We start from the raw sequence: 99,306 nt of genomic DNA, 5'->3' as shown, positions 1-99,306 counted from the left end.
CCCGGCCGGAGCTCCCCACCGAGTCCCAGGAGCCACCGGAGGAGGAAGCTCCGAGCGAGGAGACCTGGCCGAACCTCCAGGTCGCGGAGCCGTCGCCGGAGCCCGCGGCCGATCCGGGACCAGCCGAGAAGATCGGCTTGGCCGAGCTGCTCACCGAGGCGCTGCTGGCCTACGAGACCGGTCGCCGCGGTCAGGAGGAGGCCGAGACGGCCCGCACCGGGCGGCACAGCGAAGCACGTGTGGCCGGTATCACCGAGCGTTCCCAGCTTTCCCGCACCGCCCTGGCGTCCACATCGGACGATCGCGGAACCGGTGCGGCGGCCAGGCACCGGAGGCCTGGAATCGACGCTGCGGCGGTAGATCCGCTGCTCTGAAACGTCCAGGTCATCGATCATTGTGCGGCTTTTCACGCGCAAGACCTCGGCGCCGCCCTCCGGCCGTCGCCGGAACTGGCAGTCTTATGGTGGAACCTGTGGGCACAAAGAGGTGCCGTCAAGCGTGGAGCTGCCTGAAGATGACCTCGAATCCCGGACAGTTGAAGACCGGACGACCGCAGACCGATGGGGAAGACTCGGCTGGGGATCGAACCGAGAACCCCGAAATCGTCAAGAGCCGCCTGCTCGACCGAGCAGCGGAGAGCGCGCCGGAGCTGGCTGAGCTGCTGCGCGCCTACTACCGGCACGTCCCGGCGGAGGAGCTCGTCGACGACGAGCCCACCGACCTGATCGGGGCGCTCCGGTCGCACCACAGGCTGGCCGCCTCGCGAGTCGCCGGCCGCCCGCTGGTGCAGATCTTCAACCCGGACCGGGCCGCCGACGGCTGGCAGAGCCAGGCCACCGTGGTGCAGATCGTCACCGACGACTCCCCGTACCTCGTCGACTCGGTGATCGCCGAACTCGGCCGCGACGGCGCCGAGGTGCAGCGCATCATCCACCCGATCCTCGCGGTCCGCCGCGACGTCGCCGGTGAGCTGCAGGACGTGCTGCCCGGGGCCGACCCGGCCGCGCCGCCCGCGGACGCGATGTCCGAGAGCTGGATGTTCGTCGAGGTCGGTCGGATCACCGACGAGGAACGCCTGGAAGCCATCAAGCAGGACCTGACCGACGTGCTCAACGACGTGCGCGAGGTCGTCGAGGACACCGAGCGGATGCACGCGGCGGCCCGCGCGCTGGCCGACGAGCTGGAGCAGAACCCGCCGCCGCTGTCCGACGCCGACGTCCACGACGGTGCCGGTCTGCTGCGCTGGCTGGCCGACGGCCACTTCACCTTCCTCGGCTACCGGCACTACGAGCTGGTCGACGACAACGGCTCCGACCCAGCGCTGCAGGCCGTGCTGGCCTCCGGCCTCGGCGTGCTGCGCGGCGACAGCGTCGCGGCCCGCAGCCTCGCCACCTGGCCGGACGGCCGCGCCAGCGCGCTGTCGACGGAGCTGCTGGTGCTGACCCAGGCCAGCGAACCGTCCACTGTGCACCGTCCGGTGCACCCGTTCTACGTCGGTGTCAAGACGTTCGACGAGTCGGGCAAGGTCACCGGCGAGCACCGCTTCCTCGGCCTGTTCACCACCACGGCGCTGCACGAGAACGTGCTGGACATCCCGTTCATCGAGCGCCGGGTGCACGACGTCATCCACCGCGCCGGGTTCCCGCTGGAGTCCTACTCCGGTCAGCGGATGCTGGAGGAGATCCAGAACTACCCGCGCGCCGAGCTGTTCTCCACGGACCCGGACACGCTGCAGGACACCATCACCGGTGTGCTGGCGCTGGCCGAGCGCCGCAAGCTCAAGCCGTTCCTGCGCCGCGACCCCTACGGCCGCTTCTTCTCGGTGCTGGTCTACCTGCCGCGCGACCGCTACACGACGAGCTCGCGGCTGGCCATGCAGGAGGTCCTGCTGGCCGAGCTGGGCGGCACCAGCCTGGAGTACAGCACCCGGGTCGGCGAGTCCGCCCTGGCGCGGGTCGCCTTCGTGGTGCACACCGACCCGGAGAACCAGGTCGAGCCGGACCTGGCGCGCATCCAGCGGCGCCTGGACGAGGCCATCCACACCTGGGACGACCGGATGGTGGAGGAGGTCGACGCCGAGCAGTCCGGCGGCCGCGGCGACGGGCACGTGGCGCGCAGCCTCTCCGAGGCCATGAGCCAGCTCGGGCAGCGCTACGCGGCGAGCTTCCCGGAGGCCTACAAGGAGGACTTCACCGCCGCCGAGGGCCTTGCTGACCTGCGGCGACTGGAGTCCCTGTCCGGCCCGAACGACCTGAAGATGTCGTTCTACGCGCCGCGCGACTCCAGCGGCGGGCAGCGCCGGTTCAAGATCTACGTCGGCGGCCGGGTCACCCTGTCCCGCGTGCTGCCGGTGCTGCAGAGCATGGGCGTCGAGGTCGTCGACGAGCGTCCGTACGAGATCTCGATCGACGGCGCCGACCAGCAGTACTGGATCTACGACTTCGGTCTGCGGCTCGACGCCGAGCTGCTGAGCGCGGTGGACGCGCGGACGCTGGACACGCTCCGCGAGCGGTTCGAGGACGCGTTCCGCGCGTCCTGGCTCGGTGCTGCCGAGGTCGACCGGTTCAACGCGCTGGTGCTGCAGGCCGGGCTGACCTGGCGGCAGGCGTCGGTTCTGCGGGCCTACGCGAAGTACCTGCGGCAGGTCGGCATCGCCTACAGCCAGGACTACATCGAGGACGCGATCCTGGCGCACCGCACCACCACGACCACGCTGGTCCGGCTGTTCGAGGCCCGCTTCGACCCGGCGCTGGACGGCGAGGACCGCGAGTCCCGCGAAGCGGACCTGGTGGAAGAGGTCACCAAGCTGATCGACGAGGTCACCAGCCTCGACGCGGACAAGATCCTGCGCAACTACCTCAGCCTGATCCGGGCGACCCTGCGCACCAACTACTTCTCGGCCGACCCGGACCGGGAGCGCCCGTACCTGGCGTTCAAGCTGGAGCCCAAGGAGATCCCGGGCCTGCCCGAGCCGCGGCCGCAGTTCGAGATCTTCGTGTACTCGCCGTGGGTGGAGGGCGTGCACCTGCGCTACGGCTCGGTCGCCCGCGGTGGTCTGCGCTGGTCGGACCGCCGGGAGGACTTCCGCACCGAGATCCTGGGCCTGGTCAAGGCGCAGGCGGTGAAGAACGCGGTGATCGTGCCGGTCGGCGCGAAGGGCGGGTTCGTGGTCAAGCGGCCGCCGGTGGCCACCGGTGACCCGGCCGCGGACCGCAAGGCGACCCTGGACGAGGGCATCGCCTGCTACCGGATGTTCATCTCCGGCCTGCTGGACCTGACCGACAACCTGGTCGGTGGCGAGGTCGCCCCGCCGCGCGACGTGGTCCGCCACGACGGCGACGACAGCTACCTGGTGGTGGCCGCGGACAAGGGCACCGCGACCTTCTCCGACATCGCCAACGACGTGGCCAAGTCCTACGGCTTCTGGCTGGGCGACGCGTTCGCCTCGGGCGGTTCGGTCGGCTACGACCACAAGGCGATGGGCATCACCGCCAAGGGTGCGTGGGAGAGCGTCAAGCGCCACTTCCGCGAGCTGGACGTGGACACCCAGACCCAGGACTTCACCGTGGTCGGCATCGGCGACATGGCCGGTGACGTGTTCGGCAACGGCATGCTGCTCTCCGAGCACATCCGGCTGGTCGCCGCGTTCAACCACATGCACGTGTTCATCGACCCGGAGCCGAACGCCGAGGTCTCCTTCGCGGAGCGCCGCCGCCTGTTCGAGCTGCCGCGGTCGACCTGGGACGACTACGACCGCAGCAAGATCAGCGCCGGTGGTGGCGTGTGGTCGCGCTCGCTGAAGTCGATCCCGCTGAACCCGCAGATCCGGCAGGCGCTGGGCATCGACGAGTCGGTGCGTCAGCTGGCCCCGGCCGAGCTGATCAAGAAGATCCTGCAGGCCCCGGCCGACCTGCTGTGGAACGGCGGCATCGGCACCTACGTCAAGGCGGCGAGCGAGACGCACGCCGAGGTCGGCGACAAGGCCAACGACGCGGTCCGCGTCAACGGCGCGGACCTGCGGGTCCAGGTCGTCGGCGAGGGCGGCAACCTGGGTCTGACCCAGCTGGGCCGCATCGAGTTCGCCCGCGCGGGCGGCAAGGTCAACACCGACGCGCTGGACAACTCGGCCGGGGTGGACTGCTCCGACCACGAGGTCAACATCAAGATCCTGCTGGACCACCTGGTGGCCGACGGGAAGCTGACCGGTGAGCAGCGCAACGAGCTGCTGGCCGACATGACCGACGAGGTCGGCGAGCTGGTGCTGGCCGACAACCACCGGCAGAACGCGGTGCTGGGCATTTCCCGCTCGCACGCCGGTCCGATGGTGTCGGTGCACGCCCGCCAGGTCACGGCGCTGGAGAAGAACACCGGCCTGGACCGCAAGCTGGAGGCGCTGCCCACGGTCAAGGAGTTCCGGGAGCGGGAGAAGAACGGCGAAGGCCTCAGCTCGCCCGAGCTCGCGACGCTGATGGCGCACGTGAAGCTGTCGCTGAAGCGGGACGTGCTGGCCAGCGGCCTGCCGGACACCGAGGCGTTCAGCAGCCGGCTGCCGGAGTACTTCCCGAAGCCGCTGCAGGAGCGCTACGGCGACGCGATCGCCTCGCACCCGCTGCGCCGCGAGATCATCACGACCTTGCTGGTCAACGAGATGGTCGACGGTGGCGGGGTGTCCTTCGCCTACCGCTTGGCCGAGGAGCTCAGCGCCTCCACCACCGACGCGGTGCGTGCCTTCGCGGTGGTCACCAGCGTCTACGACCTGCACTCGCTGTGGGAGCAGATCGACCGGATGGGCCGTTCGGTGCCGAGTTCGGTGGCCGACGAGCTGGTGCTGGAGAGCCGTCGCCTGCTGGACCGGGCGGCGCGCTGGATGCTGAACAACCGGCCGCAGCCGCTGGCCATCGGCGCCGAGATCGCCCGCTTCAAGCCGGTGGTCGCGGAGCTGTCCGGCGCGGTCCGCGGGCTGCTGCGCGGTCGTGCGGCCGAGGGCGCCAACGAGCAGATCGAGCGCTGGACGGCGGCCGGGGTTCCGGAGGAGCTGGCCGAGCGGGTCGGCACGCTGCTGGATTCCTTCGCGCTGCTGGACATCCGCGAGGTCGCCGAGCTGGCCGAGCGCGATGCCGGGGTGAGCGCCGAGCGCAGTCCGCGGGAGAGCGCGGACCTGTACTACGAGCTCGCCGAGCACCTCGACGTCGAGCGGATGCTGCTGGCCGTCAACGAGTTGGAGCGCGGGAACCGGTGGCACTCGCTGGCCCGGTTGGCGTTGCGGGATGATCTCTACGCAACGCTGCGCGCGATCACCATCGACGTCCTGCGGACCAGCGACCCGGGCGACGACGCGGAGCAGAAGATCGCTCACTGGGAGTCGGCCAACGAGTCGCGACTGGCTCGGGCCAACTCCTCGCTCGAGCAGATCGTGAGCTCCGGTCGGCTCGACCTGGCCACGCTGTCGGTGGCCGCGCGTCAGCTGCGCAGCATGGTCCGGTGAGTGCCGGGTGGCTCGCGGGCGACCGCGAGCCACCCGAACGGCAGGAAGGGAGCTCCCCAGTGGGCGCGTTCGTAGCAGAGGTTGCCCTGCGCTGGTCCGACATGGACGCGTTCGGGCATGTCAACCACGCCCGGACGATCACGCTGCTGGAGGAGGCGCGCGCCGATCTGCTGTTCACCGAGGCCGAGCGGCAGGGGCTGCTCGGCATGGCGGAGGGCATGGTGGTCGCGCGGGTCGTGATCGACTACCACAGCCCGCTGGTCTACGCGTCGAAGTCGCTGCAGGTCCAGATGTCGGTGCGCGACCTGAAGGCGGCGTCGTTCATAGTGGACTACACGGCTTACGCGCAGGAAGCGGTGGCGACCGCGGAAACCCTGATGGTGCCCTACGACCTGCAGGCCGGGCGTCCGCGGCGGCTGACCGCGGAGGAACGCGATTTCCTCGCGGAGTGGCAGCTCGAGCCGGCGAAGTCGGAGTCCCACCGTGCCTGAACTGCGAATGCCCGATGCGGTCGAGCGCGAGGACCTGGGCGCGTTCGTGGCCCGAGCGGTCCGCCTGGACGGCCAGGCCCTGGTGCGCCTGCGCAACCGCGCGGACACCGGCCGGGTGGACGTCTGGGCGGCAACACCGTTCGACGCCCTGTGCACGAGATCCGTTGCGGCGGAAGTGGATCCGGCGGACCTGACGGTCTCCGGCAACGAACTGCTGGCGACCCTGACGGTCGCGGGCGGCCCGGTGATGGACCCGGGCCCGCCCCGCGACCTGCTGTGGCGCTCGGAGCTGCCCCCGTCCACGGGCTGGCAGCGGGTGGACGACCTCCCGGCCAAGCTCGTCGGCGAGGTCGCCGAGCGGGGCATCGACGTGGCCAAGGACAACGTCGGTCCGAAGGGGACACCACCGGCATCGCTGCTGGACCAGGAGGTCTTCACGGTCTCCGGCTCGGGCTTCGAGGTGAAGGTCCCCCTCCGCTGCCTGTTCGTCCTCTCCGGCATGGGCTTCCTTGTCGCCAAACCCCCGGAATCCGAAATCGTCCGGGTCAGCGCCACGGACGCCTGGCTACGCCTCGACTCCCGCTACGGCGCGGTAGTCCGCCGCCGCCACGCGTTGCTCCCCCTCCTGATCTGACGCGCGACCGCTCGAAGGTCGTGCATGCAGGATCGGGTTGGTGCGCGGGGAGAAGGCGCACCAACCCGACCTGGACAGCTCGGTGGCGGCCGGGGGAGCAGCACCGAGCTGCGCTTACCGGGGTGGCCGGGCGCGAGGGAGGGGACACGCCCGACCACCGGGGGGACCGGTGCGGGGTCGGGGAATCACCGCACCGGTCCGGCTTCAGGGGCTAGGTCGGTTCGCGCAGGCGATGTCGACCTCTGCCGGAATCTTCTTGCCCTGCTTGCTTTTCTGCTTCTACCTGCGAGATCAGTTGCCAGACGGTGTAGTCGCCTTCGCCACCTCCGCTGTGACGTGCTCGCGGTAACCGGAAGAAGACCGCCGCGTAGATGAACACGTTGATCAGCGCGAGCGTGGAGAACTGGAGCCAGAACATGGTGAACCCCTTCACTGCTGGTGCGGATCTGCCGTCACTGCTGGCGGAATTTGAGGATTTCCCAGCACTCCATGCACGTCTTCTCGCGTATCCAGTCGACTTCCGGGGCGATCTGCTGCAGCTCGTCGCTGCTGACCTCGACCCCGCACAGGGCGTTGACGATCAGCCCCGACTCGGCTCGTCGCGCAGCCATGTCGAAGGCGTGCCGTCCGCCGGAAACCGGCTGCCACTGGAAGCCTCTATTTGGAGGAATCGCAGGAAATCGAGCGGTATACGCTGAACTTCGACCACCTCAGAGCAACCGCGCTGGATCCGCGTGACTCCGCGAAGCTGCTGACTGAGGTGGTGCGGGAGACGTAGCCGTATCCAGGGAGTTCACCGGTGTTACCCACGCAGGCCCGATGGCGCAAGAGCAGCTACAGCAACGGCGGCGGCAACTGCGTCGAGGTGGCTGTGGGGGTTGGTCGGACCGGAGTGCGGGACACCAAGGATCGGGCCGGTGGTGTTCTGGTCGTGACGGAGGCGCGGTGGCGGGACTTCCTCGCCGCGGCCAAGTCCGGTTCCTACGACCGGTGACTGACGCTTCTGGTTCGCTTGCTCGCAGGTGGTTTCAGCGGTTCTCGCGGAGCTGGGCTCAGTTCTGGGTGAGGCGCAGGGAGACGTAGTGGTTGATCCCGCTCCAGCGGGTGTGGTGGACCTTCCGGCGCTTGTACTCGCGGAAGCCGAGCTTCGCGTACAGCCGCAGGGCGGGCTCGTTGATGTCGGAGACCTCCTCCAGCAGGTACTCGCGGTACTGCGGTAGGGCGAGGATGTGCTCCAGCAGGGCTTTCGCGATCCCTCGGCCGCGGAATTCCGAAGCAGCCGCGACGAACTCGATCGAAGCGACTCCGTTCCGCGGCTCGGGGAAGGCCTCCCGGAACATGCGCTGGAAGGTGATGGTCGCGAAGGTTCCCTTGAACAGCCCCAGATGTTCACGCAGTTCCGCCGGGTTGCACCGGACCGACCGCTGCCGTCCGTTGGTGCAGGCGGCGATCGCCGCAGGCTCACCGTCGACCAGGGCGACGTGGAAGACGTCGAGCACCAACGTGTGCGCGAAGGCGTCGGCGAGCGTGCGCGGATCCTTTGAGAAGTAGGCGAAATCGGGGCCGAAGCCGTCGACGAAGACCTCGGCGATGCGCCGCCGGTAGCTCTCACCCAGTTCAGCGGCCGGTTTGACGTCGATCGTCATCATCTTCCCCGCTCGCGTCGGGTGATGAGCGCCTGGATGCCGTCCAGCAGGAGGTCCAGCCCGAAGGTGAAGTCGGCGTCGTCGACCCACTGCTCCGCCTGGCCGAAAGCGCCCGCGTGGACGGCCGCGAACAGCGCTGGATGCCCTCGGTCATCGAGGACTTCGGCGAGGGTTTCCGCGTAGCCGGCGGGCCCGGGCGATGCTGCTTCGTCGACCGGGCCGTGCAGGCCGAGGGCGAGAGCGGCGCTGCTCCGGGCGTAGCCGGACAAGGTGGTGGCGATGTTGATGCCCTCGCCGGCGTCCAGTCCGGTGCCGTCCAGCGCGGTGAGCACCCGGTCCAGCCAACGCAGCGCACGCGGCCCGGTCGGCGGGATGGTCGGTGAGCTGCTGAGCAGCCAGGAGTGGTTGGTGAGGACGTCGCGGTTGGCGCGGGTCCAGGTGGTGAGGTACTCGCGCCACGGCACGCCGCCGGGTTCGGGAGGTTCCGGCGTGGCCGCGTCGGCCATCGCGGTCAGCAGGTCGTCCTTGCCGCCGACGTAGCCGTACAAGGCCATCGTCGACACGTCGAGCCGCGCGGCAACGCTGCTCATCCGCACCCCGGCCAGCCCCTCGGCGTCCGCGATCTCGATGGCGGCGGCGGTGATCTGGTCGAGGCTCAAGCCACGCCGAGGCCCCCGCCGAGAGGTGGGTTCCCGTCCCCACATCCGCGCGATGACCGCAGGCAGTTCCCGATCGCTTCCGATGGTGCACCTCCGCTGCTCCCGAATCCCAGATTCACCGTACCACGTACAGTGTATTAAGTACGGAGTTTTGCAGGGCGGCGGAATCAGTCCAGGAACGTGGTGGTTTCGGCGAGGGATGCGCGGGTGGTGCGGACGGGCTCGGTCGTCGTGTCCTCGTAGCCGATCGACACCCCGCAGAACAGCACGAGGTCGTCGGGCGGGGACACGACCTCTGCGACGGTTCTCCGGTACACCGACCACGCCATCTGCGGGCAGCTGTGCAGGCCCTCGGCGCGGAGCAGCAGCATGAGCGTTTGCAGGTAGAGACCGATGTCGACCCATTGGGCCGAGCCGAAATCCCTTGGGACGTAGCAGAACAGGGCGGCCGGTGCGCCGAAGCAGTCCCAGTTGGCGGCGACGGCTTCCCGGCGTCCCCGCTCGTCCTCGCGTGCGACCCCGAGTGCGGCGTAACGACGTTCGGCGGCCGCCGCTCGGCGCTCGTGGTACGGAGATCCCAGTGCTGGCGGGTACATCTCGAACTCGCGCGGGTCGCCGGGGTCGCCGGCAGCCAAGCGCTCAGCGGTGCGTTTCTTCAGCTCCGCCAGCGATGACCCCGTCAGCACGTAGCAGTGCCACGGCTGGAGGTTCCCACCTGAGGGGGCCCGCTGAGCTGCGGTGAGCACGCGTTCGAGCGCTTCCGCGGGCACTGGCTCGTCGCTGAACCGGCGCACCGCGCGGCGGCTCGCTACTGCTTCGTAGACGTTCATCGGTTTCCTTTCGCGTCAGCCGTGTTGCGGTCTCATCGGTGTTGACCGCTGGCGACGGGAAAAGGTGACCAGCACGTTCAGCGGTGGTGCACGGATTCCACTGCGTGCAGGTGTGGTTCGTAGTGGTCCGCCAGTTCGGCGGCCTGCTGCATGTGGGTCCGGGCGGTCGGGTTGCCGAGCATGGCGTGGAAGTCCTCGGCCGACCTCCACTGGGCGTAGTTGACGACCTTGGTCCCGTCCGTGCTGGCGTGGATGTTGGCGGAGATGAAGCCGGGCAGGTGCTGCATGACTTCCTCGGTGGCGTGCGCCAGCAGGTCCACCAGGGCTCGCTGGCGGTCCGGCTGGACGGTGAACACGTTGATCAAGGTGGCGATCGGGGCGTCGGTCGAGATGGTGGTCATGGTGGACTCCACATTGTCAGGTTCCTTACATCGCGAATTATGTGTAAGGTTCCTGACATGAGTCAAGAGGACGTGCGCGAGCGGGTCGGCTACCTGATCAAGCAGGCGCAGCAGTCGTTCCACCGCTCGTGCGAGGAACGCCTCCGCCCGCTTGGCCTGTCGATGTCCCAGTACGCGGTGCTGCGCGCACTGGCCGACGCGCCGGGGGCGCCCGCCGCTGAGCTCGCCCGCCGCACCTTCGTCACGCGCCAGTCCCTGCGCGACGTGCTGAACGGACTCCGAGCGGCCGGTTTGGCCAGCGTCTCGGATCAGCCCACGTCCGGCCGGGCTCGACCGGTGAGCCTCACCGACCGGGGACGCGCGTTGCTCGGCGAGGCTCACAGCATCGTGCTCGCCGTCGAGGACCGCATGACCGCAGATCTCGCGCCCGATGACGTGCGCCGGCTGGCCGCGCTGCTGTCCACCTGCGTCGCGAGCCTGGGCTGAGCGGTCAGCCCAGGTCGGCGAGTTTGCGTTCCAGGACCGTTCGTTCGCGGTCGTTGGCGCACAGCTGGATGGCTCGTCGCAGTTCGGTGCGGGCTTGATCGGTGTCGCCGAGGCGGATGAGCAGTTCGGCCCGGACGCCGGGGAGCTGGTGGTTCGGCAGGGCTTTGCCGGCGGCCAGCTCGTCCACGATCGGCAGTGCTGCTGCCGGGCCGCGGGCCATGCAGACCGCGACCGCCCGGTTGAGGTCGACCACGGGTGACGGGGCGAGTCGGCCGAGCGCTTCGTAGAGGAGCACGATCCGCTCCCAGTCCGTCTCGTCGACCGACGCCGCCACGGCGTGGCATTCGGCGATGGCGGCCTGCAAGCCGTAGGCGCCCAGACCTCGGCCGACTGCGGTGGCTCGGGCCAGGGCGGCTCGTCCCCGGCGGATCGCGGCGTGGTCCCAGCGGCGCCGGTCCTGGTGCTCCAGCAGCACCGGTTCGCCGTCGGGGCCGGTGCGGGCGGGGAAGCGCGCCGCCGTCAGCTCCAGCAGCGCCAGCAAGCCGTGGACCTCGGGTTCTTCCGGCACCAGACGGCTCAGCACCCTCGCGAGGCGCTGGGCTTCGGCGGCGAGGTCGATCCGGATCAGGTCCGCGCCGGAGCTGGCCGAGGACCCTTCGGTGAAGATCACGTAGATCGCGCTGAGCACCGAGCCGAGCCGCTCGGGCCGCTCGGCCGCCGAGGGCACGGCGAACGGCACCTGGGCTGCCGCGAGGGCCTTCTTCGCCCGGGTGATCCGGGCTTGCGCGGTGGCGGTCGGGACCAGGAACGCCTTGGCGATCTGGTCGCTGGTCAGGCCGCCGACCACCCGCAGCGTCAGCGCGATCCTCGCCTCCGGCGACAGCACCGGGTGGCAGGCGGTGTACATCAGCGCCAGCACGTCGTCGTCGATCCGGTCCGGATCCCACAGCTCGTCGCCGGCGCCGTCCTCGCCCACGTCGCGGGCGAGGACGGCGTAGCGCTCGTCGAGGGCGGACCGGCGGCGGAACACGTCGATCGCGCGGCGCCGGCCGACGGTGAGCAACCACCCCGCGGGGTTCGTCGGGGCGCCGTCGCGCGGCCAGGTCACGAGCGCTTCCGCGAACGCCTCCTGGGCGAGGTCCTCGGCGAGGGCGAAGTCGCCGGTGTAGCGGGCGAGGGCGCCGACGATCCGGGCCGACTCGATCCGCCACACCGCCGCGACCGCGTCACGACCGGTGCCGGTCAGAGCTGACCCGTCGCCTCGCGCCAAGCCCGCTCCTTCTTGATCCACTCGTTGTCCTGCGGGAACTCGTCGATGCCGGGCACCCGGCGGATCTCGCACTTGGTGCCGGGTCCGGCCAGCGGCGCTCGCTTCGCCCACGCCACGGCCTCCTCCTTGGAGGCGACGTCGAGGATCCAGAAGCCGCCGAACAGCTCCTTGGTCTCCCCGTAGGGACCGTCGGTGACCACCGGCGGCTGCGACGAGTAGTCGACGACCACGCCGTCCGCGGCGTCGTCCAGGCCTTCGGCGGCGACGAGGACTCCCGCCTGGATCATCTCGTCGTTGAACCGGCCCATCGACTCCAAGATCTCCTCGAAGTCGACGTTCTGGAACGCCTCGTACGACTCGTCGGTGGCCCGCATGATCAGCATGTACTTCACGGCTCTGCCTCCTGGGCTGTCCGGGTCCCGTTCGGACCCCTTCACCCCTGGGTCGAACGGCATCACCGCGGATCGACGCACCCGCGGAAAAAAGTTCCTGGCAGCCTACGACGTCCGGTCCACCCACCGGAACACTTCCGCGATGCGGTACCAAGGTTCCGATTTCTGCAAATTCAATGGAAATCGGACATCGAAATTCCATTGAATTTGCGGACCACGAGGCACCGGGCCACGCGGTGCCGGACTACGAGGTGCCGGTTTGCGGTGGGTTCGTCGTGGTGGGTTCCGTTGGTTGTGTTCCGGTGGTCGGAGGCGTTTCGGTCGGGACGGTTTCGGTCGGCGTGGTCTCCGTCGGTTGGCCGGTCGTCCTGGTGGGCGTCGACGTCGTCGTGGGTGGCTGCGTCGTCGTGGTCGGGGCCGTCGTTGTCGTCGGCGCCGTCGTCGTGGTCGGGTCGGTGGTCGGTGGTGTCGTGGCACTCGTCGGCGGAACCGTGTTGGTCGTCGTCGGGTCGTGCGTCGGCGGTGCCGACGACTGGGCCGGCGGTGAGGACTGGGCCGGTGGTGGAGACCCCTGCGCCGGCGGTCGCGGCGAGATGCCTCCGGTGGTGTCGGGGCTCTGCGGCTCCGAGCGCGTTTGCGCGTCGGGAGAACCGGACGTCCCCGCGGGTGTGCCCGGCTCTGGTGCGGGCGGAGCTGGGAGCCGTGCGACCACCGGGGAGCCCGGCGCCGTCGCGAGCTCCGGTGTGGTGCCTCCGGAGCCGTCGTCGATCGGGACCTTGGAGTGCGGTGGCAGCCGGTTGAAGATGTCCGGCGGGATCAACCCGAAGAACGGGTCCGCCAGCGGCGCCGTCAGCGCGTAGCAGCCCGCCGCCACCGACGCGCCGAGGAACGCCGTGGCCAGCGCGACGCGGAACTGCTTGCGCAGCGGCAGCCGCTGGTCCGACGGCGGGACCGGCGAGCCCAGCGGCTCATCGGTCAGCCAACGCCGCACCGCCGGGCCGCCGCGCGCGTGGGACGACCACACCCGGCCCAGCCACGTCGTGGCGTTGTGCAGGCGGTTGCGCAGCGTTGCGATGGGCAGCGGGTGCATCGACAGCGGCGCGCGCACCCATCCGGACTCGGCGCCTTCGGTGTCGCGGATGACGCTGCTGAGGCGCTCCTGCAGGAGCACCGGATCGCTCGGGGCGGACATCGCCTCACCCCTCGGCGTCGCTGAAGCGGAGGCTGGACAGCGCCACGCCGTCGTAGCGCCACCACCGCTCGGTCGACAGGTCCAGGATCCAGGCGTCCCGCTCGCGCAGGACCAAACCCACGCGCAGTGCCCGGTGCCGGAACGTCGATTCGTCGATGGTGCCGCGCTCCAGCTCGTCGAGCAGAGCCCGGTAGTCCGCCATCGCCTTGCCCAGCGCCGGCGGTATGTCGACCGCCCCAGCTCCACCGGTCCGCTGCCGGATGTTCATCGAGCCACCCCCCAGAGGCACATGGAATCCATCCGTCCACGCGACCCCAGGATGGCCCGGTTCTGGCAGGGGCGAAAGTCCTCGGAGCGGTAAAGAGCCTGATCAGGAGCGTCGGGCGAAGCGGTCGGAGAGCCAGCGGACCGACTCGCTGACCGCGCCCTCCAGCGGGCCGCGGCGGAAGAAGCGCTTCCAGACCAGCGGGAACGCGATGGCGAAGATCAGGAACACCTCGGGCATGAAGGTGCAGATGAACGCCACCACGCCGTCGGGCATGTGGCCGTCGCGCGGGAACGCGGGCATGCCCGGCGTGTCCGGCAGGTCCGGGCCCATCGTCGACAGCTGAGCCAGCGGCTCCGGCACCCCGCTGAGCGAGTAGCCGCCGACGACGATCAGCCAGGCCATCGTCGCCGCGTGGAGCGCGTACAGGGTCAGCGCCATCGACCCGGCGGCGGCCAGCGGCTTGAACAGCTTGCCCACCCGGTCGGTCAGCATCAGGCAGACCGCCAGGATCACCAGCGCGATACCGCCGGAATCGAGCAGCTCGAAGGTGGTGCCGCTGTGCGCGGTGGTGGCCAGCAGCCAGTGCGGGTGCTCGATCGGCACGGTGCCCTCGGTCGGCCCCGGCGGCTCGCCGTCGAACGTCTGCAGCAGCCACTCCGACACCCGCCAGCCGGCGATCGACACGGCCAGCCCGGCCACCGCCAGCCAGCAGCGGACCTTCGTCGAGCGCAGGTCCAGGCGTCCGACGGCCATGCCGAGCAGCACCAGCGGCAGGTAGGAGAAGGTCGGGTAGAAACCGAGCAGCAGCAGGTCGAAGACCCCGGCCTTGGCGATCAGGTGCCCCGGGTCGACGGTGTTGACCGCGGTGACCAGCCACGCCATCGGGGTGTCCCCGGCGATCCAGGTGCGCAGCACGAACGACACCTGCGGACCCACCAGGGCGGTGACCGCCGCGGCGATCAGCAGACCTCGGGCGCGCAGCCGGATGAACGGCACCGCGAGCAGGAAGTACAGCCCGTAGAACGGGATGATCACGGTGAGCAGGAAGCCGGTCGCCTCGGTGGCCTTGGCCAGCAGGATGCCCAGCACCAGCAGCAGCACCGCGCGCAACGTGATCCGCAGGCGCGCTTGGCGCAGCGCATCGCCGGTCGGGGGAGTGGTGCGCCCGGACAGCAGCGCCAGCGACACCCCGGCCAGCAGCGTGAACAGCGCCGTGGACCGGCCGCTGGAGAACTGCGCGACCCACACCTCGGCGTCACCGGTCAGGAACGGCACCCCGAAGTGGATGCAGAACATGCCCAACACGGCCAAGAACCGTGCGACGTCTACCCCGACCAGTCGGCCTGTGCGTGGTTGCGGCCGAGCAGTGCTCGTCTCGGGCGCAGTAGCCGCAATAGCAGTCATGGCATCCAGCAGGGTCTCGGGATCTCTTCCAACAACGTTACCGACGGTGGAACGAGCCCTTGCACGGCCCGTGACGCCGGAGAGTGCAGGCTCACACGAGCCAGGCGGCGGTGCCGGGCGGCAGCTCGTCGCCTTCCACCGGGCGGGAGGACAGCAGCACCTCGCCGGGCGGCAGCGGCACCGGGGCCGCCGAGGTGTTCAACGCGCAGATCAGGTCGCTGCCGACCCGGCGGAAGGCGAAGCAGTCCTCCGGCGCGCCGAACCACTCGACCTCGTCACCGGTGAACGCCGGGTGGCTGATCCGGGTTTCCAGCGCGTGCCGGTACAGCGACAGGGTGGACTGCTCGTCCTCCAGCTGCGCTTCGACGGTGAACGCCGCCCAGTCCGCCGGGATCGACGACCAGTCGCCGCTCGCCTCGGAGAACCCGAACGGCGGCTTCTCGCCCTCCCACGGCATCGGGATCCGCTCGGTGCCCGGCAGGCCCAGCTCCTCGCCGTGCCGCAGGCACACCGCACCGGGCAGCGCCAGCTGCACCAGGGCCATCGAGCGCACCGGGGTCAGCGCGGCCGCATCCCGGCTGCGCTGGGTGTCGCGGCTGGCCATCGCCCACGCGGTGCGCCGCCCGGGCGTTGCCAGCGCGCCGGTGATGACCTTGCGCAGCGGCTCGGCGGCGAACCCGGCGATCGCCAGGTCGAGGTTGAACGACAGGTGCCAGCTGCCGGCCCCGATCACCACCCGGTCCGGGTACTCGGCCAGCACCGATTCGACCGCGCCGGTCGGGTCCTCGCGGGGCGCCAGGTGGAACCCGTCCACGCCGTTCGCCAGCCAGGGCTCGAGCACCGCCGCGGGGTCGTCGCGCGCCGGATCCACGTCGAGCGCGAGCATCACCCGCATCCCGGAGCCGCGCGCTTCGGCGAGCAGCGCGGCGAAGTCCTGGGCCGACGGGTCCAGCCCGGCGGCACCGGCCAGCACGACCGCGTCCACGCCGAGCAGCTCCAAGTAGCCGAGCCGACCGCGCAGCCCTTCGAAGTCGCCGACACCGTCACCGTCGGCATCGGCGAACGTGCCGACGTCGACCTGGTAGCACACCGCGTCCCACCACCACGGCCGTTCGCCGCGGTCCGACCTCGCACCCGCCGCCCGCATCACCGGATCCTTCTCTCGGAGCTGTTCACCGACCTGCCGGTCCTGTCAGAACCACGAGTTGACCATGCTCTCGGCGGCCATCTCCATGTACTGCCAGAGCTGTTCGCGGTGCTGCGGCGCGAGCTTCGCCTCGTCCACCGCGATCCGCATGCAGCGCAGCCACGCGTCCCGCTCGGTCGGGCCGATCTTGAACGGGGCGTGCCGCATCCGCAACCGCGGGTGTCCGCGCCGGTCGGAGTAGGTGTGCGGGCCGCCCCAGTACTGGATGAGGAACAACCGGAGCCGCTCCTCGGCCGGACCCAGGTCCTCCTCGGGGTAGAGCGGGCGCAGCAGCTCGTCCTTGGCCACCTCCTCGTAGAACTTCGCCACGATTCGGTGGAAGGTCGCTTCGCCGCCGACCTGCTCGTAAAAGCTCTCCACGGAAGTCACGGGCCCCATCCTCTCAAGTGCGGTCCGCCGAACTCCTCCCGCGTAGCGGTGCAGGCGGAACGGACGCGCCCGCCTGCACCGCGCAGAGCACCGGCCGTCACAGCTCCACTGGGCTCGACGGCGGAATCGGCCGGCCGTAGGGGTACGGCGGTTCGATGTCCTTCTCGTCGTAGGCGCGCTTGATGTCCGCGCGCAGCCTGCGCTGCACCGACCACTGGCGGCCGGGGCGGACCTTGACGGTCAGCCGCAGCGTGACGGTGTCGGGAGTGATCTTGTCAACGCCCAGCATCTCCGGCTTGTCCAGGACGTCCTTGGACAGCGGCTCGCGCGAGGTGGCGTCGGTGGCCACCTCGGTGGCGACCGAGATGGCCTTCTCCACGTCACTGCCGTGCGAGATCGGGAAGTCCACCACCGCGTAGGCGAAGCCCTGGCTGGAGTTGCCGACCCGCAGGATCTCGCCGTTGCGGACGTACCAGACGGTTCCGTTGATGTCGCGCAGCGTGGTCACGCGCAGGCCGACGGCCTCCACGGTGCCGCTGGCCTCACCGAGGTCGACCACGTCACCGACCCCGTACTGGTCCTCGACCAGCATGAACATGCCGGACAGGAAGTCCCGCACCAGGTTCTGGGCGCCGAAGGCGACCGCGACACCGAGCACACCGGCCGAGGCCAGCACCGGCGCCACCTGGATGTCCAGCTCCTGCAGCACGTAGATCGCGGCCAAGCCGAAGATCACCAGCGAGGCGATCGACTTGAGCACCGAGCCGATCGTGCGGGCGCGCTGCAGCCTCCGCTCCGAGAGCAGCTCGGCGGTCAGCGCGTCGGTTCGGCGTTCCCGCAGCGGGTTCAGCAGCTTCGGGGGCTTGCCGTTGCCCTGGGTCAGCTTGGTGATCGTGCGGTGCACCAGCCAGCGCAGGATGAACGCGATGATCAGGATCATCGCGATGTGCAGTGGTTTGGCGATGATCAGGTCGGAGTACGAGGCCAGCCATTCGTTGCCGGTCCAGCCGTAGATCGTGTTGCACCAGCCCGGCTCGCTGACGCACTCCGGTTGGGTCAAAAGCGGCAGTTCCATGGGTCGGGGGTTCTCCATGCTGTCGTTCAGATGCCCGCGACGAAGGTGATCGCACCGTCGCGTGAGGACGCGCCGGACCAACCTCGAGCTTCGTGCGCGCCCCGCCGCGCACGAGACTCGACCAGCCGTGGCACCCGGACCGAGTTCGGGGCTCAGTCCAAGGGCAGCCCGGTGGCCTCCGCGAGGAAGGCGAGCTGGTCGGCAGCGAGCCCCACAGTACGTGAAACCGAGCGCGCAGCATGGCCCACCTCGGTCTCGCGGCGCAGCAGAATCGGACGTTTCGCCGGGTCAGACGCTGTGGCGTGCTGCAATGCCGCGCACATCTTGCGAGCGTGATTCGGGTCAACCCGGGTGTCGGACTCGAAGACGGTGAACAGGACCGACGGGAAATCGGTCTGCTCGACCACGTTGTGGTACGGCGAGTAGGACAGCAGCCAACCCAGCTCCTCCGGGTCGTCGGCGGTGCCGTACTCGTCGTTCCAGGTGCGGCCCAGCAGGAACTGCTCGTAGCGCACCATGTCCAGCAGCGGCGCCGAGCACACCACGGCCCGGTAGAGGTCCGGGCGCTGGGTGAGCGCCGCGCCGACCAGCAGACCGCCGTTGGAGCCGCCGGAGATCGCGAGCTGGTCCGAAGTCGTCCAGCCCTGGTCGATCAGGTGCTGCGCGGCGGCGTGGAAGTCGTCGAAGGTGTGCTGCTTCTGCTCGCGCATGCCGGCTTCGTGCCACTGCTCGCCCTCTTCGCCACCGCCGCGCAGCGACGGCAGCGCCCACACGCCACCGGCGGCCACCCAGGCCAGCGCGGACGGCGTGTACCCGGGCTCGCGGGACAGCGAGAACCCGCCGTAACCGGTCATGAACACCGGTCGCGGGCGGTCCGGCTCGGCCGCCGGGCTGAGCAGGAACATCCGCACCGGGGTGCCGTCCAGCGACCGGTAGGTGACCTGCTGGGTGTGCACCTCGGGCAGCTCGACGGCGCCCGGCGCGCGCTGCTCCAGCGCGACCTGGCCGGTGCTGTGCGCGTAGGCGTGCACGCACGGTGGGGTGGCGAAGTCGGTCCAGCCGATCCACAGCTTGTCGCGGTCGTGGTCGGTGTCCTCGTCGACCGCGGTCAGCGCGGTGACCTGACCGGTGCCGGGCAGCGGCACCTCGCCGGTCCGGCGCCCGGTGGCCGGGTCGTGCAGCGTCACCTCCGACACCGCGTGCCGGGTGCGGAGCACGACCAGCTGCGGGTCGCCGTCACCGGTGTCGAACCAGCGCACCGCCTCCAGCACCGAGTCGGGCTGCTCGCCGATCAGCTCGGTCCAGTGCTCCGGTTCCGGCTGCTGGGGATCCGCCACGCACAGCCGCCAGCGCGGCGCGTCCAGCGTCGTCATCACGTACAGCCGGCCGTCGCGCTCCACCCAGGCGCCGACCCGGTAGCCGTCGGTGGTGTCCACGACCTGCCGCAGCGCGGGCACCTCGCCGCCCGCGGTCAGGTCGGCGATCCACACCGAGTCCCGCCGGGCGGTGCCGGGGCTGCCCTCGATCACCAGCCAGCGGCCGTCCCGGGACACCCGGGTGCCGTAGTAGAAGGTGGGGTCCTGGCCCTCGCCGTGCACCAGCACGTCGTCCTGGTCCGGGTCGGTGCCCACGCGGTGCCGCCACACCCGCCGGTGGAACTGCTCCTCGCCCTCGGGCACCAGCTCCGGGGCGAGCCGCCGGACGTAGAAGTACTCCTCGCCGCCGGGCAGCCAGGAGATCGTCGAGTAGCGGCAGCGGTCGATCGGTCCCTCGACCAGCTCACCGGTGGCCACGTCCAGCACGTGCAGCAGCGACTCCTCGTCACCGCCGACCGAGATCTGGTACGCCAGCCGGTCGCCCTCCAGGCTCGGCGACCAGCTGTCCAGCGTGGTCAGCCCGGACGGGTCCAGCGCGGAAACGTCCAGCAGCACCCGCTCGCTGCCGTCGCGGTCGCGCACGTAGAGGACCGGGAACTCCTGGTCGGGCTCGCGGCGGGTGAAGAACGCCCGCCCGGCGCGCCACGCGGGTGCCGACACCGAACCCGACGCCAGCAGCGAGCGCATCCGCTCGGCGACCGCTTCCCGTCCCGGGAGCGCGTCCAGCCAGGTGCGGGCGAGCTGGTCCTGCGTCGCCGACCACGCCTCGGTGCGCGGATCGGCCGGGTCCTCCAGCCACCGGTAGGGATCGGCCACCTGGTGGCCGTGCAGGTCTTCGACGATGTCGTCGCGGTCGGCGGCGGGGTAGCGCAGCTGGGCTTGAGCGTCGGTCACGTCCGCGACGATACGTGGCGGACGGGTGCCGGAGTTGATCACGACATGCCGGTTTCACCGGAAACGAGCAGCGGCAACGGCGAGCATCGTTGCCGGACAGGGCCTTGATCCAGAATGATTGGAGGTGGTTGCACCGCCGCACCGGCGCGGCGTGGCGAATCACACGTGCGTTCGGACGGGGTTCTGTGCTGAACTTTGCCCGACACCGGTGGAGGTGGTCGCGTGCCCGACCGACAACCGACCCGACAACCGGCGCTGAAGGCCACGAGCCTCGCGTCGCGGGCCCCGCTGTGCCCGCCGAACCGCGGCTCCACGCCGCAGGCGGACCGGCCACCCGGTCATGCGCCGTCCTGGCGCAAGCGGCGGGTCCTGCTGCTCAACACCACGTTCGAACCGCTGACAGCGCTCCCGCTGCGTCGCGCGATCGTGCTGCTCGTCTGCGGCAAGGCCGAAGTGGTGCACGGCGACTCGGCCGGCATGGTGCTGCACTCGGCAACCGCCGCCGTCGAAGTCCCGTCCGTGATCCGGTTGAGCAACTTCGTGCGGGTCCCGTACCGCGGCCGGGTCCCGCTGACCCGAACAGCGTTGATGCTGCGGGACAACTACCGGTGCGTGTACTGCGGATCTCGCGCCGAAACCATAGATCACGTCGTGCCGCGCAGCCGAGGCGGCCCCCACACGTGGGAGAACTGCGTCGCCTGCTGCACCAAGTGCAACCACCGGAAGGCGGACAAGACGCTGAGCGAGTTGGGCTGGCGGCTGCCGGTGGCGCCGTGCGCGCCGCGGGGCCGGCACTGGCGGCTGCTCGCGGGCCTGTCCGAGACGGACCCCCTCTGGTTGCCGTACCTGGGGGAATCGGCGGCCTGATGCCGACGTCGGCGGCCGGGTCGTGACGCGGTCCGAACTGCGCCACGCCCGGTCAGCTGATCCGAACACCGCGCTGCCCGCTGATCCGCACACCCCGGCTGATCCGGACACCGCTGGAGATCCGAACCCCGCCCCGGCCGCTGATGCGCACGCCCTGCTGGCCGCTGATCCGGACGCCGCTCCGGCCGCTGATGCGAACCCCGTGCTGTCCGCTGATCCGGACACCCCGTTCATTGCTGATGCGCACGCCGTGTCGGCCGCTGATCCGCACACCTTCGCGGCCGCTGATGCGGACACCGTGCTCCCCGCTGATGCGAACTCCGCGCTGGCAGCTGATCCGCACGCCCTGTTCGCCGCTGATGCGAACGCCGTCCCGTCCGCTGATGCGGACGCCGCTCCGGCCGCTGATCCGGACGCCTTGCTGGCCGCTGATGCGGACTCCGCGGGTCTGGCCGCTGATGCGGACGCCGTGTTCGCGGCGTGGTTGACGAACGCTCGGAAGAGTGACGATGCTGCTCTGAGTGGCGGTTTCGAAGATCGACATTGTGTGCCTCCCGCATTCAAATCATGTTTTGAGCGCATGTGATCAAATATGCAAGACCCATACAGGTGAAAAACTAGGTTCAGAGATCGTCAGGAACAAGCCGCCAAGTCGCCGCGCATTGCAACCGTCTGGTGCGACTCCATTCGGTGGCAGGCGTTGGGCCGAACGAGTTACGAGATGTGATCTGCATCACGGATGATGCGTAACCGAACGTAGTTTTTCGGGTCGGCGGTCGGCCTCGACCAGCGGAAACCCGAACCGGGGACGTGCGGAACCCCGGCGTCGCGGCGGCGGGCCCGCGGGAATGCGGGCGGGCGCGGCGGTGATCTTCCACGCCGATCATGCACCGTTCGAGGTCGTAGCGCATGAAGTGGTGGTCATCGGCTACCGTACTGGCGTGACTGTCGTGGAGACTGTGCTCGCTCTGGCGGTGATCCCAGCGGCCATCTACGGCCTGATCGTGCTCATCGCGATGTGGCCGAAGCTCACCCGCCCGCGTTATCGCGCGGGCCAGAAGTGGGACTTCGCTCCGGTGCTGTGGGTGGCCAACCCGGCGGGTGTGAACAACGCCGTTCCGGTGACGGACGTGGAATCCGGGGTCGCGCCGGAAGGCGAGCGGCCCAGCACTGCTCGGGGAGGTGCACGTGGCAACTGGTGAGATCGCGGGGCAGACCGCGGACACGCGGGAGCTCGGCGAAGGCGAGGCGCTGATGGCCACCGGTCGGCTGTCCATCGCTCGCCGCGTGGAGCCCGAGCGCCCGGCGCTGCCGTTCAGCCCGAACCAGCTCTCGCGGCTCGACGAGGCGCTGACCCTGTCCAGCCGCAGCACCGGCCTGGAGTTCGGGATCTACCTCGGCGACCTCGGCGAGGACACCCGCAAGCAGGCCGAGGAGCTGCACGCCAACCTCGGTTCGAGCGCGTCCGAGGGCGTGCTGATCGCCGTTTCGCCGGGGCAGAAGAAGTTCGAGATCGTCACCGGCGAAGAGGCGTACCGGCGGATCCCGGACCGCAGCTGCCAGCTGGCCGCGATGAGCATGGTGGCCTCCTTCAAGGAGGGCGAGCTGATCGACGGGCTGATCAGCGCGCTCCGCATGCTCTCGGACGCCGCGGGCAACTCCTACCAGGAGTCCCGAGCGCACCACTGACCTGTCCGCAGCTCTGCGGCCAACGGCCCGTTCGCCCCGGAAGACGAGGTGAACGGGCCGTTCGCTGCTGGTGGGCGTTCAGAGCAGGCCGAAGCTCTGGAAGTTCTGGAACATCTCGTAGGTCGACGAGGTGGTGCCGACCGCTCCGGAGCGGCGGGCTTGTTCGCCGTACTGCTGCTGGAGCTGCTGGCTGCTGAACACGATCACCGGGGTGTCCACGCCGAGGTCGCGGAGTTCCCGCAGCAGGGCGAGCCCGGCGTCGGGGCGCCACCTGCCGTTCTCCTTGCGCCCCATGTCCTCCACGATCAGCCGGTAGGGGCGCTGGGAGAGCTCGGCGAGCGCCGCGTCGGTGGTCGTCACCATCGTGACCCGCACCCCGTTGTCGCGGAGCTGCTCGGCCAGGATCGCGTGCGCCTGCGGTTTCTCGGCGACCCACAGCACGGCGAACGGTTCCGGGCCCACCGGTTCGTTGACCGGCGGCATCTCGACGTGGCTCTCGCCGTGGCCGTCGCCGTTGCCGGCGGGTTCGCCGTTGGTGGGCAGGTCGTCGTGCCCGGTGACGGGGAGGTCCAGCCCGTCGGGCAGCGCGGGGATCGGCGTGGGTGGCTTCGCTGGTTCCTGGGTGATCAGGCCGCGCTCGCGTTCGGCCAGCTCCCGGCTGAGGATGCTGAGCTGCCGCTGCAGGTCCTGGATCATCTCGTTCTGCTGGTCGTTGACCTGGTGCATGGTGAGCTTCTGGCCGCCGATCTCGAACTCCAGCTCGCGCTTCTCGGCGGTGCGCAGCACGCGCCCGATGGCGCGCCGGAACACGATGATCGCCGCCAGGGCCATCAGCGGCCACATCAGATCGGCGACCGCAGAGATCAGCTCGGGCATCGCCGTTCCCACCCCTCACACCGCGAATCACCGGCACCTGACTCAGTGCACCTGGTTGATTACGATGCGTGTTCGGGCTGGGACTTGCAATGAACCCTCGCCCGGCCGGGTGGTCGTCGCCGCAAATTCAATGGAAATCGCACGTCCGATTTCCATTGAATTTGCGGCGAGAACGACCGAAGGGCACCTCCGGAGGTTGCCGGAGGTGCCCTTCGCGGATCACCGGGTCAGGAGCGGTCGAACTCCCGGGCCGCCAGCGCCCGGACGATGCCCGCGCGGCCTTCCGAGACCAGGCGGCGCAGTGCCGGGGCGTGCTCCTCGGCCAGCCAGGCGTCCGCCTCCGCGACGGTTCCCTCCGTCACCGCCCACGACGGGAACAGCCCGATCACCGTCGGCTGCGCGCGCTCGCTGGAGCGGCGCTGCCAGACCTCGTCGATCTGCTCGAAGTAGCGCTGCGCGTAGGGCGCCAGCAGCTCCCGCTGGGACGGGTGCTGGAAGCCCGCGATGATCGCATCGCTGACCGCGTTCGGCAGCTGGTCGTCGTGGACCGCGCGCTGCCACGCCTTCTCCTTGGACTCCGCCGTCGGGATCAGCGCCCGGGCCCGCTCCGCGCGGCGCCGACCGGTGGCGGTCTGGTCCTTCTCCAGCTCAGCGTCGATCTCCGCCTCGCCGGCCGCGCCGTGCGCGACCAGCGCCTGCAGCAGCGCCCAGCGCAGGTCGGTGTCGACGGTCAGACCGGCCAGCGGCGCCGACCCGTCCAGCCAGCCGCGCAGCTCGGCGACCTGCTCCTCGGACAGCACCGAACCGGCCAGCGAGTTGACGAACGCCAGCTGGTGGTCCGAACCGGGCTCGGCGGCGCGGGCCAGCTCGAACAGCCGCGAGCTGAACCGGCGCCAGCCCTCCTCCTGCCACGACGGGTCCACATAGGACGCCAACGCGGTCTGGGTCTGCAGCAGAACCCGCTGCACCACGCCGATCTGGCTCTCCGCGCCGATGCCGCCCGCCGCGGAGGCGCCGAGCACCAGGGTCACGAAGTCGCGGGCCTTCAGCTCGGCCTCGCGGGTCATCTCCCACGCGGTCGACCAGCACAGCGCGCGCGGCAGCGACTCGTCGATGTCGCCGATCCGGTCGATCAGCGAGGCCAGCGACTCGGGGTCGAAGCGCAGCGAGCAGTAGGTGAGGTCGTCGTCGTTGACCAGCACCAGCTTGCCGCGGTGCACGCCGACCAGGTCCGGCACCTCGGTGACCTCACCGGTCACGTCGAGCTCGACGCGGTGCTTGCGCACCAGCTTGCCGCCCTCGTCGTCGTAGATGCCGATGGCCAGCCGGTGCGTGCGCAGCTCCCCGGCGCCGGGCCGGGCGCCGCTCTGCACCACCGAGAACGAGGTGAACCGGCCCTCGTCGTCGGTGCTGAACCGCGGCCGCAGCATGTTCAGACCGGTCGTCTCCAGCCACTGCGCGCTCCACCAGGACAGGTCGCGGCCGGAAGCCTCCTCCAACGCCTTCAGCAGGTCGTCGAGGGTCGCGTTGCCCCAGGCGTGCCGGTCGAAGTAGACCCGCAGCCCGGCCAGGAAGTTCTCCAGCCCGACGTAGGCGACCAGCTGCTTGAGCACCGAGGCGCCCTTGGCGTAGGTGATGCCGTCGAAGTTGACCTCCACGGCCTGCAGGTCCGGGATGTCGGCGGCCACCGGGTGGGTGGAGGGCAGCTGGTCCTGCCGGTACGCCCAGGACTTCTCGACGCTGGCGAACGTGGTCCACGCGCTGTCGTACTCGGTGGCGCCGACCTGCGCGAGCACGCTGGCCCACGTCGCGAACGACTCGTTGAGCCACAGGTCGTTCCACCAGCGCATGGTCACCAGGTCGCCGAACCACATGTGCGCCATCTCGTGCAGCACCGTCTCGCAGCGCCGCTCGTAGAGGTAGCCGGTGACCTTCGACCGGAAGACGTAGTCCTCCAGGAACGTCACGCAGCCGGCGTTCTCCATCGCGCCCGCGTTGAACTCCGGCACGAAGCACTGGTCGTACTTGCCGAACGGGTACGCGACCCCGAAGGCCTTGTGGTAGAAGCCGAAACCCTGCTTGGTCTCGGTGAACAGCCGCTCCGCGTCGAGGTGCTCGGCCAGCGAGGCGCGGCAGTAGATGCCCAGCGGGATCTCGGCCTGGCCGTCCTCGCCCGGGAAGACGTCGCGCCACTCGGCGTAGGGGCCGGCCACCAGCGCGACCAGGTAGGTCGACATCTTCTCGGTGGTGGCGAAGGTGTGCCGCTTGACGCCGTCGGCCGCCTCGCCGACCTCGGCGGTGGCGTTGGAGATGACCTTCCAGGACTCCGGGGCGTCCACCGTGATCTGGTAGGTGGCCTTCAGGTCCGGCTGGTCGAAGCAGGTGAACATCCGCTTGGCGTCGGCGGTTTCGAACTGGCTGTAGAGGTAGACGCCGCCGTCGACCGGGTCGATGAAGCGGTGCAGGCCCTCTCCGGTGTTGGTGTAGGCGCAGTCGGCGCGCACCACGAGCTCGTTGTCGGCGGCCAGGTTCGGCAGCCGGATGCCGGTGGACTCGTCGTAGTCGGAGACGTCGAGCTCGACGCCGTTGAGCACGGCGCTGCGCACCCGGTCGGCGACCAGGTCGATCCAGCTGTCGACCCCCGCCTGCGCGCTGCGGAACCGCACCGTTGTGGTGGACCCGAACGTCTCCACGTCCGGCCCACCCGCGCCCGCGGACAGGTCCAGTTCGATGTCGTATGACTGGACCTCCAGCAACGCCGCGCGCTGCTCGGCCTGTTCGCGGGTGAGGTTCGGCGGGGCCACGGATCACCTCTTGCTCGTCGGGACTGGGTTGATCCAGGTTCGCCGGGCGACGACCTGGCGCAGGAAATCAAATCACGTCCGCACGCGGGCGCGCGCCCTGGTGGGTGCCGCGCGGGCGCTCGGCGTGTCGGGAAGATAATCGCCCTCACCGGGGTTCATACCCAAGCCGGGGCGCGTCCGAACGTGCCCTCGAACGAACCACCCGATATGGAGGCAGGATGTCTTCCGCTGCTCGTCCCCGCGTCGACTTCTACTTCGACCCCGCGTGCCCGTTCGCCTGGGTTTCCTCGCGCTGGATCCTGGAGGTCGAGAAGGTCCGCGACATCGACCTGCACTTCCGGGTGATGAGCCTGTCCGTGCTCAACGAGGGCCGCGACCTGCCCGAGGAGTACCGGGAACTCCTGGACAAGGCGTGGGGCCCGGTGCGGGTCGCGATCGCCGCCGCCAAGCACCACGGCGACGAGGTGCTCTCGCCGCTCTACACGGCGATGGGCACCCGGCTGCACGACCGCGGCGAGACGGACTTCCCGCAGGTCATCCGCGACTCGCTGGCCGAGGTGGGACTGCCAGCATCGCTGGCGGAGGCGGCGACCAGCACCGAGTACGACGAGGAGCTGAAGGCCAGCCACCACGCGGGCATGGACCCGGTCGGCGACGAGGTCGGCACCCCGACCATCCACGTCGACGGGGTGGCCTTCTTCGGTCCGGTGATCACCCGCATTCCGCGAGGTGAGGACGCCGCGAAGCTGTTCGACGGCGCGGTGGCGATGGCCAGCTTCCCGTACTTCTTCGAGCTGAAGCGCACCCGCACCGAATCGCCCCGGTTCGACTGATCCGGGGGCCGGAAATCGGCCGATCGGGTTTTTCCCGGTCTTGCCAGAACTTCCGGTTCCGGCTGGTTCGATTCACCGGTGCGGGACTCCCCGCGACGTGACAGGCTCGGTGCGACGTCTGCTGTGTCGGATCAGGGGAGGGTTCATGGCTGCGCCGAACACCGGCCACGTCATCGGCGGTGCGCGCGTCGAGGGCGGCGGGGAGCGCATCGAGGTGCGCAACCCGGCCACCGAGGAAGTGATCGGTTCGGTGCCTGCGGGCACGCCGTCCGATGTGGACGACGCGGTCGCGGCCGCGCGAGCGGCCTTCGACGGCTGGGCGGACACCCCGCTGCGGGATCGGATCGCCGTGGTGCGGCGGATCTCCGAGGGGATCGCGCAGCGCCGCGACGAGATCGCCGCGACCGTGACCGCCGAGATGGGCTCGCCGATCACGTTCGCCACCAAGGTGCACGCGAGCGTGCCGGTGGCGACCTCGGCCGGGATCGCCGACGTCCTGGAGGGCGGTTTCGCCTGGACCGACGAGGTCGGCAACTCGCTGATCGTGCGGGAACCGATTGGTGTGGTCGCCGCGATCACGCCGTGGAACTACCCGCTGCACCAGATCGTCGCCAAGGTCGTCCCGGCGTTGGCGACGGGCTGCACCGTGGTGCTCAAGCCGAGCGAGATCGCCCCGCTGACCGCGGCGATCTTCGCCGAGATCGTGGTCGCGTCCGGCGCCCCGGACGGCGTGTTCAACCTCGTCCACGGCACCGGCCCGGTGGTCGGGGAGGCGCTGGCCGCGCACCCGGACGTGGACATGGTGTCGTTCACCGGCTCGACCCGCGCCGGGCGGCGGGTGTCGGAGGTGGCCGCGGCGACGATCAAGCGGGTCGCGCTGGAGCTGGGCGGCAAGTCGGCGAGCGTGGTGCTCGAGGACGCGGACCTGACCAAGGCGGTCAAGCTCAGCGTCGCGGGCTGCTTCCCGAACGGCGGCCAGAGCTGCAACGCGCTCAGCCGGCTGCTGGTGCCGGAGTCGCGCCTGGACGAAGCGGTGGAGCTCGCGGTCGCGGCAGCGGCCAAGTACACCGTCGGCGACCCGACCTCCGAGGAGACGCGGGTCGGGCCGATGGTCTCGGAAGCGCAGCGCGACCGGGTGGTCGGCTACATCCGCAAGGGCGTCGAGGAAGGTGCGACGCTCGCCGCCGGTGGTCCGGACCGGCCGGAGGGCGTGGAGAAGGGCTACTACGTGCGGCCGACGGTGTTCACCGGGGTGACGCCGGAGATGACGATCGCGCAGGAGGAGATCTTCGGCCCGGTGCTGTCGATCCTGCCGTACCGCGACGAGGACGAGGCGGTGCGCATCGCCAACGCCACCGACTACGGCCTGGCGGGCGCGGTGTTCGGCTCGGAGGACCGCGCGCTGGCGGTGGCCAAGCGCCTCCGCACCGGCCAGGTCGACGTCAACGGCGGCCGCTTCAACCCGAACGCCCCGTTCGGCGGCTACAAGCAGTCCGGCAACGGCCGCGAGTTCGGCCGCCACGGTCTCGAGGAGTTCCTCGAGACCAAGTCGATCCAGCGCTGAGCGGTCGTGAGTGCGAAAGTCGGTCGGAGCCGGTTTTCGCCCTCACGACTACGATCGACGACGTGATCCGCGACCTGCACGAGTGGCCGAAGACGGAGGCCGAAGCCGTCGCGATCCAGGAGCGGCTCCGCCCGCTGGTCCGCGTCGAAGACCCGCCGCAGGTCCGCACGGCAGCGGGCCTGGACGTGGCGTACCGCGACGAGGACGAGATCGTCGCAGCGGTCACCGTCCTGGACGTGACAACTCTGTCTGTTGTGGACAGTGCAGTTGTGCGGGGGAAGGCGGAGTTCCCTTACGTCCCAGGCTTGTTCGCCTTCCGCGAGGCACCATCGCTGTTGGCCGCGTTGGCGGAGCTGTCGGTGCGACCGGACGTCCTGGTCTGCGACGGCCAAGGTCTGGCCCACCCGCGCCGCTTCGGCCTGGCCTGCCACCTGGGAGTCCTGACCGACCTCCCCGCGATCGGAGTGGGCAAGACGGCCATGGGCCGCTACGAACCACCAGCCGAGCAACGGGGCTCCTGGTCACCCCTCCACCAGGACGACGAAGTCGTCGGCAGAGCCCTCCGCACCCAACCCGGGGTGAAACCGGTCTTCGTCTCGGTGGGCCACCGCTACACCCTCGACGCGGCCTGCGACCTGACCCTCCGCTTGGCACCGAAGTACCGCCTCCCGGAATCCACCCGGACCGCGGACCACCTGGGCCGAATGCAGCCCTGATCCGAGTCCTGCGTTCACGTTCCGCACCTACCGGCCGCACATTGCACTTGTGCGCAGAAAGCTCACCTCGGGAGTCGATGAGCGGACCGCGTCAGCGGGTCCCGGTGCTGGACGTCGCGGTCCGGATCGGCCCATGTCGGGAGTGCACCATCGCGGGGCCGATCACCCCGCGTCTTCCCACGTCACGTTGCCCGCTGCGTCGAAGCCGCGACGACGGAGGATGCGACCACCGTCGCTGAACTCGATTTCGCGCACCACATGCCCGTCCGGATCCCAAGTGCGGTGCACTCCGACCGGCACGCCCTGCCGGAACATGCCCTCGGCACGTCGGCTGCCGTCGTTGTACCACTCCCGGTCCGGGCCGTCCTGAAGGCCGTTCACGTAGCTCGTCGACGAGACCAGTGTTCCGTCCGGCAACTCGTCCACGGCCTCGCCGGTGAACCGCTGTCCCTCGTAGAACACCGGGCCGTAAGGCTCGCCTTCGAGATCGTCCTCGTTCGCGCGGATCACTTTGTCCCCTCTGCCTTCCCGCTCTGTTGCGCCGCCTCTCTTTCGGCACGTTTGGCCTCTTGTTCGGCGAACTTCGAATTGTAGTCAGCGTTGGTTACGGCGGTATGCCGGCGATTGGGGTTCTCCACGTCCGGATCCAGGTTGTTCTTGTCGGTGTGGACGCCGGCGGTGAACCCGCCGGGGCCCATTTGTGCACCGTGCGACAAATCAGCCGCGTCTCGCACGTTCTCGGGCAGCGAGTCCGGCCCGCTGACGATGCGCGCGCAGTTGGCGCAGCACGGTGCGACGTCTTGCGGATCCGGCTTGAACGTGAAGCGCGCGTCGACGGTCATGTCGTTGACCACGCTCTGGAGCTCGTCCGGCTTGATCCGGATGATCTCGACCTCGCGTCCGTTGCGGGTGACGGTCTCGATCTTGTCGGCATCTACCCCGGTTTCGCGCGCCTGCGCGGCAGCGAGCTCTTCGCGTTGCTTGAGGATGCCGTCCAGCGCCTTGACCTCACCATGCCGATGTGGCAAGTCGCGATGTGGGAAGTCGCCGGGCTCGATCTCGTGGAGGGGGCGGCCGGGGTTCTCGGCCATGTTGGAGATGTGCTCGCTCAGCGCGGGGTGCAGCAGGTCGTCCTGGGTGAGCTCGAACCTGCGGCCCTGAGGGTCCAGTCCGGTCGCCGGGCTGCCGTCCGCGGTCGTGGTGCTGGTCGGCACAGTGTTGCCCTGCGCGCCGTTGACGCCTTCGAAGACCAGACCGGTTCGCCGGTCGATCACGACGGCGTTGACCGCGCCGCCTTTGCCGCCGAGTGACTTGAAGCTGTGCGGTGCGCGGTTGTCGCCGACTTCCGCGAACGGGGCCTTCTTCGGATTCTTGACCTTTCGGTTCTCCTCGATGGCCTCCTGCATGCTCCGCTGCCGGTCTTCGATGGCTTGGCGGGTGTACTCGTGGACCGGCTTGTCGTCGATCGTTTCGATCAGCCCGTCGTCACCTCGGGTCACTCGACTTTCGTCGATGTCTTCCAACTGGAGACCGTGCTGCGGATCCTTCGGGATGTACGGCTCGTCATACGGATTCTCGGCCCCGGCTGTTTCCCGCTCGCTGACGTCCCAGCCGGTGGGCTTGTCCCCCCGGGACTCGGCGTCGTCGGGGTGTTGGCCTGGGTCTTCTCCGTTTCGGGCGGGGTGGAAGCCGTCGTTGCTGGCTGGGGTGGAGGTTCCGTCGGGGTGGTGGGTGTCCCAGCCTCCGTTCGGGGGCCAGCCCGGGCGGCCGTCGGGGCCCATGTCGGAGGAGAAGACCCGGCCGTTGCCGTCGGTCCAGGCCAGGCCTCGGGGCGCCGTTACCGGGACGCCGAGTTCTCGGGAGAGGTCTCGGGCCAGGCCGCTGGTTCCCGCGTCGCAGGAGAGGAGGCGGATCGGCTTGCCGTCCCAGTTCGGGTCGCGGCGGAGCATGTCCGCGAACTCCTGCGGGCTGAACGTGCGATCGCCGATGCGGACTCGGCCGTCGGGCAGGGCGTGCGCGTCGACCGTGTGGTGGACGCCGTCGTCGGGCACGCGCTGCGCGAGGTCGCGCATGTTCGGGTTGGTGTGGAACGACGAGCCGCCCGGGGTGGTGTCGCGGTGGGATTCGGCTTCGTCGATCTGCTGCTGGCGTTCCGGCGTGCCCGGCTCGGCGTCGCCGTCGCGGTGCTGATCTGCGTCCGGGTGCTTGTCCGGAGCGTCCGGGCGGTGTTCGGGGCTGTCCGCGCCGTCCTTCGGGTGCGTTGCTTCCGGGCCGTCCGGGTGGGGGCGCTTCGGGTCGTGAGTGCCGCTTGGGGCGTCCGGGCGCGTGCCCGTTGGGCGGGTGTTCTGCGGGTCAGGCGTGCGTTGGTTGCCCGACGACTGGTCCGGTCGGGTTGAGCCGTCCGGTTTCGGAGTCGTTCCGTCCGGACGTGGCGTGGCCGAGTCGGGACGGGGCCCGTCGGGTCGGGGTGCATTGGCGTCCGGTCGCGATCCGTCCGGGCGGGGCGCAGCCGAGTCCGGGCGCGTGCTGTCCGGACGTGTTGGGTCCGGTCGAGTGCTGGGACCGTCCGGGCGCGTTGTGCCGTCGGGCCTCGACGTTCCGTCTGGCCGGGATCCGGGGCCGTCGCGGTGCGGCGTTCCGTCCGGGCGCGATGGAGCCTCGGGGCGTGCCGGGCCGCCGTCAGGACGAGGAGTGGCTCCGTCGGGTCGGGACGGGCCATCGGGACGCGGGGCCGTTCCGTTCGGGCGCGGCGGACCGTCTGGGCGCGGCGATGCGTCATCGGGACGCGGTGCCGCTCCGTCCGGGCGTGGTGCTGCTCCGTCCGGGCGCTGGCCAGCCGGGCCTGGGCGCTGGCCGTCCGGGGCGGGGCGTGGTTGTCCGCCGTCCGGGCGGGCGCCTGGTCCGTTCGGGTTGTGCGCCGGGCCTGCGTCCGGGGTGCGCTGGGGTGGGACTCCTCGGCCTCCGGGGCCCGTGGGCGCGTCGTGCGGACGTGTTGGGGCGTTCTGCGGGGCCGCTCCGCCGCGGGGTGCTGCGGTGGTCGGACGCTCTGGGGTGCGGGAACCGTCGGGGCCGGTGGGGCGCCCGCCGTCCGGGCGGGACGGGCCGTTCGGGCCACCGGGGCGGGAGGTCGGGCGGCCGGAGTCCGGTCGGGCTCCGGTGTCACCGCCGGCCGGGCGTCCTGTCGCGGCCGCTGCGCCGGGCGTGCCGGCGGTGCCGGTCCAGCCGCCTCCTGAGCCGGGGCGGTTGCTTCCGCCGCCCGGTGCGCCACCGGCTGCGCCGCCAGCCATGCCGCCACCGCCCATGGCGCCGCCCATGGCTCCGCCGCCGCTGCTGGCGGAGCTGGACTGGTCGCCGCGCGGCGCGCCGCCGGCCGCTGGCATCGGTCCGGCCATGGTGGGCGCACCGCTCGCCGGAGCATCCACATTGGACGAAGTGGTGCTGGCCGGAGTGCTCGGGGAACGTTCGGCATCCGGGTGCGAACCGGTTCCTCCGCCGCCTCCCTGCGGGATGCCGCCGCCAGCACCGCCGCCACCGCCGCCTGCGCCGCCACCGCCGTGCGGGATGCCGCCGCCACTCTGCGGGGCGCCGCCTCCGGTTCCACCGCCGCCGTGCGGGATGCCGCCGGTTCCACCGCCGCCGCCCTGCGGGGTTCCGCCGTCCGCGCCGCCGTGCGTGGATCCGCCGGCTGGCGTGGCTGAACCTCCGCTGTTGGGCGAGGAGTCGCCCGCTCCGCTGTGGGGGGTTCCGCCGCTCGAGTGGCTGCTGCTCGGGGTGTCGCCGCTGGACGTGTGGCTCACGCCGCCGGCGTCCGGGGACTGGCTGCGGGGCGTTGCGCTACCGTCGCCGGATCCGTGGGAGGTGCTGCCGGAGTCCACATGGGACTGTCCGGAACCTCCTGGTGTGCTGTGGGAATCCGGCGTCGTGTCCGGTCGGGACGAAGAGCCGCCGTGCGAGGAGCTGGAATCGCCTCCGCCGCCCGGGGATCCGTCGCCGTGCGAACCGGAACCACCGGATGACGTGACGGTCGGGCCGCCGTCGGAGCCTGAACCACCGGGGCCGCCGTCGCCGGACACAGCGCTGGAGCGACCGGTCGGGCCGCCGTCCGAGCCGGTGCCGCCCTCGCTGGAATGCGTGCCGGACGTGCTCGTGCTGTTGGGGCCACCGTCGCCGCCGGAACCACCGCTGCCCTCGCCGGAGCTGGTGCCGCCGCCGGACCCGGAGCCACCTTCGCCGCCGCCCGAGCCAGAGCCGCCGCCTTCGCCGCCACCGGACCCGGAGCCACCACCGTCTCCGCCGCCGGAGCCGGACCCGCCGCCTTCGCCGCCGCCGTTTCCGCCGGACCCGCCGCCGCTGGTGTCGGGGACGTCGACGTCGCCGCCCCGGCCGAGGGCTTCGCCGCCCGCGCCCATCCCGGCACCGGTCACGCCGCCGGACAGCGCGCCCTTGCCGACGTCGCCCCAGTCGATCTTGCCCTCGGTGATCAGCTGCTCCGCTGCGCTGCCGACCGCGCCTTCGGCAGCGCCGAGGGCGCCTTCCTTCAGCGCCGTCTTGCCGAGCGCCTTCGCGGCGCTCTCCGCCGCTTCGCCGGCGGCGTCGCCCGCCGCGTCGCCCGCTGCGCGGCCCGCGGTGGTGGCCGCGTTGCCCGCTGCGTCGCCGACGGCGTCGCCTGCCTGCTTGCCGATCGCCTTGCCCGCGCCTTCGAACACGCCGCCAACGGCGCCGCCGATGGCACCGGAGATCGCCGCGTCCTTGAACTTGCCGCCGTCGAAGCCGTCGCGCTCGCCGGAGGCGATCTGCACGCCCTGCACCGCGAACTCGATCGCGACCGAGGTGGCGATCTCGATGGCGACGTTCTTCAGGATGCTCATGACGAGCTGCTTGAAGATCTGCATCACCACGGTGCGGGTGACCGCTTGCGCGGCGGCGACACCGGCGGTCGAGGCGCCGAAGGTGACCGGGGCGGCCGCGATCATCGCCGCGATCTGGATGGCCAGCGCGATCAGCGAGGCGATGATGGTCAGCTTGGTGTGCTCGACGTCCAGGGCCGCGTCGTCGCAGGCCTTGGCGAGCTTCTCGCAGGCTTCCTTCAGCTTCGGCAGCGCCGCTTCGCCGCCGTCGCCGATGTCCTTCCACAGCTTGGCGAACGCGTCGGAGGTCTGCCCCTCCATCGCACCTTTGGCCTGCTCAGCACCGCGATTGGCGGCCGTGTTGACGCCTTCGATGCCGTCCGCGGCGGCGCGCCAGGCGTCGGCCATGCGGCGCATCGCGTCCTCGTCGCCCTCCGGCCAGGACTCGCCGACCACGATCGGCAGCAGCCACTTGACCTCGTCGGGCATTTCGATGCTCACGAAACATCCACTCCCTACGAGGGCATGTTGGAGCCGGACTTGCCGATGTCCGCGGCCGAACCGGCATCGCTGGACTCGGTGTCGTCGGCGGTGGCTTTGAGGTTGTCGTCGATGTCGCCGAGGGCTTTGACAACCTTCTTCAGGCTGTCGAAGACGCTGTCGCGGCCCTTGGTGTAGTCCCCGGCGAACTTCTGCCCGGCTTCGTCGTTGCCCCAGCACTCGCCTTCGCCGTCGAGCGCGGACTTGAGGGTGTTGACCACCTGCTCGAGGTCCTTGCCGGTGTCGCCGATCTTCTTGCCGCCCGAGCGGATCTCCTCGGGCTCCATCCGCATCTGGTCGCTCATCGGCGGCCCCCTCGCCGGTTGTTCTCCCACTCCCAGTCGTCGTCCCACTCGTCATCGGGCGCGGTGCGCACCTGCGGCGGCGGCGCGCTGTTGCTCGCCGGGGCGGCGGAGTCCTCGGCGCGCCGCTGCTGGCGTTCGACGTCGGGGTTGGGCGGTTCGACGAGCGGTCCCTGGCGCAGCAGACCCGCCAGGGACGGGACGCCGGGGACTTCCGGAACGTCCGAAACGTCGGCCAGCGGCGCGAACTCGGACTGCAGCTGCCGCTGGGCGGTGCCCGCGGCCTCCCGGATCACGCTGGTGATGCTGCGGGCGAGCTTCTCGGGGGTGGTGCGTTCGAACGCCTTCGGGGACAGGGCCAGTTCCTGCACGGTTCCGGTCGCGTCCACCCGGACGGTGACCATGCCGTCGTCGGAGGCGACTTCGAAGGTCTGCTGCGCGGCGGCGGACTGCTTCTCCTGGATCTCGGCGGTGCGGCGCCGGAGATCGGAGAGCATGTTGTCGATCTGGTCCCGAAGCGCGGCGTTGCGCGCGGCGAGGTCCTGGCGACCCGCGTCGAAGTCGTCCCGTCCGGACATGTTCGATCTCCACCTGTCCTTCGCCCGTCGAAACCTCGCGAACCGGGGGAGCGGTTCGCTGGCGCGTTTAGAAGAGAATGACGTTCGCGTTATCGGATCGGTGCCCCGGGATCCCGAATTGACGCCGAATGGCCCAGTGGAAAGTCCGATTGGTCCAGCGGTTTCGGTGCGTCTGCGCGCTCTGCCTGGTTCTCAGGTGGACTAGGCGAGTTGAGACCGTGATTCACGCAACGTTCGCCTTGTGGGCGGATTGTCGGGTTTCAGGCCCGTCTCAGCGCAGTGCGGGTGGTGTCGGCGGGGTAGGGCGAGCGGTGGAGCGCTTGCTCTTCGGTGAGCTCGCCGGTCCGGTGCTCGCGGCAGAGCTCGGCGATGGCGGCGAGTTCGGCGCGCTGGGTGCGGACGAAGTCCGGGCCGACGGGATCGCCGTGACCGGGCACGACGGTGGCGGGGGAGAGCGCCAGGATTCCGTCCGCTGCGGCGGGCCAGCGCTCCGGGTGGGCATCGCCGAAGTCCGGCGGAGCGCCCTGCTCGACGAGGTCCCCGGCGAACACGACGCCGGCGTCGGGAACCGCGATGACCAGGTCGTGATCGGTGTGCCCGGGGCCGAGGTGGCGCAGTTGCGCGGTTCGGCCGCCCAGGTCCAGGTCGGCGCGCTCGGACACCAGGTGGTCCGGCTGGGTCGGGGTCGATTCGGCGAGCGCATCGGCGATGTCGTCGGAGCCTTCGCCGCGGTAGTGCGCGACCCACTCGGCGCGCTGCTGGTCGGCGGTCGCGGCGAGAAATCTGGGGCAGCGCTCGTGCGCCCACACCGGCGCGGGCAGGAACGCGCTGGTCCCGAAGCAGTGGTCGAAGTGGGCGTGCGTGATCGCGACCTGCCACGGCAGCGCGGTGATCTCGCGGACCGCGGCGGCCAGCTCGGACCCCTGCACGTGGTCGCCGCGGGTGTCGATGACCAGGGCGCACTCAGCCCCGACCACCAGACCGATGGACAGGTCGAGCTCGGCGTAGCGCCGCACGAACACGCCCTGGCCGACTTCTCGCCAGCTCACGCCGCCTCCAGGAAACCGTCGCGCAACACCGGCGCGGTCCGGCTGGCGTTGACCTCCGCAGCGAGATCCACGTCGTGCGCGAACCCCATCTCCGCGAGCTCCAGACCGGAGTCGCAACCCGCGAGCAGCCCACCGATGTCGTCCCGCACGGCCTGGAAAGCGGCAGCCGCGAGCTCGGCCTCAGGGGAGCGGCGGCCGGGCAGCGCAGAGATGATCGCGCCCGCACCGAGCAGATCCTCGATCGCCGGCCGGAGTTCGCCGTCCCGGCGCTCGCCTCCGGCGACCACGCCGATCGGTCCGCCAACACGCGCCGCCGCAGCGGCCACCGCGTCCGCATTGCGAAGGCAACCTGCGAAAACGGTCGCGCCCGTCGCGGAAGCCTCGGCGCACAGCGTCGCACCGTTCGGCGACGGCAACCCCAGCCGGACGGCGGTGATGCTGCGCAGCGACGACGGGCTCAAGGACCAGCGATCGAGACTGCGCGGCCCGGCCAGCACCGCTCCGCCGGGGACCTGTACGTCGTGCGAGCGCAGGGGCAGCACCCGAGCCCCACGACTGGTGGCGATGTCCACGGCGCTGGAGAACGAGAGCACGTCGACGACCACCAGAACAGGGAACTCCGACATCGCCCGCAAGCCAGTCAAACCCCAGTCCACGTGCACATCGACGCAGGTCATGCCCGAGAGGCTATCCAGGCACGCAACCGGAGCCCCACCCAACCGCACCTCAGGGGACCGTGACGCAAATCAGCCACAAGAAACCCCCAAAACGCAAGATCACCCCCCAAACGCAACCACCACTGTGATTCGCGGAGAGGCGGATCTGTCAGACTGCCGACGTGCGCGTCTACATCGGCTCCGACCACGCCGGATACGAACTCAAGAACCACCTCGTCAAGTGGCTGGCCGACAAGGGTCACGAAGTGACCGACATCGGCCCCGCGGAATACGACGCCCTGGACGACTACCCGCCGTTCTGCGTCGAGACCGCCCGCCGCGTCGTCGCCGACGAGGGCAGCCTCGGGCTGGTCCTCGGCGGTTCGGGCAACGGCGAGCAGATCGCCGCGAACAAGGTCCCCGGCGCCCGCGCCGCGCTGGCCTGGAGCGTCGAGACTGCCAAGCTCGCCCGTCAGCACAACAACGCGCTGCTGGCCGGCGTCGGTGCGCGGATGCACACCGTCGAGGAGGCCGAGCAGATCGTCGAGGCGTTCCTGACCACGGAGTTCGAGGGCGGCCGCCACCAGCGGCGCATCGACCTGCTCTCCGACTACGAGAAGACCGGCCAGCCCCCGGCTCTGCCCGGCAACTGACCGATGGCACCAGCACGCCGCGCAGTGCTGACACCCCTGGTGGCGGTGACAGCGACGGTGGTCGGCGTGCTGGTGCTCTTCTTCGGGCAGCAAGCGCTCTCGCCCAAGCTCGTGGCGGCGCTCTGCCCCGCGCCGGACTGCGTGCTCGGCGTCGGCCTGTGGCTGACCGCCGGAGCAGTCCTCGCGCCGCTCGTCTCCCTGGTCGCCGGATTCGCGTTCCCGCGCCGCGACCGACCGATCCTCCGAGGCCTGCACATCGCCCTGTGGTGCGTGGGCGCCTACCTCGTCGAGTCCCTCGCGCTGTGGCTCATCGTCTGAGAAGCCTGCTCGCGCGGCGGAACCTCGGACGACGCAGGTCCGCTTTCGGCACATCGAGGTAGAGATCGGAGGCAGGTTCTGGGAACCGGTCTCGTGCGGGGAGCGGAACCAGGACCGACGACATGCTCCGAGGACGTTCGAATGCCCGAAGGCCACACGCTGCACCGGCTCGCCGGAGTGCACGACGAGCTGTTCGCAGGCACGGAGGTTCAGGTGGCCAGTCCGCAGGGACGCTTCGCCACGAGCGCTTCGCTGCTCGACGGCACCGTGCTGGAGCGCGCTGAGGCGCACGGCAAGCACCTGTTCCACCACTACGGCCCCGACCGGATCGTGCACGTGCACCTCGGGCTGTACGGGACGTTCAGCGAGTCCGAGCTGCCGGTGACCGAACCGCGCGGCCAGGTGCGGATGCGCATCGTCGGCAAGACGCACTGGACGGACCTGCGCGGCCCGACCGCCTGCGAGCTGCTCACCGGTGATGAGGTCGAGGCGGTGCGAGCCCGGCTCGGCCCGGATCCGCTGCGCTCGGACGCCGACCCGGAGCGCGCGTGGTCGAAGATCTCCCGGTCCCGCACGAGCATCGCGGCGCTGCTGCTGGACCAGAAGGTGCTGGCCGGGGTCGGCAACGTCTACCGGGCCGAAGTGCTGTTCCGGCACGGCATCCAGCCCTACACGCCGGGCCGCGCGCTCGCCCGCGAGCAGTGGGACCTGATCTGGGCGGACCTGGTCGAGCTGATGGCCGACGGGGTCCGGGTGGGGCGCATCGACACCGTGCGACCCGAGCACATGCCCGAGGTCACCGGCCGGGCTCCGCGCCAGGACCGCCACGGCGGTGAGGTCTACGTCTACCGTCGAGCGGCGATGCCCTGCCTGCTCTGCGGCACGCCCATCGCCATGGCGGACCTCTCCGGCCGCAAGCTCTACTGGTGCCCCACCTGCCAACCCGAGTAACCCGACACACCAGCGCGTGTCGGACCCCGACACACCAACACCTGTGGACAGGTCCGGGGTCCTGTGGAGAACTCCCGCAATTTCAATGGAAATCGGACCTCCGATTTCCATTGAAATTGCGTCGGAACCCCCTCGGCCCCGGAACACCGGCTGGTCGGGGCAGGTGGGGTCGGTCCGTGCTCCTCGGCGTGTCGGGTGCAGTTTCAATTGAAACTGTGATCACTCGTGCCTGGGATCTGCAGTTTCAATTGAAACTGTGGTCGGGCTGAACCGGATCGGGTGTACCGGTGGTGGGTCAGAAGTCGAAGTCGCCGAAGTCTCCGAAGCCTCCGAAGTCGCCTCCGGGGTCGCCGCCGAAGTCGGCTCCGGGGTCTGCTCCGGGGTCGCCGAAGTCGCCGGCTGCGTCGCCCGGGTTGTCGGCGGCCATGCCGTCCTGGAAGCCGTCCGCGTAGGCCGCTTCGGCCGGGACTCCGGACATCCCGCTGAGCAGGGCGCTCATCAGGACGAACGAGCCCACGCCCCAGGCGCCCGCGACCAGCGCGGGCTTCCACCACGGCTCGCTGTACCAGCCCTGCGGCACCGGGCGGCCTGCGACGGTTCCGCCGGGGTAGTAGTGGGGCGTCTGCTCGCTCGGGTCCGGCGAGGCCATTTGCTGGCGGCCTTCGACCTCGACCTCGCGGCGTTCGGTGACCTTGCCCGCGCCGCTCTGACCGGCCAGGTCGGGCAGCTCGGGACCCGGGTCCATGTCCATGGCGATCCGCGCTGCACGCACGTAGTAGAGCCCTTCGAGGGCGGACTCGGTGGTCAGCCGGGCCTGCTGTTCAGTGGTGGCCTGCTCCAGCTGCGAGACCGCGGCGGCGTGCCGCTCGGCGGCGTCGGCCAGCGCCTGCTTGGCGGCTTCGGTGGTGCCGATCAGGTTCAGCACCTGGCCGCCCAGCCGTTCCACCCAGCGACGTGCTTCGGCCTTGGCGTCCGCCAGCTGCTTCTGCTGGTGTTCCACGGCTTTCTTGCGCGACCACCAGACGGCGGCGCCGATCGCCACGAGCGCGATCACGATGATCAAGACGGCGGTGGACACCCAAGACCTCCCGAAGCGGACGAATCCGTCCTCATCGACAGTACCTGGATATCGCACGAACGGGTGGTCAGAAGCCTTCCTGGCAGTGCGGTGCGAAGTCGGTCGCGAACGCCCGCGAGGCGGCGAGCAGCGCCCCCGGCTCGCGCTCGACGACCCGCCCGGTGCGCGCCAGCGCGGCCAGCGTGGTGCCGCCCAGGTAGGCGGCAGCCAGGGCTGCGACGTCCAGCGAGATCTCCCCGGCGTTCTCGGTGCGGGTGGCGGTGGCGGATCCCGCGCCGTCGGCGCGCAGCCGCCAGCGGCCCTCGTTCCACGGGCAGAAGCGGTCGGTGACGTCGAAGACCACGTCGACCGGGGCGGCGTAGCGGCGGGCCATCAGCGCGCGATCCAGGTCGACCAGCCGCACCCACAACCCGTCGAGCACTTCGCGGTCGACGGCGCGCGGGTTGACCAGCATGCCCAGTACCGGCTCGTCGATCGCGGCCTTGCGCCAGACCACCTCGGCGACCAGGTCGATGTCCAGCAGGTACCGCCACAGCGCGGCGTAGGCCTGCGGCGTCGCGGCCACGAGTTCGGCCACGTGCAGTTGGTAGGCGGGCCCGCGGCTCGTCCACTCCCGCTTGGGCCGGTAGATCGCGTATCCGTCGGGGTGCACCGCGAACCGGGGAGCGCTGACGTCGCCGCGCGCATTGGGGCTGTCGAGGACGCGGGCTTCCCAGGAGCCGTCGCTCCGGGACAGCCAACCGGGGTTGGCCGCCGCGACGGCCGGGTAGAGGGAGCGTGCGAACTCCAGCGCCTGCTCCCGGCCGACTTCGCGGACCCTCCGGCCGTCGACCTCCACAGTGGACAGGAAAGCGGCGCCGCGCGGAACTGCCAGGTGGCTCTCGAAACTGGCCAGCCCGTACCCGAAACGGCCGTAGATGCCGGCTTCCGACGCGTACAGCGCCGCGACCGGCATGCCGTCGTCGTGCAGCGCGCCGAGCTGTTCGCGCATCAGGGAGGTCAGCACGCCGCGTCGCCGATGTCCGGGCTTGACGCCCACCGCCGTGATCGCCGCGAGCGGGCACTGCGCCGGTCCTGGCACGGTGATCTCCTGCTCGAGCCGTCCGGCCGCGCCGATCATCTCGTCGCCGTCGAAGACGCCGTGCGCGAATTCCGCGCGGAACACGTCCTCGTACGCCTCGCTCGAGGCTGCCAGCGAATCGTCGAGGAACGCCGCGGAGAACACGCCGAAGAAGTCGTCGTACTCGTCTGCCCGGAGACCGCGCGCGCTCAGCTCACCCATGTGGCCTTGATACCGAGCGAGCCACCCCGGCGCGACCCAATTCCCCCGCACGGCCGCAGCCGGGCAGTCCCCGCCGACGCGCGTCGGCGGGGACCGGGGATCAGGCGCCCAGCGGGACTTCGGTGACCTTCTCCCACTCGGGGCTCGAGTGGTCGCGGTCGAGCTTGACCAGCGTCAGCGACGGGATCTTCGCCGTGGTCGGCTCCACCACGGTGCCGCTGAGCGTGGCCACGGCGAAGATCGCCGGGCCGTCGGTGGTGGAGTGGGCGAGGCTGACGTGCTTGTCGACGTCCTCGGGTTCCGGCGGCACCGCCGATTCGCCGAGCACGTCGGCCAGCGCTTCGCGCACCGCGTTGCGCAGCTCGATGACCGTCGACTGCGGTTCGGCCGGCAGCGACAGCGATTCGGGCTGCACCACGGCGTGGTGGAAGGCCAGGGTGAGCGGCAGCACCGCCTCGAGCCGCTTGCGGGTGGCCGCGACCAGCGGTTCGATCCGCGTCTCGTCGATCTCGTCGGTGAACCCGATCTCCTGGATCAGGATGTGCATCCACTCCAGCGGGACCAGGTCGAAGCCCGGCAGGTCGCGCAGCGCGTACTGGTAGTCGTTCACCAGCTTGCGCAGCCCGGGTTGGTCTGCCAGCGGCAGCAGCCAGGCGTAGCCGGTGCGCCCGGCGCGCCAGCCCGGACGCCAGCGGTCGTGGTTGCGGACCTGGTCGACGTGCGGCATATCGGTCACCCCTCACATCCTGCCCGGAGCTTTCCGGCAGCGGGGCGCTCTTGACCTATCTCACGGTCTCGGCCGCTTCGCGGTCGCCTGTTCGGGGCGGTTCGCTGGGGCGGTCGAGGCTGGCCGCGGCATCGGCGTCGCGCACCCGCAGAGCCAGCAGGATACCCAGCACGGCGAAGACCGCGGAGACCAGGAACGCCCCGTGGTAGGCACCCAGCTCGACCTCGGCGAACGAGGTGGTCTGGTCCATCGTGGACCGGCCGTGCTCGGTGAGCACCACCAGCACGGTGGCGACGATGGCGGTGCCGAGGGCGGTGGCGACCTGCCGGCTGACGTTGAACAGCGAGCTCGCTTGCCCCATGGCCGGCCCGGAGATGCTCGCGAAGGTCGCCGTCTGCACCGGGGTCATCAGCAGCCCCATCGCCACGCCCTGCACCGCGAGCAGCCCGACGAGGAAGCCCAGCGGGGTGGTCAGCCCCTGCAGCTGCAGCCCGGCGCAGATCGCCAGCTGGACCGCGTACCCGGCCAGGATCAGCCGCTTCGGTCCGATCCGGCCGTAGACCCGGCTGACGACCTGGGTGGTCAGCAGCATGGCCACGGCCTGCGGCATGAGCACCAGCCCGGCGTACATCGGCGACACGCCGCGCAGGTTCTGCAGGTACAGCGGCAGCAGGAAGAGGATGCCGAACATCGACCCGGTCTGGCAGAGCAGCAGCAGGTTGCCGGTGCCGAACATCCGGTCGGTCAGCAGCCGCAGGTCGAGCATCGGTTCGCGAACGGTCAGCTCCCGCCAGATCAACCCGGCGATGAGCAACCCCGAGATCAGCAGGCTCGCCCAGACCGGGACGGCACCCCAACCGAGCTGGGCCCCTTGTTCGAGCCCGTACAGCAGCGTCGCCAACCCGACGCCGGCGAGCAGGAAGCCGGGGAAGTCGAACCGCCCGGGATCGCGGCGCTCCTCCTCCCGCAGGTAGAGCACGGTGAACAGCAGTGCGAGCGCCCCGACGGGCACGTTGATGAAGAACACCCACCGCCAGCTGGCGTACTCGACGAGCACACCCCCGAGAACCGGCCCGAGCATCGGAGCAACGGTGATCGGAATCGACAGCACGGCCCCGGCCTTCGCCCGCTCGTTGGCGGGGAAAGCCCGGAACAGCATGGCCTGCCCGACGGGCACCAACATCCCGCCACCAACGCCCTGCAGCACCCGAGCAGCGATGAGCATCCACAACTCACCGGACACCCCGCACAACACGGAGGCGAAGGTGAAGATGATCACGGCAGCCTGAAACGTCCGCTTGCTCCCGAACCGATCGGCGATCCAACCGGAAGAAGGGATGAACACGGCCAAACTGATCATGTACCCGGTAAGCACCCACTGGAGCGCAGCCGGATCCACCTGGAACTCCCGCCCCAACGTGGCGAGCGCCACGTTCAAGATCGTGACGTCCAGGATCTGCATGATCAAAGCCAGCACGAAGGTGATCCCAACGAGCCACTTGTACTCAAGCCGCCGCACAAAACCCCCAAGCAGAAGAGATCAAAAACCAAAGCCCCAACAGCACCCCGAACCCCACCAGCTTGACCCAACCCCCCGACACTCCCCAAAACATTTTCAACCCAAACCAACCCCCAAAGATCAAAAACTCACCCCGGAGCCCGAACCCAACGACAACCGAGGGCAAAGCTCGAGACCAAGGCCGACGACGAGCAGCCGAACGACGAGGAGGCCAACGACAACGGAGACGGGTCAAAAAGTGGTGACCCACGGCGCGCTGGTGAAAACCCAGGTCGGGAACGCTCCGAATCGCAAGGAGCAAACAAAAAAGAAACCCCCGCACCGTGGGGGTGTGGGGGGCTCGGCCCCCCACAGCAATGGCGAAGAGCAAAGGCCGATACATCGGCACACTGCACCCAAGCTCGGAGCGGGCGACGGGAATCGAACCCGCGTAGCCAGTTTGGAAGACTGGGGCTCTACCATTGAGCTACGCCCGCGTGCTGGTTTCGCTTGTTCCTCCGGGCGGTTCCCGGTGGCTTCGGCGACCTTGCGTGCCACAGCTTAGCGGGTCGCGATAGGCTCTTCGCAACGCACCCGGGGTTCTCGGGTGCGTCGCACGTCGGACGGGGTGTGGCGCAGTTTGGTAGCGCACTCGCTTTGGGTGCGAGGGGTCGTGGGTTCAAATCCCGCCACCCCGACGTCGCGGCCGGTCGCTCGCTTCTCGCGGGCGGCCGGTTTTTTGCTTTTCGGGCGGGTTTTGCCGGTGATCTGGGTCGCAGTCGTGAGTGACGCTTGGTAACGGCCGGGCGAGGGGCGCCGATTTCCCGGTCATGCGCGAGGGGATTCCGGGGTTGCGCGTGCACTTGCCCGCGGTGGTGGTGTGCGTGGTGCTGGGTGCCGCGTTGGCGCTGCTGGTCGTGGTGTCGTTCGTCGTTCCGGGTCCGCAGGGCGTGGCTGAGCTGACGCCTGCGGACGGGATCGTCACGGCTGTCACGCCCACCGAGTTGAGCGCCGCGGTCGGTTCGATGTTCAGCGGTCGGTGATGTCGACCGCGGTGGTCGAGGTGGGGCGGACCGCCGTTTTGCCGCAGCTGTTGGGGCGGGGCGGGTCGAGTTCGCGGGTGTGCACGGTCACCTGCCAGCGGCGGCCGTCCTGGTGGGCCACTTCGACCTGGTCGGCGGTGCTGCCGGTGATGCGCAGCGCGTCGGTGAGGTGTTCGCCGAGGTGTTCGCGGACGGCGAGTTCGGCGGTTTGTCCGGCGCGGTCCCAGGTCGATCGGCCGCGGCAGTGCTCGAGGGCGACTTTCCCGGAGGCGGCCGCGGACAGGACTGCTTCGACGGCGTGGGCGGTGAGCCGTCCGTAGGTGTATCCGCTGGGCAGCAGCACTGCGGCGGGGGCGAAGCGGTGTCCGCCGGTGTGCGAGGTTTCCCAGATCGCGTTCTCGTGGCGTCCGGCCAGGTCGGTGATCAGCTCGCGGCCGAGGAGCGCGCAGCACCGGTCGCGGCGGCCGTTGGTGCAGATCAGGAGCAGGGGGTCGGCGGCCGGTCGTCCCCAGTCGTCGTGGTGTCCGGCGGCGATGCGCTCGAAGTCGAGGTCGAGCAGTTCGGCCGGGTCGTCGGTGGTGTGCTCGCGCAGCCAGCCGGTGCCGGGTTCGGTGTTGGCGAGCAGGACGTGCCGGGTGGCGTCGCCGGGGGTGTCCGCGTGGCGTCCGGGGCGGCGGATCAGCTGAACCCGCACGCCGTGCTCGCCCGCTTTCGCCTCCAGCGCCCGGCCGAGGTCCGGGTCCAGGTGGCTCTGCACCAGCGCGTTGTGCCCCCACGGCCCGCGCTGCTCCAGGCACAGCCAGCCGCGCGCGACCGCGGCGGTCCCGGTCAGCGGTTCGGCGAGACCGGTGGACAGCGCCGCGCAGGTGGCGTGATCGGCGGTGGTGTGCTGCACGATTCCACTCAAGCACGGATGGCGGCTCGGCGTTAGGTGAGGCTGCCCAACTTCGCTTCTCGCAACCCCGGCCCGTGGCTCCGGGCGGGAAGCAATAGACTCGGAGGTCAGCCCGGCATTGGACGTGGTGTTGCACCGCGCCCGCTGGTAGCGCCGGGAATCAAAGCACGTTCGCACTAGGAGACCACGTGAAGAGCACCGTCGAGCACCTGAGCCCGACGCGCGTCCGGATCAACGTCGAGGTGCCGTTCGACGAGCTCAAGCCGGACTTCGATCGCGCGTACAAGGCACTTTCCCAGCAGGTTCGCATCCCCGGCTTCCGCCCGGGCAAGGTTCCGGCGCGGGTGCTGGAGAGCCGCATCGGCCGCGCCCCCGTGCTCGACGAGGTCGTCAACGAGGCGGTTCCGGCCAAGTACCTGGAAGCGGTCAACAGCAGCGAGGTGCGCACCCTCGGTCGCCCGGACATCGAGGTGACCAAGATCGAGGACGGCGCCGAGATCGCGTTCACCGCTGAGGTCGACGTCCGCCCCGAGATCACCGTGCCCGCCTTCGGCGAGCTCGCGGTGAGCGTGGACGACGTCGAGGTCACCGAGGACGAGGTGACCGAGCAGCTGGACTCGCTGCGCGCTCGCTTCGGCACCCTCGCCGGCGTCGACCGGGCCGCGCAGGAGGGCGACTTCGTCAGCATCGACCTGTCGGCCACCGTCGACGGCGAGGACGTCGAGGACGCCAAGACCAGCGGTCTGTCCTACGAGATCGGCTCCGGTCAGCTGATCGAGGGCATCGACGACGCGCTGGTCGGCGCGAGCGAGGGCGACACCAAGACCTTCACCACCAACCTGGTCGCCGGCGAGTTCGCCGGCAAGGACGCCGAGGTGACGGTCAAGCTGAACTCCGTCAAGGAGCGCCAGCTGCCCGAGGCCGACGACGAGTTCGCCCAGATGGCCAGCGAGTTCGACACCGCTGAGGAGCTCATCGCCGACCTGCGCGAGCGCATGGGCAAGGTCAAGAAGATGCAGCAGGGCATGCAGGCCCGGGACAAGGTCCTGGACGCGCTGCTGGAGACCGTCGAGGTGCCGCTGCCGGAGAAGGTCGTCGAGTCCGAGGTCGAGGCGCGCCAGCACGACGCGGTGCACCCGTTCGACCACGACGAGAAGCGCCTCGAGGAGTGGCTCGAGCAGCAGGGCAAGACCCGCGAGCAGTTCGACGCGGAGACCCGCGAGGAAGCCGAGAAGGCGGTCCGGACCCAGCTGATCCTGGACACCATCGCCGACGAAGAGGGCGTCTCGGTCTCCGACGAGGAGCTGACCCAGCGGATCATCTACCAGGCGCAGCGCTACGGCGTGAGCCCGGACCAGTTCGTCCAGCAGGCCCAGCAGTCGGGTCAGCTCGGCGCGCTGTTCGCCGACGTGCGGCGCAGCAAGGCGCTGTTCTCGGTGGTGCGCCAGGCCAAGGTCACCGACTCCGAGGGCAACGAGCTGGACATGGACGAGCTGTTCGGTCCGCAGCAGGACGAGGAGAGCGCCGAGGCCGAGAAGGCGGAGTGACCCGTCTCTCGCTCGACAACTCGATAAACATGCTCTAAGCGAACGTGGGCGGTACTGGGAAGCTGGTGCCGCCCACTTTCGTTAGGGTCGGTTGTAGCGGATCACCCGAGAGGGAAGCAGGGCCGTCGAAGTCGCCCGCCGACCAGCTCGGTCCACTGTGGAAGCGGACCGGAAGCGGCGCGAGTGACCGGAGTGGCCCACGAGTAAGAGCCCAATGTGGGAGAAGGCAGGGGAGACGTGACGCAGCACCTGACTCCGGCGTCCGACGCGCAGGCGCCGTCCATGCGGACGGGTACCAACGGACTCTCGCTCAACGACTCGGTTTACGAGCGGCTGCTGCGGGAGCGCATCATCGTCCTCGGCTCCCAGGTCGAGGACTCGATCTCGAACCAGATCTGCTCGCAGCTGCTGCTGCTGGCGGCCGAGGACCCGGATCGCGACATCTCGCTGTACATCAACTCGCCGGGCGGTTCGGTGACGGCGGGCATGGCGATCTACGACACCATGCAGCTGATCAAGCCGGACGTGGCGACCGTGGCGATGGGCATGGCGGCCTCGATGGGGCAGTTCCTGCTGTCCGCGGGCGCCAAGGGCAAGCGGTTCGCGCTGCCGCACGCGCGGATCATGATGCACCAGCCGTCGGCCGGTCTCGGCGGTACGGCTTCGGACATCGAGATCCAGGCCAAGATGTTCTCCAGGCACAAGAAGGAGATGGCCGAGCTGATCGCGGACCAGACCGGTCAGACCGTGGAGCGGATCACCCAGGACTCCGACCGCGACCGGTGGTTCACCGCGGAGGAGGCCCGCGAGTACGGGTTCGTGGACCACGTGGCGAGTGCCGCGAACCTGCCGCGCAGCTGACCATCCCGCCCGGACCTAGCAACTGAGGAGTCACCCGCCGTGAACCCTTACCAGTCCCTGCAGTCCCGGTACGTGCTGCCCTCGTTCGTCGAGCGCACCGCGTACGGGGTCAAGGAGTCGAACCCGTACAACAAGCTGTTCGAGGAGCGCATCGTGTTCCTCGGCGTCCAGGTCGACGACGCCTCCGCCAACGACGTGATGGCGCAGCTGCTCTTCCTGGAGTCGGACGACCCGGACCGCGAGATCCAGATGTACATCAACTCTCCGGGCGGCTCGTTCACCGCGATGATGGCCATCTACGACACCATCCAGTACGTACGTCCCGACGTGCGCACGATCTGCCTCGGGCAGGCGGCGTCGGCGGCGGCGGTGCTGCTGGCGGCGGGCACCAAGGGCAAGCGCCAGGCGCTGCCGAACTCGCGGGTGCTGATCCACCAGCCGTCCGTGGAGGGCATCTACGGCCAGGTCTCGGACCTCGAGATCCAGGCCGCCGAGGTCCAGCGCATGCGCGACCTGATGGAGTCGACGCTGGCCAAGCACACCAGCCGCTCGCAGGAGCAGGTCCGCCAGGACGTCGACCGCGACAAGATCCTGACCGCGGAGCAGTCCGTGGAGTACGGGATCATCGACGAGGTCGTCCCGTACCGCAAGCTCTCGGAGCAGAAGGCGTAAGGCCTGATTTCCAGGGGCTGCGAGTACAGCTGGTCAGGGGCCGTCTCAGCCGGGCCGGGTGTCCGGGTGAGGCGGCCCCTGCGGGCCTGCGGCGGGGTGCATCGCCCCGTCGCGGGTCGATCACCCGGGTGGCGTCGGGGCACGAGCACGACTGGGGACGCAGCGGCGCGAGTCGTGCGTCACATCGCGTTTCCGCCGGTAGCGGCCGTGCCGTCCGGCAGGTATCAACCCATGGGTGGTCGTGCACGCCGGCTTCGGCCGGGCGTGCGCTGCGGCGCATTCAGCAGTCGGAGAAAACAGCTGCTGCGGCCGGTGGGAACGCGTAGCCTCCCGGCAACGCGGTCGGGCGGCACGCCCGGCAGCGGGGATCACGACACGCCGAGCGCTGTGCTGGTCACATCACGCTTGGCCATGGCGGACACTGTGAGTCTCCCCGAACTCGGGGAACGCCAGGTACCGTCGGAAGCACATACGGTCAGGCGCGCTACCGGACGGCGCGCCGGAGGGGACGGGGTCAGCGGTCATGGCACGTATCGGTGACGGCGGCGACCTGCTGAAGTGCTCCTTCTGCGGGAAGAGCCAGAAGCAGGTGAAGAAACTCATCGCCGGCCCCGGCGTGTACATCTGCGATGAGTGCATCGATCTCTGCAACGAGATCATCGAGGAGGAGCTGGCCGAGGCCGGTGAGGTCAAGCTCGACGAGCTGCCCAAGCCGGCGGAGATCCACGAGTTCCTCGACCAGTACGTCATCGGGCAGGACCCGGCGAAGCGGAACCTGTCGGTCGCGGTCTACAACCACTACAAGCGCATCCAGGCCGGTGAGCGCCGGGAGAGCCGTGGTGAAGAGGCCGTCGAGCTGGCCAAGTCGAACATCCTGATGCTCGGCCCGACCGGGTGCGGCAAGACCTACCTCGCGCAGACGCTGGCGAAGATGCTGAACGTCCCGTTCGCGATCGCCGACGCCACCGCGCTGACCGAGGCCGGGTACGTGGGCGAGGACGTCGAGAACATCCTGCTCAAGCTGATCCAGGCGGCCGACTACGACGTCAAGCGCGCCGAGACCGGCATCATCTACATCGACGAGGTCGACAAGATCGCCCGCAAGAGCGAGAACCCGTCGATCACCCGCGACGTCTCCGGCGAGGGCGTGCAGCAGGCCCTGCTGAAGATCCTGGAGGGCACCACCGCCAGCGTGCCCCCGCAGGGCGGCCGCAAGCACCCGCACCAGGAGTTCATCCAGATCGACACCACGAACGTGCTGTTCATCGTGGCGGGCGCGTTCGCCGGGCTGGAGAAGATCGTCGAGGAGCGGGTCGGCAAGCACAGCGTCGGGTTCGGCGCGGAGCTGCGCTCCAAGGCCGAGATCGACACCACCGACCACTTCTCCGACGTGATGCCCGAGGACCTGATCAAGTACGGCTTGATCCCGGAGTTCATCGGCCGGCTGCCCACGGTGGCCAGCGTGACGAACCTGGACAAGGCGTCGCTGGTGCAGATCCTGACCGAGCCGCGCAACGCCCTGGTGAAGCAGTACAAGCGGTTGTTCGAGATGGACAACGTGGAGCTGGAGTTCACCAAGACGGCGCTGGAGGCGATCGCCGACCAGGCGATCCTGCGCGGCACGGGTGCCCGCGGTCTGCGCGCGATCCTGGAAGAGGTCCTGCTCCCGGTGATGTACGACATCCCGAGCCGGTCGGACGTCGCCAAGGTCGTGATCACCGAGCAGACGGTCCGGGAGAACGTGAACCCAACGATCGTGGCACGCCAGGCAACGCGTCGAGAGCGCCGCGAGAAGTCGGCCTGACCCGGCCCGTTTCTGCGCTTCCGGCGCGGAACTTGCTGCAGGCCAGCGGTTTTCGAGTTCGTGTCGTTGAAACGTCCAAGCCCGCGACGGCTTCCCGTCGCGGGCTGTTTCACGTTTGCCCCCGGGCGTCTCCGCTGCGGACCGCGGCGGGTTAGATGATCCTTGGGTACAGACCAGATCATCTCTCCGGGGAGCGGCTGCCATGAGCGAGATGCACGTCCTGCTGATTCACGGGATGACGGGATCCGGCCCTTGGCACTGGCAGCAGTGGCTCGCCGGTCAGCTCCGCGAGCAAGACGTCGACGTCGAACTGCCCCCGTTCCCCGGTCCGGACCGGCCGGTGCTGGCGGACTGGCTGCCGGTGCTGCGCGAGCGGCTGGAGGCAGTGCCGAAGGAAGCCGAACTCGTGGTGGCGGCCCACTCCTGCGGTGTGGCGTTGTGGCTGCACCACGCGGCGACCATCGAGGGGCGTTCTCGGCGCGCGGACCGGGTGCTCCTGGTGGCCCCGCCGGCCCCTGACTGGCAGCACCCGGACGCCCAGGACATCGCGCCGTACCCGACGGACTCGTCGGCGCTGCGCCGCGCAGCGGGCATCACGCGGCTGGTGGTCGGCACCGGTGACCCGTACCTGTCGATGTACCAGGCCCACGGCCTCGCGGAAGCCCTCCAGGTGGAGATGGACGTGATACTGGACGGCGAACACCTCAACACCGACGCCGGCTACGGTCCCTGGCCGGCGATCCTGCGCTGGACCCTCTACGGCACGGTGCCCCTCAACGACCGCTTCGGAGCCGACACCTACACCGCGGAACCGAGGAAGCTCCGCTTGGCGTGAGGTTCCAGTGAGGCTTTTCCATCCGCGTTTTGCGTGGCGGTGCGGGTGGCGGAACCTCAGCGCCCGCTTGGACTGCGGGTGCCAACCCTTATGTATGCCAATACACGGCGGGTTGGCCGTCCTCGCCAGGCGAACGCTGAGAACCCGCGGCGGTGCGAGTTGCGAGGGTGGGTTATGCGCCTGCGGCGCATGCGACCCTCGCAGCGCGGTGCCGGACGTGCTTCGCGGTCGCAGCCCGAACAGGATGGAAAAGCCTCAGTGGGTGCTCCGACTTTCTTCGGCAGGTCCTGACCCGTGAGCACTTTCTGGTGCTCTGGCCCCGGAAAGTGCGCACGGGGTCTGACCAGGCACTACTTGGTGCCGGGGTTGGGAAGTTTCCCGCCGATGAAGTTCACCAGTTCGGGGAGGGCTTTTCGGTAGTAGCGGCTGTTGTGGCCGCCCGGCGTGGTGGAGGCGTAGTCGGGGTCGGCCAGCTGGATGAAGCGGCGGGTGCCCTCGATGAAGCGGTCCTCGGTGCCGCACCACACGCCCAGCGGCAGATCGCCGAGCGACTTGATGTGGCGCAGCGGGTCGATCGCCGCCCATTCCGCCTCGTTGCCGAACGCCTTGCGCTTGCGCATCTCCGGCCAGCTGGTGATCAGCGCCGGCGACACCACTGCGGCCGCCGACAGCGGGTCGCCCATCTCGCGCCTGCGCCGGGCGTAGAGCAGCGTGCCGAAGCCGCCCATCGAGATGCCCGCCGAGGCGAACGGCTGGTGACGGCTTCCCCCGAGGTTGCGCTCGGCCAGCCAGCGCGGCACCTCGCCGAGCAGCATCCACAGCGGATCGTCGTTCGGGCGCCGGTGCCAGTAGTTGTTCCCGCCGCCGTCCACCGCGAGGAACGCGAACGGCGGGATGCGGCGCGCTGCGACGGCGTCCGACAGCCAGTCCGGCAGGCCGAACACGGACTTGCGCGCATCGCCGAACCGGCCGTGCAGCATCAGGCACACCGGAAGTCCTTGGCGCGCAACGCCTTTCGGGAACATCAGGACGAAGTTGATGAAGCAGTTCCTGGCGTGCGAGTAGAGCCGCTCCACGGACACGTTCGACTCGGTGGACAACGCCACCGGCGTCTCGGGCGGTGCGGACCCGATCCGCCCGCCCACGCCCAGCCCGAGAGCGGCGACGCCGGTGATCCCGGCGGCGAGAACACTGCGGCGCGGCAGCAGGGGGCCCTGCGAATCGCGCATGCATCCCTCCCGTGGCGGTCTTGCTCTCCATCGTGCCAACGCCGGGCGCGCTCCGCCGCTAGTCCGTCATGTCGTTGGTCACGATGCGCTCGGCCCCGGTGTAGACGTTCATGGACTGTCCGCGCAGGAAGCCGATCAGGGTCATGCCCTGTTCATCGGCGAGGTCAGCGGCCAGGGACGACGGTGCGGAGACCGCGGCGAGCACCGGCACGCCCGCCATCGCGGCCTTCTGCACCAGCTCGAACGACGCGCGCCCGGACACCATCAGCACGCACCCGGACAGCGGCACGCGCTGCGCCAGCAACGCCCAGCCGAGCACCTTGTCGACCGCGTTGTGCCGCCCCACGTCCTCCCGCACGGCGAGCAGCTCGCCGTCGCCGCTGAACAGGCCGGCCGCGTGCAGGCCGCCGGTCGTGTCGAAGACGCGCTGGGCGGCGCGCAGCTGGTCGGGGAGGCCGATGAGGGTGTCCGCTGTCACGGTGAGCGGATCGGCGGCGGGGGAGTGGCGGGTGCTCAACCGGACCGAGTCGAGCGCGGCCTTGCCGCACACGCCGCACGACGACGTGGTGTAGAAGTTGCGGGTCACCGACGAGTCGGGCGGCTGCACGCCGGGGGCGAGCGCGATGTCCAGCACGTTGTAGGTGTTGCGCCCGTCCGGCCCGGGGCTGTCGCAGTAGCGCGCGGTGGCCAGCTGCTCGCGGTCGTGGATGACGCCTTCGGTCAGCAGGAACCCGTGCGCGAGCTCGACGTCGTGACCGGGCGTGCGCATGGTCACCGACAGCGGGCTGCCGTCCACGCGGATCTCCAGCGGCTCCTCGGCGGCGAGCGCGTCCGGTCTGCTCCTGGTGCCGTTGGCGGCGATCCTCAGCACCGGTCGGCGTACGGTGACGCGTCCCATCAGTCCCTCACTCACCCGTTCGCTCGGCGGAAGTCAACCCTCGTCGGACCGCCGTTCCACAAGTATCCTCGGCGCGCCGTGATCGACAGCACGTGGCCGGAGGCCTGATGGTCGCAGATCTGCTCTCTCCCACTCGCATCGTCGCGCCCGCGGACTGGAACCGCTGGCTGGTGCCGCCCGCTGCGCTGGCGGTGCACCTGGCCATCGGGCAGGTCTACGCCTGGAGCGTCTTCAAACCGCCGCTGGAGGACGCGCTCGGCCTCAACGGCACCTTGAGCGCGCTGCCGTTCCAGCTGGGGATCGTGATGCTCGGGTTGTCCGCCGCGCTGGGCGGGACGACGGTGGAGCGCCGCGGCCCGAGGTGGGCGATGGCGGTGGCCACCACCTGTTTCTCGCTGGGGTTCCTGATCTCGTCGGCGGGCGTCGCGCTCGGCCAGTACTGGCTGGTGGTGCTCGGCTACGGCTTCGTCGGCGGCATCGGGCTGGGCATCGGCTACATCTCCCCGGTGTCGACGCTGATCAAGTGGTTCCCGGACCGGCCGGGCATGGCCACCGGGATCGCGATCATGGGCTTCGGCGGTGGCGCGCTGATCGCCTCGCCGTGGTCGACGCAGATGCTGTCGTCCTTCGGCAGCGACCGGTCCGGCATCGCGCTGACCTTCCTGGTCCACGGCGTGGTCTACGCGGTGTTCATGTCGCTGGGCGTGCTGCTGATCCGGACGCCGCCGCCGGCCTGGAACCCGGGATCGAGCGCGCGACCGGTGTCGAAGCCGATGATCACCACCGCGAACGTGACGGCCCGCAACGCGGTGCGCACCCCGCAGTTCTGGCTGCTGTGGGTGGTCCTGTGCTGCAACGTCACCGCGGGCATCGGCATCCTGGAGAAGGCGGCGCCGATGATCAGCGGCTTCTTCGCGAACAGCTCGACGCCGGTGGTGGCCGGCGCGGCGGCCGGGTTCGTCGCGCTGCTGTCGCTGACCAACATGGCGGGCCGGTTCATCTGGTCGTCCACATCGGACGTCGTGGGGCGCAAGAACATCTACCGCGTCTACTTGGGCGGCGGTGTCCTGCTGTACTTGGGAATCCTGCTGGCGGGATCGTCCGGGATCCCGGTGTTCGTGCTGTGCGCGATGCTGATCCTGTCCTTCTACGGCGGTGGTTTCGCCACCATCCCGGCCTACCTGAAGGACCTGTTCGGCACCGCGCAGGTCGGTGCGATCCACGGCCGGTTGCTGACGGCGTGGTCGGCGGCCGGCGTGCTGGGACCGCTGATCGTCAACGCCATCGCCGACGCCCGCGAAGCGGCCGGTGCGACGGGTCCGGACCTGTACACGACCTCGCTGGTGATCATGATCGGTCTGCTGGTGGTCGGCTTCGCGGCCAACGAACTGGTCCGCCCGGTCAACCCGAAGTTCCACGAACCGGAGGTCCGATGAACCGCCGAGCAGTCCTGGCCGTGTCGTGGGTCTGGGTGACCGTTCCCTTCGCCTACGGCGTCTACGAGCTGGTCCAGAAGGTCGCGCAGCTGTTCACCGGGTGAGCGCCGCTCACCCGACGATGCGGCGGCGGACGTGGTCGGGGAACACCGCGGCCTTGCGGGCGAGGGTGTCGACGAATGCCGCGGTGAGCGGGTCGGGGCTGCTTCGGGTGTAGGCGGCCAAGGTGCGCTGGACCGGCGGGTCGGGCCGCAGGAGGGTGCCGCCGAACTGCTTCGGGATGATGTTCGCCGGCACCAGCGCCGGGCCGAGCCCGGCAGCGGCGAGCATCGGCGCCGCGGCGGTCTGCTCGGTGCGGACTGCCGCGCGCGCCTGGAATCCGGCTCTCGCGCAAGCTTGGTCCAGCACCTCGGCCAGGCCGTTCTCCGGGCTGTAGTGCACCCAGCCGCGGTCGGCGAGCAGCGGTAGTTCGACGTCCTTCGCGCCGTCGGCGAGCGGATCGTCCGGCGGCAGCACGACGACGAACTCCTCCACCCCCAGTTCGTGCACTGGACCGTCCCAATCGGACGGTGCAGGCCCGACCGCGATGTCGGCCTGCCCGGCGGCCATCGACGCCTCGAGCTCGGCGCCGTGCCGGTGCTCGAAGAGGTGGACGCGCACGCCGCCGTGATCCCGCCGCCACGCGCGCAGCGCCGGTGGCAGCACGCCGAGGCTCGCGGAGTAGACGGTGGCCAGCTGCAGCTCGCCGCACTCCAGCCCGGACGCCTGCCGAGCGGCCGACCGCGCCCGCTCGGCATCGGCGAGCGCGGCCCGCGCGTGCGGCAGCATCGCGCGGCCCATCGGCGTGAGCCGGACGGAGCGCGGCAGCCGTTCCAGCAGCGGCCCGCCCGCATCGCGCTCCAGTGCGCGCACCTGGTGCGACAGCGCGGGCTGGGTGACGTGCAGCAGCTCGGCGGCCCTGGTGAACGACCCGGTGTCGACCACGGTCACCAGGTACTCGAACTGCCGCAACGTTGCCATGAGCAGAATTTATCAGTGCCAGAAGAAACAAGCCTTGGACTTATCGATCGGCGCCGACGAGAGTTGACGGCATGAGCAATCCGGCGTCAACCCGAGCCCCGCTCGACCGCACCTCAGGGGACCGTGACGCAAACCAGCCACAAGAAACCCCGGAACGCGAGATCGACCCCGAACGCGACCACCACTGTGAATCGCGGAGAGGCGGGACTGCCCTGGTTGTTGGTGCGAATGGCGTTATTGGCCGCAACCTCGTCGATCACCTGGTCACGCTCCCGGACTGGGAGGTCGTCGGGGTGTCCAGGCGGGGTGGGCAGGACACCGACCGGGTCCGGTACCTGGCGGTGGACCTGTTGGACGCGGAGGACACCCGGGAGAAGCTGAGCGGGCTGACCGGTGTCACGCACCTCTTCTACGCGGCCTACCAGGACCGGCCGACCTGGGCCGAGCTGGTGCCGCCGAACATGGCGATGCTGACCAACGTCGTCGACGCGGTCGAGGCCGCTGCGCCCGGACTGCGCCACATCAGCCTCATGCAGGGATACAAGGTCTACGGCGCGCACCTCGGTCCGTTCAAGACGCCGGCGCGGGAGACCGACGCCCGTCCGATGCCGCCCGAGTTCATGGCTTCCCAGCAGGATTTCCTGGAGCAGCGCCAGCAGGGCAAGGCGTGGGCGTGGACCGCACTGCGCCCCTCGGTGGTGGCCGGTTTCGCGCTCGGCAACCCGATGAACCTGGCGCTGGTGATCGCGGTCTACGCGGCGATCTCCAAGGAGCTCGGCCTGCCGCTGCGGTTCCCCGGCAAGCCGGGTGCGTACGACTCGTTGCTGGAGATGACCGACGCGCGCCTGCTGGCCAAGGCGACGGTCTGGGCGGCGAACGCCGAGCAGGCGCAGAACCAGGCGTTCAACATCAACAACGGCGATCTGTTCCGCTGGCGGGAGATGTGGCCGAAGATCGCCGCGCACTTCGACCTGGCGGTCGGCGACCCGCTGCCGATGTCGCTGACCGACGTGATGGCCGACAAGGCGGAGCTGTGGCAGCGCATGGTCGCCGAGCACGACCTGGAACCGCTGTCCTACCAGGAGGTCTCGTCCTGGGGCTTCGGCGACTTCGTCTTCTCCTGGGACTACGACATGTTCGCCGACGGCTCCAAGGCCCGCCGCTTCGGCTTCCACGAATTCGTCGACACCGAAGCGATGTTCCAGGAGATCTTCGACGACCTCCGCAAGCGCCGGATCATCCCCTGACCGGAGTTGCCCACGCGCTCCTCGACGACCACCAACGGCAGTGCAGAAGTCGTGAGCACTTTGGGGCGCTATAACACCCCAAAGTACTCACGACACCGCAGCACACGCGGGGAGGCGCATCCCGGCTTCGCCGCTCGGATTCGGTTCTGAGCGGCGAAACCGGGATCGGGTCAGGCGCGTTCGAGGCGGATGATGACTGCCTTCGACACCGGGGTGTTGGACTTCTCCGCCACCGAGTTCAGCGGGACCAGGGGGTTGGCCTCCGGGTAGTAGGCCGCTGCGCAGCCCCGGGCCGTCGGGTAGGCGACGATGCGGAAGCGGTCCGCTCGGCGTTCCTCCAGGCCTTCCTCGCCCTGCCACTCGGAGATCACGTCGACCAGATCTCCCGCTGCGAAGCCGAGTTCCGCGATGTCGTCCGGGTGGACCAGGACCACTCGGCGGCCGTCCTCGACTCCTCGGTAGCGGTCGGACAGGCCGTAGATCGTGGTGTTGTACTGGTCGTGGCTGCGCAGGGTTTGCAGCAGCAGGCGTCCGGGCGGGACCTCGATGGGTTCCGGGACGTTCACCGAGAAGTTCGCCTTGCCCGTCGCGGTGGGGAAGGTCCGGCTGTCGCGCGGCGGGTGCGGCAGCACGAAGCCGTCCGGTTCGCGGACCTTGCGGTTGTAGTCGGTGCAACCCGGCACCACGTTCGCGATGTGGTCGCGGATCACGTCGTAGTCGCGCTCGAAGGACTCCCACTGCACCGGGTGCTCTGGGCCGAGCAGTTCGCGGGCCAGCCGGCAGATGATCGCCACCTCGGAGATCAGCTGGTCCGAGGCCGGGGCGAGCCGACCGCGCGAGCGGTGCACCACCGACATCGAGTCCTCGACGGTCACGAACTGCTCGCCGCCGGCCTGCACGTCGCGCTCGGTGCGGCCGAGCGTCGGCAGGATCAGCGCGGTGCGGCCCGGCGTCACGTGCGAGCGGTTGAGCTTGGTCGACACCTGCACCGTCAGGTCGCAGTCGCGCAGGGCCCGGATCGTGGCGTCGGTGTCCGGCGTCGCCGAGACGAAGTTGCCGCCCATCCCGATGAAGGCCTTGACCCGCCCGGACCGCATGGCGCGGATGGTGTCCACCGTGTCCAGACCGTGCTGCCGCGGCACCGGCACGCCGAACTCGGACTCCAGCGCGGCCAGGAACTTCTCCGGCATCTTCTCCCAGATGCCCATCGTGCGGTCGCCTTGCACGTTGGAGTGGCCGCGCACCGGGCACACGCCGGCGCCGGGCTTGCCGATCATCCCGCGCAGCAGCAGGAGGTTGACGATCTCGCGGATCGTCGCCACGCCCTGCTTGTGCTGGGTCAGGCCCATCGCCCAGCAGGCCACGGTGCGCTGCGAGCGGATCACCATCTCGGCGATCCGCTCGATCTGCTCCCGCTCCAACCCGGTGGCCAGCGCGGTGGCGTCCCAGTCGACCTCGGTGGCCTGCTCGGCGAACTCGTCGAAGCCGTGCGTCCAGCCGTCGACGAAGTCCCGGTCCACCGCGCCCGCCTTGAGCACCAGCGCGTTGAGCGCCTTGAACAGCGCCAGGTCGCCGCCGAGGCGGATCTGCGCGAACTCGTCGGCCAGCCGGGTGCCGTCACCGACCACGCCGCGCGCGTTCTGCGGGTTCTTGAACCGCATCAGCCCGGTCTCCGGCAGCGGGTTGACCGCGATGATCCGCCCGCCGCGCTTCTTGACCTTCTCCAGTGACGACAGCATCCGCGGGTGGTTGGTGCCCGGGTTCTGGCCCACCACCAGCACCAGATCGGCGTGCTCCACATCGGACAGCGACACCGAGCCCTTGCCGATGCCGATGGTCTCGGTCAGCGCCGACCCGGACGACTCGTGGCACATGTTCGAGCAGTCCGGCAGGTTGTTCGTGCCGAAGCTGCGCACCAGCAGCTGGTAGAGGAACGCGGCCTCGTTGCTGGTGCGGCCCGAGGTGTAGAACGCCGCCTCGTCCGGCGAGTCGAGCTCGCGCAGGCCGTCGGCGATCACCCGGAACGCCTCGGACCACTCGATCGGGCGGTAATGGGTGTCGCCGTCGCGCAGGATCATCGGGTGCGTGAGCCGCCCCTGCTGGCCCAGCCAGTAGTCGGTGCGCTCGGTCAGCTCGGCCACCGGGTGGCGGGCGAAGAACTCCGGCCCGACGCGCCGCGTGGTGGCCTCCTCGGCGACCGCCTTCGCGCCGTTCTCGCAGAACTCGGCGATCTTGCGCTTGTCGCCCTCCTCGGCGCGCGGGTCCGGCCACGCGCAGCCCGGGCAGTCGAAGCCGTCCCGCTGGTTGAGCAGCGGCAACGTGCGCGCCGTGCGGGCCACGCCCATCTGCTCCACGCTGCGCTGCAGCGAGACCAGCACTCCCTTGACCCCGGCCGCGGCGTGGCCGGGCTCGCCGACCCGGAGGCCGTTCTCGTCGATGTCCTGCTCAGGGGCTCCACGCGACATGCGCCTAGCCTGCGACACCGCGCGCGGCGAGGCAACGACCAGGGGTGTCGAGCTTCACCGCGGAGCCCGTCGCGGCCCGGGCGATGCCCGGGAAAACCGCTGAACAGGGCCTCGTAGAATCCACCCCGTGACACAGACCCATGCCGCTCAGCAACGTGAACTTCCGTCGTCCTGGAATCCAGCCGACGTAGAGGCCGAGCTGTACCAGCGCTGGGTAGACGCCGAGTACTTCACCGCCGACGCGAACAGCGACAAGCCGCCGTTCTCCATCGTCATCCCGCCGCCGAACGTCACCGGCAGCCTGCACATCGGGCACGCCTATGAGCACACCCAGATGGACATCCTCACCCGGCGCCGCCGGATGCAGGGCTACGAAGCGCTGTGGCTGCCGGGCATGGACCACGCCAGCATCGCGGTCCAGGCGCTGGTCGAGCGGCAGCTCCGCGACGAGGGCATCGACCACCGCGACCTCGGCCGGGAGGGCTTCCTGGACCGGGTGTGGCAGTGGAAGGAGAAGCACGGCGGCGCGATCCTGGACCAGATGAAGCGCCTCGGCGACAGCGTCGACTGGACGCGCGAGCGCTTCACCATGGACGAGGGCCTGTCCCGCGCGGTGCAGACGATCTTCAAGAAGCTCTACGACGACGGCCTGATCTACCGGGCCGAGCGCCTGGTGAACTGGTCGCCGGAGATGCGCTCGGCGATCAGCGACATCGAGGTGGAGCACAAGGAGATCGACGGCGAGCTCGTCTCCATGCGCTACGGCGACGGGGACAGCTCGATCGTGGTGGCCACCACCCGGATCGAGACGATGCTCGGCGACACCGCCGTCGTGGTGCACCCCGACGACGAGCGCTACAAGCACCTCATCGGCACCGAGATCGAGCTGCCGCTGACCGGGCGCAAGATCCCGATCCTGGCCGACGAGTACGTCGACAAGGAATTCGGTTCCGGCGCGATGAAGGTGACCCCGGCGCACGACCCGAACGACTTCGAGATCGGCAAGCGGCACGACCTGCCGATGCTGACGATCATGGACGAGCAGGGCCGCATCGCCCACACCGGCACGCAGTTCGACGGCATGGACCGCTTCGAAGCGCGGGTCGCCGTCCGCGAGGCCCTGCGCGAGCAGGACCGGATCGTCGAGGAGAAGCGCCCGTACCGGCACAGCGTCGGGCACAGCTCCCGGTCGAAGGAGCCGATCGAGCCGCGCCTGTCGCTGCAGTGGTTCGTCAAGGTCGGTCCGCTGGCCAAGGCGGCCGGTGACGCGGTCCGCGACGGCCAGGTGGCCATCCACCCGCCGGAGATGTCGAAGCGCTACTTCGACTGGGTCGACAACCTGCACGACTGGGCCATCTCGCGGCAGCTGTGGTGGGGCCACCGGATCCCGATCTGGTACGGCCCGAACGGCGAGGTCGTGTGCGTCGGGCCGGACGAGGAACCGCCGTCGGGCGAGGGCTGGCACCAGGACGAGGACGTGCTGGACACCTGGTTCTCCTCGGGCCTGTGGCCGTTCTCCACGATGGGCTGGCCGGACGACACCGCGGACCTGCGCAAGTTCTACCCGACCAGCGTGCTGGTCACCGGCTACGACATCCTCTTCTTCTGGGTCGCCCGGATGATGATGATGGGCCTGTACGCGATGGACGGCGTCGCGCCGTTCAAGACGATCGCGCTGCACGGCATGGTCCGCGACGCGCACGGCAAGAAGATGTCCAAGTCGGCGGGCAACACGGTGGACCCGCTGGAGTGGATGGACACCTACGGCACCGACGCGCTGCGCTTCACGCTGGCCCGCGGCGCCAACCCGGGCACCGACTCGCCGATCAGCGAGGAGTGGGTGGCGGCGTCCCGCAGCTTCTGCACGAAGCTGTTCAACGCCACCAAGTTCGCCATGATGAACGGCGCCAAGGTGCCGGAGCGGTTGGCCGACCGCGACGAGCTCACCGACGCCGACCGGTGGATCCTGGACCGCGCCGACCAGCTGGTGTCCGATGTGGACGCGCTGCTGGAGGACTTCCAGTTCGCCAAGGCCACCGAGGCGCTCTACCACTTCACCTGGGACGAGTTCTGCGACTGGTACCTGGAGCTGTCCAAGGTCCAGCTGGACGCCGGCGGCGACCGGGCGGAGCGGACCCGCGAGGTGCTCGGCCACGTCCTCGACGTGCTGCTGCGCCTGCTGCACCCGACGATCCCGTTCATCACCGAGACGCTGTGGACCGCGCTGACCGGCCGCGAGTCGGTGGTCATCGCGGAGTGGCCGCAGGCCGGCGGCGCGGCGGCCGACGAGGCGGCCGCGCAGCGGATCACCGCGGTGCAGAAGCTGATCACCGAGATCCGGCGCTTCCGGTCCGACCAGGGCCTGAAGCCGGGGCAGCGGGTGGCGGCCAAGCTCGGCGGCGTCGACGAGCTCGGCCTGTCCGACCACGTGCCCGCGGTGCGGTCGCTGGCCCGGATCACCGAGCCGGCCGACGGCTTCACCTCCTCGGCGTCCATCGAGGTCGGCCTGGCCGGCGGCAACGTGGCGGTGGAGCTGGACCTGTCCGGTGCGGTGGACATCGCCGCCGAGCGCAAGCGCCTGGAGAAGGACCTGGCGGCGGCCGAGAAGGAGCTGACCGGGACGGACAAGAAGCTGAACAACCCGGCGTTCCTGGACAAGGCCCCGGCCGAGGTGGTCGACAAGATCAAGGCCCGCCGCGAGACGGCGCAGATCGAGATCGACCGCATCAAGGGCCGCCTGGAGGCCCTCCCGCAGGCCTGATCGAGCGTTGTCCGAAGGGCGCCTCCGCGTGGTCGGAGGCGCCCTTCGCTTCGTCACGGGTTGGTGCCGGCGGCGACGAAGATCGGGATGGCGCAGCTGAGCCGGTCGGTCTCGGCTCGGCGGCACTGCTCGGCGGTCCACGCCTGCGCCTGGGCGTCGGTGAGCGCGCCGACCTCGCGGGCGGTTTCGGCCATACCGATCAGCAGCGGCAGGACGACGTCGTCGGTGAGCACGCCGATGTTGGCCTCGACGGTGACATCGCGAAAACCGCTGTCCAGCAACAGGTTCCGGTACTGCCGTGCGACGCGCGGGCTGGGGAGGGTGCTCGACCGGGCCTGCACCGCCGCGCGGGTGGCCGCGATGTCGTCGGAGTCGATCAGGATGCCGTCCCAGTCCTGGCCGAGCAGCACGATGCGCCCGCCCGGCGCCAGCACGCGCCTGGCCTCGGCCAGCGCCGCCACCGGGTCGGCGAGCGCGTGGAAGACCTTCTCCGCGCGATAGCCCGCCAGCTCGCCGTCGGCGAAGGGCAGCGCGCCGGCATCGGCGACCCGGAAGTCGATCCCGGGGAACCGGTCGCGGGCCGTCGCGATCATGTCCTCGTCGACGTCCAGACCGATCGCCGCGACGCCGCGGTCCTGGAGTTCGGCAACGGCCCTGCCGGGCCCGCAGCCGATGTCGGCGACCGGGCCCGAGCCGGGAAGCAGCTGGTAGGACCGCTCGCGCAGCTGCACGGCCGCGGGCAGCGAGTCGAAGCGGTCGAGGATCTCGATGAGGTTCGCGGTTGACATGCCGCCGAGCCTGCGACTTCATGTCGACGTGAAGTCAACACCTGAACTCGCCATCGGCGATCTGGCCGCGCACTTCGGGCTCGCCACGCACGTCCTGCGGCACTGGGAGTCGGTGGGGCTGCTCGCGCCGCGCCGGGTGTCGGGACGTCGCCGGTACGGCCGGGACGACCTGTACCGGGTGGCGATCATCCTCCGCGCCAAGCAGGCGGGACTCGGCCTCGACGCCATCGGGGAGATGCTGGCGCCCGCGGATCTCGGTGCGCGGCAGCGGATCATGCAGCGCCACCGCGACGAGCTCCGCCGCCGCATCGACGAGCTCCAGGCGTCCCTGGACCTCGTCGAGTGCGCCCTGGACTGCGACCACGCCGACATCGCCACGTGCCCGAACTTCCAGCGGTCCCTCGACGAACTGGCCGACCCCGCGAGCGCCCGTTGAACCGCAGTTTCAATTGAAACTGCGAATCCCGCCCACGAGCATTCACAGTTTCAATTGAAACTGCGGCCTCCGGCGTGCGGGGCTTCGGTCCGCGAGCTGGGGAGAGCCGTAGACTGACCTCGACATTTCGTCGTTCGCAGGGGAGTGGGCACTTGTCCGGCACCGATCCCACCGCGCTCCAGGAATTGCGCGCCGTGGAGGCCGAGCTCAACGAACGCTGGCCGGAGACCAAGATCGAACCGTCGCTGGACCGGATCCAGTTGCTCACCGATCTGCTCGCCGACCCGCAGCGGAGCTACCCGGTGGTGCATATCGCCGGGACCAACGGGAAGTCGTCCACCTCGCGGATGACCGACGCCCTGCTGAGCGGTCTCGGCCTGCGCACCGGCCGCTACACCAGCCCGCACCTGCAGCTGGCCACCGAGCGGATCGGCATCGACGGCAAGCCGATCAGCCCGGAGGCCTACGTCGAGGCCTACCGCGACGTCGCGCCGTACGTGTCCATCGTGGACTCCCGCAGCGACGTGAAGATGAGCAAGTTCGAGGTGCTCACCGGGATGGCCTTCGCGGCCTTCGCCGACGCCCCGGTCGAGGCGGCGGTGGTCGAGGTCGGGCTGGGCGGCAGCTGGGACGCCACCAACGTCGCCGACGCCAAGATCGCGGTGGTCTGCCCGATCGCGCTGGACCACGCGGAGTACCTCGGTGACGACATCGCCGGGATCGCCAAGGAGAAGGCCGGGGTCATCAAGCCCGGCTCGATCGCCGTGGTCGCCGCGCAGCCCGCGGCGGCGCAGCAGGTGATCATGGACCGCATCGCCGAGGTCGACGCCACGGTGGCCCGCGAGGGCCAGGAGTTCGGCGTGCTGGCCCGCACCGTCGCGGTCGGCGGGCAGATGCTGCGCCTGCAAGGCCTCGGCGGTGTCTACGACGAGATCTTCCTGCCGCTGCACGGAGAACACCAGGCGCGCAACGCCGCCCTCGCGCTCGCGGCGACCGAGGCGTTCTTCGGAGCCGGCGCCGATCGTCAGCTCGACGTGGAGCGGGTCCGCGAGGCCTTCGCCGGCGTCATCACCCCCGGCCGCTTGGAGCGGGTGCGCTCCGCGCCGACGGTGCTGGTCGACGCCGCGCACAACCCGCACGGCGCCCGGGCCTTGGCCGATGCGCTCAGCTCGGAGTTCTCCTTCCGGCGCCTGGTCGCCGTGGTCGGTGTGCTCGACGACAAGGACGCGCGCGGAATTCTGGCCGAGCTGGAGCCGGTGGTCGAGGAGATCGTGCTGACCAAGACCTCCTCGCCGCGCGCGATGGACCCCGACGCGCTGGCGGCGGTGGCCAAGGACATCTTCGGCCCGGACCGCATCGTCGTCGAACCGCGCCTGGACGACGCCGTCGAGACCGCGATCCAGCTCGCCGAGGAGACCGAAGAACCAGGCGAGGCGGTGTCCGGCGGCGGTGTGGTGATCACCGGCTCAGTGGTCACCGCGGGTGAAGCCCGGGCCCTGTTCGGCAAGGAACCGGCGTGAGCAGCCCTGTGAATCGTGGAGAGGCGGGACTGTGACTGTGACCGACGAGCAGACGCCCGAACCGGGCAAGGGGTTGCCCGAACCGGGCAAGGGGTTGCCCGAGGCACCGCCCGGCGTGCGGGACCCGTGGAAGGGCCTGCGCGGGATCATGGCCGGCACGCTGGTGCTGGAGTTCATCACGTTCCTGCTGGCGCTTCCGGTGGTCTGGCGCTTCGGTGGCGGCGTGTCCGGCGCCGGGTTCGCCATCGTCGCGGTGCTGTCGGTGCTGATGTTGGTGGCGGCGTTCGTGCAGCGCCGCCCGTGGGGCCTCGGCGTGGCGCTCGCGCTGCAGGTGGCGATGATGGCGTGCTACTTCGTGCACCCGTCGGTCGGCATCATGGGCGCGATCTTCGCGGCGATCTGGGGCTACATCCTCTACCTCCGCAACGACGTCGCCCGCCGCATGCGCGAAGGCCAGCTCTACGACCAGCTCGGCCACCCTCCGGGCTACCCGCCGGAGGAGCAGGCCGACTGACGTCCGGTCGATTTCGCGGGAGCTCGGCGTTCGAGCTCCCGCGATGTCGTTCCAGGGGCCTCAGCTGATGTCGACGACCGCTCGGCCGATGATCTCTCCCCGGTTTAGGGCGTCGTAGGCCTCTTGGACCTGGTCGAAGGTGTAGCGGCGGCTGATCGCGTCCTGCGGGCGGAGCAGGCCGCGGGCCACCAGGTCGAGCAGGACCGGCATGTCGCGGCGGGGCTTCGCGCCGTAGGAGCCCTTGATCTGCAGCTTGCGGCGGGCGATGGTCGCCAGGTCGAACTCGCCGGTGGTGCCGCGGGCGGCGATGCCGACCACCACGACCTGCCCGCCCTCGACCACCGAGTCGCGGGCCACGTTGAACGTCGGCACCGCGCCGAGCGCCTCGAAAGCGACGTCGACCCCGCGCCCACCGGTGAGCTCGCGGATCGCGGCCGGTGCGTCCACCTCGGCCGAGTTGACCACGTGCGTCGCGCCGAGTTCGCGGGCGCCGGCCAGCTTCTCGTCGCTGATGTCCACCGCGATGATCATCGACGCGCCGAACACCGCGGCCAGCTGGATCAGCGCCGAACCGACACCGCCGGCCGCGACGACCGCTACGGTGTCGCCGACGCGCAGGTCGGCGGCGTGGCGCAGCGCGCCGTAGGCGGTCATCGTCGAGCAGCCCACCGACGAGACGTCGGCCAGCTCAACACCGCCGGGCACCTTGTACACCGACGTCGCCGGGGTGACGCAGCGCTCGGCGAGCCCGCCCTGGGAGTACATCCACACCGGGTCGCCGTCCGGCCGGAACAGCCTGGTCTCGTCGTCGTAGAGCCGTCCCTTGGCCCGGTTGAACTGGAAGAAGTCCAGGCAGATCTCCTCGTTCCCGGCAGCGCACTGGGCGCACTGGCCGCACGGCATGATGAAGCTGGTGACCACCGGGTCGCCCACCGCGAGCCCGGTGACGCCCGGACCGACTTCGGAGATCACGCCCGCGACCTCGTGCCCCAGCACCGCCGGCGCCGGGAACGGCAGCTCGCCCTTGAGCACGTGCAGGTCGGAGTGGCAGGCACCGCAGGAACGCACGTCGATGGCGACCTCACCGGCCTTCGGCGTCGGATCGGCGAGTTCCTCGATCCGCATCGGCTGGTTGCTAGCGGTGTGCACGGCGGCGCGCATCCGGGCCCTCCTCGTCAGACCGGCCAGTCGGTTTGCAGGTGAAGCTATCGCGCCGGACCGCCGCGCACCAGGCTTGGGATTGGGCACGAACTCTTCACCTGGACGTCGACCACCGGTGGACCGCAAGCCGTTTCGCGCGGATAGAACCAGCGCATGAGCACCAATCCCGCGCTGAACCGGCGCACCCTGCTGAAGGGTGCCGCCACCGGCCTCGCCGCCTCCGGTCTGCTGCTGCCCGGCGCCCCGGCCTTCGCCCGCTCCGGACGCCCCGCGCTGACCCACGGCGTGCAGCTCGGCGACCCGCGACCGGACGGCGCCGTGGTGTGGACCCGCGCCGACCGGCCGTCCCGGATGTTCGTCGAGATCTCCGGGCACGCCGACTTCCGCGACGCGCGCCGGATCCCCGGTCCGCTGCTGACCCCGGAGACCGACGGAACCGGCGAGGTCCTGCTGGGCGGGTTGCCGCCGGGTCAGCAGGTGCACTACCGCGTCGTCGCCCAGGACCTGGACGGCCGGGTGGACAGCGAGCCGCTGACCGGCACCTTCCGCACCGCGCCGCTGGTCCGCCGGGACGTGCGCTTCCTGTGGTCCGGTGACGTCGTCGGGCAGGGCTGGGGCATCAACCCGGACCTCGGCGGCATGACGATCTACAACGCGATGGCCGCCCGGAACCCGGACTTCTTCCTGCACAGCGGCGACACGGTGTACTCCGACGGTCCGCTGCAGGAGTCGGTGACGCTGCCGGACGGGCGGGTGTGGCGCAACATCGTCACCCCGGAGAAGTCCAAGGTCGCCGAAACGCTGGCCGAGTACCGCGGGCAGTTCGCCTACAACCTGCTCGACGAGAACTTCCGCCGCTTCACCGCGCAGGTGCCGCAGCTCGTGCAGTGGGACGACCACGAGGTCACCAACAACTGGTACCCCGGCGAGATCTTGGACTCGGACAAGTACACCGAGAAGCGCGTGGACGTGCTCGCCGCGCGGGCGTTCCAGGCGTTCCACGAGTGGCAGCCGGCCCGCCGCCAGGACGCGGTGGACGGCAGGGTGTACCGCAAGGTCTCGCACGGTCCGCTGCTCGACGTGTTCGTGCTCGACATGCGCAGCTACCGCGACCCGAACTCGCCGGGCACCAGCCCGGAGCGGATCCTCGGCGAGCGCCAGGCCCGCTGGCTGGTGGAGGAGCTGGGCCGCTCGCGGGCGACCTGGAAGGTGATCGCCTCGGACATGCCGATCGGCATCGTGGTGCCCGACGGCGACGCGATCGAGGCGGTGGCCAACGGCCTGCCCGGTGCGCCCAACGGCCGCGAGGCCGAGCTGGCTTGGGTGCTGCAGGAGATCAAGCGCCGCTCGGTGCGCAACACGGTCTGGCTGACCGCGGACGTGCACTACTCGGCGGCGATCGAGTACTCCCCGGAGCGCGCCGCCTTCGACGGCTTCGACCCGTTCTGGGAGTTCGTCTCCGGCCCGCTGCACGCAGGTGCGTTCGGCCCGAACAAGCTGGACCCGACCTTCGGCCCAGACCAGGTGTTCCTCAGCGCCCCGACCCGCCAGGGCGCTTCCCCGCTCGAGGGCTTCCAGCACTTCGGCGAGGTCAACATCGACGCCCGGACCGGCCAGCTCACCGTCGACCTCCGGGACCAGACCGGCCGCTCCCTCTGGGCCAAGACCCTCGACCCGCAGCGCTGACCGGCCACGATCGGGTAATTCGGTAGAAGTTGGAGTAGGAAAAGTCGTATTCTTACTTCATGAAGATGACGGAGAAGGGGCAGGTCACCATCCCGGTCGACCTGCGCCGCGAACTGGGATTGCGCCCCGGGGATCAGATCGAGATCAGATTGGAGGGAAACGCGCTGATCCTCACCCGCGACCATTCGGCGCCCAGTCGTGGACGGCGGATCGTCGAGCACCTGCGAGGGCGGGCTAGCGGCGAGGGACTGTCCACCGACGAGATTATGGAGTTGACGCGTGGTGAGTGAGCCCATTAGGCCGCCCACCACGCTCGTCGACTCCAATGTGCTGCTCGATCTGGTGATCGCGGACTCAGAGTGGTTCGAGTGGTCCGCCGGTTCGTTGGAAAAGGCCGCCGACGACGGTCTGCTGGTGATCAACCCGTTGATCTTCGCGGAGGTGTCGGTGCGCTTTCAGACCATCGAAGAGGTCGAAGAGGCGTTTCCGGACGATTTCTTCGTCCGCACGCCGTTGCCGTGGTCCGCCGGGTTCTTGGCGGCGAAGTGCTTTGCGCAGTACCGGAAGCGGGGAGGGGAGAAGCGGTCGCCATTGCCGGACTTCTACATCGGTGCCCACGCGGCGGTCAGCCGCCTTCGGCTCCTGACGCGTGATGCGAGCCGATATCGCACGTACTTCCCGACGGTGGAGCTGATTGCGCCGGAGTGATGGCGCCCCGGCGTCGGGCGTGTCACCTGCATCGATACGCTGGCGGGCAAATCGGGCGCCGTGCGTGGTCGCACCGGCGCCGAAGGTGGCTTAAGGAGGAAACCGTGAGCGAGCGCACCCTGGTCCTGGTCAAGCCCGACGGTGTCGAGCGCGGCCTGGTCGGCGAGGTGATCAGCCGGATCGAGCGCAAGGGCCTGAAGCTGGTCGCGCTGGAGCTGAAGAACGTCGACCGCGAGCTGGCCGAGCAGCACTACGCCGAGCACGACGGCAAGCCGTTCTTCGGCTCGCTGATCGAGTTCATCACCTCCGGCCCGGTCGTGGCCGCGTGCGTCGAGGGCCCGCGCGCCATCTCGGCCTTCCGCCAGCTGGCCGGCGGCACCGACCCGGTCGACAAGGCGGCGCCGGGCAGCATCCGCGGCGACTTCGGCCTGGAGGTCCAGTTCAACCTGGTGCACGGCTCGGACTCCACCGAGTCCGCCGAGCGCGAGCTCAAGCTCTGGTTCCCGGAGCTCTGAGCACCCCAGCGGGTGGAGACCATTTGAACTCGCCCCGGGCCCTTTTTCTGAGGACCGGGGCCTTTACCCTGGTTGGGTGCGTGTGGAGTCCGTTTTCGACAGGTTGGAACCGCTGCTCTCGCGTGTCTCCAAACCCGTGCAGTACGTGGGTGGGGAGCTCAACGCGACGGTGAAGGCGTGGGACGACACCGCCATCCGGTGGTGCCTGATGTACCCCGACGCCTACGAGGTCGGACTGCCCAACCAGGGCGTCCAGATCCTCTACGAGATCCTCAACGAGCAGCCGGACGTGCTGGCCGAGCGCACCTACGCGGTGTGGCCGGACCTCGAGGAGCTGATGCGGGAGAACGGCATCCCGCAGTTCACCGTGGACGCGCACCGCCCGGTCGGTGCCTTCGACGTGCTGGGCGTCAGCTTCGCCACCGAACTCGGTTACACGAACCTGCTCGGCGCGCTGGACCTGGCGGGGATCCCGATCCACGCCGTCGACCGCACCGACGACCACCCGATCGTGCTGGCCGGCGGGCACGCGGCGTTCAACCCGGAGCCGATCGCGGACTTCCTGGACGCGGCGGTGCTCGGCGACGGCGAGGAAGCCGTCCTGGAGGTCACCGAGGCCATCCGCCGCTGGAAGGCGGAGGGGCGGCCGGGCGGCCGCGACGAGCTGCTGCTGCGGCTGGCCGAGTCGGGCGGCGTGTACGTCCCGAAGTTCTACGACGTCAGCTACCGCGACGACGGCGCCATCGACCAGGTCGTGCCCAACCAGGAGCGTGCCCCGTACCGGGTCTTCAAGCGCACCACCATGGAGCTCGACGACTGGCCGTACCCGAAGCAGCCGCTGGTCCCGCTGGCCGAGAGCGTGCACGAGCGGATGAGCGTGGAGATCTTCCGCGGCTGCACCCGCGGCTGCCGGTTCTGCCAGGCCGGGATGATCACCCGGCCGGTGCGCGAGCGCTCCATCGAGGGCATCGGCGAGATGGTGCAGCGGGGTCTGCAGGCCACCGGTTTCGAGGAGGTCGGGCTGCTGTCGCTGAGCTCGGCCGACCACTCCGAGATCGCCGAGATCACCAAGGGCCTGGCCGACCGCTACGAGGGCACCAACACCGGTCTGTCGCTGCCGTCCACCCGGGTGGACGCGTTCAACATCGACCTGGCCAACGAGCTGTCCCGCAACGGTCGCCGCTCCGGTCTGACGTTCGCCCCGGAGGGCGGCAGCGAGCGGATCCGCCGCGTGATCAACAAGATGGTGTCGGAGGAGGACCTGATCCGCACCGTCTCGGCGGCCTTCGCCAACGGCTGGCGGCAGGTCAAGCTGTACTTCATGTGCGGTCTGCCCACCGAGACCGACGACGACGTGCTGCAGATCGCCGAGATGGCCAAGGAGGTCATCCGCGCCGGTCGCGAGGCCTCCGGGCGCAAGGACATCCGGTGCACGATCTCCATCGGCGGGTTCGTGCCCAAGCCGCACACCCCGTTCCAGTGGGCTTCGCAGACCGACCCGGACACCGTCGACTCCCGGCTGCGCAAGCTGCGCGAGGCGATCAACTCCGACCGCAAGATCGGCCGCAACATCGGCATGCGCTACCACGACGGCAAGCCGTCGATGATCGAAGGCCTGCTCTCCCGCGGTGACCGGCGGATCGGGCGGGTCGTCGAGCGGGTGTGGCGCGAGGGCGGCCGGTTCGACGGCTGGAACGAGCACTTCTCGTACGAGCGCTGGGTCTCCTGCGCCGCGGCCGAGCTGGAGCCGCTGGGGGTGGACCTGGACTGGTTCACCACCCGGGAGCGGACCGAGGGCGAGGTCCTGCCGTGGGACCACCTCGACTCCGGCCTGGACAAGGAGTGGCTCTGGGCGGACTGGCAGGACGCGCTGGACGCCCGCGAGCAGGACGACTGCCGCTGGACGCCGTGCTTCGACTGCGGCGTGTGCCCGACCATGGGCACCGACATCGAGGTCGGTCCGACGGGCCGCAAGCTGCTTCCGATCTCCCCGGTCGGGCAGGGCTCGCCGGTCCGCAACCCGGCCTTCACCCAGGGCTGACGCCGGCCGGAAGCGCTGGTCGGGGCCGTTCGCCCGGAACGGCCGCCGGATCCCACCGGGCCGGCGGCCGGTCGGGCGAGAGCTCGGTGCGGGGGCGCTCCGCGCGGTACGGTCCTTCGAAAACTGGCCCGCAGGTGTTGTCACACTGCGGTTGAGCAAGCAAGCATCGGCATTGGAGCGGTCGTTCCAGGACCGCCGATGACGATCATGGTCGGGAGGGCATCCTGAGTCGGCGAGATCACCCCAATCCCTCGGCTGCGCCGGTGCAGAAGCTGCGGCTTCGCTACGCCAAGCGGGGACGGCTGCGGTTCACCTCGCACCGCGACGTGGCGCGCACCTTCGAGCGCGCGCTGCGACGGGCCGGGGTACCGATGGCGTATTCCCAGGGCTTCAGCCCGCACCCGAAGGTGTCCTGGGCGGGCGCGGTGCCCACCGGGGTGTCCAGCGTTGCCGAGTACGTCGAGCTCCAGCTGGTGGAGCAGGTCGAGCCGGCCGCGCTGCGCGCCGAGCTCAACGCCGCGCTGCCCGACGGCATCGACGTGCTCGACGCCGTGCCGGCCCAGCCGGGCCCGCTGGCGGACAAGCTCGAGGTCAGCAGGTGGCGGATCGACCTGCCCGGCACGGACGTCGCGGAGCTGCGCGACGCCGTCACCGCGCTGATGGCGGCCGACACCGCGCTCGTGGAGCGGATGACCAAGGACGGTCGCCGCACCATCGACGCGCGGGCGGCGCTGCTCAGCGCGGAGGGCCAGGAGTCCGGCGGAGCGGTCGCGCAGAGTGATCAAAATTCGGTCGCAACCGCCCAGGTGGACGATTGGCCGAAGGCATCGGAACCGTATGGGATACTTGTAACGGTCGTGCGGCAGACAACACCCGTCGTACGGCCCGACGACGTACTGAGCGCCCTGCGTGTCGTCGCCGGTCTGGCACCGTCGGCCGCCGCGAGCGCGACCCGGCTGGAACAGGGTCGGCTCGACGACGGAGGCGGTATCGCCGACCCGTTGGCCCAGGACTCAGGCGCCGACCGGAGCCCGGCGGGGGAGCCCACGGCCGGGTGACGGACGGCGCGGACGTCGTCGACCCGCCGTGTGACTTCCCGGCCTGAAGGCTGGGGGCGGAGGGACCACGAAGAATTGCCGTCGCCCGCGGGCGGCGGAGACCGAAGAACGCACATGCCTCTGTGCGGCCGCGTCCACCCGGACGCGCCCGGGGGCGGAGGAGCTGGATGTTGAACACGGATACGCCCGCTGGAAGCGCCAGCGGGCAATCGCCCACACCTACCGGAGCAGAGCAGGGCAGCATCGAACTGCCGGCCAAGCTCCGCGTGCACGCACTGGCCAAGCTGCTGGGTTCCAGCAGCCGGGAGATCATCAACACGCTCGAGTCGATCGGCGAATCGGTTCGCAGCGCTCAGTCGAACATCACCCGCGAGGTGGCGCTGCAGGTCGTGCAGGCCCTGAACCCGGAGCTGGTGGAGCCGGAGACCCCGGCCGAGCAGCCGGAAGCCCCGGCCGCCGCGCCGGAGGAGAAGGCCGAGCCCGAGCAGCCCGCGGCCGAGGAACCGGCTGCCGAGCAAGCCGCCCCGGAGCCCGAGCAGGCTCCGGCGGTGCCCGCTGCGCACTTCGCGTCGGCCGATCGGGAAGCGACCCCCGAGGGCGGCGCGTCCGCCGGGTTGACGCCGACGTTCGCCGCGCCGGAGGCCATGTTCCTGGCCCCGTCGCCGCAGGAGCCGCGTCCCGAGCAGAAGACCGCGCCGGCACCCGCTGCGGCGGAGGAGCCGGCCGAGAGCAAGACCGAAGCACCGGCTGCGACCGAGGCGGAGACCGAGTCCGAGGAGGACTCCGAGGGCGGTGGCCGTCGCCGCCGTCGCCGGGGTCGCCGCGGTCGCGGTCGCGGTCGCGGTGCTGATGGCGAGACCAGCGGTGACGGGGAGTCGGAGGCTTCCGAGGAGACCACCACCGCCGAGGCCGCCGAGCAGCCCGCCGAGGCGGAGACCACCGAGGAGCAGCCGGCCGCCGAGTCCGAGGGCTCCGGCGAGTCGAACCGCCGTCGCCGTCGTCGTCGCCGCCGCAAGGGCGGGTCCGACGACGAGAGCGGTGCCCGCGAGGACGACCCGCCGAACACCGTCGTGCACGTCCGCGAGCCGGCCGCCGCCGAGACCCGCCAGGACAGCAGCGACGACGAGGTCCGCGCGGTCAAGGGCTCGACCCGCCTGGAGGCCAAGCGCCAGCGCCGCCGGGACGGCCGCGAGGCCGGTCGCCGCCGCGCCCCGGTGCTCTCCGAGGCCGAGTTCCTGGCCCGCCGCGAGTCGGTGGACCGCAAGATGGCCGTCCGCCAGAACGGCGACCAGACGCAGATCGCGGTGCTCGAGGACAACGTCCTCGTCGAGAACTTCGTGACCTCGTCGGGCACCGGCTCGCTGGTCGGCAACGTCTACCTGGGCCGCGTGCAGAACGTGCTGCCCAGCATGGAAGCCGCCTTCGTCGACATCGGCCGCGGCCGCAACGCGGTGCTCTACGCCGGCGAGGTCGACTGGGACGCCGCCGGGCTGGCCGGCAAGGCGCGCCGCATCGAGCAGGCGCTGTCGACCGGTGACAGCGTCCTGGTGCAGGTCACCAAGGACCCGGTCGGTCACAAGGGCGCCCGGCTGACCACCCAGATCAGCCTGCCCGGTCGCTTCCTGGTGTACGTGCCGGGTGGCGGCGCCACCGGCATCAGCCGCAAGCTGCCCGACACCGAGCGCAAGCGGCTCAAGGAGATCCTCAAGCGGATCGTCCCGGACAACGCCGGGGTGATCATCCGCACCGCGTCGGAGGGCACCAGCGAGGAAGCGCTGGACCGCGACGTGCGCCGCCTGCAGGCGCAGTGGGAGGTCATCAAGGAGAAGGCCGAGACCCCCGGCGCGCAGGCCCCGCAGCTGCTCTACGAGGAGCCGGACCTGCTGATCAAGGTCGTCCGCGATCTGTTCACCGAGGACTTCTCGCAGATGACGGTCCAGGGCAACGACGCCTGGGACACCATCGAGGCCTACGTCCAGCACGTCGCGCCCGACCTGGCGCAGCGGCTGGTCAAGCACGTCGGCAAGAACGACGTGTTCACCGAGCAGCGGATCAACGAGCAGATCGCCAAGGCCCTGGACCGCAAGGTCTGGCTGCCCTCCGGCGGCTACCTGGTGATCGACCGCACCGAGGCCATGACGGTCATCGACGTCAACACCGGCAAGTTCACCGGCTCGGGCGGCAACCTCGAGGAGACCGTCACCCGCAACAACCTGGAAGCGGCCGAGGAGATCGTCCGCCAGCTCCGGCTGCGCGACATCGGCGGCATCATCGTCATCGACTTCATCGACATGGTGCTGGAGTCGAACCGCGACTTGGTGCTGCGCCGCCTCACCGAGTGCCTGGGCCGCGACCGCACCCGCCACCAGGTCGCCGAGGTGACCTCGCTGGGCCTGGTGCAGATGACCCGCAAGCGGGTCGGCACCGGCCTGCTCGAGGCCTACAGCAGCACTTGCGAGCACTGCCGCGGCCGAGGCCTGCTGGTCTCCACCGAGCCGACCCAGCACCACAACGGCCACGGCGGTGGCGGCGGTGGGAACAACAACAACGGCTCCCGCCGCAACCGCAACCGCGGCAAGCAGCAGGACGAGCAGCCCGAGCGCACCGAGGCCAAGGCCCCGGAGCCGGTGAAGGAGTCGCCGAAGGCCGAGGAGCCGAAGGCGGAGCCCGCGAAGCCGGTCGAGGTGAAGGCGCCGGAGGCGAAGCCCGCCGAGAAGCGCGAGGCGGAGCCGAAGCCCGCGGAAGCTCCGAAGGAGCGCCCGGTGGAGAAGCCGGAAGCGGCGAAGCCCGCTGAGGCCGCGAAGCCGGTCGAGTCGGCGAAGCCGGTCGAGGAGGCGAAGCCGGCCGAGAAGGCCGCTGAGCCGACCGCGGCGGAGCCGAAGGCCGAAGCCGCCCCGGCGGCGAAGGCCGGAGCGAACGGCCGTCGCCGCAAGGCGACGCGAGCGACCGCGAGCGCTGGCGCGCCGGTGGCGCCGCTGGTGATCACCAAGCCCGCCGAGCCGGCCAAGCCCGCCGACAACGGCATGCCCGAGGTCGCGCCGGCAGCCCCGGTCCGCCGGGTGCGTCGCCGGTCGTCGTCGCGCCCCGCCGGCCCGCCCGTCGAGGGCTGACCGAACAGCCGGGAATGGCCGATCCGTTCACGAACGGATCGGCCATTCTGCTTTTCCGGCCCGTTCTACTTGTGCACGAGTTCACCCGGCGGCGCACCACCTGAGTTCGAGCGGTGGGGTCCCCAGGCCGAACGCTCGCGGACCCGGCGAGGAGTGTCGGCCGGTCCCGGACGTGAAAGAAGGGCCCCTCCGACCGCCGGTCGGAAGGGCCCTTCGGGTGTTCCGTCAGTTCTGCTGGTTCGAGTCGAACGTGGGGATGTCGGTCCGGTCGTCCGAGCTCGGCATGTCACCCGGCAGCTGGACCGCCTGGGTCAGCTCTCCTGGCGACCACGTGCCCCAGTGGGTCTCCGGGTGGATCTCCAGCGCCGCCTTCGCCGGGAGCGCGTTCGCGTCGTACGGGTGCACGACGTACAGCGAGCCCCAGTCCTGCTGCGGGGCGCCGCGCAGGTAGGTCGGCAGTTCCCGCACGCTCGACGCCACGTTCAGCCAGCCGAACGGACCACCCGCGTCCGGCGAGGACCAGCCCTCGCCGACGTCGCGTACCAGCTCACCGGCCGACACCCGGAACTGCGGCATCTCGGCGATGCCGTCGTACAGGCCCGAGATCTGCAGGCACGGGTGCACCAGCGCGGCGGGCCACTCGACGAACGTCGGAGCGTTGCCCACGAGCTGGGTCATGTCGGTCAGCTTCGGCACGCGCGGCGTGCTCACCGCCAGCCAGCCGTCCGCGCCGAGCGCCTGGTCGACCGCGATGAGCCGCATCTTCGTGGCGCCCTCGGCCTCGGCGCCGAGGGTGTAGCGGTGGTCGCGCCAACCGGGCGGCGGGCCCTGCTCGGCCTTGTAGCGGCCGGTGATCTCGAAGCCGCGGGGGGTGTCCCGGCCGAACTCCAGCACCACCGAGTTCGCCCCGGTCTCCGCGCCGGCCATGCTCAGCACGACCGGCACCTTGCCGCTGAGCGCCTCCTCCGGCAGGTCGAACCAGGGCGTGCGCAGCTCGCCGGTGCCGAGGCCGGCCTCGTCGTAGCTGCCCCACACCGGGGCGTCGTCCCCGCCGAACTGGTTCGGCGGCCGGAAGTTCGGCTCCTCCGGGTCGTTGGGGTTGGTGGGCGGCACGCCGGGACGGCTGAAACCGACTTCCTTCGGCTTCAGGTACTCCTGGGCGGTCTCGTGGCCGACCAGCCGCTTCGGCGGAACCGGCACGGCCTTGTCGGTCACCGGAGCGGCCGCGGTGGGCTGCTCGGGCGAAACCGGCAGCACGCCGGCCCGCGGATCGGTCTCCACGTCGATGTAGTCGGACAGCCCGCAGCTGGACCCGGTCAGCTGCTTGATGTTGTCCACACCGAGGTTGTACGTGTCGTCCTGCTTCTGGATGGCCTTGCCGAAGCCCGCCAGTTCGAAGACCACCAGCAACGCGCACAGCACGGACAGCGGCGCGGTGCCCAGGCGCAGCGCGCGGCTGCGCTTCTCCGGGCTGTCCCAGCTCTCGTCGACGATCTTCGGGTTGTTCTCGTCGATGCGCAGGTGCTCGATCAGCGCGATGATGCCCGCGACCGCGGCGAAGAACAGGAACAGCGTGCTGAAGTTGTAGGCCTTGATCGACGGCGGCTTGTCGAACCACGGGATGCCCCAGCCCGAGACGTACCACCAGGCGTTGGGGCCGGTGGCGGCGAAGGCCAGGATCACCATCAGCCCGGCGATGAACGCTGCCCGGTTGCGGCGCGAGCGCAGCACCGTGGTGCTGGTCGCCAACGCCGTCAGCGCGGCCAGCGCGCCGCCGAACGCGGCGAAGATGCCGAAGTGGTGGGTGTGCTTGGTGGGGGTGAGGGCCAGCACCGCGAAGCACATCGCGGTGATCGCCAGCAGGCGCCGGCTCGGGCCCAGCGCCGCACCCCGGATGCGGTTGCGGCGCAGCAGCACGACCGCGCACATCACCAGGCACAGGATGACCAGCAGCACCGGGAAGCGCCGGGTCATCGAGCCGTCCGGGCTCTGGCTGAACAGCAGGGCGTAGCGGCTGAGCTCCTCGTACCACCGGCCGTTGGGGCCGAAGGTGGTCTTGAGCTCCATCGAGTCCAGGACCGACCGGAAGGTCTGGTCGTAGAACACCAAGGTCAGGATCACGAAGCCGGACGCGCTGATCGGCGCGAGCACCGGCAGCCAGCCGAACTCCTGGGCCCGCTTGCGCACCAACCGGTACAGCGGCTTGATCGCAGCGATGTAGGGCAGCACCGCGACCAACCCGTGCGGGTTGACGCCGACCGACAGCGCCGCGCCCACCAAGCCCAGCGCGGCGGGCATCAACCGCCCGGTGGCCACGGCGCGCTCGACGGCGCACAGCGCCAGCAGCGAGAACAGCACCACGACCGGCTCAGCGCGGAGGCCGTTGTTGTACGGCAGCCAGAAGGCCAGGAAGACGGCGGCGGCGGCCCAGCCCGCGGCGTTGGAGCGCCGGACCTGCTGGCCCAGGCGCGGCAGCACCTCGCGGCTGATCAGCAGCCAGGACACGATGCCCATCAGCAGCGCGGGCAGGCGCACCCACGGGGTCGCGGTCGAGACCTGCACCCAGAGCGCGTAGACCTCGTAGAACCACCCGAACGGCGATTCGGGGTTGGCGAACCAGCGGTAGTAGTTGCTGACGTACCCGGCGCTCTGCTCGGAGCGCACCATGCTGAGCACGTAGCCGTCGTCGGAGGTCATCGCCCCGATCAGCCACCACACGCCCAGCGCGATGAACACCGATGCGTCGCGCAGCGTCGGCTTCCACCACCCGATCGGGGCGAGTTTCGGCGCGCGCCGCCCGGCGCGCACGTCCAGTCGCCGCAGGCAGAACACGGAGCCGATGAACGCGGCGACCGTCAGCGCCATCACGACCAGCTTGAGCGCGGTGGCCTCGGTGCTGAACCGGTTGTCCACGCGGGCCTCGAAGGACAGGCCGTGGACGTCGTCGACGTTGTTGTCGAGCGTGGAGTAGATGCCGGTCAGCTGGGGCCGCTGGTCGCCGAGGACGCTCGCCCACTGCTTGCCGCCGACGGTGGCGGTGGTGCCCCCGGCGTCGGCGCGGAGCTTGATCGCGCAATCACCTGGCGGCAGCTCGACCGTGCCGACCTGCTGCCCCTTGGAGAACAGCGCGGCCTGGCCGTTGTCGACCTGCAGGACCAGACCGGTCAGCTTGCCGAAGTCCGAGGACGGGGGATTGGTGCTGAGCAGCATGCCCGGCCCGGCCGTGCGCTCGTCCAGACTCCGGACGGCAGCGCAGGGCACCTCCGCGTTCAACCACAGCGGTGAGTACGCGACCAGCGGTGCCGACACCGATCTGGTGCCTTCCGCGGTCGGCCACTTCAGCGTGGTGATGTTGTGATTGACCGGGAGGAACGGGATCAGGAGCGCAAGCACCGTCCCGACGATTCCGAGGATTGCGGCAGACAGCCGAAGTCGCTTCGCCGAGTGCACGCGCAGCACCTTACGGGGGTGCCTACGCGCGCGGGCGAGTGCACCCCCGGCGGTGAGCGCGCCGTTATCGCCCGGACCTCGCGCCGTTACGCATCAGTAGTCGATCAGCGGACCGGTCGTTGCGTCAACCACAGTTTCAATTGAAACTGTGTTCAGTCGTGACTGAAACCTGCAGTTCGAAAAGGTGCTGCGGGATCAGGCGGCGGAGGCCTTCACCGGTGTCTGATCAGCCACGAGGACCTCGACGTCCCGGTCCCGGCCCGTGCGGTGCAGCACTAGCTCGGCGAGCAGGCCCACCGAGATCATCTGGACCGCGAAGATCTCCAGCAGGATGCCCAGCGTCAGCAGCGGCCGGGTACCGATCGGCTGGTCGGTGAACATCCACACCCCGGTCAGGTACAGCAGGATCAGCGTGCCGATCGTCCCGGCCAGCATCCCGAGTCCACCGAACAGGTGAGCCGGGCGCCGCCCGTAGCGGGTCAGCGCGACGACCGTGAGCAGGTCCAGCGCGCCGCGCAGGTAGCGCTCCAGGCCGTACTTGGACTTGCCGTGCAGGCGCGCCCGGTGGTGCACGGGCTGCTCGACGACCCGGTAGCCGAGCTGGTGCGCCAGCGCCGGGATGTAGCGGTGCAGCTCGCCGTACAGCGGAACCCGCCGGTAGACCTCGGTCCGGGCGGCCTTGAGCCCGCAGTTGTGGTCGGACAGCTTCAGGCCGGTGATCAGCCCGGTGAACCAGTTGAACACCTTCGACGGCAGCCGCTTGCCCAGCGGGTCCTGGCGGTTGGCCTTGTGCCCGCTGACCAGGTCGGCACCGGCGTCCAGCTCGGCCAGCAGCCGGGGGATCTCGGCCGGGTCGTCCTGCAGGTCGGCGTCCAGCGTGACCAGCAGCTCGCCGCGGACCTCGGCGACCCCGGCGGCCAGCGCGGCGGCCTTGCCGAAGTTGCGGCGCAGCCGGATGCCGCGGATCCGCGGGTCCCGCGCCGCGTGCTCGCTGATCACCTGCCAGCTGCCGTCGGTGCTGCCGTCGTCGACGACCAGCAGCTCCCAGCTGCGGTCCTGCTGCTCCATGGCCTCGCTGATCTCGGCGAACAGCCGCGGCAGGTTGTCCTGCTCGTTCTTCGCCGGGGTGAGCAGCGAGACCTGCGGTAAGGGGGTTTGCGTCATGACGCGACCTGCGGACTTTCGGTGAGGGGCCGGATCCACCAGCCGTCGGGGAAGTGGAAGGCGACGCGCAGCAGACCCGGCTGGGCCGGCGCGACCGCTTCGAAGCCGAGCCCGATCTCGATGCCCGGGGTCTGCGATTCGGCGTCCGAGCGCGGGATGTCGACGACGCCGCCGCCGATCACCGTGCCGCTCTGGTCGAGCACCGCGACGCAGCTGGCGCGCTCGATGCCGGAGATCGCCCAGCCCTTGAGCATCCGCGCCCCGCCCTGGACCTGGTCGGTCTCGACGTTGAGGATCACGTCCCGGCCGTCCGGGCGGGGTTCCCGGAACGCGCCTTGGCTGGGTTGGCGCCAGTTCGCGGTGCTGACCCGGTCGCCGAGCTCCAGCCCGTCGGGGCAGTTGAGGGTGAACTCGGGGGAGAACGGGTAGTGGCCCAGCGCCTGCAAGCGCGGCAGCAGGCGGTCCGGCTCCGGGAACCGGTCGGTGAAGGCGTCCGGGTGCCCGATGCGCGCGGCGATGGCGAGCAGGTCCTGGTTCGGTGCGTCGGAGCGGACGCTCTGCGCCATCGGCGCCCCCAGCGCCACGGTGGCCAGCACGGTGCCCGCGACGGTGACGGTGCGCAGCTTCGGCAGCCTGGGCCAGGCGACCACGATCACCAGCAGCGCGATCCACAGCGCGGCGGTCATGCTGTTGTACCGGCTCTGCAGCCCGGCCGTTTCGCCGAACGCGGCGCGCGAACCGGAGATCATCACCGCGCACCCGAGGGCGTACACCGCGAGCCCCCACCAAGGTGCGGCGTTGCGCCGCTGCTCCGGCGTCTGCTGCTGCGCGTGCATCACCAGCGCGGCGATCCCGGCCACGCCGGCGATCAGGGCGATCGCCGGTTCGGTGCCGGTCCACACCATGCCGAGCATGCTCAGCCCGGCCAGCAGCGCCTGCGCCGGGTCATCGGTGGGAGACGCGCCTCCGCCGCCCTGCGGTCCGCGCAGCACCAGCCAGGCGGCGACCACGACCAGCCCGACCGCCATCGGGGCCGCCACCCACTTGCGCCGGTCGCCGCGCAGCCAGGCCAGCAGGGACAACGCGGGCCAGACCGCGAACGAGGTGCCGTAGCTGATCGAGGCGAGCAGGCCGAAGACGATCGCCCACAGTCGGTGGTGGCGCTGCATCGCCAGCAGTGCCGCGAGCACCAGCATCAGCGCGAGGATCCAGGACGCACCGCTCATCGAGCGCACGTAGTTGTGGATGCCGTGCGGGTTGAACACCAGCGTCGAGGTGGCCGCGACCAGTCCGGCGCGCTGCCACCGGTTGAGCTCCTTCGGCAGCATCGCCCACACCAGCAGCACGCTGATCACGCCGAAAGCGATGATCACCAGGCCCAGCGGTTGGTTCAGGCCGTGGCCGTACCGGGCGCTGAGCCAGAACAGCAGGCTGGGGAGCACGAACGGGTGCTCGTTGCGGAAGCCCAGCAGCGCCTCCGGGCGCAGCGTGCCGTCGTCGTTGGTGAGGTCCAGCAGCACCCACCAGTAGTCGTAGAAGTGCATCTGCGGGTAGCGCAGGACTTCCCGGAGCATCAGCAGCGGCGGCACGATCGCCGACAGCCCGAGCAGGAGCGGTCCGAACCGCTGCACCGGGCCGGGGCGCGGCGAGGTTCCGGAGTCGGAGCGATCGTCCAGCTCCGCCCCCGGTGCGATGTCAGTCACGAGGTGTTTCCCCAGATCAAGTAGAACGGCGACCTACCGTAGCAAGCGATCGGACAAGTCCGGCACCTTCTTTCGGATGGCCGATTTGACCTCGTCCGGAGGCCCGTCTTACGCTGTCGCGGCTCGCCTGTCGCCGGCTTTCCAGTCGTGCGCCCCGCGTGGTGCGGCCCCGCCCGATCGGGACCCGGAACGCGGACTGTATGATGGGTGAGAACTTCTCGCCGCCGGACGGGCGGAGAGGTAAAACGCCTGTTTCGAGCGGTGCTCCGCGCTGCCTGGGACGGGAACCCCACCGAGGCGCTGCACCAGCGGCGTGGTAGGAATCCTCGATCCGTTTCGGGTCGGGGTGGACGTCCGCCGCAGACCTGGTGAAAGTAGCGAGAACCGAGCAGCAGGAGACTTCCGACTCATGTACGCGATCGTCAAGACCGGCGGCAAGCAGTACAAGGTGGCTGTCGGGGACGTCGTCGAGGTCGAGAAGCTCGAGGGCGAGCTGGGCTCCGAGGTCAGTTTCCCGGCACTGATGGTCGTCGACGGTACCGACGTCACGACCGACGCCGATGCGCTGGCCAAGGTGTCGGTGACCGGCAAGCTGGTCGAGCAGACCAAGGGCCCCAAGATCCGCATCCACAAGTTCAAGAACAAGACCGGATACCACAAGCGACAGGGTCACCGCCAGAAGCTGACCCGCGTCGAGGTCACCGGCATCAACAAGTGAGGACCTGAGTAGTCATGGCACACAAGAAGGGCGCATCCAGCTCTCGGAACGGCCGCGACTCTAACCCCAAGTACCTCGGGGTGAAGCGCTACGGCGGCCAGGTCGTCAAGGCCGGTGAGATCCTGATCCGTCAGCGTGGCACCAAGTTCCACCCGGGTCTGAACGTGGGTCGCGGCAACGACGACACCCTGTTCGCGCTGTCCGCCGGCACCGTCGAGTTCGGACGGTACCGCGGCCGCAAGGCCGTCAGCGTGAAGCCGGCCGAGGCCTGATCCGGCTCTCGGCTGCGAGTACTTCCCGACGAGGGGCGGGTCCGGCTAGTCCGGTCCGCCCCTCGTTGCTGTTTTTCCAGACCTGATCGCGGATCAGGTTCGGCGCGTTCTACCGCCGGGCACCGCTCGGCTTGATCTTCCTGGAGGCATTCGTGTCGCGGTTCGTTGACCGCGTGACCATCCACGTCGCGGCTGGCGACGGAGGGAATGGCTGCGCCTCGGTGCACCGGGAGAAGTTCAAGCCGCTGGGCGGGCCGGACGGCGGCAACGGCGGCAAGGGCGGCGACGTGCAGCTCGTCGTCGACCCCAACGCGCACACCCTGCTGGACTTCCACTACCGCCCCAACGCGCGGGCGACCAACGGCAAGCCGGGGCAGGGCGGCATGCGCAACGGCGCCCAGGGCGAAGACCTGGTCCTGGCGGTCCCGGACGGCACCGTCGTGCTGACCCCGGACGGCGAGGTGCTGGCCGACCTGGTGGGCAACGGCACCACGTTCGTCGCCGCCGCCGGTGGTCGCGGTGGTCTGGGCAACGCGGCGCTGGCGTCGAAGGCTCGCAAGGCCCCGGGCTTCGCCCTGCTCGGCGAACCGGGTGACGAGGCCGAACTGGTGCTGGAGCTCAAGTCGGTCGCCGACGTGGGCCTGGTCGGGTTCCCGTCGGCGGGCAAGTCGTCGCTGATCTCGGTGCTGTCCGCAGCGCGTCCGAAGATCGCCGACTACCCGTTCACGACGCTGGTGCCCAACCTCGGCGTGGTCACCGCGGGCGAGACCGTGTTCACCGTGGCCGACGTGCCCGGGCTCATCCCGGGCGCCAGCGAGGGCCGCGGCCTGGGCCTGGACTTCCTGCGCCACATCGAGCGCTGCGCCGTCCTGGTGCACGTCGTCGACTGCGCCACCCTCGAGCCGGGCCGCGACCCGATGTCCGATGTGGCGGCGCTGGAGAACGAGCTCGCCCAGTACACGCCGGCGCTGAAGGCCGAGCAGGGCGGCGTCGACCTGGCTGAACGCCCGCGCATGGTCGTGCTCAACAAGATGGACGTGCCGGACGCCCGCGAGCTGGCCGACCTGGTGCGCGCCGAGGTCGAGGAGCGCGGCTGGCCGGTGTTCGAGGTGTCCACCGCCTCCCGCGAGGGCCTGCGCGAGCTGAGCTTCGCGATGGCCGCCGAGGTCGAGCGCTACCGCGAGCAGCTCCCGGAGCCGGAGGCTGCGCGCGTGGTGGTGCGCCCGACCGCGGTTGACGACGGCGGGTTCACCGTCGAGGAGGACCCCGAGTTCGAGGACGCCTACGTGGTGCGCGGCGAGAAGCCCGAGCGCTGGGTGCGGCAGACCGACTTCGCCAACAACGAGGCCGTCGGCTTCCTGGCCGACCGGCTGGCGAAGCTGGGTGTCGAGGAGGCGCTCGCCAAGAAGGGCGCCGAGCCGGGCAGCCAGGTGACCATCGGGAACATGACCTTCGACTGGGAGCCGTCGACCCCGGCGGGCGTGGCCGGTGTGATGGGCCGCCGCGGTACCGACCTGCGCATGGAGCAGGACGACCGGATCTCCGCCCACGAGCGCAAGGCCGCGAAGAAGGCCCGGCGCAGCTCGCTGGACGAGTTCGGCCAGTTCCGCGAGGGGGCCGGCGGGGAGGACGCGTGAGCGACGAGCTCTCGGCCACCCGGCAGGCGGTCGCGACCGCGCAGCGGATCGTGGTGAAGGTCGGCTCTTCGTCGTTGACCACCACCGAAGGCGGTCTGGACACCGATCGGCTGGCTGCGCTGGTCGACGCGGTGGCCAAGCGCGTGGCGTCCGGTTGCCAGGTGGTGCTGGTGTCCTCGGGTGCGATCGCTGCCGGCCTCGCGCCGCTGGGACTGCGGCGCAGGCCGCGGGACCTCGCGACCCAGCAGGCTGCCGCGAGCGTCGGCCAGCAGGCCCTCGCGCACGCCTACATCGAGTCCTTCTCGCGCTACCAGCTGACGGTCGGCCAGGTGCTGCTGACCGCGGAAGACGTGATGCGCCGAGGCCACTACCGCAATGCCCAGCGCACCTTGCACCGCCTGCTGGGACTCGGCGCGGTGCCGGTGGTCAACGAGAACGACACGGTGGCCACCACCGAGATCCGCTTCGGCGACAACGACCGGCTCGCCGCCCTCGTCTCGCACCTCGTCGGTGCCGACGCGCTGATCCTGCTGTCCGATGTGGACGCCCTGTACGACGGAGATCCCCGGCACGGCGGCGCTTCGGTGATCAGCGAGGTCAACGGGGACGCGGACATGATCGGCGTGCGCGCGGGCAGCACCGGCGCGTCCGGCCTCGGAACCGGTGGCATGGCGTCCAAAGTGGGCGCCGCCAGGGTCGCCTGCTCGTCGGGCATCCCGGTCCTGCTGACTTCGTCCGCGAACGCGGAGCGCGCGCTCGGGCTCGCCGACGTCGGAACCGCCTTCGCGGCGACCGGCAGCAGGTTGTCGGCCCGCCGCTTCTGGCTCGCGCACGCGGCCGACGCCAACGGGCGCCTGTGGCTGGACGACGGCGCGGTCACGGCAGTGGTCAAGAAGCGCCGTTCCCTGCTGGCCGCGGGAGTCACCGCGGTGGAGGGCGCTTTCGACGGCGGTGACGTGGTGGAACTGGTCAACCCGGCGGGCGACGTGGTGGCCCGCGGAGTGGTCGCCTACGACGCGGCGGAACTCCCCGAGCTCATCGGCCGCTCCTCCCACCAGCTCCCCCCGGAGCAACGCCGAGAGGTGGTCCACGCGGACGACCTCGTCCCGCTCCGCTGACAGAACAGGAGAAGGGCACCCCTGGCGCAGCCGGTCAGAGGTGCCCTTCGCCGGATCGGATCAGCGGAGTTCGGTGCCCTTGGTCTCCGGGAGGGTGCGGATGACGAAGAAGGCGATCGCCGCGCCGACCGCGATGTACCAGAAGAACAGCGACGACAGCTCGTAGCGGGCCAGGGTCTGGATGACCAGCGGCGCGGTGCCGCCGAAGATCGCGACGGTCAGGTTGTACCAGGCGCCGATGCCCAGGCCGCGCAGTTCGGTCGGGAACAGCTCGGACATGATCGCCGGGGCGATCGACGTCATGGCGGTGTAGAGCGTGATCCCGACGCAGAAGACCACCAGCAGGTTGCCGAAACCGGGGCGGACCAGGCTCGACAGCGGCACGATGAGGATGGCCGTGGCCGCCGACCAGATCAGCAGCTGCGGTTTGCGGCCGAAGCGGTCCGACAGCGCGCCGACCGGGTACTGCAGGGCGATGAACAACGCGGTGGCGATCGACAGCGCCAAGAACACGTCCGTCGCATCGGCGCCGCGGCTGTTCACCGCGAACGGGGTCAGCGCGCTGAAGAACGTGTAGTAGCAGAGCGTCGAGAGCATGGAGAAGCCGACGAGCTGCCCGACCGCCTTCGGGTGCTGGGTCAGCGTCGTCCACAGTGGATTTTTCAGCGCCTTGGCCTTGACCTGGTTCTCCTCGAACTGCTCGGTCTCCTCGAGCGTGCGGCGCAACCAGATGCCCGCCAGGCCGAGCACGCCACCGATCAGGAACGGGATGCGCCAGCCGTACTCGGTGAGCTGTTCCTTGGTCAGCAGCGCGGTCAGCACGTAACCCAGCAGCGACGCGATGAGCAGCGCGGAACCGGTCGAGATGTAGAAGAACGCCGAGTACCGACCGCGCTTGGCGGACGGGGCGATCTCCGCGAGGTACGCCGAGGCGTTGGAGACCTCGCCGCCCAGCGAAAGTCCCTGGCTGACCCGGGCGAGGACGAGCAGGATCGCCGCGGCCCAACCGATCGTGTCGAACGTCGGCAGCAACCCGATCACCAGTGAGCCGCCGGCCATCAGCGAGATGGTCACCAGCATCGCGGTCTTCCGGCCGCGCAGGTCGGCGAACCGGCCGAGCAGCCAACCACCCAGCGGGCGGAAGAAGAACGCCAGCGCGAAGGTGGCCAGGGTGTTGATCAGCGCGAGCTCGCCGGGGAAGAACGCGTGCGCGAAGTAGACGCTGAACGCGGTGTAGACCGTCCAGTCGTACCACTCCACGGCGTTGCCGATGCTCGCTGCGACCAAAGTGCGCAAGGGCAGCCGGGATTCGCCGGTCGTCGCCGTGCCTTGGGACATCGCATCCTCCGGTGTCGTGGCAGGACGCCCGCGTCCGGCAGGCATGTCGATGCGCACCGGACCTCGAACGGGTGAACGACACAGTACGGTCTGGATCGCCCGTTCGGAAGATCCGAATTCAACCAGTGAGAAGCCCTTGCCCCCGGTGGCCGGTTCGCGTGGCGGTGCCCGTGCCGGGGTGTTGAACGTCTTCGGCGGTTGGAAGACGCAGGCGCGGCGAACTGGTGGGGTCAGCCGGGGACTATCGGGGTTCCGGCCAGCTCGTGGGCGCCCTTGTTGCACTCCGGGCAGGTCGTCCAGAGCCAGGCCACGTCGGAGTTGTCCGCGGTGATCTGCGTGCCGCACAACGTTTCGATCTGGACGTCGTCCGGAAATCCGCCCTTCGGGCGGGGTTTCAGCGTGGCGTGCCGCTGACCTTCGCCGGGTTGCCAGCGAAACGGGTGTGGCATGTGCGATCACCGCCTGTTCCAAGTCGACCGGAGGCGACCGCCGCGGGCGGGGTGCCTCCTGGCAGCCGGGTTCGGTGGCGAGACGGCGGTAGGACCGCGGAACCGGATTGCCGCGCGCCTCGCGCCACCGCGGGTGCGGCGCTCGTCGCTGCGGCATCGGGGGGTGTCCGCATGGTGTGCTCCTGACCGGTCGTCGTCGCGCGTACCATTCTGCTGGTACTGAAACGGGGGGCCAATTACCTGAACAGGTAGTAGTTACCGGGGCAGAATTCTGTTTCGCTGTGTTTCATGACCCGTACCACCGGCGGTACGCCGAAGGCCCGCGCGCTCGGCGCTGAGCTGCGTGAAGCCCGGGAAGCGGTCGGTCGGAGCCTGCGTGCGCTGGCACACGAGCTCGACACCAACCACGTCAAGCTGATGCGGTACGAAACCGGACGTTCCGTACCGTCACCGGAAGTGGTTGCTGCTTTCGTGACCGCGCTGGGCGTTTCGGCTACTGAACGTGATCGACTCGTGGAGATGGCGCGCGACGCCGACGCACCCAACTGGCTCACCGCGGACCGGGCGGGGGTGCGCCAGGAGCTGACCGCGCTGATCGAGTTCGAGCGCACTGCCACCCGCATCACCAACGTCGCCACCGGACTGGTCCCCGGCCTGCTGCAGACCTCCGACTACGCGCGGGCGGTGATGCGCGGAAAACCGGTCGGAGAGGTCGAGAAGCTGGTGCTCATGCGCCTCGGCCGCCGCGAGGTGCTAGCCGCCCGCGACGCCCCGCAGCTGACCGCGATCATCAGCGAGAACGCGCTGCGCGAGCCGATCGGCGGGCACGCGGTGATGGCCGAGCAGCTCCGCAAGGTGGCCGAGCTCGGCGAGTGGTCCAACATCGACGTCCGGGTGGTGCCCAGCGGCCTCACGACCTGGCACCCCGGGCACGTCGGACCGTTCGTGGTGTTCGAGTTCCCCAAGGCCCAGCCGATCGTCCACTTGGAGCACTACCGCTCCGCCGCGTTCCTCTACAACCCCGGACTAGCGCAGGAATACCTCGACGCGATCACTACCCTGCTCTCGATCGCGATGGACGACGTCGAGTCGATCGCGTTCATCACGAAGTGTGCGAACGAGATGGAGGCTCTTGCGTGATTACGGCACAGCCGGTCGGTTGGCGGAAGTCGAGCAGGTCGGCGCAGGAAACCGACTGCGTCGAGGTCGGCCGCTGCGGTGACGGTGCGGCGGTTCGCGACTCCAAGCACCGGGCGGGCGGGTACTTCACCGCTTCCGGTGCGCAGTGGCGATCCTTCGTCGCGGGGATCCGCGCAGGTCGGTTCGACGGCTGACCACCGCGGTGCCCCGCGGGGAGGGGGCACCGCTGAACCGGCCGAGTGCCGGAAAGTCCCTGAAAAATACGCGGTTTCGGCACCGACCGAGTGAAAATGCGTTGACCGCAGCAGCAGACTGGGCTCATGACGACAGTGCGCGAGCTGGCCGATGACGCCCTCGAACTGATCGCCGCCGCGGATCCGCTGAACGAGCTGCTCCAGGGGTTACCGGGCACCGGCGACCGCCTCAACGACCTGTCCGAAGCAGCCGAGCGCTCGATCCGCGATCGCGCGTGCCGCATCGTCGAGACCGCTCGCCGGATCGAGGCCACCGGCGAGGACCGGATCACGCTCGGCGTCGTGGTGCAGCAGGCGGAGTCCGTCATCACCAGGATCGACGCCCGACTCGTCGAGCACACCGTGCACGACATCGAGGTCTCACCGCTGGGGAAGTTGCTGGATCTGCTGCCCAGCACGCGGCCGAGCGGTGCGCAGCAGGAGCAGGACTTCCTGGCCAGGCTCGCCGCGATCCCGCAGTTCCTGGCCGATGCCGCGGACCGCCTCCGAACCGGTCTCGCCGCTGGCCGGGTGCCGATCGCCCGCCGCGTGCGGGCCGCCGTCGCATACCTGGACGCGCACTTGGCCGCGCCTGAAGCAGACCCGCTGCACCAGGTTCCGCTGGAGGCCGCGGCGGAACGCGACAGGCTGCTCGCCGAGGTGGTCCGGCCTGCCTTCGCCGCGTACCGCGACGTCCTGCGCACCGAGGTCCAGGACCACGGGCGGCCCGACGAACGCGCCGGGCTGTGCTGGCTGCCGGACGGCGCCGCGACCTACGCGGCGTTGGCCAGGATGCACACGACGACCGACCGAACCCCGGAAGAGCTGCACCGGACGGGTCTCGAGCTGATCGCCGAACTCGCCGAGGAGTACGCGGAGATCGGATCGCGGGTCTTCGGGGTGAGCACGGCCGCCGAGGTCCAGCATCGGATGCGCACCGATCCCGCGCTGCTCTGGTCGAACGGGCCGGAGCTGCTGGACGCGGCCAGGACCGCGATCGAGCGGGCGGAGCGCGCCGCACCGGAGTGGTTCGGGCGGTTGCCGGCCCTGCGCTGCCAGGTCGAACCGGTCCCGGCCGATCGGGGACCGAACGCGTCCGCCGCGTACTACTTGCCCGGTCCGATCGACGGTTCCAGGCCCGGGACCTACTACGCGAACACGCACCTGGCCGAGCAGCGCCCGCGCTTCCTCGCCGAAGCCACCGCGTTCCACGAAGCCGTGCCCGGGCACCACGTCCAGATCACCCTCGCCCAGGAGCTGACCGGGGTGCCGAAGATCCGGCAGTTCGCCTGGGTCAACTCCTACATGGAGGGCTGGGGCCTGTACGCGGAGCGCTTCGCCGACGAAGCCGGTTGGTACACCGACGACGTCGCCCGGCTCGGCATGCTCGCGATGGACTCGATGCGCGCGGCGAGGCTGGTGGTGGACACCGGCCTGCACGCCTTCGGCTGGCCCCGGCAGCAGGCGGTGGAGTACCTGCGCGCGAACGCGGTGATGCCCGAGGTCGAGATCCAGTCCGAAGTGGACCGCTACCTCGAGGCGCCGGGGCAGGCGCTGTCCTACATGGTCGGCAGGCTGGAGATCCAGCGCCTGCGCGAGCGCGCCCGGGAAGCGCTGGGCGCGGCCTTCGACCTGCGGGAGTTCCACGACGTGGTGCTGGGCAGCGGGACGCTCCCGCTGCCCGTCCTCGACCTCGTCGTCGCCGACTGGACCGGCTAGCGCGTCAGCTCGTGGTGGCGAGGGTGAAGGGCAGCACCGAGGGCGCACCGGCCTGCCGGAGCAGGCGGCTGACCACCGTGATGGTCCACCCGGTGTCGGCGTAGTCGTCCATCAGCAGCACCGGTCCGTCCAATGCGGACAGCTTCCCGGCGAGCTCCTCCGGCACCTTGAACTGCTGCCACAGCGAAGCGACGTGCTGCGCGCTGTTGGTGGCGCGGCGCGGCGTCGTGTTCGGGTTGGTCAGCACCTCGCCGAGCAGCGGCAGGCGCCCGATGCCCGCGATCTTCTGGGCCAGGCTGCGCACCAGCTGCGGGCGGGTCCGCGAGCCGAGGGCGACCACGCCGACCGGGCGCTGCCCCCAGTCCCACGCGGCCAGCACCTTGATCGCGGCCTGGAACAGGTCCTCGGGCAGCTCCTGGTCGGGTGCGCCGGTGGCGAGCAGTTCGCGGAGGCGGTTGCCCCACCCGATGTCGGTGAGCCGGCCAACGGCGCGCCCGGTGCCCGCCTGCTCGTCGGCGGGCAGCTTCCCGGACAGCGACACGCCCAGGGCGTCCATGCCGCTGGGCCACATCTTGCGCGGGGTGACCTCGACGCCCGGCCTGCGCAGCCGCTCCTCGGCCTGCTGGACCGCCTGGTCGTCGACGTCGCCGGAGTAGCCCGATCCGGTGCAGTTGTCGCAGCGCCCGCACGGCTCGGCGTGCGCGTCGTCGAGCTGCCGGCGCAGGAACTCCATGCGGCACGAGGACGTGCCGATGTAGTCGATCACCGCCTGCTGCTCGGACTTCCGTTCGGCCGCGATGCGCCGGTAGCGCTCGGCGTCGTACTGCCAGGGCTCGCCGGTGCTCTCCCAACCGCCCTTGACCCGCTGCACCGCACCGTCGACGTCGAGGACCTTGAGCACCATCTCCAGCCGGCTGCGGCCGAGCTCCACGTGCGGTTCCAGCGCGGCCGTGGACAGCTTCCCGTGCTGCGCCAACGCGTCGAGCACCGCGCGCACGGTCGGTTCCGGCGGGAACGCCAGCGACGCGAAGTAGCTCCAGATCTCGCGGTCCTCCGGGCCGGGCAGCAGCAGGACCTCGGCGCGCTGCACACCGCGCCCGGCGCGGCCGATCTGCTGGTAGTAGGCGATGGGGGAGGACGGCGCCCCGAGGTGCACGACGAACCCGAGGTCGGGCTTGTCGAAACCCATGCCCAGCGCGGAGGTCGCCACCAGCGCCTTGACCTTGTTGTTCAGCAGGTCGGATTCCGCCTGCTGCCGCTCGGCGGTGTCGGTGCGGCCCGAGTAGGAGGCCACCTCGTAGCCCTGATCGCGCAGGTAGGCCGAGATCTCCTCGGTGGCGGCCACCGTCAGCGTGTAGATGATGCCGGATCCCGGCAGCTCCTTGAGGTGGCTGGCCAGCCAGCCGAGCCGGGCCTCGGCGGTGGGCAGCTGCACGACGCCCAGCCGCAGGCTCTCGCGGTCCAGGGTGCCGCGCAGCACCAGCGTTTCCTGCGGGTCGGTGTACTCGCCGCCGACGCCGAGCTGGTCGGAGACGTCCTGCACGACGCGGTCGTTCGCGGTGGCAGTGGTGGCCAGCACCGGAACGCCTTCCGGCAGCTCGGTCAGCAGGGTGCGCAGCCGCCGGTAGTCCGGGCGGAAGTCGTGGCCCCAGTCGGAGATGCAGTGCGCTTCGTCGACCACGAGCAGCCCGGCGTTCTGGGTGAGCTCGGGCAGGATCGTGTCCCGGAAGTCGGGGTTGTTCAGCCGTTCCGGGCTGACCAGCAGCACGTCCACCTCGCCCGAGGCGACCTGCTCCTCGATGTCGGCCCACTCCTCGGGATTGGCCGAGTTGATCGTCGCGGCGTGCACGTCGGCGGCGGCCGCGGCCTCGACCTGGTTGCGCATCAGCGCCAGCAGCGGCGAGACGATGACGGTCGGTCCCTCGCCGAGCTCGCGCAGCAGCGCGGTGGCGATGAAGTACACGGCCGACTTGCCCCAGCCGGTGCGTTGCACGACCAGCGCGCGGCGGCGCTCCAGGACCAGGGCGCGGATCGCGCTCCACTGGTCCTCGCGCAGTGTCGCCCCGGGTCCGGCGAGGGCGCGGAGTCGTTCGTCGGCGAGTTCGCGAAGCGCCTGTTCATCCACGCCCCGATTCCTACCGGACGGCTCCGACGTGCGTCGTCCGGGGGCTGGGACGCGCGGAAATCCGGTGTCTGACCATTGGGGGAACGGATTAGTCTGGGCGCGTGACCACCACTACAGACAGGGCGACCGGTGAGCAGCTGAAGGACCAGGTCCTCGACGCTGCTCGGCGGGCGAAGCGGGCGGCCGCCGAACTCGCGCAGGCCACCCGGAGCACCAAGGACGAGCTGCTGCACGCGATGGCCGATGCGCTGGTGAAGCGCGGGCCGGAGATCCTCGCCGCCAACGAGCGCGACGTCGCCAACGGCCGCGAGTCCGGCATGCCGGAGGGCCTGATCGACCGGCTGAGCCTGAGCACCGAGCGCATCGAGGCGATGGCCGACGGCCTGCGCACGGTCGCCGGGCTGCCGGACCCGGTGGGCGAGGTCGTGCGCGGCAACGTGCTGCCCAACGGTTTGCAGCTGCAGCAGGTCCGGGTGCCGCTGGGTGTGGTCGGGATCGTCTACGAGGGTCGTCCGAACGTCACGGTGGACGCCGCCGGGCTCACGCTCAAGGCGGGCAACGCCGTGCTGCTGCGGGGTTCGTCCTCGGCCGAGAACTCCAACACCGCGCTGGTCGAGATCCTCTCCGACGTGGTCGTCGAGCACGGTCTGCCCGCGGATTCGGTGCAGCTGCTGCCGTGCCACGACCGGGCCTCGGTGCAGCACCTGATCACCGCGCGCGGTCTGGTGGACGTGGTGATCCCGCGCGGCGGGGCCGGGCTGATCTCGGCGGTGGTGCAGAACGCGACGGTGCCCGCGATCGAGACCGGGGTGGGCAACTGCCACGTCTACGTGGACGCCAGCGCCGACATCGACACCGCGCTGCGCATCCTGCTCAACTCCAAGGCGCGGCGTCCCAGCGTGTGCAACGCCGCGGAGACGTTCCTGGTGCACGAGGACATCGCGGCCGAGTTCCTGCCGCGCGCGCTCGCCGAGCTCCACGGCGCTGGCGTGACGGTGCACGGCGACGAGCGGGTGGTGGCCGTAGGCGGCTCGAACGTGGTGGCCGCGACCGACGAGGACTGGGACGCCGAGTTCCTGTCCCTGGACATCGCAGCAGCAGTGGTCGACTCGCTGCCTGCCGCGGTCGAGCACATCCGCGAACACGGCTCCGGGCACACCGAGGCCATCGTGACCAGCGACGTCCGCGCGGCGCGGCAGTTCACCGCGCAGGTCGACGCGGCGGCGGTGATGGTCAACGCCTCCACCGCGTTCACCGACGGCGGTGAGTTCGGGATGGGCGCGGAGATCGGCATCTCCACGCAGAAGCTGCACGCCCGCGGTCCGATGGGGCTGCCGGAGCTGACCTCGACGAAGTGGCTGGCCTTCGGCGACGGGCACGTGCGGCCGGGAAGCGCCCCGGCGAACCAGAGCTCCTGCTGAGCTGATCGGGGGCCCGCGCCGCGACCACGGCGCGGGCCTTCGTTCCGGTTCCGAGCATCCCGGTTGCTGCGTACGGTGAATTCGTAAGCATCGCTTGCTAACGAGTCCACCGGGAGCTGTGCATGCCCACCACGGAACCGCGGACCTACCCGTTCAGCGAGATCGACGAGCTGGACCTCGATCCCCTCTACGCCCAACTGCGCGAGCAGGAACCGCTCAGCCGGATCCAGCTGCCCTACGGCGAAACCGCGTGGTTGGCGACCCGCTACGAAGACGCCAAGACGGTGCTGGGCGACCAGCGGTTCAGCCGAGCCGCGGTACTGCACCACGACGTGCCGAGGATGCGGCCGAACGCCCCGTCCGGCGGGCTGCTGACCATGGACCCGCCCGAGCACACGCGTCTGCGCAAGCTCGTCGCCAAGGCCTTCACCGCACGCCGCGTCGAACAGCTGCGCCCGCGCACCGAAGAGATCGCCAACGGCCTGGTCGACGGCATGCTCGAGCGCGGTGCCCCGGCCGACCTGGTCGAGGACTTCGCGCTGCCGCTGCCGATCACCGTCATCTGCGAGCTGCTCGGCGTGCCCTACGCCGACCGCTCGGACTTCCGGGTGTGGTCGGACGCGTTCCTGTCCACCACCAAGCTCAGCCCGGAGCAGGTCACCGACTACATCGACCGGATGCTGGGCTACATGGCCGGGCTGGTCGCCGAGCGCCGTGCGGAACCGGCCGACGACCTGCTCAGCGCGTTGATCGCGGCCCGCGACGAGCAGGACAAGCTGTCCGAGGAAGAACTGGTCCGGTTGGCGGCCGGGATCCTCGTGGCCGGGCACGAGACCACCGCCACCCAGATCCCCAACTTCGTCTACGTCCTGCTGACCCATCCTGAGCAGCTGGCCGATCTCCGCGCGGACCTCGACGGCATCCCGCAGGCGGTGGAGGAGCTGATGCGCTTCGTGCCGCTGGGCAGCGGCGCCGGATTCCCCCGGTACGCCACCGAGGACGTCGAACTGGGCGGGGTGCTCGTGCGCGCGGGCGAGCCGGTCATGGTCAGCGCCGCGGCCGCCAACCGCGACGAATCGGTGTTCAGCGATCCCGAACTGCTCGACCTGACCCGCCAGGAGGCCTCGCACATCGGCTTCGGGCACGGTCCGCACCACTGCCTCGGAGCCCAGCTCGCGCGGATGGAACTGCAGGTCGCGCTGCGCACGCTCCTGACGCGGCTGTCGGGGTTGGACTTCGCGACGTCTGCCGAGGACGTCGAGTGGAAGCGCGGAATGCTCGTCCGAGGCCCTCAGAAGATGCTGCTGACGTGGCAAGGTGACGAGTGATCTCCCCCATATCCGAAAGAGGTGGCGAATGAGCTGGTCGATCGAGATCGACGCGAATACCTGCATCGGCAGCGGCATGTGCGCCGGGGTCGCCCCGGATCACTTCGAGCTGGAGGAGGGCTACTCGGTCGCGAAGGAGTCGCAGGTGGAACCGGCTGACGAGGTGGTCGACGCCGCCGAGTCGTGCCCGGTCGAGGCGATCCTGGTCAAGGACGTCGAATCAGGCCGCGTGGTTGCCCCGGAAGAGTGACGCAGGACACATTCGAGGTCGCGTCATAGCCCTCAGGTCACGGGGTCACACCGGTGCGCGCCTGAAATACGGCAGCGCCCGCGAACCGAGGTGGGCCCCCAGCCGCCGAGGTTCGCGCAGGGCTGCGGGGCCCGGCTCAGGGGGGAGCTTGGGCCGGGCTCCGCAGTCGGCGGGGCCGTGCGGCCTGGCCTGGGAGGGGGGAGCCCCAGGCCGGACCACACGGTTGATGAGGGGCGTGGAGCCCGGCCTGGTTGAGGGGCTGGGCCGGGCTTCACGGGTGCCGTGCGACACGTCACGCCGCCCCAGCGAGCGTTGCGGGCAGGTGCCTTTCTAGGCTTGGCAGCTATGTCTCGTCGCCGGATCGGGGTCATGGGTGGCACCTTCGATCCCATTCACCACGGCCACCTGGTGGCTGCCAGCGAGGTGCAGGCCCAGTTCGGCCTGGAACAGGTGGTCTTCGTGCCGACCGGGCAGCCGTGGCAGAAGAGCCACGAAGCGGTCAGCCCCGCCGAGGACCGCTACCTGATGACGGTGATAGCCACCGCCTCGAACCCGCGATTCCTGGTCAGCCGGGTCGACATCGACCGCGCCGGCCCGACTTACACCGCGGACACCCTCACCGACCTGCACGCCGAGTACCCGGACGCGGATCTGTACTTCATCACCGGCGCCGACGCGCTGGAGCAGATCCTGTCCTGGCACCGGGTCGACGAGATGTTCAAGCTGGCGCACTTCATCGGCGTGACGCGGCCGGGCTACTCGCTCAACGGCGCGCACCTGCCGGCCGGCGCGGTGTCCCTGGTGGAGATCCCGGCGATGGCGATCTCGTCCACCGGTTGCCGCGACCGCGTCCGAGCCGGGCTGCCGGTCTGGTACCTGGTCCCGGACGGGATCGTGCAGTACATCTCCAAGCGAGGCCTCTACCGCGAACTCACCCCGGAGTGGGGTCCGTAGCAGGGAAAACGCCCCAACGCGAACGGGGTCAGGTCGCACCGGTACGAATCCGGTACAACCTGGCCCCGTCGGCTAGCCGATCCGCGGCACGGTGCCGAGAGATCAGGGAACGCCGACACACGCGTTACGAGCTACTACCGGCCGGGGAACCGGTCGTGATCCTGAACCGGGTGACATCCACTGCAAGTGGCCGGGTGGTCGAATTCGCCCGTGCTGTGCACTCGGCTTCGCGGTTTGCCTGGTCGTACAGCTTCAAGATCCCCGACTGAGCTGAGGCAGAGAGCTGCGATGAACGCACCGACAGTGGAAGTTCCGGGGAGCCTGCGGGCGGATGTAGGGCAGCTGTGGGACTACCACGACCTCCACCATGAGGTTCGCCCCTGCGATGTAGGTGTGGGCCTAGGCGGCCACGATCTCGGTGTGGCTGATCACGTCGTCGACCTCTACCGGGCAGGGCGTTTTCCGCTGATCGTGTTCACCGGTGCGAACGCCCCGACGACGGCGGGCCATTTTCCCCGGGGGGAAGCTGTGCACTATCGCGAGCGCGCCATTGAGCTCGGGGTTCCTGACTCGGCGATCCTGGTCGAGCCGCGGGCGACCAATACGGCTGAGAACATCGAGTACACCCGGGAGCTGCTGGGGTCGAAGGGTATTCCCGTTAGCTCGTTGCTGTTGGTGTCGCGTCCCTACCAGCAGCGTCGAGCGTTCGCCACAGCTAAGAAGATCTGGCCAGAGGTCGAGATCGTGTGCAGCTCGCAGCGCTTGCCGTTGGACGAGTACGTGCGTGCCATCGGAGACGTCAGCCGGGTGATCAACATGCTCGTTGGGGACACCCAGCGCATCACCGTCTACGCGGAGCGCGGGTTCGCGATCCCCCAAGACGTGCCGCCGGAAGTTGACGCCGCGTACCGCCGACTCGTTGACGCTGGCTACGTCTCCAGGCTTGTCCCCGCTTAGGGCGTCCGCCTACCGCAGCACTCGTGTTCAGAGTTTCTTTCCTTTCATCAAGGGCGGCCCCTGCAGGGCCGCCTGCCTGCTGTTTTCCTGGCCGGGCCAGCGGGGCCGCCGGGCCCCCGCCTCTGGCACCCCCGCGTCCCGGGCTGACGGGAAGGCAGGCGGCCCCGCACCGCTAGAAGGCGCCCGCTGAACCGCAAAAGGATGTCCTCGCCGGACGGGCAGGTCTCCAGGGTGAGGGTTCAAGATCGAACGCTGCGGTTTGGTCGTGGCTGCTCTGTCCTCACCCCATCGACCTCCCACAGGGCTATCAGGCCGCGTCAAGAGGGCAAGCTTCTGCCGGTACGTCATGTTGGCATCGCCGGTTGCCCTCTTGACACAGCCCGATCGGTCTTCGAGAGGTCGACGGGGTGAGGACAGAGGCCCTCCCTTGTAGGGGCACCTGAGGGCAATTAAGTGTCAGTCGAAGAAACGTTCAATCAGATTCCAGAAAAGCGAATTTATCTTATTACCGACTTTGTCGTCGGTGATGTATTTAACAACGGCGGCCGTAATTGTCGCCCCGATCACGGTGGCGATGTTTGCCAAGGAGAATATATTGCTTATCAGCTTTCGGTTGACTGACCTTCGGTATCGTCGGGCCTCCTTTCTTAGTTCTTTGGAGTAGGATTCGGGTGCCGAAATGTCAAGGGGCTCGATGCGTTGGAACCTGAAGTGCCTCTGTAGATAGAGATCGTAACTGCGAATCAGGGCCCGGCGCCTCTCGATAGAAAAGGGATCTTCAGCTGTCCAGAGCATGACACGGCCGAGGCGGCTCCATCGTTCATCGTCGTATCTGTCGCTTTCTTCGCCTGCTTCGGAGCAAATTTCAACCGATACAAGGTATGCGCCCTGTCTGAGTGCCCGACGAGCGCGCAGCGCCATCTCTGCGTGGCCAATTTCATCAGGGTGAGCACACGAGTCATCTTCCACTTGATATGCCAACTCATCGTACTTGGGAACTGGAGGAAGAAGTGACAATGTTTGGTAAATTATCTCTTCAACGCTCCCCCCGTTACCGTTTTCGTGGCTCTGATCAAGAGCCCTGGTCGCCAGGCCTGGCATGACTTTGTCCCCCAGTCGAACGGATGATCCGGGGGGTGGTGTCACCAGGCCTGGTGGCATCGGTGGACCGCT

91 protein-coding genes and 2 tRNA genes are annotated in these 99,306 nt (G+C 70.0%); 50 read left to right on the top strand and 43 right to left on the bottom strand.

Annotated elements, in window-relative coordinates:
- From OU415_RS15255 to OU415_RS15240, 4 genes are all read left to right on the top strand, one after another.
- Positions 1-374: hypothetical protein (locus OU415_RS15255; protein ID WP_270949409.1), on the top strand; the 374-nt coding region annotated here is incomplete at its 5' end.
- A 140-nt stretch (positions 375-514) separates the two neighbouring features.
- Entirely contained in the window at positions 515-5,485 is a 4,971-nt protein-coding gene (locus tag OU415_RS15250) for an NAD-glutamate dehydrogenase (protein WP_270949408.1), read from the top strand.
- A 59-nt stretch (positions 5,486-5,544) separates the two neighbouring features.
- Positions 5,545-5,976: an acyl-CoA thioesterase gene (locus tag OU415_RS15245; protein ID WP_270949407.1), complete on the top strand. Its 432-nt coding sequence runs from the start codon at positions 5,545-5,547 to the stop codon at positions 5,974-5,976.
- Positions 5,969-6,610: a hypothetical protein gene (locus OU415_RS15240; protein WP_270949406.1), complete on the top strand. Its 642-nt coding sequence runs from the start codon at positions 5,969-5,971 to the stop codon at positions 6,608-6,610. The genes OU415_RS15245 and OU415_RS15240 overlap by 8 nt, the downstream gene beginning before the upstream one ends.
- A gap of 211 nt (positions 6,611-6,821) precedes the next feature.
- On the opposite strand, the gene OU415_RS15235 is transcribed toward OU415_RS15240, so the two are convergent.
- On the bottom strand, positions 6,822-7,028 hold the full coding sequence (locus OU415_RS15235) for a hypothetical protein (protein WP_270949405.1): 207 nt from the start codon (positions 7,026-7,028) through the stop codon (positions 6,822-6,824).
- Between the two features lie 34 nt (positions 7,029-7,062).
- Positions 7,063-7,281 (bottom strand): zinc finger protein, encoded by a 219-nt coding sequence (locus OU415_RS15230; protein ID WP_270949416.1) that lies wholly within the window; start codon positions 7,279-7,281, stop codon positions 7,063-7,065.
- On the opposite strand from OU415_RS15230, the gene OU415_RS15225 reads away from it, so the two are divergent.
- Together OU415_RS15225 and OU415_RS15220 are read left to right on the top strand one after the other, a co-directional pair.
- Positions 7,272-7,388 carry a Scr1 family TA system antitoxin-like transcriptional regulator gene (locus OU415_RS15225; RefSeq protein WP_270949403.1) on the top strand — a complete coding sequence of 39 codons (117 nt, stop codon included), beginning with the start codon at positions 7,272-7,274 and terminating at the stop codon, positions 7,386-7,388. The genes OU415_RS15230 and OU415_RS15225 overlap by 10 nt on opposite strands.
- 21 nt (positions 7,389-7,409) lie before the next feature.
- Positions 7,410-7,604 (top strand): DUF397 domain-containing protein, encoded by a 195-nt coding sequence (locus tag OU415_RS15220; protein ID WP_270949402.1) that lies wholly within the window; start codon positions 7,410-7,412, stop codon positions 7,602-7,604.
- 58 nt (positions 7,605-7,662) lie between these two features.
- Here the strand turns inward: OU415_RS15220 and OU415_RS15215 are convergent, their stop codons facing one another.
- The 4 genes from OU415_RS15215 to OU415_RS15200 form a co-directional block, all read right to left on the bottom strand.
- The gene (locus OU415_RS15215) at positions 7,663-8,256 is read right to left on the bottom strand and encodes a GNAT family N-acetyltransferase (RefSeq protein ID WP_270949401.1); all 594 of its coding nucleotides are present in this window, start codon (positions 8,254-8,256) and stop codon (positions 7,663-7,665) included.
- Positions 8,256-8,915 carry a TetR/AcrR family transcriptional regulator C-terminal domain-containing protein gene (locus tag OU415_RS15210; RefSeq protein ID WP_270949400.1) on the bottom strand — a complete coding sequence of 220 codons (660 nt, stop codon included), beginning with the start codon at positions 8,913-8,915 and terminating at the stop codon, positions 8,256-8,258. The genes OU415_RS15215 and OU415_RS15210 overlap by 1 nt, the downstream gene beginning before the upstream one ends.
- Before the next feature lie 167 nt (positions 8,916-9,082).
- Complete coding sequence (locus OU415_RS15205; RefSeq protein WP_270949399.1) at positions 9,083-9,745, bottom strand: nitroreductase; 663 nt, start codon at positions 9,743-9,745, stop codon at positions 9,083-9,085.
- A 77-nt stretch (positions 9,746-9,822) separates the two neighbouring features.
- Positions 9,823-10,146 (bottom strand): antibiotic biosynthesis monooxygenase family protein, encoded by a 324-nt coding sequence (locus OU415_RS15200; RefSeq protein WP_270949398.1) that lies wholly within the window; start codon positions 10,144-10,146, stop codon positions 9,823-9,825.
- 57 nt (positions 10,147-10,203) lie between these two features.
- Between OU415_RS15200 and OU415_RS15195 the strand changes: the two genes are divergently transcribed.
- Positions 10,204-10,632 carry a MarR family winged helix-turn-helix transcriptional regulator gene (locus OU415_RS15195; RefSeq protein WP_270949397.1) on the top strand — a complete coding sequence of 143 codons (429 nt, stop codon included), beginning with the start codon at positions 10,204-10,206 and terminating at the stop codon, positions 10,630-10,632.
- Positions 10,633-10,636: 4 nt separating this feature from the next.
- On the opposite strand, the gene OU415_RS15190 is transcribed toward OU415_RS15195, so the two are convergent.
- The 9 genes from OU415_RS15190 to OU415_RS15145 all read right to left on the bottom strand — a co-directional run bounded on the left by OU415_RS15190 (position 10,637) and on the right by OU415_RS15145 (position 20,079).
- Positions 10,637-11,902 (bottom strand): RNA polymerase sigma factor, encoded by a 1,266-nt coding sequence (locus OU415_RS15190; RefSeq protein ID WP_270949396.1) that lies wholly within the window; start codon positions 11,900-11,902, stop codon positions 10,637-10,639.
- Positions 11,875-12,294: a YciI family protein gene (locus OU415_RS15185; protein WP_270949395.1), complete on the bottom strand. Its 420-nt coding sequence runs from the start codon at positions 12,292-12,294 to the stop codon at positions 11,875-11,877. Before OU415_RS15185 ends, OU415_RS15190 begins: the two co-directional genes overlap by 28 nt.
- 244 nt (positions 12,295-12,538) lie before the next feature.
- On the bottom strand, positions 12,539-13,486 hold the full coding sequence (locus tag OU415_RS15180; RefSeq protein ID WP_270949394.1) for a hypothetical protein: 948 nt from the start codon (positions 13,484-13,486) through the stop codon (positions 12,539-12,541).
- Positions 13,487-13,490: 4 nt separating this feature from the next.
- The gene (locus OU415_RS15175) at positions 13,491-13,754 is read right to left on the bottom strand and encodes a hypothetical protein (protein ID WP_270949393.1); all 264 of its coding nucleotides are present in this window, start codon (positions 13,752-13,754) and stop codon (positions 13,491-13,493) included.
- 102 nt (positions 13,755-13,856) lie between these two features.
- Positions 13,857-15,158: a heparan-alpha-glucosaminide N-acetyltransferase domain-containing protein gene (locus OU415_RS15170; protein WP_408641850.1), complete on the bottom strand. Its 1,302-nt coding sequence runs from the start codon at positions 15,156-15,158 to the stop codon at positions 13,857-13,859.
- A 91-nt stretch (positions 15,159-15,249) separates the two neighbouring features.
- Positions 15,250-16,305: a DUF3459 domain-containing protein gene (locus tag OU415_RS38240; RefSeq protein ID WP_333777860.1), complete on the bottom strand. Its 1,056-nt coding sequence runs from the start codon at positions 16,303-16,305 to the stop codon at positions 15,250-15,252.
- 45 nt (positions 16,306-16,350) lie between these two features.
- Positions 16,351-16,743, bottom strand: coding sequence for a globin (locus tag OU415_RS15155; protein ID WP_270949392.1), 393 nt, complete (start codon positions 16,741-16,743; stop codon positions 16,351-16,353).
- 88 nt (positions 16,744-16,831) lie between these two features.
- Positions 16,832-17,809, bottom strand: a complete 978-nt coding sequence (locus OU415_RS15150) for a mechanosensitive ion channel family protein (RefSeq protein ID WP_270949391.1) — start codon at positions 17,807-17,809, stop codon at positions 16,832-16,834.
- A gap of 152 nt (positions 17,810-17,961) precedes the next feature.
- Positions 17,962-20,079 (bottom strand): prolyl oligopeptidase family serine peptidase, encoded by a 2,118-nt coding sequence (locus tag OU415_RS15145; protein WP_270949390.1) that lies wholly within the window; start codon positions 20,077-20,079, stop codon positions 17,962-17,964.
- Between the two features lie 222 nt (positions 20,080-20,301).
- Between OU415_RS15145 and OU415_RS15140 the strand changes: the two genes are divergently transcribed.
- The 4 genes from OU415_RS15140 (at position 20,302) to OU415_RS15125 (ending at position 22,635) form a co-directional block, all read left to right on the top strand.
- Positions 20,302-20,946 (top strand): HNH endonuclease, encoded by a 645-nt coding sequence (locus OU415_RS15140; protein ID WP_270949389.1) that lies wholly within the window; start codon positions 20,302-20,304, stop codon positions 20,944-20,946.
- Between the two features lie 22 nt (positions 20,947-20,968).
- Positions 20,969-21,532 (top strand): hypothetical protein, encoded by a 564-nt coding sequence (locus OU415_RS15135; RefSeq protein WP_270949388.1) that lies wholly within the window; start codon positions 20,969-20,971, stop codon positions 21,530-21,532.
- Between the two features lie 355 nt (positions 21,533-21,887).
- Complete coding sequence (gene ctaJ, locus OU415_RS15130) at positions 21,888-22,148, top strand: aa3-type cytochrome oxidase subunit CtaJ (protein ID WP_270949387.1); 261 nt, start codon at positions 21,888-21,890, stop codon at positions 22,146-22,148.
- Entirely contained in the window at positions 22,135-22,635 is a 501-nt protein-coding gene (locus OU415_RS15125; protein ID WP_270949386.1) for a DUF5130 family protein, read from the top strand. Before ctaJ ends, OU415_RS15125 begins: the two co-directional genes overlap by 14 nt.
- A gap of 78 nt (positions 22,636-22,713) precedes the next feature.
- Here OU415_RS15125 and OU415_RS15120 read toward each other — a convergent pair whose 3' ends face one another.
- On the bottom strand, positions 22,714-23,511 hold the full coding sequence (locus OU415_RS15120; RefSeq protein WP_270949385.1) for a DNA-binding transcriptional response regulator: 798 nt from the start codon (positions 23,509-23,511) through the stop codon (positions 22,714-22,716).
- A 227-nt stretch (positions 23,512-23,738) separates the two neighbouring features.
- The gene (gene pepN / locus OU415_RS15115; RefSeq protein WP_270949384.1) at positions 23,739-26,315 is read right to left on the bottom strand and encodes an aminopeptidase N; all 2,577 of its coding nucleotides are present in this window, start codon (positions 26,313-26,315) and stop codon (positions 23,739-23,741) included.
- Positions 26,316-26,533: 218 nt separating this feature from the next.
- On the opposite strand from pepN, the gene OU415_RS15110 reads away from it, so the two are divergent.
- From OU415_RS15110 to OU415_RS15100, 3 genes are all read left to right on the top strand, one after another.
- Positions 26,534-27,148 (top strand): mycothiol-dependent nitroreductase Rv2466c family protein, encoded by a 615-nt coding sequence (locus OU415_RS15110; RefSeq protein ID WP_270949383.1) that lies wholly within the window; start codon positions 26,534-26,536, stop codon positions 27,146-27,148.
- 145 nt (positions 27,149-27,293) lie between these two features.
- On the top strand, positions 27,294-28,712 hold the full coding sequence (locus OU415_RS15105; RefSeq protein WP_270949382.1) for an aldehyde dehydrogenase family protein: 1,419 nt from the start codon (positions 27,294-27,296) through the stop codon (positions 28,710-28,712).
- Between the two features lie 62 nt (positions 28,713-28,774).
- Entirely contained in the window at positions 28,775-29,428 is a 654-nt protein-coding gene (locus OU415_RS15100) for an endonuclease V (protein ID WP_270949381.1), read from the top strand.
- A gap of 162 nt (positions 29,429-29,590) precedes the next feature.
- Here OU415_RS15100 and OU415_RS15095 read toward each other — a convergent pair whose 3' ends face one another.
- The 6 genes from OU415_RS15095 to OU415_RS15070 form a co-directional block, all read right to left on the bottom strand.
- Positions 29,591-29,938, bottom strand: a complete 348-nt coding sequence (locus tag OU415_RS15095) for a toxin-antitoxin system YwqK family antitoxin (protein WP_270949380.1) — start codon at positions 29,936-29,938, stop codon at positions 29,591-29,593.
- Positions 29,935-34,776 (bottom strand): WXG100 family type VII secretion target, encoded by a 4,842-nt coding sequence (locus tag OU415_RS15090; protein ID WP_270949379.1) that lies wholly within the window; start codon positions 34,774-34,776, stop codon positions 29,935-29,937. Before OU415_RS15090 ends, OU415_RS15095 begins: the two co-directional genes overlap by 4 nt.
- 14 nt (positions 34,777-34,790) lie before the next feature.
- On the bottom strand, positions 34,791-35,120 hold the full coding sequence (locus tag OU415_RS15085; RefSeq protein ID WP_270949378.1) for a WXG100 family type VII secretion target: 330 nt from the start codon (positions 35,118-35,120) through the stop codon (positions 34,791-34,793).
- Positions 35,117-35,695 (bottom strand): YbaB/EbfC family nucleoid-associated protein, encoded by a 579-nt coding sequence (locus OU415_RS15080; protein ID WP_270949377.1) that lies wholly within the window; start codon positions 35,693-35,695, stop codon positions 35,117-35,119. Before OU415_RS15080 ends, OU415_RS15085 begins: the two co-directional genes overlap by 4 nt.
- A 260-nt stretch (positions 35,696-35,955) precedes the next feature.
- On the bottom strand, positions 35,956-36,744 hold the full coding sequence (locus OU415_RS15075; protein WP_270949376.1) for an MBL fold metallo-hydrolase: 789 nt from the start codon (positions 36,742-36,744) through the stop codon (positions 35,956-35,958).
- On the bottom strand, positions 36,741-37,421 hold the full coding sequence (locus OU415_RS15070) for a 2-phosphosulfolactate phosphatase (protein WP_270949375.1): 681 nt from the start codon (positions 37,419-37,421) through the stop codon (positions 36,741-36,743). The genes OU415_RS15075 and OU415_RS15070 overlap by 4 nt, the downstream gene beginning before the upstream one ends.
- Before the next feature lie 161 nt (positions 37,422-37,582).
- Here OU415_RS15070 and OU415_RS15065 point away from each other — a divergent pair, with 161 nt between their 5' ends.
- The 3 genes from OU415_RS15065 to OU415_RS15055 all read left to right on the top strand — a co-directional run bounded on the left by OU415_RS15065 (position 37,583) and on the right by OU415_RS15055 (position 39,322).
- Complete coding sequence (locus OU415_RS15065) at positions 37,583-38,053, top strand: ribose-5-phosphate isomerase (protein ID WP_270949374.1); 471 nt, start codon at positions 37,583-37,585, stop codon at positions 38,051-38,053.
- A 3-nt stretch (positions 38,054-38,056) separates the two neighbouring features.
- Entirely contained in the window at positions 38,057-38,371 is a 315-nt protein-coding gene (locus OU415_RS15060) for a hypothetical protein (RefSeq protein WP_270949373.1), read from the top strand.
- Positions 38,372-38,512: 141 nt separating this feature from the next.
- Complete coding sequence (locus OU415_RS15055) at positions 38,513-39,322, top strand: Fpg/Nei family DNA glycosylase (protein ID WP_270949372.1); 810 nt, start codon at positions 38,513-38,515, stop codon at positions 39,320-39,322.
- A gap of 295 nt (positions 39,323-39,617) precedes the next feature.
- Here the strand turns inward: OU415_RS15055 and OU415_RS15050 are convergent, their stop codons facing one another.
- The 5 genes from OU415_RS15050 to OU415_RS15030 all read right to left on the bottom strand — a co-directional run bounded on the left by OU415_RS15050 (position 39,618) and on the right by OU415_RS15030 (position 44,404).
- On the bottom strand, positions 39,618-40,400 hold the full coding sequence (locus OU415_RS15050; protein ID WP_270949371.1) for a hypothetical protein: 783 nt from the start codon (positions 40,398-40,400) through the stop codon (positions 39,618-39,620).
- A gap of 67 nt (positions 40,401-40,467) precedes the next feature.
- Entirely contained in the window at positions 40,468-41,682 is a 1,215-nt protein-coding gene (locus OU415_RS15045; protein WP_270949370.1) for a GNAT family N-acetyltransferase, read from the bottom strand.
- Positions 41,683-41,782: 100 nt separating this feature from the next.
- On the bottom strand, positions 41,783-42,409 hold the full coding sequence (locus OU415_RS15040) for a 2'-5' RNA ligase family protein (RefSeq protein WP_270949413.1): 627 nt from the start codon (positions 42,407-42,409) through the stop codon (positions 41,783-41,785).
- A gap of 55 nt (positions 42,410-42,464) precedes the next feature.
- Positions 42,465-43,886 carry an MDR family MFS transporter gene (locus tag OU415_RS15035; protein WP_270949369.1) on the bottom strand — a complete coding sequence of 474 codons (1,422 nt, stop codon included), beginning with the start codon at positions 43,884-43,886 and terminating at the stop codon, positions 42,465-42,467.
- Between the two features lie 447 nt (positions 43,887-44,333).
- Positions 44,334-44,404: transfer RNA gene (locus OU415_RS15030), tRNA-Gly, on the bottom strand.
- Between the two features lie 127 nt (positions 44,405-44,531).
- Between OU415_RS15030 and OU415_RS15025 the strand changes: the two genes are divergently transcribed.
- Positions 44,532-44,605: transfer RNA gene (locus OU415_RS15025), tRNA-Pro, on the top strand.
- Between the two features lie 132 nt (positions 44,606-44,737).
- The gene (locus OU415_RS15020; RefSeq protein WP_270949368.1) at positions 44,738-44,950 is read left to right on the top strand and encodes a hypothetical protein; all 213 of its coding nucleotides are present in this window, start codon (positions 44,738-44,740) and stop codon (positions 44,948-44,950) included.
- On the opposite strand, the gene OU415_RS15015 is transcribed toward OU415_RS15020, so the two are convergent.
- Positions 44,937-45,857, bottom strand: coding sequence for a sucrase ferredoxin (locus OU415_RS15015; protein WP_270949367.1), 921 nt, complete (start codon positions 45,855-45,857; stop codon positions 44,937-44,939). The genes OU415_RS15020 and OU415_RS15015 overlap by 14 nt on opposite strands.
- A 176-nt stretch (positions 45,858-46,033) precedes the next feature.
- On the opposite strand from OU415_RS15015, the gene tig reads away from it, so the two are divergent.
- From tig to OU415_RS14990, 5 genes are all read left to right on the top strand, one after another.
- On the top strand, positions 46,034-47,392 hold the full coding sequence (gene tig, locus OU415_RS15010) for a trigger factor (protein ID WP_270949366.1): 1,359 nt from the start codon (positions 46,034-46,036) through the stop codon (positions 47,390-47,392).
- Between the two features lie 237 nt (positions 47,393-47,629).
- On the top strand, positions 47,630-48,253 hold the full coding sequence (locus OU415_RS15005) for an ATP-dependent Clp protease proteolytic subunit (RefSeq protein ID WP_270949365.1): 624 nt from the start codon (positions 47,630-47,632) through the stop codon (positions 48,251-48,253).
- A 39-nt stretch (positions 48,254-48,292) separates the two neighbouring features.
- Positions 48,293-48,925: an ATP-dependent Clp protease proteolytic subunit gene (locus tag OU415_RS15000; RefSeq protein ID WP_093152379.1), complete on the top strand. Its 633-nt coding sequence runs from the start codon at positions 48,293-48,295 to the stop codon at positions 48,923-48,925.
- Between the two features lie 523 nt (positions 48,926-49,448).
- On the top strand, positions 49,449-50,729 hold the full coding sequence (gene clpX / locus OU415_RS14995) for an ATP-dependent Clp protease ATP-binding subunit ClpX (RefSeq protein WP_270949364.1): 1,281 nt from the start codon (positions 49,449-49,451) through the stop codon (positions 50,727-50,729).
- Positions 50,730-50,931: 202 nt separating this feature from the next.
- Positions 50,932-51,564 (top strand): RBBP9/YdeN family alpha/beta hydrolase, encoded by a 633-nt coding sequence (locus tag OU415_RS14990; RefSeq protein WP_270949363.1) that lies wholly within the window; start codon positions 50,932-50,934, stop codon positions 51,562-51,564.
- Between the two features lie 350 nt (positions 51,565-51,914).
- Here OU415_RS14990 and OU415_RS14985 read toward each other — a convergent pair whose 3' ends face one another.
- Both OU415_RS14985 and fdhD read right to left on the bottom strand, forming a co-directional pair.
- A complete protein-coding gene (locus tag OU415_RS14985; protein ID WP_270949362.1) occupies positions 51,915-52,793 on the bottom strand; it encodes an alpha/beta hydrolase in 879 nt (292 codons plus the stop codon).
- Positions 52,794-52,851: 58 nt separating this feature from the next.
- Entirely contained in the window at positions 52,852-53,691 is an 840-nt protein-coding gene (gene fdhD, locus OU415_RS14980; RefSeq protein WP_270949361.1) for a formate dehydrogenase accessory sulfurtransferase FdhD, read from the bottom strand.
- Between the two features lie 107 nt (positions 53,692-53,798).
- Here fdhD and OU415_RS14975 point away from each other — a divergent pair, with 107 nt between their 5' ends.
- Both OU415_RS14975 and OU415_RS38445 read left to right on the top strand, forming a co-directional pair.
- Positions 53,799-55,127, top strand: coding sequence for an OFA family MFS transporter (locus tag OU415_RS14975; protein WP_270949360.1), 1,329 nt, complete (start codon positions 53,799-53,801; stop codon positions 55,125-55,127).
- The gene (locus tag OU415_RS38445; RefSeq protein WP_456300261.1) at positions 55,124-55,231 is read left to right on the top strand and encodes an MFS transporter small subunit; all 108 of its coding nucleotides are present in this window, start codon (positions 55,124-55,126) and stop codon (positions 55,229-55,231) included. Before OU415_RS14975 ends, OU415_RS38445 begins: the two co-directional genes overlap by 4 nt.
- A 7-nt stretch (positions 55,232-55,238) precedes the next feature.
- Here the strand turns inward: OU415_RS38445 and OU415_RS14970 are convergent, their stop codons facing one another.
- Together OU415_RS14970 and OU415_RS14965 are read right to left on the bottom strand one after the other, a co-directional pair.
- The gene (locus tag OU415_RS14970; protein WP_270949359.1) at positions 55,239-56,147 is read right to left on the bottom strand and encodes a LysR family transcriptional regulator; all 909 of its coding nucleotides are present in this window, start codon (positions 56,145-56,147) and stop codon (positions 55,239-55,241) included.
- 113 nt (positions 56,148-56,260) lie between these two features.
- A complete protein-coding gene (locus OU415_RS14965; RefSeq protein ID WP_270949417.1) occupies positions 56,261-56,407 on the bottom strand; it encodes a hypothetical protein in 147 nt (48 codons plus the stop codon).
- Here OU415_RS14965 and OU415_RS14960 point away from each other — a divergent pair.
- Entirely contained in the window at positions 56,360-57,394 is a 1,035-nt protein-coding gene (locus OU415_RS14960; protein ID WP_270949412.1) for an SDR family oxidoreductase, read from the top strand. The two genes, OU415_RS14965 and OU415_RS14960, sit on opposite strands and share 48 nt — an antisense overlap.
- 170 nt (positions 57,395-57,564) lie before the next feature.
- Here OU415_RS14960 and OU415_RS14955 read toward each other — a convergent pair whose 3' ends face one another.
- Positions 57,565-59,859 (bottom strand): FdhF/YdeP family oxidoreductase, encoded by a 2,295-nt coding sequence (locus OU415_RS14955; RefSeq protein ID WP_270949358.1) that lies wholly within the window; start codon positions 59,857-59,859, stop codon positions 57,565-57,567.
- A 127-nt stretch (positions 59,860-59,986) separates the two neighbouring features.
- Here OU415_RS14955 and OU415_RS14950 point away from each other — a divergent pair, with 127 nt between their 5' ends.
- Entirely contained in the window at positions 59,987-62,620 is a 2,634-nt protein-coding gene (locus tag OU415_RS14950) for a valine--tRNA ligase (RefSeq protein ID WP_270949357.1), read from the top strand.
- 53 nt (positions 62,621-62,673) lie between these two features.
- Here OU415_RS14950 and OU415_RS14945 read toward each other — a convergent pair whose 3' ends face one another.
- Positions 62,674-63,408, bottom strand: coding sequence for a methyltransferase domain-containing protein (locus OU415_RS14945; RefSeq protein ID WP_270949356.1), 735 nt, complete (start codon positions 63,406-63,408; stop codon positions 62,674-62,676).
- Between OU415_RS14945 and OU415_RS14940 the strand changes: the two genes are divergently transcribed.
- From OU415_RS14940 to OU415_RS14930, 3 genes are all read left to right on the top strand, one after another.
- Positions 63,389-63,844 (top strand): helix-turn-helix domain-containing protein, encoded by a 456-nt coding sequence (locus OU415_RS14940; RefSeq protein ID WP_270949355.1) that lies wholly within the window; start codon positions 63,389-63,391, stop codon positions 63,842-63,844. The two genes, OU415_RS14945 and OU415_RS14940, sit on opposite strands and share 20 nt — an antisense overlap.
- A gap of 152 nt (positions 63,845-63,996) precedes the next feature.
- Positions 63,997-65,364: a bifunctional tetrahydrofolate synthase/dihydrofolate synthase gene (folC, locus tag OU415_RS14935; protein WP_270949354.1), complete on the top strand. Its 1,368-nt coding sequence runs from the start codon at positions 63,997-63,999 to the stop codon at positions 65,362-65,364.
- A 31-nt stretch (positions 65,365-65,395) separates the two neighbouring features.
- Complete coding sequence (locus OU415_RS14930) at positions 65,396-65,878, top strand: DUF4233 domain-containing protein (protein WP_270949353.1); 483 nt, start codon at positions 65,396-65,398, stop codon at positions 65,876-65,878.
- A gap of 60 nt (positions 65,879-65,938) precedes the next feature.
- On the opposite strand, the gene OU415_RS14925 is transcribed toward OU415_RS14930, so the two are convergent.
- The gene (locus tag OU415_RS14925; RefSeq protein WP_270949352.1) at positions 65,939-67,039 is read right to left on the bottom strand and encodes a zinc-binding dehydrogenase; all 1,101 of its coding nucleotides are present in this window, start codon (positions 67,037-67,039) and stop codon (positions 65,939-65,941) included.
- Positions 67,040-67,192: 153 nt separating this feature from the next.
- Here OU415_RS14925 and OU415_RS14920 point away from each other — a divergent pair, with 153 nt between their 5' ends.
- The 7 genes from OU415_RS14920 to OU415_RS14890 all read left to right on the top strand — a co-directional run bounded on the left by OU415_RS14920 (position 67,193) and on the right by OU415_RS14890 (position 76,157).
- Positions 67,193-68,725, top strand: coding sequence for an alkaline phosphatase D family protein (locus OU415_RS14920; protein ID WP_270949351.1), 1,533 nt, complete (start codon positions 67,193-67,195; stop codon positions 68,723-68,725).
- Positions 68,726-68,784: 59 nt separating this feature from the next.
- Positions 68,785-69,015: an AbrB/MazE/SpoVT family DNA-binding domain-containing protein gene (locus OU415_RS14915; RefSeq protein ID WP_270949350.1), complete on the top strand. Its 231-nt coding sequence runs from the start codon at positions 68,785-68,787 to the stop codon at positions 69,013-69,015.
- Complete coding sequence (locus OU415_RS14910; protein ID WP_270949349.1) at positions 69,005-69,433, top strand: type II toxin-antitoxin system VapC family toxin; 429 nt, start codon at positions 69,005-69,007, stop codon at positions 69,431-69,433. Before OU415_RS14915 ends, OU415_RS14910 begins: the two co-directional genes overlap by 11 nt.
- A gap of 104 nt (positions 69,434-69,537) precedes the next feature.
- Positions 69,538-69,948 (top strand): nucleoside-diphosphate kinase, encoded by a 411-nt coding sequence (ndk, locus tag OU415_RS14905; protein WP_270949348.1) that lies wholly within the window; start codon positions 69,538-69,540, stop codon positions 69,946-69,948.
- A 76-nt stretch (positions 69,949-70,024) separates the two neighbouring features.
- Positions 70,025-71,989, top strand: coding sequence for a TIGR03960 family B12-binding radical SAM protein (locus OU415_RS14900; RefSeq protein WP_270949347.1), 1,965 nt, complete (start codon positions 70,025-70,027; stop codon positions 71,987-71,989).
- Between the two features lie 263 nt (positions 71,990-72,252).
- The gene (locus tag OU415_RS14895) at positions 72,253-73,047 is read left to right on the top strand and encodes a TIGR03936 family radical SAM-associated protein (RefSeq protein WP_270949346.1); all 795 of its coding nucleotides are present in this window, start codon (positions 72,253-72,255) and stop codon (positions 73,045-73,047) included.
- Between the two features lie 167 nt (positions 73,048-73,214).
- Positions 73,215-76,157 carry a translation initiation factor IF-2 N-terminal domain-containing protein gene (locus OU415_RS14890; protein WP_270949345.1) on the top strand — a complete coding sequence of 981 codons (2,943 nt, stop codon included), beginning with the start codon at positions 73,215-73,217 and terminating at the stop codon, positions 76,155-76,157.
- 225 nt (positions 76,158-76,382) lie between these two features.
- On the opposite strand, the gene OU415_RS14885 is transcribed toward OU415_RS14890, so the two are convergent.
- From OU415_RS14885 to OU415_RS14875, 3 genes are all read right to left on the bottom strand, one after another.
- Complete coding sequence (locus OU415_RS14885) at positions 76,383-79,550, bottom strand: arabinosyltransferase domain-containing protein (protein ID WP_333777839.1); 3,168 nt, start codon at positions 79,548-79,550, stop codon at positions 76,383-76,385.
- Positions 79,551-79,802: 252 nt separating this feature from the next.
- Positions 79,803-80,771, bottom strand: a complete 969-nt coding sequence (locus OU415_RS14880) for a glycosyltransferase family 2 protein (protein ID WP_270949343.1) — start codon at positions 80,769-80,771, stop codon at positions 79,803-79,805.
- Complete coding sequence (locus OU415_RS14875) at positions 80,768-82,474, bottom strand: hypothetical protein (RefSeq protein ID WP_270949342.1); 1,707 nt, start codon at positions 82,472-82,474, stop codon at positions 80,768-80,770. The genes OU415_RS14880 and OU415_RS14875 overlap by 4 nt, the downstream gene beginning before the upstream one ends.
- Before the next feature lie 409 nt (positions 82,475-82,883).
- Here OU415_RS14875 and rplU point away from each other — a divergent pair, with 409 nt between their 5' ends.
- The 4 genes from rplU to proB all read left to right on the top strand — a co-directional run bounded on the left by rplU (position 82,884) and on the right by proB (position 86,219).
- On the top strand, positions 82,884-83,192 hold the full coding sequence (gene rplU, locus OU415_RS14870) for a 50S ribosomal protein L21 (protein ID WP_270949341.1): 309 nt from the start codon (positions 82,884-82,886) through the stop codon (positions 83,190-83,192).
- 14 nt (positions 83,193-83,206) lie between these two features.
- Positions 83,207-83,464 carry a 50S ribosomal protein L27 gene (gene rpmA / locus OU415_RS14865; protein WP_270949340.1) on the top strand — a complete coding sequence of 86 codons (258 nt, stop codon included), beginning with the start codon at positions 83,207-83,209 and terminating at the stop codon, positions 83,462-83,464.
- A 140-nt stretch (positions 83,465-83,604) separates the two neighbouring features.
- Positions 83,605-85,101 (top strand): GTPase ObgE, encoded by a 1,497-nt coding sequence (gene obgE, locus OU415_RS14860; protein WP_270949411.1) that lies wholly within the window; start codon positions 83,605-83,607, stop codon positions 85,099-85,101.
- On the top strand, positions 85,098-86,219 hold the full coding sequence (gene proB, locus OU415_RS14855) for a glutamate 5-kinase (protein WP_270949339.1): 1,122 nt from the start codon (positions 85,098-85,100) through the stop codon (positions 86,217-86,219). The genes obgE and proB overlap by 4 nt, the downstream gene beginning before the upstream one ends.
- Before the next feature lie 60 nt (positions 86,220-86,279).
- Here the strand turns inward: proB and OU415_RS14850 are convergent, their stop codons facing one another.
- Both OU415_RS14850 and OU415_RS14845 read right to left on the bottom strand, forming a co-directional pair.
- A complete protein-coding gene (locus OU415_RS14850) occupies positions 86,280-87,557 on the bottom strand; it encodes an MFS transporter (protein ID WP_270949338.1) in 1,278 nt (425 codons plus the stop codon).
- A gap of 230 nt (positions 87,558-87,787) precedes the next feature.
- Positions 87,788-88,006: a zinc finger protein gene (locus OU415_RS14845; RefSeq protein ID WP_270949337.1), complete on the bottom strand. Its 219-nt coding sequence runs from the start codon at positions 88,004-88,006 to the stop codon at positions 87,788-87,790.
- A gap of 288 nt (positions 88,007-88,294) precedes the next feature.
- Here OU415_RS14845 and OU415_RS14840 point away from each other — a divergent pair, with 288 nt between their 5' ends.
- The 3 genes from OU415_RS14840 to OU415_RS14830 all read left to right on the top strand — a co-directional run bounded on the left by OU415_RS14840 (position 88,295) and on the right by OU415_RS14830 (position 91,098).
- Positions 88,295-89,146 (top strand): helix-turn-helix domain-containing protein, encoded by an 852-nt coding sequence (locus OU415_RS14840; RefSeq protein ID WP_270949336.1) that lies wholly within the window; start codon positions 88,295-88,297, stop codon positions 89,144-89,146.
- A complete protein-coding gene (locus tag OU415_RS14835) occupies positions 89,143-89,340 on the top strand; it encodes a DUF397 domain-containing protein (protein ID WP_408641849.1) in 198 nt (65 codons plus the stop codon). The genes OU415_RS14840 and OU415_RS14835 overlap by 4 nt, the downstream gene beginning before the upstream one ends.
- Before the next feature lie 126 nt (positions 89,341-89,466).
- Positions 89,467-91,098 carry a DUF885 domain-containing protein gene (locus tag OU415_RS14830; RefSeq protein WP_270949335.1) on the top strand — a complete coding sequence of 544 codons (1,632 nt, stop codon included), beginning with the start codon at positions 89,467-89,469 and terminating at the stop codon, positions 91,096-91,098.
- A 4-nt stretch (positions 91,099-91,102) separates the two neighbouring features.
- Here the strand turns inward: OU415_RS14830 and OU415_RS14825 are convergent, their stop codons facing one another.
- The gene (locus OU415_RS14825; protein ID WP_270949334.1) at positions 91,103-93,223 is read right to left on the bottom strand and encodes a RecQ family ATP-dependent DNA helicase; all 2,121 of its coding nucleotides are present in this window, start codon (positions 93,221-93,223) and stop codon (positions 91,103-91,105) included.
- 101 nt (positions 93,224-93,324) lie between these two features.
- Between OU415_RS14825 and OU415_RS14820 the strand changes: the two genes are divergently transcribed.
- The 5 genes from OU415_RS14820 to OU415_RS14800 all read left to right on the top strand — a co-directional run bounded on the left by OU415_RS14820 (position 93,325) and on the right by OU415_RS14800 (position 98,133).
- On the top strand, positions 93,325-94,644 hold the full coding sequence (locus tag OU415_RS14820; protein ID WP_270949333.1) for a glutamate-5-semialdehyde dehydrogenase: 1,320 nt from the start codon (positions 93,325-93,327) through the stop codon (positions 94,642-94,644).
- A gap of 122 nt (positions 94,645-94,766) precedes the next feature.
- On the top strand, positions 94,767-95,972 hold the full coding sequence (locus OU415_RS14815) for a cytochrome P450 (protein WP_270949332.1): 1,206 nt from the start codon (positions 94,767-94,769) through the stop codon (positions 95,970-95,972).
- 28 nt (positions 95,973-96,000) lie between these two features.
- Positions 96,001-96,222, top strand: a complete 222-nt coding sequence (locus tag OU415_RS14810) for a ferredoxin (protein WP_270949331.1) — start codon at positions 96,001-96,003, stop codon at positions 96,220-96,222.
- 345 nt (positions 96,223-96,567) lie between these two features.
- Positions 96,568-97,176: a nicotinate-nucleotide adenylyltransferase gene (gene nadD, locus OU415_RS14805; protein WP_270949330.1), complete on the top strand. Its 609-nt coding sequence runs from the start codon at positions 96,568-96,570 to the stop codon at positions 97,174-97,176.
- Positions 97,177-97,464: 288 nt separating this feature from the next.
- A complete protein-coding gene (locus OU415_RS14800; protein WP_270949329.1) occupies positions 97,465-98,133 on the top strand; it encodes a YdcF family protein in 669 nt (222 codons plus the stop codon).
- 456 nt (positions 98,134-98,589) lie between these two features.
- On the opposite strand, the gene OU415_RS14795 is transcribed toward OU415_RS14800, so the two are convergent.
- On the bottom strand, positions 98,590-99,306 hold a 717-nt coding region (locus OU415_RS14795; protein WP_270949328.1), incomplete at its 5' end, for a hypothetical protein.

The organism is Saccharopolyspora oryzae, assembly GCF_027853915.1.
Taxonomy (GTDB): Bacteria; Actinomycetota; Actinomycetes; order Mycobacteriales; family Pseudonocardiaceae; genus Saccharopolyspora; species Saccharopolyspora oryzae.
Note: the sequence above shows the minus strand (reverse complement) of the source record. Positions and strands in the feature narration are given on the sequence as shown.

What these genes read in the sequence shown, in the direction of transcription:
- fdhD (WP_270949361.1), bottom strand. Translation starts at nt 53,691, where the DNA reads ATGGGACGCGTCACCGTACGCCGACCGGTGCTGAGGATCGCCGCCAAC.
- OU415_RS38445 (WP_456300261.1), top strand. Translation starts at nt 55,124, where the DNA reads ATGAACCGCCGAGCAGTCCTGGCCGTGTCGTGGGTCTGGGTGACCGTT.
- OU415_RS15105 (WP_270949382.1), top strand. Translation starts at nt 27,294, where the DNA reads ATGGCTGCGCCGAACACCGGCCACGTCATCGGCGGTGCGCGCGTCGAG.
- OU415_RS14955 (WP_270949358.1), bottom strand. Translation starts at nt 59,859, where the DNA reads ATGTCGCGTGGAGCCCCTGAGCAGGACATCGACGAGAACGGCCTCCGG.
- OU415_RS14845 (WP_270949337.1), bottom strand. Translation starts at nt 88,006, where the DNA reads ATGCCACACCCGTTTCGCTGGCAACCCGGCGAAGGTCAGCGGCACGCC.
- OU415_RS14850 (WP_270949338.1), bottom strand. Translation starts at nt 87,557, where the DNA reads ATGTCCCAAGGCACGGCGACGACCGGCGAATCCCGGCTGCCCTTGCGC.
- OU415_RS15170 (WP_408641850.1), bottom strand. Translation starts at nt 15,158, where the DNA reads ATGACTGCTATTGCGGCTACTGCGCCCGAGACGAGCACTGCTCGGCCG.
- OU415_RS14975 (WP_270949360.1), top strand. Translation starts at nt 53,799, where the DNA reads ATGGTCGCAGATCTGCTCTCTCCCACTCGCATCGTCGCGCCCGCGGAC.
- OU415_RS14830 (WP_270949335.1), top strand. Translation starts at nt 89,467, where the DNA reads ATGACGACAGTGCGCGAGCTGGCCGATGACGCCCTCGAACTGATCGCC.
- OU415_RS15215 (WP_270949401.1), bottom strand. Translation starts at nt 8,256, where the DNA reads ATGACGATCGACGTCAAACCGGCCGCTGAACTGGGTGAGAGCTACCGG.
- OU415_RS15020 (WP_270949368.1), top strand. Translation starts at nt 44,738, where the DNA reads ATGCGCGAGGGGATTCCGGGGTTGCGCGTGCACTTGCCCGCGGTGGTG.
- OU415_RS15045 (WP_270949370.1), bottom strand. Translation starts at nt 41,682, where the DNA reads ATGGGTGAGCTGAGCGCGCGCGGTCTCCGGGCAGACGAGTACGACGAC.
- OU415_RS14970 (WP_270949359.1), bottom strand. Translation starts at nt 56,147, where the DNA reads ATGGCAACGTTGCGGCAGTTCGAGTACCTGGTGACCGTGGTCGACACC.
- OU415_RS14925 (WP_270949352.1), bottom strand. Translation starts at nt 67,039, where the DNA reads ATGCGCGCCGCCGTGCACACCGCTAGCAACCAGCCGATGCGGATCGAG.
- OU415_RS14840 (WP_270949336.1), top strand. Translation starts at nt 88,295, where the DNA reads ATGACCCGTACCACCGGCGGTACGCCGAAGGCCCGCGCGCTCGGCGCT.
- clpX (WP_270949364.1), top strand. Translation starts at nt 49,449, where the DNA reads ATGGCACGTATCGGTGACGGCGGCGACCTGCTGAAGTGCTCCTTCTGC.
- OU415_RS15175 (WP_270949393.1), bottom strand. Translation starts at nt 13,754, where the DNA reads ATGAACATCCGGCAGCGGACCGGTGGAGCTGGGGCGGTCGACATACCG.
- OU415_RS15040 (WP_270949413.1), bottom strand. Translation starts at nt 42,409, where the DNA reads ATGCCGCACGTCGACCAGGTCCGCAACCACGACCGCTGGCGTCCGGGC.
- OU415_RS15180 (WP_270949394.1), bottom strand. Translation starts at nt 13,486, where the DNA reads ATGTCCGCCCCGAGCGATCCGGTGCTCCTGCAGGAGCGCCTCAGCAGC.
- OU415_RS15070 (WP_270949375.1), bottom strand. Translation starts at nt 37,421, where the DNA reads ATGACCTGCGTCGATGTGCACGTGGACTGGGGTTTGACTGGCTTGCGG.
- OU415_RS14810 (WP_270949331.1), top strand. Translation starts at nt 96,001, where the DNA reads ATGAGCTGGTCGATCGAGATCGACGCGAATACCTGCATCGGCAGCGGC.
- OU415_RS14920 (WP_270949351.1), top strand. Translation starts at nt 67,193, where the DNA reads ATGAGCACCAATCCCGCGCTGAACCGGCGCACCCTGCTGAAGGGTGCC.
- OU415_RS14880 (WP_270949343.1), bottom strand. Translation starts at nt 80,771, where the DNA reads ATGACGCAAACCCCCTTACCGCAGGTCTCGCTGCTCACCCCGGCGAAG.
- OU415_RS15205 (WP_270949399.1), bottom strand. Translation starts at nt 9,745, where the DNA reads ATGAACGTCTACGAAGCAGTAGCGAGCCGCCGCGCGGTGCGCCGGTTC.
- OU415_RS14990 (WP_270949363.1), top strand. Translation starts at nt 50,932, where the DNA reads ATGAGCGAGATGCACGTCCTGCTGATTCACGGGATGACGGGATCCGGC.
- OU415_RS14985 (WP_270949362.1), bottom strand. Translation starts at nt 52,793, where the DNA reads ATGCGCGATTCGCAGGGCCCCCTGCTGCCGCGCCGCAGTGTTCTCGCC.
- nadD (WP_270949330.1), top strand. Translation starts at nt 96,568, where the DNA reads ATGTCTCGTCGCCGGATCGGGGTCATGGGTGGCACCTTCGATCCCATT.
- OU415_RS15085 (WP_270949378.1), bottom strand. Translation starts at nt 35,120, where the DNA reads ATGAGCGACCAGATGCGGATGGAGCCCGAGGAGATCCGCTCGGGCGGC.
- OU415_RS14800 (WP_270949329.1), top strand. Translation starts at nt 97,465, where the DNA reads ATGAACGCACCGACAGTGGAAGTTCCGGGGAGCCTGCGGGCGGATGTA.
- OU415_RS15235 (WP_270949405.1), bottom strand. Translation starts at nt 7,028, where the DNA reads ATGTTCTGGCTCCAGTTCTCCACGCTCGCGCTGATCAACGTGTTCATC.
- OU415_RS15120 (WP_270949385.1), bottom strand. Translation starts at nt 23,511, where the DNA reads ATGCCCGAGCTGATCTCTGCGGTCGCCGATCTGATGTGGCCGCTGATG.
- OU415_RS15150 (WP_270949391.1), bottom strand. Translation starts at nt 17,809, where the DNA reads ATGGAACTGCCGCTTTTGACCCAACCGGAGTGCGTCAGCGAGCCGGGC.
- rpmA (WP_270949340.1), top strand. Translation starts at nt 83,207, where the DNA reads ATGGCACACAAGAAGGGCGCATCCAGCTCTCGGAACGGCCGCGACTCT.
- OU415_RS15195 (WP_270949397.1), top strand. Translation starts at nt 10,204, where the DNA reads ATGAGTCAAGAGGACGTGCGCGAGCGGGTCGGCTACCTGATCAAGCAG.
- OU415_RS38240 (WP_333777860.1), bottom strand. Translation starts at nt 16,305, where the DNA reads ATGCGGGCGGCGGGTGCGAGGTCGGACCGCGGCGAACGGCCGTGGTGG.
- OU415_RS14815 (WP_270949332.1), top strand. Translation starts at nt 94,767, where the DNA reads ATGCCCACCACGGAACCGCGGACCTACCCGTTCAGCGAGATCGACGAG.
- OU415_RS14915 (WP_270949350.1), top strand. Translation starts at nt 68,785, where the DNA reads ATGAAGATGACGGAGAAGGGGCAGGTCACCATCCCGGTCGACCTGCGC.
- OU415_RS15060 (WP_270949373.1), top strand. Translation starts at nt 38,057, where the DNA reads ATGGCACCAGCACGCCGCGCAGTGCTGACACCCCTGGTGGCGGTGACA.
- OU415_RS15080 (WP_270949377.1), bottom strand. Translation starts at nt 35,695, where the DNA reads ATGTCCGGACGGGACGACTTCGACGCGGGTCGCCAGGACCTCGCCGCG.
- OU415_RS14945 (WP_270949356.1), bottom strand. Translation starts at nt 63,408, where the DNA reads ATGTCAACCGCGAACCTCATCGAGATCCTCGACCGCTTCGACTCGCTG.
- OU415_RS15155 (WP_270949392.1), bottom strand. Translation starts at nt 16,743, where the DNA reads ATGGGGCCCGTGACTTCCGTGGAGAGCTTTTACGAGCAGGTCGGCGGC.
- OU415_RS15200 (WP_270949398.1), bottom strand. Translation starts at nt 10,146, where the DNA reads ATGACCACCATCTCGACCGACGCCCCGATCGCCACCTTGATCAACGTG.
- OU415_RS14940 (WP_270949355.1), top strand. Translation starts at nt 63,389, where the DNA reads ATGAGGTTCGCGGTTGACATGCCGCCGAGCCTGCGACTTCATGTCGAC.
- OU415_RS15250 (WP_270949408.1), top strand. Translation starts at nt 515, where the DNA reads ATGACCTCGAATCCCGGACAGTTGAAGACCGGACGACCGCAGACCGAT.
- OU415_RS14890 (WP_270949345.1), top strand. Translation starts at nt 73,215, where the DNA reads ATGTTGAACACGGATACGCCCGCTGGAAGCGCCAGCGGGCAATCGCCC.
- rplU (WP_270949341.1), top strand. Translation starts at nt 82,884, where the DNA reads ATGTACGCGATCGTCAAGACCGGCGGCAAGCAGTACAAGGTGGCTGTC.
- OU415_RS15055 (WP_270949372.1), top strand. Translation starts at nt 38,513, where the DNA reads ATGCCCGAAGGCCACACGCTGCACCGGCTCGCCGGAGTGCACGACGAG.
- OU415_RS15110 (WP_270949383.1), top strand. Translation starts at nt 26,534, where the DNA reads ATGTCTTCCGCTGCTCGTCCCCGCGTCGACTTCTACTTCGACCCCGCG.